Source organism: Terriglobales bacterium, from assembly GCA_035487355.1.
Lineage (GTDB): Bacteria > Acidobacteriota > Terriglobia > Terriglobales > Acidobacteriaceae > QIAW01.
Window position 1 is genome coordinate 1 of sequence record DATHMF010000085.1, and the last position, 115,343, is coordinate 115,343.

General features: G+C 55.8%; 80 protein-coding genes and 3 tRNA genes. 45 read left to right on the plus strand and 38 right to left on the minus strand.

Going from position 1 to position 115,343, the window contains the following annotated elements; all coding sequences use genetic code 11:
• The 6 genes from VK738_14685 to VK738_14710 form a co-directional block, all read left to right on the plus strand.
• Positions 1–204, plus strand: a 204-nt coding sequence (locus VK738_14685; protein ID HTD23903.1) for a UDP binding domain-containing protein, incomplete at its 5' end; no start/stop codon positions are given.
• A 261-nt stretch (positions 205–465) separates the two neighbouring features.
• Positions 466–1,656 carry a 2-isopropylmalate synthase gene (locus VK738_14690; protein HTD23904.1) on the plus strand — a complete coding sequence of 397 codons (1,191 nt, stop codon included), beginning with the start codon at positions 466–468 and terminating at the stop codon, positions 1,654–1,656.
• 91 nt (positions 1,657–1,747) lie between these two features.
• Positions 1,748–2,845, plus strand: a complete 1,098-nt coding sequence (gene leuB, locus VK738_14695) for a 3-isopropylmalate dehydrogenase (protein ID HTD23905.1) — start codon at positions 1,748–1,750, stop codon at positions 2,843–2,845.
• Positions 2,846–3,023: 178 nt separating this feature from the next.
• Positions 3,024–4,442 carry a 3-isopropylmalate dehydratase large subunit gene (leuC, locus tag VK738_14700; GenBank protein ID HTD23906.1) on the plus strand — a complete coding sequence of 473 codons (1,419 nt, stop codon included), beginning with the start codon at positions 3,024–3,026 and terminating at the stop codon, positions 4,440–4,442.
• Between the two features lie 7 nt (positions 4,443–4,449).
• Positions 4,450–5,064 (plus strand): 3-isopropylmalate dehydratase small subunit, encoded by a 615-nt coding sequence (leuD, locus tag VK738_14705; protein ID HTD23907.1) that lies wholly within the window; start codon positions 4,450–4,452, stop codon positions 5,062–5,064.
• Between the two features lie 98 nt (positions 5,065–5,162).
• Positions 5,163–5,738, plus strand: a complete 576-nt coding sequence (locus VK738_14710; GenBank protein ID HTD23908.1) for a hypothetical protein — start codon at positions 5,163–5,165, stop codon at positions 5,736–5,738.
• A gap of 42 nt (positions 5,739–5,780) precedes the next feature.
• On the opposite strand, the gene VK738_14715 is transcribed toward VK738_14710, so the two are convergent.
• The 3 genes from VK738_14715 to VK738_14725 all read right to left on the minus strand — a co-directional run bounded on the left by VK738_14715 (position 5,781) and on the right by VK738_14725 (position 10,066).
• Complete coding sequence (locus VK738_14715) at positions 5,781–6,326, minus strand: TrmH family RNA methyltransferase (GenBank protein HTD23909.1); 546 nt, start codon at positions 6,324–6,326, stop codon at positions 5,781–5,783.
• Positions 6,327–6,449: 123 nt separating this feature from the next.
• The gene (locus tag VK738_14720; GenBank protein HTD23910.1) at positions 6,450–8,111 is read right to left on the minus strand and encodes an alkaline phosphatase family protein; all 1,662 of its coding nucleotides are present in this window, start codon (positions 8,109–8,111) and stop codon (positions 6,450–6,452) included.
• A 302-nt stretch (positions 8,112–8,413) separates the two neighbouring features.
• Positions 8,414–10,066, minus strand: coding sequence for an aspartyl protease family protein (locus VK738_14725; protein HTD23911.1), 1,653 nt, complete (start codon positions 10,064–10,066; stop codon positions 8,414–8,416).
• 203 nt (positions 10,067–10,269) lie between these two features.
• Between VK738_14725 and VK738_14730 the strand changes: the two genes are divergently transcribed.
• The 4 genes from VK738_14730 to VK738_14745 all read left to right on the plus strand — a co-directional run bounded on the left by VK738_14730 (position 10,270) and on the right by VK738_14745 (position 16,455).
• A complete protein-coding gene (locus tag VK738_14730) occupies positions 10,270–11,775 on the plus strand; it encodes a hypothetical protein (protein ID HTD23912.1) in 1,506 nt (501 codons plus the stop codon).
• A 74-nt stretch (positions 11,776–11,849) separates the two neighbouring features.
• Positions 11,850–12,500: an HAD family hydrolase gene (locus VK738_14735; protein HTD23913.1), complete on the plus strand. Its 651-nt coding sequence runs from the start codon at positions 11,850–11,852 to the stop codon at positions 12,498–12,500.
• A gap of 60 nt (positions 12,501–12,560) precedes the next feature.
• Complete coding sequence (locus VK738_14740) at positions 12,561–13,718, plus strand: mannonate dehydratase (GenBank protein ID HTD23914.1); 1,158 nt, start codon at positions 12,561–12,563, stop codon at positions 13,716–13,718.
• 127 nt (positions 13,719–13,845) lie between these two features.
• On the plus strand, positions 13,846–16,455 hold the full coding sequence (locus VK738_14745) for a polysaccharide deacetylase family protein (GenBank protein HTD23915.1): 2,610 nt from the start codon (positions 13,846–13,848) through the stop codon (positions 16,453–16,455).
• Between the two features lie 347 nt (positions 16,456–16,802).
• Here the strand turns inward: VK738_14745 and VK738_14750 are convergent.
• Positions 16,803–16,877, minus strand: a tRNA-His gene (locus VK738_14750).
• 417 nt (positions 16,878–17,294) lie between these two features.
• Between VK738_14750 and VK738_14755 the strand changes: the two genes are divergently transcribed.
• On the plus strand, positions 17,295–18,335 hold the full coding sequence (locus VK738_14755) for an alpha/beta fold hydrolase (GenBank protein ID HTD23916.1): 1,041 nt from the start codon (positions 17,295–17,297) through the stop codon (positions 18,333–18,335).
• Between the two features lie 557 nt (positions 18,336–18,892).
• Positions 18,893–19,471, plus strand: a complete 579-nt coding sequence (locus VK738_14760) for a hypothetical protein (GenBank protein ID HTD23917.1) — start codon at positions 18,893–18,895, stop codon at positions 19,469–19,471.
• A gap of 42 nt (positions 19,472–19,513) precedes the next feature.
• Here the strand turns inward: VK738_14760 and VK738_14765 are convergent, their stop codons facing one another.
• A complete protein-coding gene (locus VK738_14765; protein ID HTD23918.1) occupies positions 19,514–20,029 on the minus strand; it encodes a GrpB family protein in 516 nt (171 codons plus the stop codon).
• Positions 20,030–20,265: 236 nt separating this feature from the next.
• Between VK738_14765 and VK738_14770 the strand changes: the two genes are divergently transcribed.
• Together VK738_14770 and msrB are read left to right on the plus strand one after the other, a co-directional pair.
• A tRNA-Arg gene (locus VK738_14770) sits at positions 20,266–20,342 on the plus strand.
• A 31-nt stretch (positions 20,343–20,373) separates the two neighbouring features.
• Positions 20,374–20,784 (plus strand): peptide-methionine (R)-S-oxide reductase MsrB, encoded by a 411-nt coding sequence (gene msrB / locus VK738_14775; GenBank protein ID HTD23919.1) that lies wholly within the window; start codon positions 20,374–20,376, stop codon positions 20,782–20,784.
• 381 nt (positions 20,785–21,165) lie between these two features.
• Here the strand turns inward: msrB and VK738_14780 are convergent, their stop codons facing one another.
• On the minus strand, positions 21,166–22,680 hold the full coding sequence (locus VK738_14780) for a hypothetical protein (protein HTD23920.1): 1,515 nt from the start codon (positions 22,678–22,680) through the stop codon (positions 21,166–21,168).
• 259 nt (positions 22,681–22,939) lie between these two features.
• Positions 22,940–24,118, minus strand: a complete 1,179-nt coding sequence (locus tag VK738_14785; GenBank protein ID HTD23921.1) for an acyl-CoA dehydrogenase — start codon at positions 24,116–24,118, stop codon at positions 22,940–22,942.
• A gap of 392 nt (positions 24,119–24,510) precedes the next feature.
• On the opposite strand from VK738_14785, the gene VK738_14790 reads away from it, so the two are divergent.
• Entirely contained in the window at positions 24,511–25,437 is a 927-nt protein-coding gene (locus VK738_14790; GenBank protein ID HTD23922.1) for a rhomboid family intramembrane serine protease, read from the plus strand.
• A gap of 89 nt (positions 25,438–25,526) precedes the next feature.
• On the opposite strand, the gene VK738_14795 is transcribed toward VK738_14790, so the two are convergent.
• From VK738_14795 to VK738_14815, 5 genes are all read right to left on the minus strand, one after another.
• Positions 25,527–26,801: a hypothetical protein gene (locus VK738_14795; protein HTD23923.1), complete on the minus strand. Its 1,275-nt coding sequence runs from the start codon at positions 26,799–26,801 to the stop codon at positions 25,527–25,529.
• A gap of 41 nt (positions 26,802–26,842) precedes the next feature.
• On the minus strand, positions 26,843–27,127 hold the full coding sequence (locus tag VK738_14800) for a hypothetical protein (GenBank protein HTD23924.1): 285 nt from the start codon (positions 27,125–27,127) through the stop codon (positions 26,843–26,845).
• Positions 27,124–27,642 carry a cytochrome c-type biogenesis protein CcmH gene (locus tag VK738_14805; protein HTD23925.1) on the minus strand — a complete coding sequence of 173 codons (519 nt, stop codon included), beginning with the start codon at positions 27,640–27,642 and terminating at the stop codon, positions 27,124–27,126. Before VK738_14805 ends, VK738_14800 begins: the two co-directional genes overlap by 4 nt.
• 1 nt (position 27,643) lies before the next feature.
• Positions 27,644–29,686: a cytochrome c-type biogenesis CcmF C-terminal domain-containing protein gene (locus VK738_14810; protein ID HTD23926.1), complete on the minus strand. Its 2,043-nt coding sequence runs from the start codon at positions 29,684–29,686 to the stop codon at positions 27,644–27,646.
• Positions 29,687–29,864: 178 nt separating this feature from the next.
• Entirely contained in the window at positions 29,865–30,107 is a 243-nt protein-coding gene (locus tag VK738_14815) for a DUF2934 domain-containing protein (GenBank protein HTD23927.1), read from the minus strand.
• Positions 30,108–30,360: 253 nt separating this feature from the next.
• Here VK738_14815 and VK738_14820 point away from each other — a divergent pair, with 253 nt between their 5' ends.
• Positions 30,361–31,017 (plus strand): YceI family protein, encoded by a 657-nt coding sequence (locus VK738_14820; protein ID HTD23928.1) that lies wholly within the window; start codon positions 30,361–30,363, stop codon positions 31,015–31,017.
• A gap of 16 nt (positions 31,018–31,033) precedes the next feature.
• On the opposite strand, the gene VK738_14825 is transcribed toward VK738_14820, so the two are convergent.
• Positions 31,034–32,710 carry a B12-binding domain-containing radical SAM protein gene (locus VK738_14825; protein HTD23929.1) on the minus strand — a complete coding sequence of 559 codons (1,677 nt, stop codon included), beginning with the start codon at positions 32,708–32,710 and terminating at the stop codon, positions 31,034–31,036.
• A 261-nt stretch (positions 32,711–32,971) separates the two neighbouring features.
• On the opposite strand from VK738_14825, the gene VK738_14830 reads away from it, so the two are divergent.
• From VK738_14830 to VK738_14850, 5 genes are all read left to right on the plus strand, one after another.
• Positions 32,972–33,325, plus strand: coding sequence for a hypothetical protein (locus VK738_14830; protein ID HTD23930.1), 354 nt, complete (start codon positions 32,972–32,974; stop codon positions 33,323–33,325).
• 161 nt (positions 33,326–33,486) lie between these two features.
• The gene (locus VK738_14835; GenBank protein HTD23931.1) at positions 33,487–35,337 is read left to right on the plus strand and encodes a VWA domain-containing protein; all 1,851 of its coding nucleotides are present in this window, start codon (positions 33,487–33,489) and stop codon (positions 35,335–35,337) included.
• 257 nt (positions 35,338–35,594) lie between these two features.
• The gene (locus VK738_14840; GenBank protein ID HTD23932.1) at positions 35,595–35,978 is read left to right on the plus strand and encodes a DUF2089 family protein; all 384 of its coding nucleotides are present in this window, start codon (positions 35,595–35,597) and stop codon (positions 35,976–35,978) included.
• The gene (locus tag VK738_14845) at positions 35,975–36,235 is read left to right on the plus strand and encodes a hypothetical protein (GenBank protein HTD23933.1); all 261 of its coding nucleotides are present in this window, start codon (positions 35,975–35,977) and stop codon (positions 36,233–36,235) included. Before VK738_14840 ends, VK738_14845 begins: the two co-directional genes overlap by 4 nt.
• 9 nt (positions 36,236–36,244) lie before the next feature.
• On the plus strand, positions 36,245–36,667 hold the full coding sequence (locus VK738_14850; GenBank protein HTD23934.1) for a hypothetical protein: 423 nt from the start codon (positions 36,245–36,247) through the stop codon (positions 36,665–36,667).
• Between the two features lie 181 nt (positions 36,668–36,848).
• Here VK738_14850 and VK738_14855 read toward each other — a convergent pair whose 3' ends face one another.
• On the minus strand, positions 36,849–37,631 hold the full coding sequence (locus VK738_14855; protein HTD23935.1) for a hypothetical protein: 783 nt from the start codon (positions 37,629–37,631) through the stop codon (positions 36,849–36,851).
• Positions 37,632–37,863: 232 nt separating this feature from the next.
• On the opposite strand from VK738_14855, the gene VK738_14860 reads away from it, so the two are divergent.
• From VK738_14860 to VK738_14895, 8 genes are all read left to right on the plus strand, one after another.
• Complete coding sequence (locus tag VK738_14860) at positions 37,864–38,367, plus strand: YdeI/OmpD-associated family protein (GenBank protein HTD23936.1); 504 nt, start codon at positions 37,864–37,866, stop codon at positions 38,365–38,367.
• Between the two features lie 122 nt (positions 38,368–38,489).
• Positions 38,490–38,960, plus strand: a complete 471-nt coding sequence (msrA, locus tag VK738_14865; GenBank protein HTD23937.1) for a peptide-methionine (S)-S-oxide reductase MsrA — start codon at positions 38,490–38,492, stop codon at positions 38,958–38,960.
• A 107-nt stretch (positions 38,961–39,067) separates the two neighbouring features.
• A complete protein-coding gene (locus VK738_14870) occupies positions 39,068–41,065 on the plus strand; it encodes a DUF1800 domain-containing protein (GenBank protein HTD23938.1) in 1,998 nt (665 codons plus the stop codon).
• 201 nt (positions 41,066–41,266) lie between these two features.
• Positions 41,267–42,235 (plus strand): CHAD domain-containing protein, encoded by a 969-nt coding sequence (locus tag VK738_14875; protein ID HTD23939.1) that lies wholly within the window; start codon positions 41,267–41,269, stop codon positions 42,233–42,235.
• Positions 42,236–42,519: 284 nt separating this feature from the next.
• The gene (locus VK738_14880; GenBank protein ID HTD23940.1) at positions 42,520–42,960 is read left to right on the plus strand and encodes a hypothetical protein; all 441 of its coding nucleotides are present in this window, start codon (positions 42,520–42,522) and stop codon (positions 42,958–42,960) included.
• Positions 42,961–43,054: 94 nt separating this feature from the next.
• A complete protein-coding gene (locus tag VK738_14885) occupies positions 43,055–45,379 on the plus strand; it encodes a trehalose-6-phosphate synthase (protein ID HTD23941.1) in 2,325 nt (774 codons plus the stop codon).
• 365 nt (positions 45,380–45,744) lie between these two features.
• The gene (locus VK738_14890) at positions 45,745–46,341 is read left to right on the plus strand and encodes a hypothetical protein (GenBank protein ID HTD23942.1); all 597 of its coding nucleotides are present in this window, start codon (positions 45,745–45,747) and stop codon (positions 46,339–46,341) included.
• A 1,041-nt stretch (positions 46,342–47,382) separates the two neighbouring features.
• Positions 47,383–47,808, plus strand: coding sequence for a hypothetical protein (locus tag VK738_14895; protein ID HTD23943.1), 426 nt, complete (start codon positions 47,383–47,385; stop codon positions 47,806–47,808).
• 124 nt (positions 47,809–47,932) lie between these two features.
• Here the strand turns inward: VK738_14895 and VK738_14900 are convergent, their stop codons facing one another.
• Positions 47,933–48,280, minus strand: a complete 348-nt coding sequence (locus tag VK738_14900) for a hypothetical protein (GenBank protein HTD23944.1) — start codon at positions 48,278–48,280, stop codon at positions 47,933–47,935.
• Positions 48,281–48,385: 105 nt separating this feature from the next.
• Between VK738_14900 and VK738_14905 the strand changes: the two genes are divergently transcribed.
• Positions 48,386–48,658, plus strand: a complete 273-nt coding sequence (locus VK738_14905; GenBank protein HTD23945.1) for a helix-turn-helix transcriptional regulator — start codon at positions 48,386–48,388, stop codon at positions 48,656–48,658.
• Positions 48,659–48,667: 9 nt separating this feature from the next.
• On the plus strand, positions 48,668–49,483 hold the full coding sequence (locus VK738_14910) for an HNH endonuclease signature motif containing protein (protein HTD23946.1): 816 nt from the start codon (positions 48,668–48,670) through the stop codon (positions 49,481–49,483).
• Positions 49,484–49,903: 420 nt separating this feature from the next.
• Here the strand turns inward: VK738_14910 and VK738_14915 are convergent, their stop codons facing one another.
• On the minus strand, positions 49,904–50,956 hold the full coding sequence (locus VK738_14915) for a DNA cytosine methyltransferase (protein ID HTD23947.1): 1,053 nt from the start codon (positions 50,954–50,956) through the stop codon (positions 49,904–49,906).
• A 287-nt stretch (positions 50,957–51,243) separates the two neighbouring features.
• Here VK738_14915 and VK738_14920 point away from each other — a divergent pair, with 287 nt between their 5' ends.
• Positions 51,244–51,837 (plus strand): hypothetical protein, encoded by a 594-nt coding sequence (locus VK738_14920; GenBank protein HTD23948.1) that lies wholly within the window; start codon positions 51,244–51,246, stop codon positions 51,835–51,837.
• A gap of 1,107 nt (positions 51,838–52,944) precedes the next feature.
• Here the strand turns inward: VK738_14920 and VK738_14925 are convergent.
• A complete protein-coding gene (locus tag VK738_14925) occupies positions 52,945–53,613 on the minus strand; it encodes an HAD family hydrolase (GenBank protein HTD23949.1) in 669 nt (222 codons plus the stop codon).
• A gap of 116 nt (positions 53,614–53,729) precedes the next feature.
• Here VK738_14925 and VK738_14930 point away from each other — a divergent pair, with 116 nt between their 5' ends.
• Positions 53,730–54,473, plus strand: coding sequence for a M15 family metallopeptidase (locus VK738_14930; GenBank protein HTD23950.1), 744 nt, complete (start codon positions 53,730–53,732; stop codon positions 54,471–54,473).
• 48 nt (positions 54,474–54,521) lie between these two features.
• Here VK738_14930 and VK738_14935 read toward each other — a convergent pair whose 3' ends face one another.
• The gene (locus VK738_14935; GenBank protein HTD23951.1) at positions 54,522–55,298 is read right to left on the minus strand and encodes a L,D-transpeptidase family protein; all 777 of its coding nucleotides are present in this window, start codon (positions 55,296–55,298) and stop codon (positions 54,522–54,524) included.
• Positions 55,299–55,535: 237 nt separating this feature from the next.
• Here VK738_14935 and VK738_14940 point away from each other — a divergent pair, with 237 nt between their 5' ends.
• Together VK738_14940 and VK738_14945 are read left to right on the plus strand one after the other, a co-directional pair.
• A complete protein-coding gene (locus VK738_14940; protein HTD23952.1) occupies positions 55,536–60,968 on the plus strand; it encodes an MG2 domain-containing protein in 5,433 nt (1,810 codons plus the stop codon).
• A gap of 103 nt (positions 60,969–61,071) precedes the next feature.
• Positions 61,072–61,148, plus strand: a tRNA-Val gene (locus tag VK738_14945).
• Between the two features lie 326 nt (positions 61,149–61,474).
• Here VK738_14945 and VK738_14950 read toward each other — a convergent pair.
• The 7 genes from VK738_14950 to VK738_14980 form a co-directional block, all read right to left on the minus strand.
• Positions 61,475–62,140 carry a tail fiber domain-containing protein gene (locus VK738_14950; GenBank protein ID HTD23953.1) on the minus strand — a complete coding sequence of 222 codons (666 nt, stop codon included), beginning with the start codon at positions 62,138–62,140 and terminating at the stop codon, positions 61,475–61,477.
• Between the two features lie 296 nt (positions 62,141–62,436).
• The gene (locus VK738_14955; protein HTD23954.1) at positions 62,437–63,834 is read right to left on the minus strand and encodes a hypothetical protein; all 1,398 of its coding nucleotides are present in this window, start codon (positions 63,832–63,834) and stop codon (positions 62,437–62,439) included.
• 29 nt (positions 63,835–63,863) lie between these two features.
• Positions 63,864–65,519, minus strand: a complete 1,656-nt coding sequence (locus tag VK738_14960; protein ID HTD23955.1) for a hypothetical protein — start codon at positions 65,517–65,519, stop codon at positions 63,864–63,866.
• Positions 65,520–65,548: 29 nt separating this feature from the next.
• Positions 65,549–66,577: a hypothetical protein gene (locus tag VK738_14965; GenBank protein ID HTD23956.1), complete on the minus strand. Its 1,029-nt coding sequence runs from the start codon at positions 66,575–66,577 to the stop codon at positions 65,549–65,551.
• Positions 66,578–66,684: 107 nt separating this feature from the next.
• Positions 66,685–68,166 (minus strand): hypothetical protein, encoded by a 1,482-nt coding sequence (locus tag VK738_14970; GenBank protein HTD23957.1) that lies wholly within the window; start codon positions 68,164–68,166, stop codon positions 66,685–66,687.
• Between the two features lie 148 nt (positions 68,167–68,314).
• Complete coding sequence (locus VK738_14975; protein ID HTD23958.1) at positions 68,315–68,920, minus strand: hypothetical protein; 606 nt, start codon at positions 68,918–68,920, stop codon at positions 68,315–68,317.
• 41 nt (positions 68,921–68,961) lie between these two features.
• Positions 68,962–70,266 carry a hypothetical protein gene (locus tag VK738_14980; protein HTD23959.1) on the minus strand — a complete coding sequence of 435 codons (1,305 nt, stop codon included), beginning with the start codon at positions 70,264–70,266 and terminating at the stop codon, positions 68,962–68,964.
• 453 nt (positions 70,267–70,719) lie between these two features.
• On the opposite strand from VK738_14980, the gene VK738_14985 reads away from it, so the two are divergent.
• From VK738_14985 to VK738_14995, 3 genes are all read left to right on the plus strand, one after another.
• Entirely contained in the window at positions 70,720–71,280 is a 561-nt protein-coding gene (locus VK738_14985) for a hypothetical protein (GenBank protein ID HTD23960.1), read from the plus strand.
• A gap of 131 nt (positions 71,281–71,411) precedes the next feature.
• Positions 71,412–71,996: a hypothetical protein gene (locus VK738_14990; GenBank protein ID HTD23961.1), complete on the plus strand. Its 585-nt coding sequence runs from the start codon at positions 71,412–71,414 to the stop codon at positions 71,994–71,996.
• A 319-nt stretch (positions 71,997–72,315) separates the two neighbouring features.
• Positions 72,316–75,219, plus strand: coding sequence for a CHAT domain-containing tetratricopeptide repeat protein (locus VK738_14995; protein ID HTD23962.1), 2,904 nt, complete (start codon positions 72,316–72,318; stop codon positions 75,217–75,219).
• A gap of 138 nt (positions 75,220–75,357) precedes the next feature.
• Here VK738_14995 and VK738_15000 read toward each other — a convergent pair whose 3' ends face one another.
• The 4 genes from VK738_15000 to VK738_15015 form a co-directional block, all read right to left on the minus strand.
• Positions 75,358–76,536: a hypothetical protein gene (locus tag VK738_15000; GenBank protein ID HTD23963.1), complete on the minus strand. Its 1,179-nt coding sequence runs from the start codon at positions 76,534–76,536 to the stop codon at positions 75,358–75,360.
• 46 nt (positions 76,537–76,582) lie between these two features.
• Positions 76,583–77,599, minus strand: coding sequence for a hypothetical protein (locus VK738_15005; protein HTD23964.1), 1,017 nt, complete (start codon positions 77,597–77,599; stop codon positions 76,583–76,585).
• A 1,289-nt stretch (positions 77,600–78,888) separates the two neighbouring features.
• Complete coding sequence (locus VK738_15010) at positions 78,889–81,369, minus strand: TIM-barrel domain-containing protein (GenBank protein HTD23965.1); 2,481 nt, start codon at positions 81,367–81,369, stop codon at positions 78,889–78,891.
• A 162-nt stretch (positions 81,370–81,531) separates the two neighbouring features.
• Entirely contained in the window at positions 81,532–85,089 is a 3,558-nt protein-coding gene (locus VK738_15015) for a carboxypeptidase regulatory-like domain-containing protein (GenBank protein ID HTD23966.1), read from the minus strand.
• Positions 85,090–85,637: 548 nt separating this feature from the next.
• Here VK738_15015 and VK738_15020 point away from each other — a divergent pair.
• On the plus strand, positions 85,638–86,885 hold the full coding sequence (locus VK738_15020; protein HTD23967.1) for a glycoside hydrolase family 76 protein: 1,248 nt from the start codon (positions 85,638–85,640) through the stop codon (positions 86,883–86,885).
• Positions 86,886–87,054: 169 nt separating this feature from the next.
• Here VK738_15020 and VK738_15025 read toward each other — a convergent pair whose 3' ends face one another.
• Both VK738_15025 and VK738_15030 read right to left on the minus strand, forming a co-directional pair.
• Positions 87,055–89,061 carry a glycosyl hydrolase family 18 protein gene (locus VK738_15025; GenBank protein ID HTD23968.1) on the minus strand — a complete coding sequence of 669 codons (2,007 nt, stop codon included), beginning with the start codon at positions 89,059–89,061 and terminating at the stop codon, positions 87,055–87,057.
• Positions 89,062–89,214: 153 nt separating this feature from the next.
• Positions 89,215–92,112, minus strand: a complete 2,898-nt coding sequence (locus VK738_15030; protein HTD23969.1) for a discoidin domain-containing protein — start codon at positions 92,110–92,112, stop codon at positions 89,215–89,217.
• A 435-nt stretch (positions 92,113–92,547) separates the two neighbouring features.
• On the opposite strand from VK738_15030, the gene VK738_15035 reads away from it, so the two are divergent.
• The 6 genes from VK738_15035 to VK738_15060 all read left to right on the plus strand — a co-directional run bounded on the left by VK738_15035 (position 92,548) and on the right by VK738_15060 (position 104,269).
• Positions 92,548–94,305 carry an arabinofuranosidase catalytic domain-containing protein gene (locus VK738_15035; protein ID HTD23970.1) on the plus strand — a complete coding sequence of 586 codons (1,758 nt, stop codon included), beginning with the start codon at positions 92,548–92,550 and terminating at the stop codon, positions 94,303–94,305.
• A 241-nt stretch (positions 94,306–94,546) separates the two neighbouring features.
• Entirely contained in the window at positions 94,547–97,393 is a 2,847-nt protein-coding gene (locus tag VK738_15040) for a hypothetical protein (GenBank protein ID HTD23971.1), read from the plus strand.
• A 124-nt stretch (positions 97,394–97,517) separates the two neighbouring features.
• Positions 97,518–101,378, plus strand: coding sequence for a carboxypeptidase-like regulatory domain-containing protein (locus VK738_15045; protein ID HTD23972.1), 3,861 nt, complete (start codon positions 97,518–97,520; stop codon positions 101,376–101,378).
• Positions 101,379–101,427: 49 nt separating this feature from the next.
• Complete coding sequence (locus VK738_15050; GenBank protein ID HTD23973.1) at positions 101,428–101,574, plus strand: hypothetical protein; 147 nt, start codon at positions 101,428–101,430, stop codon at positions 101,572–101,574.
• Between the two features lie 222 nt (positions 101,575–101,796).
• On the plus strand, positions 101,797–103,887 hold the full coding sequence (locus VK738_15055; GenBank protein HTD23974.1) for a DUF4965 domain-containing protein: 2,091 nt from the start codon (positions 101,797–101,799) through the stop codon (positions 103,885–103,887).
• Between the two features lie 82 nt (positions 103,888–103,969).
• Positions 103,970–104,269 carry a hypothetical protein gene (locus VK738_15060; protein HTD23975.1) on the plus strand — a complete coding sequence of 100 codons (300 nt, stop codon included), beginning with the start codon at positions 103,970–103,972 and terminating at the stop codon, positions 104,267–104,269.
• Between the two features lie 511 nt (positions 104,270–104,780).
• Here VK738_15060 and sthA read toward each other — a convergent pair.
• The 7 genes from sthA to VK738_15095 all read right to left on the minus strand — a co-directional run bounded on the left by sthA (position 104,781) and on the right by VK738_15095 (position 114,530).
• Positions 104,781–106,160, minus strand: a complete 1,380-nt coding sequence (gene sthA, locus VK738_15065) for a Si-specific NAD(P)(+) transhydrogenase (GenBank protein ID HTD23976.1) — start codon at positions 106,158–106,160, stop codon at positions 104,781–104,783.
• Positions 106,161–106,338: 178 nt separating this feature from the next.
• Complete coding sequence (locus VK738_15070) at positions 106,339–107,931, minus strand: DHA2 family efflux MFS transporter permease subunit (protein HTD23977.1); 1,593 nt, start codon at positions 107,929–107,931, stop codon at positions 106,339–106,341.
• Positions 107,928–109,214, minus strand: coding sequence for an HlyD family secretion protein (locus VK738_15075; GenBank protein HTD23978.1), 1,287 nt, complete (start codon positions 109,212–109,214; stop codon positions 107,928–107,930). Before VK738_15075 ends, VK738_15070 begins: the two co-directional genes overlap by 4 nt.
• Positions 109,214–110,731 (minus strand): TolC family protein, encoded by a 1,518-nt coding sequence (locus VK738_15080; GenBank protein ID HTD23979.1) that lies wholly within the window; start codon positions 110,729–110,731, stop codon positions 109,214–109,216. Before VK738_15080 ends, VK738_15075 begins: the two co-directional genes overlap by 1 nt.
• A 69-nt stretch (positions 110,732–110,800) precedes the next feature.
• Positions 110,801–111,406 (minus strand): hypothetical protein, encoded by a 606-nt coding sequence (locus tag VK738_15085; protein HTD23980.1) that lies wholly within the window; start codon positions 111,404–111,406, stop codon positions 110,801–110,803.
• A gap of 519 nt (positions 111,407–111,925) precedes the next feature.
• Positions 111,926–114,079, minus strand: coding sequence for a sigma 54-interacting transcriptional regulator (locus tag VK738_15090; protein ID HTD23981.1), 2,154 nt, complete (start codon positions 114,077–114,079; stop codon positions 111,926–111,928).
• 139 nt (positions 114,080–114,218) lie between these two features.
• Positions 114,219–114,530, minus strand: coding sequence for a sigma factor-like helix-turn-helix DNA-binding protein (locus VK738_15095; GenBank protein ID HTD23982.1), 312 nt, complete (start codon positions 114,528–114,530; stop codon positions 114,219–114,221).
• Positions 114,531–115,343 lie beyond the last annotated feature (813 nt).

Sequence of the window (115,343 nt, forward strand, 5' to 3'; positions counted from 1 at the left end):
GAGTACTGCGAGAACCCTTACGATCTGGCCCAGGGCGCCGATGCCCTGGTCATCAGCACCGGATGGCCTGAGTTCCGCGCGCTCGATTTCGACAAGATCAAGCGCCTGGTGCGCCAGCCCATCATTATTGATACCAAGAACCTGCTGGATTCCACCCGCATGCGCACCATCGGATTCCAGTACGTGGGTATTGGACGGGCATAAATTTTCACTCTCTCTCCTGCTACCCAGATGACCTGATTCGCATCTTTTTCAGGTCATCTGGCCTTTTTTATTTTGCAGCTTGCGACTTGCAACTAGGAGCTGTATTTCAGCTATAAGTCCATCTGTTTGCGGCAACTCGAGGGCATAATAGTATTACAATATGTAATAGAGAAATAAAAATTATAATCTTGTCTTATAATAGCCCGTGCTTGAAAATGAAGCATTCGCATGAGGGACCAGGAGAAACCGCAGGAGGAACGAATGCAACGCGAGCGCATTGTAATCTTCGATACCACGCTCCGCGACGGAGAACAGTCTCCGGGATGCAGCATGAACCTCGACGAAAAGCTGGTGATCGCTCGCCAGCTTGACGCGCTGGGTGTGGATGTCATCGAAGCCGGGTTTCCCATCTCTTCTCAAGGCGATTTTGCGGGGGTGCAAAAGGTGGCGGCTGAAGTCCGCCGCCCTGTCGTCGCAGCCCTCGCCCGCGCAAAGAAAGAAGACATTCAATGCGCCTGGGATGCCGTCAAGGTTGCCAGCAAACCCCGTATCCACCTCTTCCTGGCCTCCTCTGATATTCATCTCCATCACAAGCTGAAAATTACCCGCGAACAAGCTTTGCAGCAAACCAAAGAAGCAGTGGCATTCGCGCGCTCTCTTTGCCCGGATATCGAGTTTTCACCCGAAGATGCCACCCGCACCGATCCGCAATTTCTTTGTGCCATGGTGGAAATCGCCATTGCTGCCGGGGCCACGACCGTCAACATTCCCGATACGGTCGGCTACACCATGCCGGAAGAATTTGCGCGCATCATCAAGACAATTTTGAGCAACGTAAAAGGCGCAGACAAAATTACGCTCTCCGTGCACTGCCACAATGACCTGGGAATGGCTGTGGCCAACAGCCTGGCTGCGGTCAAAGCGGGCGCGCGACAGGTGGAGACCTGCATCAACGGAATCGGCGAGCGCGCCGGCAACTGCGCCATGGAAGAGGTCATCATGGCCATGCGCGTGCGGCCCGATTTGTATCCGTATGAAACTGGCGTAGTCAGCGAGCAGATTTATCCCGCCAGCCAGGCAGTCTCCAAGGTCATCGGCGTTAATCCGCAACCTAATAAAGCGATTGTGGGCAACAATGCTTTTGCCCATGAGGCAGGCATTCACCAGCACGGCATGCTGAGCAATCCGTTGTGCTACGAGATCATGACTCCGCAATCGGTGGGCGCGCCGGGTTCGCGTATGGTTTTGGGAAAGCACTCCGGCCGCCACGCATTGGCCAGCCGCTATGCCGAGCTGGGATACAAACTCAGTGATGAGGACCTTGAATTCTGCTATCAGCAATTTATTGCTCTGGCAGACCGCAAGAAGAACGTCTATGAACAGGATTTGATCAGCTTCCTGCCGGCGCCCCAACGTGCGCAACCGACTCACGCTCAGGTTGCACAGACGTAGAAATCTCATCGAGTATTGACATTGGATATTGACTACAGGTTCTGGGCTTTAGCTAAAAGCTTAAGAGCCAAAAGCTAAAGGCTTAGTTTTCATGAAAACAAAACTTACAGTACTACCCGGAGACGGCATCGGTCCTGAAGTCACCACCCAGGCCATGCGAGTTTTGCGTACCGTCGCCGATTTATGCGGACACGAACTGGAAATTCGCGAGTGCCTCGTGGGCGGCGTTGCCATCAAGCAGAGCCAATCGCCTTTCCCCCGTGCCACCATGGATGCGTGCCTCGAGAGTGACGCGGTTCTTCTGGGCGCGGTGGGCGGTCCTGAGTTCGATGCCTTGCCGCGCAACATGCGTCCTGAAACCGGTCTGTTGCAGCTTCGCACTGCGCTGGGCGGATACGCCAATCTGCGTCCGGCGATTGCCTATCCCAGTTTGAGCGAAGGTTCGCCGCTGCGCGCTGAGGTGACGCAGGGAGCAAACATTCTCATCATCCGCGAATTGCTGGGCGGGCTGTATTTTGGCGAACCGCGCCAAAAGACAGACGAGTTCGCTTTCAACACCATGCGCTATACGGTGCCTGAAATTCAGCGTGTAGCGAGAGTTGCCTTTGAACAGGCGCGTCGCCGGAAAAAGAAAGTGACCTCGATTGATAAGGCGAATGTGCTCGACGTTTCCCAGCTCTGGCGCGATACAGTCATTGCCCTCTCCGCCGAGTATCCGGATGTAACCCTGGACCACATGTATGTTGATGCCGCTGCCATGCATCTCGTGTTAAATCCCCGCCGCTTTGATGTGATCGTGACCGAGAACCTCTTTGGAGATATTCTCTCCGACGAAGCCGCGGTGATTACCGGCTCACTGGGAATGCTGGCTTCGGCGACCATTGGAGGCCAAGTAGGGCTTTATGAGCCGGTCCACGGCTCCGCTCCCGACATCGCCGGGAAAAATATTGCTAATCCCTTGGGCGCGATTGCCACTATAGCCATGCTGCTGCGCCATAGCATGGGATTGAACCAGGAGGCCGACGACGTTGAAGCCGCCATCAGCCAGGTGCTGGAACAAGGTTACCGGACGGCTGATCTGCATCGGGGCAAGGGAACGCAACTGCTTTCCACCACCGAGATGGGCGAGCGCGTCGAGACCGCGGTTGCGGAAAAGATCCATCGCCGGCATTCGTATCACGCAGTTTAGAGGAAGAGCGCTACTGGCGAGAATTTGGTTTTCAGGGGTATTGATGACCGGGGCCAAAGCCCAAAGCTCACTGAACCACTTTCCCCCGGCCTAAAGGCCGGGTCTCCCACCGTGCGCCGCAGGCGGCGCAAAAGAGCATAGAATTAATTTGAGAGCGAGAGCAGAGAGAAAAAGCTGAATGTCGAAACCGAAAACACTGTTCGAAAAAGTATGGGACGCGCACACCGTCGTCCATCCTGAGGGCGAGCCCGCGGCGCTCTATATTGACTTGCACCTGATCCACGAGGTCACCTCGCCCCAGGCCTTCGAGGGATTGCGCACGGCGAAGCGCAAAGTCCGCCGCCCTGACCTGACGGTTGCCACCATTGATCACAATGTGCCCACCACGGCCAACGAGCGCCTGCGCATTCAAGATCCTATCTCGGCCAAGCAGATTGAGACTCTGCGCCATAACTGCAGCGAATTCGACGTTCAATTGTTCGATATCGGCTCGGCAGAGCAGGGAATCGTGCATGTGATAGGTCCCGAAATGGGACTCACCCAGCCCGGCATGATCATCGTCTGCGGCGACAGCCACACCAGCACCCACGGGGCCTTCGGTGCGCTGGCCTTTGGCATCGGAACATCGGAAGTTGAGCACGTGCTGGCCACACAGTGTTTGCCTCAGCATAAGCCCCACACCATGGAAATCCGGGTGAAGGGAGCGCTGCCCGAGACTGTTGGCGCAAAAGACCTTGCCTTGGGAATCATCGCGCAAATCAAGACCGACGGCGCGACTGGACACGTGATCGAATACGCAGGCGAAGCCGTGCGCTCGCTTACCATGGAAGGCCGCCTGACGCTGTGCAACATGAGCATTGAAGGCGGAGCGCGCGCCGGCATGATTGCTCCTGACGACACGACGTTTGCCTATCTTGAAGGCCGCCGCTTCGCTCCGAAAGGCAAGGCGTGGAACGAGGCGCTCGATTACTGGCGCAGCCTCCCCACCGATGCGGGTGCAAAGTTCGATACCACGGTTGAGATAGATGCAGCCAAGCTCGCGCCTTTCGTGACCTGGGGAACCAATCCGGGAATGGCCGCGCCCGTCACTTCGCGTGTTCCCAGCCCGCAGGATGCCAAGAACGATTCTGACCGCAAGGCAACCGAGCGTGCCCTGGAATACATGGGCCTGAAGCCGGGAGTCAACCTTGAAGATATTTCGGTGGACCGCGTCTTCATCGGCTCCTGCACCAACGGACGCATTGAAGATCTGCGCGCCGCCGCCCGCGTGTTGCGCGGATACAAAATTAACCCTCATGTGCGCGCCATGGTTGTGCCCGGCTCGCAGGTAGTGAAGCAAGCCGCCGAGCGCGAGGGGCTCGATTCTATTTTCCGCGCAGCCGGTTTTGAGTGGCGCGAATCGGGATGCTCCATGTGCCTGGGCATGAACCCCGACATTCTCGCCTCGGGTGAGCGCTGTGCCTCCACCAGCAACCGCAACTTTGAAGGCCGCCAGGGTGCGGGTGGACGCACGCACCTTGTCAGTCCCATGATGGCCGCGGCCGCGGCCGTGACCGGACACTTTACCGACATCCGTAATTGGGAATTTAAGGACTAACAGGACCATGGAAGCATTTCGCACACATACCGGGTTGCCCGTCCCGCTCGACCGCGACGACGTTGATACCGACCAGATTATCCCCAAACAATTCCTGAAGCGCATCGAGCGCTCCGGCTACGGCGATTTTCTTTTCTACGACTGGCGTTACCTCTCGCCCGAAAAGCCGCGCCCTGATTTTGTGTTGAACAGCCCGCGCTATAAAGGCGCCTCCATTTTGATTGCCGGCCGCAACTTCGGCTGCGGCTCTTCCCGCGAGCATGCCGCCTGGGCGCTCGCCGACTACGGCATCCGCGTGGTCATTGCTTCTACCTATGCCGATATTTTCCGCAACAACGCCGGCAAAAACGGCCTGCTTGCCGTGGTGCTGACACCGGAACAAGTTGCTGAAATAACCCAGCGCGCACAGACCCGCGAGGGCTATCGCCTCGCAGTTTCGCTTGAAGACATGACCGTAAAAGATGATGCCGGCTTCCAGGCAAGTTTCCAAATCGAAGCCTTCACCCGCTACTGCCTGCTCGAAGGGCTGGACGATATCGGACTCACCCTGCGCCACCAACCTCAGATCGAGGCCTACGAAGCCTCGCGAAAGGCCAAGAGCTGGCTGCCGGCGGTGCGCTGATTCGCATTTGCATGCTGAAACAGGTTTTATGTTTTCGCCCTTTACTGCGTTGCCCTTTTCCACGAAGCCCAGCAAGTTTCAAGGTTATAATCTCCGGCATGGCGCTGAATCTAGCTAACCTGGACGAGGCCACTCGACAATTCATGCTGGAAGAAATCGAGTACGACATCGCCCAAAACAAGTTGCAGTACAGCCCGCGTCTGAGTGCGGCCGGGAAGCAACTTTATCCAGACATGTTGCGGCGAGCAGCGCGCAAGGGCACCAACCTCACTCTTGCCGGAGAACTTCGTGTTCCCGGTCGCCTGAACAAAACGGAAGAGAGAAAAACCCCGAAAGGCGCTACGGCCGTCGCGCAGGTGCCGGTGACAGCGGCAGACACACTTGCAGAAGACGAGTTCAGCCGGTTTTATGCGCGCGGATTGTGCCGCCGCGCAGAGGCACAAGGAGTTGATACGCTGGTTGTATATCGCGCCCGGGAAGTAATCAATCCGCACCCGGAATCAGCAGAACTCATTGGCAGGAGCCTTTCCGCGAAGCAGTTCCTTGAATATCTACGGGACAGCGCTGACACGGATGCGGCATTGGGACTTCCTCCAGGGCCACACTCTGGATTGAGTGTAAAACTGCCCGAGACGGCCAGCGGCACAGAACCAAGGATGGCAGAAAAAGATTGAGAAAGAGCTCAACCGGGATTACTAACTGAGCAGGTATTGCTTTCACTTCCCATCCCACCCAACTTCATCCATATTCGGCGTTGGCACACGCCCGCGCACTTCGACCAGCATCTCACGCAAAGGCAGAATAGGCGCTTTGCCCGCAAGCTGACGCGACATTAACCGGTGTGCCAGCACCACGTTGATAGCTGCGCTCAGGTTCAGGCAAAAGTGCGCTGGAATATGCAGGAACCTGTGGCACAGCCGGCGAATCACCTGGGGAACCCTGCCATCCTCCGGGCCAAAAACGTAGACGGCATTTTCCGGATGCTCAAAGGTTGTCAGCGGCTCTGAGTTCTCAAATACTTCAACACACACCGGAACGCAGTCTTTGGGAAGCAACTCAAACGGCCGCTCATCATTGCGGAAATCAACGTGTTTGTAACCCTTCATGCGCTCTTCGCGCGGCAGGCGCGAGTACTTGGCAGGATTGACTCTCTCTCCCGTCCATACCAGCGACTTGACCTCGAAGCACGCGCACGCACGAATGGCCGCGCCCACGTTGTGCGGGTATTTAGGATCAATAATGACTACCGCCGGGATCTCCATATGTCCCCTATTCGTGTCTAGATTACAACTTTGAGGGTGTCATAAGAAAAAAATAGGCGCCCAATTTTTAGGACGCCCATTCTCATTTCCCTTAAAACTTCTTGCTGCGACTCAATAAGTCGTTCAGTGCAAATCGCCTGCGGGCAGATGCAATCCAGGCAGAGTTTGCGTGCCTTCTTTGCGAACGGCTTGCAGCTCGCGCGGGTCGAGTCCGAGAGCTTTCAGGATCGTCGGGGCAATCTGCGAGGTCTCGACCGGGCTGCTCACCGTTACCGGAGAAAGCCCAGGATTCGCTACCAGCAGCAGGACATGGGTATCATCCTGATTGAAGCCGCCGTGCTCGGCAACCTTTTTCTTCTTGCCGGTGTAAACCACGCCGACGTGAGGAGTGACGATGATATCGGGCGTGCGCGGGTCTTTATCGGCTGGGTTGAAGAACAGATTAATGTAAGGCCCGGAGAGGATCTCGCCGATGCCAGCCTTGTCGGCGTTGGCTTCAAGCGTAGCCACGGCGCTCTCCGTCTGGCTCTGGTCGGCGAGCCAGATCAGCGACTCGTCGTCTTCGATGGATTGTGCGACCAGCGGGCCAAGGATCGTGGCCGGCGACGAGTCCGCGGGATTATCCGCCGGAATGCGCAGCACTCGATGTGGATCAATCGCCGACTGCCCATGCTTTGCGCTGACGATAATCAAAGTTGACTCCAGGAGGTCCTGCTTCTTCAGCTCAGCAACCAGTTGCCCGATTGACTTGTCAACAAATTCGATCTCGCTCAGCAATCCGTCGCTCGGTCTGCCCAACGCATCTTTGTAACCACCGGTTTGGCCTATCACTTTTTCAACCAGCTTTTGTCCGACGCTTACAGCTTGAAAGTTAAATCCGAAAACGTTGGGTACAGGGGCTGCAGCGCTGCCATCGTGCGTCTTGCCATCAATCTGGTTGAGAGTGGCGCGCACGTGGAGAGTGTCATAGCACTGAATGTTCTGGAAGCTCGTGGTCCAGTCGTCACCCGGGGTCGCTGCGGCCTGGTCGGGCAGCGGGCTGCAACCCGCTATCTGCGGCAGAGGTACGGGAATGGAGTTGATCTCCGGCCCGTAGAAGTCGTTCAGGCCGTTGCCGCTTGGTCCTTTGACCAGCTCATATGCGGGATGCTTGTCGGTCCACGCGGTGTATCCACCAGCCGCTTTTACTACCTCGAAGATAGTGTTCACACGCAGAAACTGGTGAGGGAAGACCGGCGCACAGCCTTTGCTCGGGTCACGCGGCAGGAAGTCAGGATTGATTCCACCCGCGCCATCGAGCTTGCTCAAATCAAAATCATCAGACTCGTCGAAGCCCACCGGCGTGCCGATCTGGCCCGGGCAAGCGCCTCCGGGGATGCCGTTGGCTGTGTCCTTGACCGGGGGCGACAAGCTACGGTCATAGCTTACGTCGTAAAAAACCCCGGTGGAGCGCGGCGAGCCTCCGGTCAACTGCGCCAGCAGACCAGGAAAGGAATCCGAGGGTTTGGAACTGGAAGCCTGAATGTAGCTCACGCCATTTTGCGAGAGCTGCGCGAGATGCGGGCAATAGGGCTTGCCGCCGTTCACACCACTGATACCCTTGGCGCAATTGGCGAAGTCCAGCGCGTGCATTCCATCAACGCTGATCAGCAGAACGTGGCGGATTCCGTGATCGTCGTCCCGCCCGCCGTCGTGGTCACCGGCGTAGAGCCGCGGGGTGGTGGCTGCTGCCAGCAGAAAAATTCCGGTAAGTAGAACGGTCTTGAGTTTTATCATTTTGGTCATTCGATCTTTCTCCTCTGGGGTTGAGATATGGTTTGGTTTCGATTGAAACCAGTAATGAATGTAAAGATTGAGCGTCTGGTAAGGTCCAGGACCGGTTTCTTTCTCGAGCGAGGTACAAACACACTGCGAGGGTCGCTCAATTCTTTCCGCTAAGTTTTACTTTTTGAGTGTTAGAAAATTGTTACAGCGCGATGAAATTCTGATGAATTGCTGGTTACAGATGGTTTGGCCATGTGCGCTTCGGACCAACGGGCAATCAGAAGGGATGGCCCGTAACAGATCCACTTCAAAGCTCGAGGTTACTATGGCTTTGAACCTTTGGAAAAGTCGGTCAGAGGTATTCCGCGCCAATGGCTCTTGTCATAGTCGAAGTAAACAAGACCGTCGCGATAATCAATTTTCATTGCCGTGAACCCCAACGCCGTAATCCCCAGGATGCCCGACACCTCGGTGCCCGGATACCTGCTTGTCTTGGAAAGGTCGAAGGCCGTGATGGCGTCATTTTCTTTACGAAGGTTGCCAAATTCGAGCGCGATGTCACTCGTGGTGTAGACGTGTTTGACAGATCCGCTCAAACCTCGAATCCGCGCGTTGGACTCGTAGAGTCTCTTGACTTCGCGCGCCGCCTCCAGAGAAATCTGACTCGTAGGGAAGCCCGTGTCAATAAGGAACATTTTTTTTGGCGCTAGGTCTGCTACCGTGGTTGGAATCAACAGGAAATGCCCGAAGCGCCAGATTTTGGTGTACGACTGCATCTCGGGAGCCACATAGGGATCATGCGGCTCCGGAGTGGCGGCAGAATCTTCTTCATTGTCCGAGTTTGTACTCAGGCTCGCGGTTCCCTCTTTTTCATCAGGACGCTTCGGCAACTCCTCGAGCTTTAACTTCTGGTTGGGAAAGTCAAGGACAACAAGATAGTCTCTGAAAACATCAGCGCCGATCAGGCCATCGTCATCGAGGACCGAGCGTTTCTCGGAAACCTCAATCAGACAATTCTGGAACTCGAGGGTACCGACCTTAATGGAATCGGCATATCCGACGTAACCTTCCGTTTCCGCGCTATCTCCGATGCCTCCGATTTTCGTTGTCGTCAGCGGCTTGATGCCGGCCCTTTCAGCCATCTTTTTATTGATGAGCAGTCCTGACGCGCCGGTATCAAGAAGCAATCTTCCGGACTGGCCGTTTACCTTTACCTCCAAGCCGTAACCATGAAGATGCTTAGGATCAGTCATCATGACTTTCAGGTCGGTTTGGGTCGCCGTGAGTTCGCTCACCAGTTTGCACGATTGTTGCGGCACTTTTTCCTGCTCTTGCAGCGATGAAAGAGAGCGTTGCATCCTTTTGCGAGTGTCGGTGTCGTCGTTGCCCGGTTTTGCAAGGTAATCCTGAAGCAATTTGATTCGCTCCGAACGGCTCACGGTTCTCAGCCACCGCCCCTGGATGTCGGGATCATCCGGGTCAAGAGCATGGGCCTTTTCCAGCATGGTTTTTGCGCGCGCATGAAAAGAAAGGGCATCGTATAAGCGTGCCAGGCCCAAATAGGCGCGTGCCTCGGGATGGGTTGTGTTTACTGTTCTAAGAAATTCTTTTTCACTCTCCCCCATCTTGGCCTGCCGGAAATAGACTTCTCCTAGGGCCGTATGTGCAGCCAACGACTCAGGGACCTCAGCCACTCCCTTACTGGCGGTGTCATAGGCCGCTTCCACTTTCTCCTGCTTAAGGTATGCCCGCGCCAGACCGGCGTAGGCTTCCCCCGACTTCGGATCGTGTTGCAGCGCAGTCTGATAACTCTCAATGGCAGCATCGAACTTTCCAGTGCGGTAAGCCTGCAGTCCCTGCACGAGTAAGTCTGACAGCGACTTCTGCGGCGGTGCTTGAGCGGAAGAAGCGTCTTGCGCTCTTAGAGTGATGGCAAGAAAAAATAGAAGAAAAAACTCAAAAAGAAAATGTTTCATCGCGCGAGCGGCTCCAATGAACGGACAATTGTCTCACGTCGGCGCAAGGGACAGAGACTTTTTGTTATGCAATGTCGCACTGTGCCGTGCTTTGCCGCTTGAGCCTCTGTAGCCGCTCCGCTAACGTGGCATGAATCGTGGGACAGCGGCGTCTTTATTGCTTCGCTTGTCGCGCGAGCTGCTACTAGCGGCATGAGGCTTTCATGCAGAATTTGGCAACCGAAGAGAACTTCACCGAGGACCCGAGAGTCACCGTCGCGGGTGCGGCCAGCCGGCCGTTGACCCCAACGCAGAAATACCGGCCCGCGCTTCCGGCCAAGTCTGCGCGCCGGATATCGGTGCTGCGCCAGGCTCTGTATCTGCCCAAGACGCTGCTCGCTATCTACAAGATCATCCGGGAGGATTTTACAACTGCGGTCCTCGATGAGAACCTCTGGGCTTTTTGGGGCTTTCACCAGGAGGTCTTCGACCATGAACCCTGGGACCCGCACTACCGGGCGCGGATCTGGCAAAAAGCGCAGCTTAGCGCCATCGGGCCGCAGCATGTGATCGGCGGTCTGGCGGTCTGGGAAATGGCGTTCATGATGAACGTCGCCATGGAAAACGAGGACCCCATCATGGAATACAGCCAGCAAAACGGAGAGGGCTTCCGCTTTCTTCTGCCCACGCTGGGCCGGTTCATGGGAAAGAATGAGGAGCAGGCCAAGTATGCCGCCGAGCATGGCATGCCCTGGTGTGAAGCCACGTGGTGCGCCGAAGAGCGGCGGCATAGCAATGCCTTTGCCCGCATGATCGAACGCCTGATGAATGCATCGCCCAACAGGGAGAATCCCAATCAGCCCATGGTAGTGACCACCGATGAAGCGGCCGCCATGCGCCATATCATCAACCGGCAGACCACGGAATGGAACGCGAGCTCCAGCTACATCGTGATGGCAGCGCACGCGGCCAGCGACCTACACATCCTGGTCCGGAACATCGTGCGCGACGAGATCAAGCACTTGAGCATCCTGAGCGGCGCAGACTCGTATCTGTTTGGTCCGCGCCTGTGCGGACGATTTCTCGACTTAGTCAAATTGGGAATTGACAACTATCGTGGCCAAAGAAAAAACCGTTCCGGGGGCGATCTGCTGGGAAGCAATCCTGTCCTGGCCGTGGAAGGGATTGTGGCGCATCTTCTAACAGCGTTTTACGTGACCAAGTGGCTGCGGAGCGCCCCTTTGCGCACCATGGCTGCAGTCTTTGAGACGCCTTCAAAGCTGCCAGAGCCGGCTGCGTTTATTCCGTCGCAAGCGCGACAAGCGGAAATCAATGAGACTTTGCGAAGAGGGAGAGAGAAGCGTTTGGGTCTGCTGCGCTGGGACCCACAGAAGAGAAGCAAAGCCCTGGCGATGCGGTGTTTTGAAGAAGCCAACCGGGGGACCATCGAGAAGATCGCCGCGACTGAACTCTATGGCTTTCACGGCGCCGAAGTGCCCGGCTCTCGTGGAGACAGAACGATCAGAAAACGGATTGCGAGCCTTCGCCTCGAAAGTCAGGGTCTGGAGACGCACGGCAAAGAAATGCTCAGGGCATGTCTGCTCGACCACTTGCGTCATTATCAAATCCAAAATAATCGGCACGTCTTAGCCAGAATGGCTGCGGAGAGTTCGGCTATGCATCCAGTGCGAGCCCACAGCCGAGAGAAGGCGGAAGTACTTCCTTCATAATTTTGCTGGAGCGTTCATCAGTGCCGGGTGTGGTCTTCGGATCGTTCGGCGTTTGCTGGATGATATCCTGAATAGTGACTTTCATCTGCAAAGCTTTCCTCTTCGACCTCGATGGTGTTCTTGTGGATTCCACTCCTTCTGTAGCACGGATCTGGAAGAGGTGGGCACTCGAACACAACCTGAATCCCGAACTCGTGGTTGCTCACGCCCACGGCCGCCGCAGCATTGAGACCATCCGCGAATTTGCTCCCCACCTGGACGCAGAACAAGAGAACCGCCGAGTTGAGAACATGGAGATTACCGATAAGGATGGGATCACACCCATCCCCGGCGCGTTGGAGCTTCTGCGCCGTCTGCCGGTTGACCGGTTTGCAGTCGTCACCTCCGGCACGCGTCCTCTGGCCAAATCACGGCTGGAATACGCCGGATTCATCTGGCCGCCACACTCCGTCACCGCCGAGGACGTTATTCACGGCAAGCCATCTCCGGAACCATATCTCAAGGGCGCCGCTCTGCTGGGCTTTCAGCCCGCCGATTGCCTGGTCTTTGAAGATACAGTCGCCGGCATTCGCGCGGGCAAAGCCGCCGGCATGCGGGTCATCGGTCTTACGACTACCTGTTCGCCGGATGAATTGAAACTGGCGGATGCGCTCGTACCTTCTTTGGAGCACGTTAAGGTCGAATTTGTCGACGAAGCGTTCCGGCTCGACGTGAGACAAACGTGATCAACCGGCAAGCACATTTATGAACTTGAAAGTTGAAACCAGAAGCTGGAAACTATTGCGATGAATCGCAGAGATTTTTTACACACTGCCGCGGCAGGCGCATTGGCAGCGGCGGCTACGCAAGTAGCGGAGGCGCAGGAGCAATCGCCGTCGAAGGACACAGCTAGCAAAACCAGCCTGCCGAAATCCAACCGCAAAAAAGCCAACCTCAAGCTGGGAACGCAACATGGCGACAGCGACGACATTCTCAAAGCAATGGCCGCCTTCGGCGTGAACCACATCTGCGCCGAGCCGCCCTCACAATCACAAAGCTCTGCTGCGCAGCAAAAAAAAGACGATGACTGGTCCGTAGACGGGTTATCACGCAAGCGCGAGCACATCGAATCGTTTGGATTGAATGTGGAGGCGCTCCGCCTGCTCCATCCCACTTACATCACCAGATCAGAAATTCCGAACGTGATGATGGGCAAGGGCCCCGAGCGCGACCGCGAGATTGACGCTATCTGCGAGAAAATTCGCAGCGCCGCCAAGGCGGGATTCCCCATGTTGACCTATAACCTCTCAATGCTCGGGGTGGTGCGGACCGAACCCACACCAGGCAGAGGCGGCGCGACCTATGCAACCTTCAACTACGAGCAGACGGCCGACCGCGACAAGCTGACGGAAGCTGGAGTGGTGAGCGCGGAGCAATCCTGGGAGCGCATCGCTTATTTTCTGCAGCGGGTAGTACCGGTGGCGGAGGAGAACAAAGTACGAGTGGCCTGCCATCCGCAAGACCCGGCTATGCCTGAGCCGCAGGGCTTCCGCGGGGTGCATCGCGTCCTCAGCACCGTGGACGGACTTAAAAAGTTTATTGCACTGAGCCCAAGCCCTTATCACGGACTGAATTTCTGCCAGGGCACAATTTGCGAAAGCCTGAAAAATCCCAATGAAGAAATTCACGATGCGATCCGTTACTTCGGCTCGCGCGGAAAGATTTTCAACGTGCACTTCCGCAACATTAAGGGAGGCTTCCTGAATTTTCAAGAAACCCTTCCCGATAACGGCGATGTAAATTTTATCCGCGCTATCCGGACTTATAAAGAAGTTGGCTATGACGGCATGTTGATGCCTGACCACGTGCCGAAAATTGACGGCGATACGGGCGGCAGGCAAGCCTTTGCCTATTGTTTCGGTTACATCCAGGCCCTGATCCAGATGGTGAATCAGGAAGGATAGAATCCTGGGCGACATCCGTCGCTCCCGTCGAATCAATGGCACAAGGTACTAAAAAAAGCTCGGCTTGACCTACATGCTGCTATTCTCTAGGCATTCAGTTACAAATGATTGCTTCGGCGGGCAAACCATGTGCAAGAAGCTTCTGACCATTTTTTCAGCGATAGTTTTTCTGCTGTGTCCTCTCTATGCGCTTTCGCCTGCGGATCAACCTGACCTAGCCCAGCAAGCCGATGACATTGTTGCTGGTTTTAGAAAAATCATCATTCTGACCTCTGATAGCTCTTCGCTCGATGACATCACGCGCGAGCGAGTTTCCATGCTGGGCAAGATGTTGTTCCAGCAGAATGAAGAACGGCTTTCGGCCTTGAGTGTAACCTTATCCAGCGACCCAACCAAGCTCGGGGTTTTCCTTGACCGGCTGGAAAGTAATCCGGATTATCACGATGCTGACAAGCTGATATTCCGCGACCTGTTGGATGACCTTACTGCTAATCTGCCGCAAGACAAAAATTCGCAACCTCTCAAGAAGCGCATTGCCGAAGACCAGGCTGCCCTCGACCAGATCCAGGCACTGTATCAAAAAGAATTAGCCAAGGTCTTCGACCAATTCCAGGCTCGCGGCATGCCTGTGCGGCGCGAGGCCTGGGAGAAATACCTGGCTTTCATCAGGCAAAAGTATCAGCGCGAGGAAATCCTGAAAGAACATGAAGCCGACCTTCCTGAGGATGAAACTCGCGGCGGCGGCCGGACTCACTCGAAGAAAAATCGTGATGAACTCTTTGGCACTGAGTTGCCGCCAAAGACGCTGCTACTGACTTTCGATGATGGGCCGCATCCTCGTTATACAGCGCAGATCCTGGAGATCCTGAAAAAATACAATCTGCAGGCGGTATTTTTTGAAGTCGGGCGTAACTTGGGAACAGTCGCGGACGATGGCACTATCACGCTTACCAAGACAGCAGACGAGAGCTATCACATCCTTGAAGCTGGTTCCTCTATCGGGAATCACAGCTATACGCACGCCTTGCTGCCTAAGTTAAGTCGGGCGAAATATTCCTATGAGATTGAGACTACCAACAAGCTGCTCAAGTACATCTTGAAGGATGATCCGGTTCTGTTTCGTCCGCCTTACGGGGCCCGTAACCAGGGCATCTTGCAGGAGGTGCAGTCAGACAAGCTGAAATCCATGATCTGGAACATTGATTCCATGGATTGGGCCGATCCTGTTCCCAATTCGGTAGCGCAGCGGGTTTTGCAGCAGGTGGATCACGAGGGCCGGGGCATCATTCTGTTTCACGATATCCACCGCCCAGCCGTAGAGGCCCTGCCGTCACTGATCGAAACCCTGCAGAAAGCGGGCTATCGCTTTGCCTCGTGGAATGGGACCGGATTTTCAGTCAGTGACTCGCGCGGCATCCAGACGATTGCGCTGCCCAAGCCCTCCGAACCGTCTTATCGTGAGAGTTGGGCCGCCATCATCGGCATAGACAACTACCAGAAGTGGCCCAAGTTGCGTTACGCTGCCAATGATGCCCAGGGCGTGCGCGATTTGTTGGTCCAGAAGTATAAGTTCAAACCGCAAAATGTATTTTTGCTGCTGGACGGAGATGCCACCCGCCAGAACATTCTCTCGCTGCTGGGTGACAAGCTGGCTAATCAAGACATGGTCAAGCGCGAAGACCGGGTGTTTGTCTTCTACGCCGGTCATGGCGCCACGCGCAAGCTTCCCTCAGGACGCGATCTGGGCTACATCATTCCGGTTGATGCTGACCTCGAGAACTATCAGGGGCAGGCCATCTCCATGACTAACTTTCAGGATATCGCCGAGGCCATCCCTGCCAAGCACCTGCTGTTCGTCATGGATTCCTGTTACAGCGGGCTGGCTTTGACGCGCGGAGGCACGATTTCGAACTCCTCCAATTATCTCCAGGAAATCGCACGCCGTGAGGCCCGAGAGATGTTTACCGCGGGCGGCGCCGATGAGCAGGTGGCCGACAACGGTCCCAATGGGCACTCCGTGTTTACCTGGACCCTGCTGCAAGCGCTCGATGGACGCGGCGATCTCAACGGCGATGGCGTTATCACCGCAACCGAGCTGGCCGCCTACGTTGCGCCCGCCGTCTCAGCGCTGTCGCACCAGACCCCTGCTTTCGGCAATATGCCGGGCAGCGAAGGCGGTGATTTTATCTTTGATCTCAACCACGACTCCGAATTTCTGAATGCAGATTCGGCCCAGTTGGGCGATGACGCAATTCGTCTCAACTCTGAGGTTGAGAAACTTCGCTCACAAAATGAGAAACTGCAACAGCAGCTTGCTACAGCCCAGGCCCAGCTTCAACAGAAAGGCCAGACGAGAAGCCAGGCTCCCTCAGCCACGGAAACAGCGCTGGGCTTCAATGATGAGGGCCTACGCCTCTACAAAGAAAAGAAGTATGACGAAGCCTTCGCCAAGTTCGACCAGGCTGCCGCCCTCGATCCGCAAAACGCAGAAGCGGCAAACAATGTCGGGTTTATTTTGTACAAGCTACAGAAGTATGAGGATTCACTCACATGGTTCCAGAAAACCATTCGCCTGGCCCCGACCCGCGTGGTTGCCTACATAAACCTGGGAGACGCTTATGTGAAGCTTGAACGCAAAAGCGAGGCGAAACAAGCCTACGAAAAATATCTTGAGCTGGCACCTAACTCCAGGGAAGCTGCCGGCGTTGCGGCAAAGCTGAAAGCGCTTGCCCCGTGATGGGGTAACCGTGCTAGATTTATTTGTGGGAGTGGAAGCCGAAGATTACCCGGTTGATTACGAAGGTAACTTCTGTGTAGAAAGAACATGTTGGTAAAATAAATTTGTCTAAGACTATGCACTGCCCAGAATGTACTGCTCTTACCCGCGCAGGAGAAATGCGGGAAACTGAACCGGGGACGTATGTTTGTCCCAAATGCAAGCATGAGGTTAGAGACAACGATCCAGCATTCATTTGTTCCTGCCGGCACTGCACGGCCTCCCCTGTGAAGTGAGCCGCCAGCCCAAAGCCTGATCCGCGAAAGCAGGAGAAGGATCCCTGTGAAACTCGTTGTGTTTTGAAGAATTGGGGTGGGTAGTGGGATTTGAACCCACGACAGCCGGAGCCACAGTCCGGTGTTCTACCGCTGAACTATACCCACCGTAGGCAGAATTTTATTGTACACGATACAAGGTGCACAGACACCGTGCGCGGACTCAGTGCGACACGCGTTGTTTGCCGCACAAGCGTTGCTTTTACGAATCCAGCGAGCATGCGCCCGGTCCACGCGGGTCGCCGCACGAGCCGCAAGGGCCAGCCGCAGCGCGGCCGGGACTTTTGGACGCGCTAGTAGCAACGGCAAACACCGAAAGCTGTTGCTTGAGACGTGTGCTCTTGCAGGCAGGGCATGAAGGCTTTCGTGAACCCTGCACCAGGGCTTCAAACTCTTTTGAACATTGCTGGCAAATATATTCGTAGATAGGCACGGCTTTTTATCCTTAGATTTAAAACTTTCAAACGAGCCACGACAGAGAAAATATTGCCCTGATTGCAGCTTCACCGTTAACATTCATTATAGATGTCTTTCGAGAATCTCCCAACTGAAGTCGTTGTCGAGAATGCCCAGGAGCCACTCCGCGACGGCGGCGATTTCCGCCCGCGCCGCTGGCTTGCCGGCGGACATCGCATGACCCTGGCTGGCAATTTTCTTCCCCGTAAGAATCTGCTGGCCGCTCCGGAAGAGCGGTTGTTTGCCGTCGAACCCGGGGTGCAAGTCCTCTGCCACTGCCACTGGCAACAGGACCGGGGCCAGCCAGCAACGCTCATCGTTCTTCACGGACTCGAAGGCTCCAGCAACTCGCAATATGTGATCGGCACGGCGAACAAGGCGTTTGCCGCGGGCATGAATGTGGTGCGCATGAACATGCGCAACTGCGGCGGCACGGAAAAACTGACGCCTACGCTGTACCACTCCGGGCTCTCTGCCGACGTTGCTGCCGTGGCCAATACGCTTATCGAAGAAGATAAATTGACTGGCATCGTGCTCGCGGGTTACTCCATGGGCGGCAATCTTGTGTTGAAGTGTGCAGGAGATTGGGGCGCGAAGGCCCCGCAGCAACTCCGTGCCGTGTGCGCCATTTCGCCCGCGTTTGACCTGGCCCCCTCTGCCGACGCGCTGCACAAGCCCGCCAACTGGATCTACGAGCAGAAATTTCTTTTGGGCTTGATGCGCCGCTTCCGCCGTAAAGCAGAATTGTTTCCCGAGCGCTATACGACCACGGGATTAAAACGCATGCGCAGCGTCCGCGAGTTCGATGAGTTCATTACCGCGCCGCATTCCGGCTTTACCGGTGCGGATGATTATTATCATCGCGCAGCCGCGGCGCGCGTGATTGACCGCATCCAGGTGCCTACTCTTATCGTATACGCCCAAGACGATCCTTTTATCCGCATTCTTCCGGAGAGCCGCGCCAAAATAACCGCCAATCCGCACATTCAGTTCATTGAAACTGAGCATGGCGGTCATTGCGCCTTCCTGGCTGAGCCCAACGGATACGATGGCTACTGGGCCGAGCGCAAAATTATTGAGTTCGTAAAGGCAGTACTCGGTACTCAGTAGTCAGTACTCAGAAAAGCCCACAGCGGATCGGCGCGGATTTCGCGGATCGGGGGCTCCCCTTGCACGCTTGGGGGTAATCTGTAGGTTATCTTCGACCCCAATTGGGCACAATGAAGATAAACCGTTCGGGCCTTGCCAATTGTGTGTGGACCCAACCCCTTGCATGCTTGGGTGTAGGTGCTTAAGTCCTTCATCATCAATGGCACCAGGAATGGACATTAGCCCAACAAAATGGGTTTGGAACAAGGATTATGTTTACTTCGCGGTAAACTTTAGAGAAGTTTCGAGTTTCCAATTTCAAGAACTCAGCACAATCAATTTTCAAAGATCCATAGAGGCTAACGCCTCCGCATTCTGGAATGCTGGGTACACCCACGGCTCGCCGGGGCAGACTTCCAGGGACAAATGATAACCAGCACTTTCTCAGAAGTTAAGACTTTGATACCACAATGGGACCATGCGGAACCGTCTGACCAGCTTTTGGACTGAAGCGGGCATTTGAGCATCCCGGCACAACAAAACACCACATTTTTATCCATTTGTGTTTTCATACATTTATGCACGCTGATTTCTCGGTTGAGTTGGGCGCAGAAGATGACAGCCTGGAGCTGCCCTGGGCTTCGCCCGATGGTGCTCTGCGTTATTACGACGTCCGGCGCCAGCCCGAACTTCTGCTGAATATTCAGGAGGCCTTCGAGAACGAAGAGCTGGGGCACTTTCTCGCATCCATTAATTCGCAAGCCAGCATTTTTGAAAGTTCCAAGTGCGACGTATGGACCACCCGCGAGTTGACCGAAGAAGAATTGATTTACGGAGTGGAGTGCAAATGCGCCTCCTATATAGACCTGATCTTTACCCAGCCTGAACCACGGTACTCTTTTGAGCAGCATGAAGAGCTGGTGCGCAGTGCCTGCAATCTGTTGCAACGTGTCCCCGAAATTTCATCAGCCGTGGAACTCATTATTCGCCGTTGTTATTTCAGCACTGAGCCCGAGACAAGACAGGAGGGCTTCGGCATCACCTTTTATCTTTCCGGCTACGGTGAAGATGAAGATGCAGCCCGCAGTCACTGGAACATCGGCCTGCGGCTGGTGGAGAATGCCTTGCTGCAAATCTCAGCCACACAGCGCAAATAATTAGTACTCAGTACTCGGCAATAATAGAGTTGGCTCAGCAGGTCACTTTTTCTGAGCAGCGATTGCCCGACTGGTCAGTTCCGCCACAAACTCAGTCTTGGCAGTGTTGTACGCGGACCGATCCTCTCGGAACCGTTCGGCGAGTGCGATCTTCAGGTCGCCGTAGATTTTGGCGTCCTTGGGGTGCGCGCGGAGGTAATCTCGGAACGCAATGTGCCTTCGAAACTCGACACTGCATGGTGGGCAAAGGTAAAGGTGATGCGGAGGATCGTTGACCGGTGCAAAGAAAGCCTCGCGCCCGAGGATGCCCAGGTTTCCCCGATGGACATAGCCTAAGGTCGCAATGCGCTCGATGGCCGTGGGAAGCATCGGTTCCGATGTCAAAAGCACATCGATGTCGATGATCGGCTTTGCCGCCAGATCAGGAACGGCAGTGCTGCCGACGTGCTCAATAGCCGCCGCCATGTCACCGAGTGCATCGGCGATTCGCTTGCGAAGGGACTGAAAGAGCGCGGGCCAGTTAGAATCGTAGTCCAAAACGATAACGGGATTCGCCATGGCTGAATCAAGTATATTGATGCCCGGTACTCAGTAGTCAGAATGAGGACGCCCTACGACATTTGCAGACACACTGTTGGCTCTTAGCCTTTAGCTCTTGGCTTGTTTCGGGTATACCTGTCTAGATTTGGTTTGGACCAGCAGGAGTCCCGCAGAGGCCTAAAGCTCCGGCCCATTCTTGACGGACTTGCCATAATGTTTCGGTACATTCGGTTGTTGTTCTAAAATGAATGCACGGGCGCGTAGCTCAATTGGATAGAGCATCAGCCTTCTAAGCTGAGGGTTGCTGGTTCGATCCCAGCCGCGCCTACCATTTTTCAGGTTTTCCCAATTTGGAGTTTCCCATGGCAGAAAAAACTGACGAGAACAAAGTTCACAAGAGCGAGGCCGACTGGAAGGCGCAGCTCACTCCTGAGCAGTATCATGTGACCCGGGAAAAGGGGACCGAGCGGGCCTTCACCGGTGAGTACCATAACGCCAAAACTCCCGGAGTTTATATCTGTGTCTGCTGCGGCCAGGAACTCTTCAGCTCCGATACCAAGTATGAATCCGGCACCGGATGGCCCAGCTTCTGGCAGCCCGTCGCCGAAGGGCGCGTGGTCACGCATACCGATATCAGCTATGGCATGATGCGCACGGAAGCTTTATGCAGTCGCTGCGACGCCCACTTGGGGCACGTTTTTCCTGATGGCCCCAAGCCCACCGGCCAGCGCTATTGCATGAATTCGGCTTCTTTGAAGTTGCAACCGAAGTAGGGTAGGTTCTTGGTCGACAAGATTGATCCCTGACCTCAGTTACGATACTCGACCCGGTTTGTCTTGATGCATATCTATGTCTTTGTATCACTTTATTTGAATGGACCTTGTTGGAGCAATCCCACAATTGGGGTTCTTTGCAGGCCCGGCTGAGCGTTGTAACGGGCGGTACACCCGCAACTGCATCGAGAGAATTCCCTGATGCTGCATCTCATATCGAAACATTCTCGGGGTGTTTCGACTACGCGCTCCAGATTCTGTTGACCGTAAGTGAAATCGTGGCGCTCCGCTCAACATGACAGAGATTGCTCAACATGACAGAGATCAAGGTTGCAACGTGAAACTACTGGCAACTGGGAATTGAGAACTGGGAACCGCTTTTCAGCTTTGCAGCAGTTGCGCCGCAGCACTAATCTGGCCGCGCAATTTGTCCTGGGTAGCGCCCATGGTTTTGGTTTTCTCGGTCAGGCCGCGCTGTTCCGCCACCACTCCCACCTGGGCAGATTCTTGCAGCGCGCGGTTGGAAGCGGTGAGCAGATAGGCAAGGGAATCGGCGTGGGGCTTCCAAAGGTAGGAGGAGTCACGCTTGCTTTTATAATCTTCCATCTCCTGTTGCATGCGGGCATAGAGAGCGACCATATAGCAAACTGCGTTGATGTAATCGGCGCGAAAGCTCTTTTCCGTGTTGTAATCGGCGCGAAAGGCCTCGGTTTCAGCCGGCGTGAGCAGGATGTTGCCATTGCGCATGGGAACAATATTGGCCACAGCCGCGTCGGCAGCCCGCACGAAATTGCGAATGGATTCCACCGCGCCTTTGACCTTGGTTTCTTCCATCATGTTGCTGGCGCCCGATCCCCGTCCCGGGGCCTCGGCCAGGGACTGCACTCCGGGTGGCGTGGGAGGCAGCGAGCTGCGAGAAGGAGGCGCTGCTGCGGCGGCAATGGCCGATGCAGATTTGGGAGGCGGAGTGGGGACCGAAGCAGTCCTGTGAGAACGCCGGCTGTCCACCGCCTTCTTGAATCTTGAAATTTTCTGAAAATTTTCCTTGGCCCCGCCGTACTCCTGGGTGAGGATCTTGTGTTCTTCCACCTCGGCCAGGTTCTTGACGGTGACGTCGCCATCCACGCGGCTCATGATGCTGCCGCCATCCTGCTGCACTTTTGCGGCGAAGGCTTTGATCTGGTTGGTGGCGTCGTGGAACAGGTCATCGAAGCGCTTCCCGAAAAAAACGTTATACACCGCGCTGCAGGCCAGCACCTGGGGATGATAAAACGACGCTCCAAAGTGGCTCTTCAGCTCGCGCACCCGCTGCAGGATGCCGGAATCCATCAACTGGTCGAAGTGGCGAAACTCATCAGCTTCCTGGTGCAGGAACTGGAACTCGCGCAGCAGTTGCTCGTGCTCTGTGGGCAACGGCGAGACCGGTGCTCCCAGAATTTGCTGGATCTCTTTTTCGAATTCCTGCGCCTGTTCCTGGCTGTAAATATAAGAATAGGTGTCACCCAAGTGTCCACCGGTGGTCCCAGGCCGCCTCGCGGCCGTAGGCCCAGGATGGCGCAGAAGATAGGTGCTGAGAAAATCGGTTTTGTCGCGGTCGGCATCGAGCGGCGAAGACTTGAACACGTAGTAACGGTAAAGCGGCTCGGCGGTCTCGCCGGGCAACGCTTGCTGCTTGAGGGCATCGCGCATCATGGGCGCGGTAATGGCCATATCCAGCAGCCGCAACCAGGCTTTCATCTGCTGTAATGTCTGACTGTGCCGTTCGGGAGCGATGTCAGGTTGGCGCACTTCTTGTGGGACAGGGAAAGACTGCCCCATGAATTTTTGCAGAAGCTGCAAATAAAATTTATGAACCGCTACAATATCCAGCAGCTCATTGGTAACGTCCTGCGCCACGCAAATGCTCCGGGCTCCTCGCCGCGCAGATCTTATGATCTTGCCTGGGGGACGAGGCGGGGAGATAATTGCGCTCAGTTTAGTGCAAAATTCGGGCGAGAACAAGTGGCGGCGTAGATTACCCTTGTGAATTCAATAGCTTACAAGGGATGCCATGCCGGATTAGAAATGATTCGCACTAGTTGATGGAGTAATTGTGTAATCGGGTAATTTTGTAATTGATTCGTTTTCAATTACCCAATTACGCAATTACCCAATTTTACAATTTCATCACCAACTTCGCGATGGTCTGCAATTGCATGTTCGACGTTCCTTCGTAGATCTTTCCGATCTTGGCGTCACGGAAATATTTTTCCACCGGATAATCTTTTGTGAATCCGTAACCACCGTAAATTTCCACGCACAGCGAGCTTACGCGCTCGGCCACCTGGGAAGCGAACAGCTTGGCCATGGCGGCTTCTTTCACGAAGTTCATGCCGGCATCTTTCATGCGCGCGGCGTTATAGACCAGCAGGCGCGCGGCTTCGATCTCGGTGGCCATCTGCGCGATCTGGAACTGGATCCCCTGGAACTCGGCCAGCGTCTTGCCGAATTGCTTGCGCTCCTGGGTGTACCTGGTGGCGTACTCCCACGCGCCGCGGGCGACGCCCAGCATCTGCGCTCCAATTCCGATGCGGCCCTCGTTCAGGGTCTCGATCGCGATTTTATAACCCTTACCCACCTCGCCCAATACATTGGATTTGGGCACGCGGCAATCTTCCAGCAGCAACTCGCAGGTGCTCGATGCCCGAATGCCCAGCTTGTCTTCCTTCTTGCCCACGCTGAATCCGGGAAACTCTTTTTCAACGATGAAAGCGGTGATGCCTTTGTAGCCGGCGGAAGCATCCACCGTGGCAAAGAGAATAAAGATGCCGGCTTCTTTGCCGTTGGTGATCCACAGCTTGCGTCCGTTCAGGATGTATTCGTTGCCCTTCAATTCAGCGCGCGTCTGCAGGGCGAAAGCGTCAGAGCCCGATCCGGCTTCGCTGAGCGCATAAGCGCCCACGGTGTCGGCGGCCATGCGCGTAAGGTATTTTTTCTTCTGTTCGCTGTTTCCCCATTTGAGAAACGCATTGGCGGTAAGGGTATTTTGCACGTCAACAATCACACCCGCCGAGGCGTCCACGCGAGAAATCTCTTCCACGGCAAGACAAGCTTCAAAAAATGTTCCACCACCTCCGCCGTACTCGGTTGGGATTTCGATGCTCATCAGTCCCAATTGAAAGAATTGCGAAATGATGGTGGGATCGAAGACCCCTTTTTCATCCATCTCTCTGACGTGCGGCCTGATTTTTTCTTCGGCAAACTGCCGTATATTTTCGCGAAACAGGGTTTCGTCTTCGGTAAGCGCGATCAGAGGGGCAGGCGCGGCGTGGTTTTGAACAACGGCTTCAGACATAAAATCCTCGCCAAAATTCTAACACCCCCTTGCTCTTGTGATTTACGATTTACGATTTACGAATTACGATTTGCGATTTTTCATTCTCTATTTACTCTTTGGATCGAGGCTTTTTTTCTGAGAGCTTGCAACTTGGAGCTTGGAGCTGAGAAGTGGTAGGCTTTAATTCGCGGAAAAACCCCTTGAATCAGGCTACTTCCCAACATGTGCCCACGTGCGTCAGATGCGGCGAGCCTCTTGCTGTCAACGAAGAGGGCGTCGCTCCAGTCTATTGTGATCGCTGCGCCGGGCAAGCCGTGTCGCGCGCGCGCAAAGGCATGAACACCGGCAGCCTGCGCGATTTCCCGGTTACAACCACACTGATTGCGATCAACTTGCTGGTATTTGTGGGGATGGTGCTGACCAGCGATTCTCCCACCCAAGCTTTTATTGAGCCCAGCAATGCCGACCTCATCCGTTGGGGAGTAAACAACAGGTTTTTAACTCTGGGTGGTGACTACTGGCGGCTGCTGACGGCCAATTTTTTACACATTGGGATAGTTCACATAGCTTTCAATATGTGGTGCATGTGGCGTTTAGGCAGGCTTTCGGAACGCTATTTTGGGCGCTGGTCCACCGCGGCGATTTATGTTCTCACGGGCGTGGGTGCAAGCCTGTTGAGCATCACATATAGCATCAACCACCAGCCTGGACGGCTGTCAGCTGGAGCTTCAGGAGCAATCTTCGGGATCGCCGGGGCCCTTATTGCCGGACTTAAATTTGGCAATCTTTCAATCGCGGAAGGTGAACGCCGGGCGGTGCTTAGCAGCGTGATCCTTTTTGCGGGCTTCAACTTCTTGATTGGATTTGGATATCTGGGATTTGGGGGCGGTATTGACAATATGGCCCATCTTGGAGGGTTTGCCTCCGGGCTTCTAATCGGCGTCCCTTTGGCGACATCACTAACTCGATCAGCAGGCGTGAACAGGGTGATTCAAGTTTCCACCTTGGCAATAACAACCCTGCTATTCGCGGCCGCCGGCGCCGAGCTTGTGAATTCCAAAGGGCATCAAAGCAGGATAGTCCGTGCTGAATGGTCGCTGGAAGATAAAGATTATCCCGCCGCAATAAGAGTTCTGGAAAAAGATACGGCTGCTGTACCCGGCGATGCAGAAGCTCTGGCCCTGCTGGGCGTTGCTTATGCATTGAACAATGAGCCGGCAAAAGCGATTGTCGCTTATAAAAAAGCGTTAGAGCTGGATCCCAGCCTCACTGAGGTGCAAGATAGCTTGCGCGAGTTGCAGGGGAATGCACCGGCATCCCAGCCTCCCTCAAAATAAGTTTTTAATCAGCGTTTAATCTACGGCGGAATTCTTTGTTTTTCTCTGTGTCTCTGTGTCCCTGTGTCGCTGTGGTGAATGAGCAGTCTTCAACTCTTTCCGCGCTGCATAGCCCGTGCCAGAGTGGTATCAAGTGCAGATTTGGCCTTGGCGTATTCTTCTGGAGAGATTTTTTGCTGCAGCCTGTCGCTTTCCAGTTGAAAGAGTTCTTCTTTCAGAGCTTCCAGCAACGCCGAGGAGCGGTTCCCAGAAGCCGGAACTGTAGCAACCGCCGCCGGCATCGATGCGGATATGGTCTCACCCTGCCGTCCCGTGATCCAAAAAGTTCCTAGTGCAAGGAATAGGGCACATGCTCCCAGGATGATCCATAAGCGGTAATTTTGCATTGGATCAGGTGTTCCTTCAGGCACCGCCATGCCTCCGCCCGGACGGCTGGCCGGTGCTGCAGCGGCGCTTGCGCTTTCATTTCCAGAAGCCTCGTCGCTGCCGCCATCGAGGCTCTTGAGCGCATCCTGGGGAATGGCGCCGCTTCCCGCGATACGGAAGGCGGTTGCGCTTCCCGGCATGACATTTTTGGCCGCCTGTACAACTACACCCTTATCATCCATCGCAGTGTTGTAGTACCCCGGCTGTGCCGCTGAGAACTGAATGGATTTAGGCAGCTCAATCGCCATCATATCCATTGGCACCGTAAGGTGCGGGGTGAAGTTGGCCGAGCCTGAATAAGGCATGTGATACTCGACGCGAAACTGGGTCTCGCCCGGGCGCAGCGGGAAAACAAAAGCGTAGTGACCGCTGTCGGCAAGAGGGACCGGAGCGGAGTTGACCGCCATTCCGCCTGGCCCCGCGGCCATGGAAGAATCCATTTGTGCGCCTTCCGGCAGATAGATTTCGAAGGTCTTCTCGCTCATCAGCGTGCGCGGCGGGGTGGAGGTGTTGCGCAACGCGAAGATCTCAGCGACCCGCAAGGTGCTGCCGTCGCTCTGGATGCGCATGACGTCGGCGGTACCTGCAATGCCCGGCAGTTTGGCCGCGGCCTCATAGACCTCGACCTCTCCCACCGACTCGGTTCCCGGCGGCGCCACCGCGTGGTAGTTTACGTTCTCATGGTTCACCCTGACCACGTGAGGCGTGCTGCTGTCTTGCACATTCAACGTGAAGCGCCCCTTGCTGTCGCTCCTGGTGCGCGTCTCTTCTTCCATGCCCCCGGCAAGCTTCAGCAGGATCACAACATCGCCCGCAGAAGGTTTGAGGGTGGTGCCATTTTTTACGGTGCCGGTGATAGTGGAAGCGTTGCTTGCCCATGTGGCCAGGGCAAGAAATAAAATCAGAAAGGTATTTTTAGGATTAAGTAATAAAGACATGAATTGGTCCGCGTTCATCCGCGTAAATCCGCGGCGAAAATTTATTTTCCTTCCAGATCAGCGATTTGGGCCAGCACCTGCGCCGCTTCTTCTTCCAGCGAGGTTCGCAGGCTTTGATAGTCTTCCACCGAAAACTTGCCAGCCTTGTTTTCAAAATTCAGGTCACGCAGATTTTCGTAGATGACCTCTTTACGCTCTTTCAAGTAAGCCAGGCGGTCCTTGGTAGGAGCCGCAGTTACCTCGCTGGGCACCGCGAAAACATAGCCGAGCAACCCAAGGGCAAACAAGATACACGCAGCAAGCGGGGCATAAGCAGCGATATTCATAATTCAGTCTCCCGTCGCGCTTGTTCGCGAAATTCCTCCAACTGCCCGGTTGATGCGGCCGCTTCCGCTGGCAGCAAAGGTTTGTTCTTCCAACTCATCACGATCATACCTGCAAAAGCGAACCCAGCCAGCAGCACGGCAAAAGGCATGATCCAGGCAATCCGGTTGAACCCGGTTGTTGTGGGTGCAGCCAGCACCGTGGGGCCGTATTTCTGAACAAATGCCTGCAGCACCAGATCGTTGCTGTCACCACGGCTAACCGCAGCGATCAATTCATTCCGCATCCTGTCAGAGTAAGTGCAACCCACGTGATTGCACTCCAGCAGGATCTGGTTGCAGCCACAGACGCAAATCAGCTTCTTGTGGCCGAGACTATTGAAGCGCGCTTCGGCATCGTCCCCCGCTCCCAAGAAAAATACGGAGAACAATACCACCGCAACCACTTGCATACAGCGGGTTGCTGTCAGCAATCGCCTACCGGTCGCTCCCTGTGCGTGTACTTTTACGGTCTGCATCTCAATCTCCCGCTCCTGTGGTCTGCGCCAGGCCCACATCTGGCGCGGTTGCGCGTACAGGGACCGATTGAGCGACTTTGACCGCAGCTTCGTTAGGAACCAGCGCGAGCAAGGTCCCGAATACTATGAGCAGCCAGCCTGTCCAGAGCCATGCCACCAGCGGATTCCGGTGCGCGGTAATGATGGGATGGTCGGTATCATTATTGTGTCCGGCATAGACGAGATAGAGGTCTTCGATAATCGAGGAGTGGACCGCGGGAAGCGTGTTCGGCTGCTGGCTCGCCTTGAACACACGCCGCTCAGGATACATCGTTGCCAGCGGGTGGCCATTCTTAGAAACGTCAATAATGGCGTATGCAGACTCGAAATTTGGATTGTCATCCTGCGTATAGGAGCGGCAGGTCAACGTATAGCTGCCGATCTGCATGGAGTCGCCGTTGCCCATTTCCTGCTCTTTGGTCTCGTTGAATGCCGAGCCCGCGAGTCCTATGACTGCCACGACCACGCCAAAATGCACGACATAGCCGCCGTAGCGCCGGGTGTTACGGTGCCAGAGTTGCGCAACCGAAGAAAAAAGATTGCGTCCGGTGTGACTGCTGATGACGCGCGCTCCGCGTAAAAACTCCGAGAGAATCGTCGCCATTACCATCACCGAGAGTGATATCGCCATGAGGGCGTAGAAATATGAGACGTCTTCCCAGGGCCTCATCTTACCAACCATGAGTGCAATCGCTGTGCCCACTGCCACTGCGGTAGGAATGGCGAAGTTGCGCTTCAGGCTCGCGAAAGAGGTCCTTCTCCACGCCAGTAGCGGACCCACCGCGGTCAGCAGCAGCAGGAGCAGAGCGATGGGAACATTGACGTGGTTATAAAAAGGTGGACCCACTGTGATCTTATTTCCCGTCACCCATTCTGAGAGAACAGGAAAGAAAGTTCCCCACAGCACAGCAAAGCACGACACCAGAAGAAGCAGGTTGTTAAACAGGAAGCTGGATTCACGCGAGACCAGCGACTCCAGCCGGTGTTCGCTCTCCAGGTGAGAGCGGTTCTTGATAAAGAAGAAGATGCAGACGGCAAGAATAATCGCCAGGAAAATAAGGAACCAGTCTCCAATGGAAGATTGCGCGAAGGCGTGCACCGAGCTGATCACGCCGCTGCGCGTGAGAAAAGTTCCGAGAATCGAGAGCATGAAGGTGGCAAAAATGAGCCAAACATTCCAGATTTTCATCATGCCGCGCTTTTCCTGCATCATGACTGAGTGCAGGAAGGCCGTACAGGTCAGCCAGGGCAAGAGCGAGGCATTCTCTACCGGATCCCATCCCCAGTAACCGCCCCAGCCCAGCACGTAATAGGCCCAGTGCGAACCCAGGAAGATGCCACAGGTGAGGAACATCCACGTGACCATCGTCCAGCGGCGTGTGATATGGATCCATTTTTCGCCGGGATAGCGCATAATGAGCGCCGCCAGGCCAAAAGCAAACGGCACTGACATTCCCACATAGCCCAGGTAGAGCATGGGCGGATGGATGACCATTTCGGGGTACTGCAGCAGAGGATTGAGTCCGTTTCCGTCCGTGGGAATCTCTCCTTGCACCAGGGAAAAAGGCGTGGCCGCAATATTCAATAAAAGAAGAAAGAAGACCTGTATTCCAGCCAGAACCACCGAGGCATGGGCCGTCAGGCGAATATCAACCTTGTGCCGCAAACGCAGCACAAATCCGTAGGCCCCCAGCAGCAGCGACCACAGGAGCAGGGAACCCTCCTGTCCCGACCACAACACAGCAAATTTGTAGGGCGCGGAGAGAGCGCGGTTGCTGTGGTGCAGGATATAAGCGACGGAAAAATCGTCATGAAACGCCGACCACAGCAGCGCAAAGCCAGCACCAGCCACGGCGATGAAGGATGCGATCCCGGCGCGGCGCGCAGTTTCCCCCAGCAGGCGGCTGGCTGAGTTCTCTCGCAGCAAACAGACCGCCCCCACCACCAGGGAATACAGACTCAGGATAAGAGCGCAGAGGAGTGCGAAACTACCAAAAATAGGCATGGAATTATGAATCCGAGGCGAAATTTTATTCTTTCAAACATTGCCCGCGGGCGCAATGCGGACAACCGGAACCACGGTCTGGGCGACGCGATATTGTATCAGTCCTGTGCGCCGGAATTACAGGAATGTATACCTGGACTTCCAAGCATTTAAGTCCATGTACTTCCGGGGTGGCTTCTTAAGCTGTGAGCTTCTCTCTGTGGCCCAGAATCTCGGCTTCAGCGCGCAGCCAGTCTTCTTCCGCGTAGCCGTGCAGGCCGCCGCGTTCTTCAAAAAGCTCGTAGGCGCGCTGGCGGACCCTTGCTTCCAAATCTAAGTGCAGAGTCCGAGACGACTCGAATGCCAGGATTGAGGTGGTTGGTTGGGAATCAGAATTTGCCATGGGTTGGGATTTTTTGGCGGATGCTTTCGTTCTTGGCATAGAATAACCTCCTGAATTGTGACCTTAATAAGGGAAGCAAGGCATGGGCCCAGTGTTGCTTCGCATTCTTAAAATCATAACGCCGCTGTCTGTGAAAAATATCACCAGGAACGAAAATTTTTGTGAAAATTCTTTTTATTATTGTATAAATTTTTTTCTATAGGTCCCCAAGCGGAATAGAATCTACAAAGCTTTGTTAGCGTCCCTTCGTTCTTCGATTTTTTGCGTGAAAATGACTCATCGAGGAGCCACTATGCTTAAAAGCATCAGATTTTTATTGTTTGTCGCTTTTCTGTTTGTTGCCTGCCTGTGTTTTTCTCAGAAGCCTTCGAAGACGAAGCCTTCTACAACCAAGCCCTCCCCAGCCAAGTCGTCCGAAATTGATGTGGAGCATTCCACCATCACGGTGCACGTGCTGCGCGCTGGTGTTTTTGGATTTACCGGAGACAATCACGAAGTCCAGGCGCCCATTGCCAGAGGAAAACTCGACGAGGCCGCGAAAACCATCGAGTTTGAAATCGAGACTGCCAAGATGCAGGTCCTCGATCCTAAAATGGAGCCCGCCAAGCGTGCCCAGGTGCAGGAGAAGATGCTCGGCCCCGAAGTCTTAAATACCGCCCAATATCCTCTGATCCAGTTCACCTCCACATCGGTGGCGTCCGGTAGGATCGGGCAATGGTCGGTCACCGGCAATCTAAAATTGCATGGGCAGACGCATCCTGTGGTCGTACAGGTGAGCCAACCCGCCGATGAGGCCGCCCTTGCAAATTCCCGGACGAAAGGCCATCACTACCGCGGCACCGCTACCTTGAAACAGACGGATTTCGGCATCAAACCCGTCAGCGTTGCCGGTGGCACGGTGAAGGTCAAAGATGAGCTCAAGCTGGATTTTGAGATTGTGACCCGCTAGCGAAACTTCGGCCAGTTTAGCTCGTGGAGCTTGCTGTTTGGAGCTTGGAGCTGTCTTGCTCCTGCAGCTTCTGCGAATAGAAAGAAGCTGATTCCTCGCCGCGCTCGCACTCTTTGGCAAAGTAGATCAGGTGATGACCAACCAGGCCCACATGGATAAGGCTTTCAATGTCGCCTTTCTTCAACGCCGGCCACGCCATCTTCCAGAATGTCCGGCGGTAGCTGCTGAACATTCCCACTCGGACCAGGAGGTGGAAGAGCATGCTCATGCCGCGTCGGATGCTGGCATAATTCACACGCGCGGGGCTGTTGGGCAACGGTACGCGGCGGGCGTAGGTATTGTGCACGTTGTAGATGAAGCGTTCGTATAGAAATTCAGGTTGATAAGCTGTGGTCAGGCAGCGCCGCCACATTTCCACCACCTGCTCGTAGGGCAGCATGAACTTTACATTGGATTCGCGGTTTTCGTCTGAAACCAACCGCCCTTCTTGTTCCAGCCTGCGCCATAGAGGTGTCTTGGGCAGGGCGTGCAGAATGTTGATGGTCAGCATCGGAATCTGTGACATGCGGATAAATTCCAGCACATGGTCTACGGTCTCTGCCGTATCGGTGTCGAGTCCCAGGATGATTCCCGAGACGACTTCCATTCCATAATGGTTCAGGAGCTTGATCGAATCCAGCATGGGCACGCTGAGGTTTTGCATCTTCGACATGGCTTTGAGCGCTGCCGTTTCCGGCGTCTCAATGCCGCAAAACACGGTGCAAAAGTAAGCTTCGCGCATCATTTCCAGCAGTTGCGGACTTTTGGCGATGTTCAAGGTAGCTTCGCAGGCGAACTGTACTGGGAATCCGTTCTTTTTCTGCCACTCGACAAGATGCGGCACCAGATCCAGCGCCGCCTTGCGGTTGCCGACAAAATTGTCGTCCACAAAATACACTGCGCCTGGGTTCCCGGATTTCAGCATGGCATCGAGTTCGGCCAGTACTTGCTCCGGAGACTTGAGTCGCGGGTTGCGTCCATACAGCTCTGGGATATCGCAGAACTCGCAGGTATAAGGGCATCCGCTGGAAAACTGAATGCTGGCGATGAAGTATTGATCCAGGCGGATAAGGTGGTAAGCGGGAATAGGGAACTGCTGCAAAGGCAACCGGTCCACCGTCTTGAACTGGATTTGCTGTTCCGGCCGGCTCGTGTGTCGATCCAGATACTCAATCAGTTGGTCGGTTGCGTCACCCAGTTCGCCCAGATGAAGAAGATCAAAATCCGGATAGTATTCCGCACATCCGGAAACCGATGGCCCGCCCAGCGCCGTGATCTTGCCATGGGCATGGGCCCGCTCATTGATGCGATTAATGTGGGGCCGCTGGATGTGCATGCCGCTTACCAGCACCGCATCCGCCCATTCGTAGTCGGCATCTGTGGCGGGATGATTATTTTCATCAACGAACCGCACCTCCCATTGCTTGGGCAGATAGGAGGCGATCAGCAGAATGCCTTGCGGGGGCATGAAGGCCCGTACTCCGCGCATCAGTTTATAAGCATGATGGAAGGTCCCGAATGAGCGGCTGTATTTTGGGAACACGCACAGGATTTTGCGAGTATTTCGCGGAGCATAGGTGCGTTGCTTATTTCCTGAAACGGACGCGGTTTCAATAGACGGAGCTGTCTCAAGCGAAGTGAGAGTGCCATTCATGTATTCAGTTTTCCAAACAGATAGAGTGATCGTGCCAAGCTACGTTACACGTACGGGTCCTGTCAACGAGAAAAGGGGAAGGCAGCTACAACGCTGGGAAACCTCGTTCCAGCAAATGTCATCATATATTACATCAGAAACATTTACACCCAAATTCCATTCTGGGGCCATGGGGTTACAGATCGGGTACAATTCACAGCCTGGGTGTGGGTCAAAAGCGCCGCTGCGTCTAAATTAAGAGCCAAATTAAGGATGAAGAACATGAAAAAACAGGCAAAGTTGGTGTTGCTGGCAGCGGTTGCAGGCGTAGTTCTGTTGTTGGCTGGATGTCCGCAACAGACCAGTATCGCAGATATCACGCGCGATCCCGGGGCCTACATGAATAAAGAGGTGGCTGTAGTAGGCACAGTCAATAACTCCTATGGGTTGCTGGGCAACGGGGTCTATCAATTAAGCGACGGCACAGGCAGTATTTGGGTCTTGAGCGAGGGATACGGTGTCCCTAGTGATGGTACCCGCGTCGGCGTAACCGGCACGGTTATTCCCACGCTTACCTTCGGTGGTAGAAGTTACGCCACCGGCATCCGCGAGACTCACCGCCGCTCGCATCCCTAGATACGAGAAGACCCGGAGATCAGTGCAGTGCGGTTTGAAAACGGGACCGTAAGGGCAGCATTTCATAGATTAAAATTTTCAAACCGCACCCTGAATCCAGTTTCTGTTCACGGCTACTAAGCCGTGATACAGTACTTTGCGGCTAATCTCCGGGGGGCAAAATGTCTGCTTTACGCGGCTTCAGGTGCGCGGCCGTTGGGGCTGCGCTTTTGCTTCTGTGCGCATTCGCCGTTCCCCAGTCGGTGCCGCCCGGGATGGGGTCTATTGTTCCCAACACCGGCGGCGAAAATTCCAACTCGCATGAACAACCGAAAATTGATCTGACCACCCACACCGAATTGGTGCAGGTGCCGGTAGTTGTCAGAGATGGCTCCGGCGCTCCCATCAAAGGCTTGAAAAAAGAAGATTTTGCTGTGCTGGAAAACGGCAAAGAGCAGACAATTTCGACCTTTGAAGAAATCAACACCAGCGCTGCTCCGATCAAGCACCCTGCGCTAAGCTCCAGTCAATTCAGCAACGTCTATGTCGGCTCGCCAGAACCTCGGCGTGTGACCATTATGGTTCTGGATTCCATCAATACGCCCTATCTCGATCAGACCACCGCCCGCAGAGAGCTTATCAAGTATCTATCCAAGAACTTCAAAAGCAGCGACTTGGTTGCACTCATGGCCATGGATCGCAAAGGCGTGCACATGATTCACGACTTCAGCTCCAGTCCTGAGGTGCTGATTGCCGCGCTCAGAAAAGTCACCGGCTCGCTGCCGAACATGAACGCGAGCGACAGTTCGGCCCTGGCCAACGGCGCCGACACCAGCACTTTAAGTGGCGCAACCACGATTGATGCCACCAGTCTCGACAATGAAGCCGCGTCCCTGCAGTCATTCATGGACACATCCGACAATCTCGTTTCCCAATACCGGCAGGCTGACGCGGTCGAGGACACATTCAAAAGCTTCTTGAACATTGCGCAGGCGTTTTCCGGTGTCCCAGGCCGCAAGTCTATCGTGTGGCTGACCGGCGGACTTCCTTTTAACTTGTACGATCAATCGACAACGCCCACAGGCAGGGACCTGTCTGGATTGTATGAGCGCACTCTGCAAATGATGAACAACGCCAATATCGCCGTCTATCCGGTGGATGTGCGCGGACTCTTGAACTGGGGTTACGGAACCGCTTCTACCTCCTCGCCGCTCGGTCAGAGTCAGCAATCTTTCCGCACCGGCGGGCAGGTGAACATCATGACCACCTCCGCCATCGAAGCCGGCAACCACCAGAACCTCAATGATTTCGCCGAAATGACCGGTGGGCGCGCCTTCTACAACAGTAATGATCTGGCCAGTGGGATGCAGCAAGCCTCCAATGATGCTGCCGCTTACTACGTGCTGGGCTACTACCTTGGTCGCAAGGTTGACAAGGCTGGCTGGCGCAAGTTGAAGGTGAAGGTGAACCATCCCGGCGCGCACGTGCTGGCCCGCAGCGGTTTTTTTGTGACCCAGGCTACCGTGGATCCCTCCGTGGACAAGCGTTACGACATCGTTGCTGCCCTCAATTCACCTCTTGATTCCACCGCTTTACCCATCGGCATGCGCTGGATGGGCAGTGACCCTGTGCCGGGTGGGGATCAGTACAAAATAAAGTTTGTCATCGTTGCGCCATCCAAAACTATCTCCGTGGATGCGTCGAGCAAAAACCATTTTAGTGTTGAAATTGTTGCCCAGCCGAGAGGTTCCGACGGAACTCCGATACAAGGCGCGGGCATCGCCCCGGTCATTGCCGGTGATCTTTCGCCCGAAAATCTGAAGAAATTCCAGGAAACCGGCTTTCTATATTCCGGAGCGCTGGAGTTGCCCCAGGGAGAATATACCGTTCGCTTTGTCATGCGCGATGACATCAGCGGAAATGTTGGCAGCTTATCTGCTCCACTGAACGTGCCGATACTCGTGCCCATTCAGACCTTGCCCAAGCAACCAGCCACTCAACCGAAGCAACCAGAAGCTTCGCCTAAACAATAAGAAACCAGAATAGATTGTGGGGCATAGCCACTACGGCTGTGCCCCGTTTTCTCCACGTAACATTCTTAGTCGGCCCTTCCTTGAGAAATCTCCTGTCCTCTAGCGTTCGTCTTTAATTATCAATAGTTTATGAATATCCCCAAGCAATGTTAGTTAATATTTTTAAAATACTTAAAAATATTTATATTTTTATGTTGAAATATTTAAAAAGTTAATTTATAAATCTATTTTACTTGATTTAATAAGAGATATCTGAAATGTCATCAGAGCAAAAAACCAAAGAATGGCAAGAGCTAGCACAGCTCACCCGAGGGCGGCCTGTTGTGGTTGAGCGAGTCAGGTTGACGGATATGGACATCGTCGTTGAAGGCTCTTTCGAGCTTCCCCAGTTGGCGAGGTTGGACTTGGAAGACCAGGTCTTTATCACCGCATTTGTGCGTAGCCACGGATCCATCAAGGAGATGGAGCAGATTTTCGGTGTCAGCTATCCGACCATTAAATCCCGGCTCACGCGGATCGCCAACAGTCTGGAATTCGTCGAAACCAATCCTGCACCCACCCAGGCTGACATTCTGGGACGGCTCAAGCACGGCGAGATCAGCGCGCAAGATGCCATCCGCGAACTGGAGGCGTTGAAATGATCCCTCTTCTGGCCGTAATCCGCGTGGCGCACAAGCCGCATTCTTGCTTTCGTCTCTGGCTGCCGCTTTTTCTCCTGTGGATGGTGCTTTTGCCGCTCATGCTTCTGCTCGCGCCATTGATCTGCGTGGTTTGTCTGGCGCAACAGGTGGATCCCTTTCGTGCGCTGAGAGCTTTGTGGCAGATGCTGTGCGCTCTGCGAGGCGCCAAGTTTGAAGTCAATCATCGGAACAGTTTAGTTTTTCTCAACATTTTTTAGGAGGAACCAATGAACGAACGTCGCAAAGAAGTTTTGGAAATGCTTGCCGCCGGCCGGATCACGGCTGAAGAGGCTGAACAACTGATTGCCGCCCTGGAGAACGGGCCGCGTGCTTCCTCGGGCATTGGCCCTGAACCGGAAGCCAGGCCCAAGCCCAAGTACCTGCGCGTGGTGGTGGATGCAGAGGGCGAAACCGCTCCCACCAAGGCGAATATTCGTGTGCCCATGCAACTGCTGCGTGCGGGCGTGAAGCTGGCCGGTCTGATTCCGCCGCAAGCGCGGGAGCACGTGAACGATGCGCTGCGCCAGAAGGGTATCCCGTTTGATGTCTCCCAAATCAAGCCCGAGAACCTCGAGGAACTCATCGAGCAACTCCATGACCTGACCATAGATGTTGACGGCCAGGTCAAGGTCGCCGTGTTTTGCGAGTAGCAGTTGTTGAAATATTCTTGGATAAAGGCCCGGAACGGGCCGTCGGAGAATTTAGCCCAGCACGCAAGTGCTGGGCAGGCGGTTATTAATGGCTTGAGCCCCGGCGGGGCGGCACAAAATGATTCGTTACAGCCAAGAGCCAAGAGCTAAAAGCTAAAAGCTAAAAGCTAAAAGCTGCTCCTCAATCCATCCCATGATGTTCTTGCCCGTGCTCGACCGCCCAAATATCTGCCGGTTTCTGCTCATACGGATAAACGTGCACCATCCAGTTGAAGATGATTGGATAGAACTTCCCTCCCGCCGCATCGCACTCTTCCTGGGTTGCGATGGAACCAGCCAATCCAAAGCGCGGATTCTTGGTAAGCATCGCTCGTTCCTGGCCCTTCGGAGGCGCGCAGAGATTCACGTGTTCGTGCCACTGCGCCACACTGAGCGGAATGCGCTGGTTCAAGTCGTCTTCGCTGAAGCGCTTGGGTGCGGTATACATCGCACCTACCAGCGTGTAGTCATCGCCATGCTTTTCATAGAGCAAAGACGTAGGGTGCAGAGGATTGAATTTAAATGTCGCCTCAAAGGCGTAGCTGTAGTTCGTGAAATGCTTCATGGGAGTCGGTATCTGCGGCTGAAAAATCTGGAAGCCATCGGCCAGCGCAACCTTGAAGTCTTTATATTTTTCGATGGCGCCGCGAAGCTGCTCAACAACTGCGTCTGCCTTTTTCTGGTCATCAGGATTGGCCGGCCGTAGGCTTGTCATCTTCATATGCGGGCCCATGTCCATGTGCTTGCTCGACATTGAGTTCATGGTATGTGCCATCTCATCGTCGCCCGCGGGCTTATTGGAAGACGAATTCGACATATCCATGCCCGCCATGTCTCCCTTGGAATTCGATGTCTGCTGTGCCTGCACTCCAGCCGTAAGCGCCAAAGCTGTAACCGTCAATAGAATCAGTGCGCGCTTGTTCATGGTTATCCCCCTACATATAGACGTATGTCCCTAGCATGAAATAACACAGCTCAAGACGATCCGTGTCGGTTTTTTACATAACTTTACCGTTACGTTGGTAACCATGGCACTGCCCCCACATCTACGGGATTGTTTCACGCTATTCCTTTGTTCTTGCAGTCTGAAGCACCACTCCCAGGCCGATATAAACTACTTGGTCTGCTCTTTGGCGTTTATTCTCGTGGTGATTTGCATGGCAGCAAGCTTCAACGCAGTCATAAAGATTCGAGGTATCAATCCTTTCATCTTGGTCAGTACTTCGCGAGCCAATGCCGTCAAACCTGGCTGGCGCAAGCCGCTCCCGGTCCGGGTGCGCCTCAATGGCAAACCTGCAAATGGGTGGCGCATCAACATGATGCCGGTGGGCAATGGAAGCTTCTATCTATACCTGCACGGTGATGTTCGAAAGGCATCGGGTACAGCGGTGGGAGATCGCGTGCGTGTGGAGATCGACTTCGACGCCAGCTATCGACCTCAACATCCCATGCCCGGATGGTTCAAGCAGGCACTCGCCGCCAATCCGCGAGCGAAGAAAAACTGGGCCGCGTTGATCCCAAGCCGCAAAAAAGAGATACTCCGCTATTTCTCACATCTCCGTTCGCCGGATGCTCGCGCCCGGAACCTTGCCAGAGCCCTCCACGCGCTATCAGGCAACGCCGGCCGATTCATGGGTCGTTCCTGGAACAGCGGCTCATAAGCCCCCATTCCTTGTTTTTGCGTATGTGGAATATCAGCGACTCCAAAAGCAAACACTTTCTTATGAACCCAACGATCCAACATCTCAGCAAGGCTCGTATAATTTAGAGAAGGAGTTGGGTTATGGAAAAAGCTACATTTGGCGCTGGATGCTTCTGGGGTGTAGAAGAAACCTTTCGCAAAATCAACGGAGTAAAAGATACGGCCGTGGGCTACACTGGCGGCACTCTGCAAGATCCGACGTACAAAGACGTGTGCACCAATGAAAGCGGACATGCCGAGGTCGTGCAGGTGACCTACGATCCCTCCGAGGTCTCCTACGACCAACTCCTCGATGTCTTCTGGAACGCGCACAACCCCACTACTCTCAACCGCCAGGGGCCCGACTGGGGCACGCAATATCGTTCTGTCATTTTCTTCCACTCGCCCGAGCAGGAAGCCGCCGCCCGGGCTTCGAAAGAAAAGCTTGAGAAATCTGGCCGCTTCAACCGGCCTATTGTGACCCAAATCGTTCCTGCCGTCGTTTTCTATCGCGCCGAGGAGTATCACCAACGCTATCTGGAAAAACGCGGCGTCTCTTCCTGCCATATTTGAGGCCTGGGAAGGGACAACTTTTTCAACGGAATGGGGTTAAAATTCTCATTATGTGCGCCGAATTGTCCCCCTCTCGCACCCCCTCGCGTAAGCTATGTATTCTCCTAGTGCTTGCCCTGACGGGTTTCTTTTCGCTGGCGGCACAGGCAGCCGACGGTAAATCCCAGAAATCACGTACTTCTTCTGGTTCCAATCTTTCCGAGCACGAGCGGGCACTGCACGTCTTGAACCGGATCACCTTTGGGCCACGCCCCGGAGATATTGAGAAGGTATTGGCTGTCGGAGTGGATAACTGGATCGAGCAGCAGCTACAGCCCGAGAAGATCCCGAATGCTGTGCTTGATTCCAAGCTTGCTCCCTATCGCACCCTGCAAATGCAGCCTCGAGACATGCTGCAGAGCTTCCCCAACGGCAACATGATTACCGAAGCAGCACAAGGCAAACGGCCTCTGCCCTCCGATCCTATTCAGTATGGATTGTGGGAGGTCCAGGTGACTCGTTACAAACAACAGCAGCAACAGCAACAACAGAGCGTTGCAGCTACGGCCGCTCCCATGTCACCCGAGGATGCCGCCAAAAAAGCTGCCGCCGATAAGGCCGCGCAAGACGCAGCCGCCCAGCAGGCAAAAGACGTTGCCCACCACATTGCGCAGGTGCTGTTGAGTTTGCCACGCGAGAAGCGCATGTCCACGCTGATGCTGTTGCCGGTCGGCGACCGCCTGGCTTTCTCCAGCAGTTTGCCCAACGATGACCGCGACCGGCTCATAGCTGATTTCTCTCCTGCCGACCGCGAAATTTACTATGCCTTGAGCAATCCCACCGGCGTCGTGATCTCTGAGCTGCAGCAGGCAAAAATTCTGCGCGCCGTCTATAGCGAACGCCAGCTTGAAGAGGTGATGACCGATTTCTGGTTCAACCACTTCAACGTCTATTTGAACAAGGATATTGATAATTATCTGGTGACCAGCTACGAGCGCGATGCCATCCGCGCGCATGCTCTGGGTAAGTTTCACGATCTTTTGCTGGCGACGGCGCAGAGCCCGGCCATGCTGTATTACCTCGATAATTGGGTGAGCATGGGTCCAGATTCAATCGCCGCCGGCGTGAAACCCGGCCAGCCTCCCAAGCCCAACACCGCCAATAAAGGATTGAATGAAAATTACGCGCGCGAGTTGATGGAGCTGCACACGCTGGGCGTGAACGGCGGTTACACTCAGGCCGATGTCACCCAGGTAGCGCGTGTCTTCACCGGCTGGACCTTCCAGCAGCCCCAGCAGAATATGGCGCCAGGGCAAGCCCCCGGCTTCTTGTTCGATCCCAAAAGGCATGAGCCCGGACCAAAGACTGTGCTCGGTCATACCATCAAAGAGGGCGGCATAGACGAAGGTATGCAGGTGCTCGACATGCTCTCCAAGAGTCCGGCGACCGCGAAATTTGTTTGCACCAAGCTGGCCAAACGTTTCGTCAGTGACGATCCGCCGCCTGCTCTCGTAAAAGAAATGTCGGCCACATTTTTATCGAGCGATGGTGACATCCGTGCGGTCCTGCGCACCATGTTCCACTCCAAAGAGTTCTGGTCGCCGGCCATCTATCGCAAGAAGGTGAAGACCCCGCTGGAATTCGTCGCCTCGGCGCTGCGCGCTACCGGGACCGACGTACAGAATCCCGGCGCAGCGGTGCAGGCCCTGGCCAAGATGGGCATGCCTCTCTATCAGATGGCGCCGCCCACCGGCTACTCCACTGCGGCCGATGTCTGGATGAACTCCGATGCGCTGCTTGATCGCCTGAACTTCTCCCTCGCCCTGACCAGCGGCGGGCAGAATGGATTGAAATTCGATCCTCTGCGCGTGCTGACTCTCGGCCTGCTGACCCGGGCTCCCAAGGAAGAAATTGTTCCCGTCAACACCGCTGGCGGCAGTGACGCCGCCGTGGCTCTTATTGAGGATGCTCTCATCGGCGGCGAAACCTCAAAGACCACGAATGAAGCCATCCACAAGGAGATCAACGACCCGCAAATTTCGGCTCATCTCTCCGACGATCCGGGGAAGGCTCTCAGCACAATTATCGGCTTGGCCCTGGGATCACCCGAATTCCAGTTGCGCTAAAAGCAGTACTCAGTACTCAGTGGAAGCAAAAGCTCTTTGTATTTCAGGCTGTTTTATCCTCTGCGTTTCTCTGCGTCCTCTGCGGTCAAGCTTCTTGTCTTTTGCTGAGTACCGAGTACTGAGGACTGAGTACTACTTGCTTTCCCCCCGCGATTCCAGTATCTTGCCCCATTCAGGCCCTTTATCCCAGGCAAGTTATTCATGACCCCAGTTGAGCCATCCAGGCACCCTAACTATTTGAGGAAGTTGCGCAGGCTTCTGCGCGAAGTCTCCGAGCAGCCGCTTCCTGAGCGGGTGCATCAGCTCCGCACTACCATTCGGCGCACCGAGACGTTCCTTAACTCTCATGACCTTTCCGAAAAGCAGGATGTCAAAAAGTTGCTGCAGCAGCTTGCCAAGCTGCGCCGGCGTGCGGGGCGTGTGCGTGACGTTGATGTGCAGACTCTTGCTTTGCGCACCGTGCATATTGGCCGGCAAGAGGAGACCAAAATCCGCCTCCTGGCCGAGTTACGCGAGCAGCGCAGCAAGCAGGAGAAAAAGCTGCAGGCTGGCATCGAAGATAAGTTTTCTCCCCGCATGCGCGAGCGTATGCGAAAAGTGGAATCGGTAATCGCCTTCGCCGGTGAATCCCCGCAAGCGGCCGGCAAGCGAAGCATGCTATCTCCCAACCGGTTATGGCGCGCGGTGCAGGATCTGGTTCTCACTGCCCGGGAAGCGCAGCCCTTCACGCCGCGCCGGCTGCACCAGTTCCGCATTCAGTGCAAGAAAACGCGTTATCTGGCGGAGATGCTTCCCGGAACCTCCGAGCTGTTGCAGCAACTCCGGACCATGCAGGATTCGATTGGCGACTGGCACGACTGGCTCACGTTGACCCAGAACGCCGCCAAAATTACAGGACCCGTGGAATCGGAGCTTCTGGCCCATCTGCAGAACGTTACCCAGGCTAAATTTGCTGATGCGGTCAGGGTTTGCAAGCGGATTGTCAGCGAGCTCGAAGCCGAATTGATTGCGCTCAAGCGTGCACCCGAGAACAACACTGGCTTGGAAAAGAAAAAAGCCGCGCCCGACAAGAACGCGCCCGACAAGAAGAAGACGACCACAGAAAATAAGAAGACACCATCAGCCGCAGGTGCTTCTGCAGACAAACAAGCCTCTCCTGCCGCCAGTTGACCTTCAACTCTCCGTGTCTCAGTGCCTCCGTGGTGAAATTCCTTTCTCCGCGCTCCTCCGCGTCCTCTGCGGTTTAATTTTGTTCCGCGTCTCCGCGGTGAGAGAACGGGCAATTCTTACCCGCAAGCCATGCCATCGTTCTGCACGGCCTAATTTAGTCACCTGTAGTCAATGACTTACAGTGCCTCAGTATGGCCTCGTAATTGCGTAGAGTCTTTATATATTTGCGGGGCAGTCCCTCACCCGCAGCAAGCGGCTCCAAAACTGGTTCTGTGGAGGTAGCTGTGGTATTTCCAAATGACAATGGCCTCTCTCATCTGCGAGGCCACCAACAAGTTCTTTTGTGCATCTGTAATTGCGAAGAGACATTAGCGATCAGGAAACTGGTTCTCGAAGCTTTTGGATACGAGGTCTTAACCACCGACGGCATTGATGGCATCAACACACTGGGCAATCAACCGGTGGATCTTGCCATTCTGGACTACCGTGCGCCCGGCACTAACGGAGAGCTCATCGCAATTAACGCAAAAATAATTCAGCCGTTAACTCCCATTTTGATGTTAGTGGATGAGCCCGCGACCGTTCCTGAGAGCGTGGCCAAGCTGATCCATGCGATCGTCACAAGAGAGGATTCTCCCGTGCATTTATTGGAAGAAATCGCACGGATCGTGCAAGCGGAATCCGGGACATCAGGCCGCGTCGGCACTGCGGAACGAGCAGCGTAACGCTGATTGGTAGAGACGTAGCTTGCTACGTCTCTGATGGTCTCGGAACGAAGCGAAGCAACTCGAAACTCGAAACTTGAAACTGTAGGTAAGCATGCGCCTGAATTTTCGACTGATCTTTTCGTTGATTCTGGTCCTGACGCTGGTTTCTCTTCTGTCTTCCTATTACCAGGTCAGGACGCAGCGCCAGGACCAGCGCCTCGACCTCGAGAAGCGCGCCGAGGTCCTCGCCGAGAGCCTGCAGGAAAGCATTGAGCCACAACTTGGCAGAAGTTCGCATGCCGAGCTGCAGCGCATCGTGGAGCGCTTCGGAAACCGCGAGCATCTCTTCGGCATCGGCATTTACGGACGTCACGATGAAGCCATCGCCGTCACCAGCAGCCTGGCCAAACGGCTGTCGAGCTTCCCGCCGTCGGTCACCGTCCCCCAAGACGACCGCGGACACGGCGTCTTCGTCAAACTTGCCGAACCCGCCGTAGGCGAAAACTCTGCCGGCGAAACTCCGGCCACCGAAACCCCGGTTTATGTTTACGTGCTGCCGATCCATGCGCGCGATAACAGCGCCGCAGGTTCGCTCGTAATTGTTCATGATGCCGGCTACATTCACTCGGAAAACGTCCGCCTGTGGCGTGATACTTTTCTGCGTCTGCTGGTCGAGCTGTTTCTGATCGCCGTCACCGTGCTGCTGATCGTGCAGTGGAGCATCTCCGGCCCCATCGCCCGCACCGCCCAATGGATGCAGGCCCTGCGCACCGGCAAAGGTTCTACTCGCCACGTCATGCCCGACCGCGATCTGCTCATGCCCCTGGCGCGCGAAGCCATTACGTTTGCTGAAACTCTGGCATCAGCGCGCGCAGTCGCCGAGCAGGAAGCCCGGCTGCGTGAAACCGCCGAATCCATCTGGACCCCCGAGCGCCTCGCCGTGCATGTGCGCAGCAGATTGAACGGCAGCCGCCTGTTCGTGGTTTCCAACCGCGAGCCTTACAGTCATATAAAAGATGGCAAGTCGGTAAAGGCCATCATTCCCGCCAGCGGCCTGGTCACTGCGATTGAGCCGATCCTGTGCGCCTGCGACGGCACCTGGGTCGCGCACGGATCGGGCGACGCCGACCGCGATACGGTTGACAGCCACGACCGCCTGCTCGTTCCTCCCGAAGATCCGCGCTACACGCTGCGCCGCGTCTGGCTCAGCAAAGAAGAGGAAGAAGGCTACTACTACGGATTCGCCAATGAAGGTCTCTGGCCGCTCTGCCACATCGCGCATACGCGTCCGCTCTTCCGCGCTCAGGACTGGCAGCGTTATCGCGAGGTCAACCAGCGCTTTGCCGCCTCCGTTCTCGAAGAGATGGCCGGCACCGAGCAGCCCGTGCTCCTCGTCCAGGACTACCACTTCGCCCTGCTGCCGCAACTGGTGAAGAAGAAGCGTCCCGACGCGCGCATTGCCATCTTCTGGCACATTCCCTGGCCGAATCCCGAGGCCTTTGGCATCTGCCCCTGGCAGAGCGAACTGCTCGACGGATTGCTCGGCGCCGATCTGGTGGGCTTCCATATCCAATCGCACTGCAACAATTTTCTCGAGACCGTGGACCGCGCCCTGGAATCGCGCATCGAGTGGGAGCGCTTCGCCGTCAACCGCGAAGGCCACCTGACCATCGTGCGCCCGTTTCCCATCAGCGTTGGATTCACGGAAACCCCGCAACCGCCGCCAGAATCCGGCGACTCCGCCGACCAGGAGCGCGCCGCGCTGCTGAAAGAGCTGGGCGTCGAAGCGCTCTTCCTGGGCGTGGGCGTGGACCGCGTGGATTACACCAAGGGAATCCTCGAACGCTTCTGGGCCATCGAGCGCTTCCTCGAAAAGTATCCGCGCTATCAGAAGCAGTTTACTTTTGTGCAGATCGGCGCGCCCAGCCGCACCCACATCAAGCGTTACCACGATTTTCTGGGAGAAGTCGAAGCCGTCGCCGACCGCATCAACTGGCGCTTCCAGACCAACAACTGGAAGCCCATCATCCTGCGCAAGCGCCACCACAGCCACCGCGAAATCGAGCGCTTCTACCGCGCCGCCAACCTGTGCCTGGTGACCTCGCTGCATGACGGCATGAACCTGGTGGCCAAAGAATTCCTGATGGCGCGCCAGGATGAAGACGGCGCGCTGATCCTGAGCCGCTTCACCGGCGCCTGTCGCGAGCTGCGCGATGCCCTGGTGGTGAACCCCTACGATACCGAAGAGATGGCCGATGCCATCCTGTTTGCCGTCGAGATGGAACCCGAAGAGCGCCGCGCCCGCATGCAACGCCTGCGCCGCGTAGTTAAGGAACAGAATATCTACCGCTGGGCCGGCAACCTCATAGGCGACCTGTGCGAAGTCCGCCCCGAGGTGGAGGGAAGCACGAAGGAGCGCCTGAAAGAAATAGCTTGAAGACAGTTGCAAGTTACAAGTTGCAAGTTACAAGTTACAAGTTGCCAGCCGCCAGCCGCCAGTTAAATACAGTTCTCAGAAAGCAGTTCTCAGTTCTCAGAAAGACCTTCGTGTGCCTTTGTGTCCTTTGTGGTTATATTTGTTTAAAGTGTCATCCTGAGCGTAGCCGCGCTTCGCGGCGAAGTCGTAAGGACCCCGAGGATATCTCATTCGCCCATGCCGCCGAAAGGCATTCTCTGAAGGATTTAGAAAATCAGCGTTGATCCGCGTTAATACGCGGCGAAAGTTTTGGCCTTTGCTTTGCTGAGTGCTGATTGCTGACTGCTGACGGTTTCTGCTAAAGTAGCCGAACCCCTTACAACACAATGAGGTCCTTCTTCTCACGTTCGCGCTACGAAGTTGCAGTTCCGGTGGGAGCGCCGCCGGCGATTTTCATTCCTTTGTATGCCGATGAGTTGCGCAAGAAGCTGGTATCGCTTCTGGGCCCGAGCGGATACGATATCCGCGTCGAAAAAGTCCGGAATGACAAATACAAGGTGGTTGTGCTGCGGGGAGCGCTCTCCGGCATGGAGGCCGTGGTCGAGATGAAGTCGTCGCTGGGCGCTCAGCCGTCGCAGGCCGAAATCCGCGTGGAAGCCAGCTCGAAGACTGAACGGATACTGATGAACATGCTCGCCGGCCTGGTGGTGCTGCTGGCCATACCAACCTTCCTCCTGCTGCTTCTTGCCCTGCGTTTGATTCTGGCCTTGATCGCCACTGTTATTGCCCTGATTCCGCTCATGATTGTTTGCGGCGCGCTGAACGCTGCTGTCATGTCCGTTCTTTATAAGCTCTACGGCAATGAGTTTGATTCCGACAGGCGCGTCGCCATTGCCGAGATGCTCAAGCAGGTCCCGGTCCCAGACCCGCTCGCCGCCTTCCGTGGAGCCGCCAAGCAAGGCAAAGCATCCGCGGGCGCCTGATCGCGTATGCCCTTTGAGCCCTTTGTGTCCTTTGGCGCCTGATCGCGCGTGCCCTTTATGGTTTATATTTTTTAAAAGTGTCATCCTGAGCGGAGCCGCGCTTCGCGGCGTAGTCGAAGGACCCCGAGGATGTCTCATTCGCCCATGCCGCCGCAAGGCATTCTCTGAAGGATTTGGAAAATCCGCATTAATCCGCGTCTATCCGCGGCGAAGGTTTGCCTTTGCTTTTGAAACTCGAAACTAGAAACCCGAAACTGCTTTTTTGTCATCCTGAGGGCCGGCTTTTTGGCCCGAAGGATCTTGCGGTTGCTTTTGCCGTTGCTTTTGAAACTCGAAACCTGAAACTGTTTTTGCCTTTCACGTGTAACCGTTCTTAAGGATTGTCATCCTGAGCGTAGCCGCGCTTCGCGGCGTAGTCGAAGGACCCCGAGGATTTCTCATTCGCCCATGCCGCCGCAAGGCATTCTCTGAAGGATTTGGAAAATCCGCGTTGATCCGCGTCTATCCGCGGCGAAAGGTTTGCCTTTGCTCTTGAAACTTGAAACTCGAAACTTGAAACTGTTTTTGCCTTTCACTTGCAACCGTTCTTAAGGATTGTCATCCTGAGCGTAGCCGCGCTTCGCGGCGAAGTCGAAGGACCCCGAGGATATCTCGGTCGCCCATGCCGCCGCAAGGCATTCTCTGAAGGATTTGGAAAATCCGTGTTGATCTGCGGCGAAAGATTTTGCGGTTGCTTTTGCCTTTGCTTTTGAAACTCGAAACGTGAAACTGCTTTCGCCTTTCACTTGCAACCGCTCTTAAGGATTGTCATCCTGAGCGCAGCCGCGCTTCGCGGCGAAGTCGAAGGACCCCGAGGATATCTCGGTCGCCCATGCCGCCGCAAGGCATTCTCTGAAGGATTTAGAAATCAGCGTTGATCTGCGTTAATCTGCGGCGAAAAGTTTTTGCCGTTGCCTTTGCCTGTCACTGAAAACCGAGAACCGAGAACTGAGAACCAAGAACTGCTTTGTGTTATCTTTGCGCGGTACAAAGGGAGGCGGGATGAGTCCAAAGTCGAATTCAAGACGCAGCTCGAATTTAAGCCTAGTTGTGATTGTTGTCTTCGCCGTAGCTCTGGCGAGCTTCGTGGCCAGCGCCCAGCAGCCGCCGACCCAATTAGCGCCAACCCCGCAACCGCCGGCGCAGGCCCAGGCGCCCCAAGGGCAGAAACCGCCCATGCGCAATCCGATTCCAGACACCTTTACCAATCTTCAAGTGTTGCCGAAAGAGATCACGAAGCCCGAGCTGGTGCACATCATGAAGTCCTTCTGCATCACCTTCGAAAAGCGCTGCAGTTTTTGCCACGTCGCCACCGACGATCTGTCGCAGGCCGACTTTGCCTCCGACGAAAAGGACACCAAGAAAAAGGCGCGAGAGCTGCTGCGCTTCATTCTGGACACGCAAAAAAAGCCGGCGGCTACGCCGTGAAAGGATTGTCATCCTGAGGCCCGGCTTTTTGGCCCGAAGGATCTTGCGGTTGCTTTTGCTTTTTGAAACTCAAAACTAGCCCCGTTTTTCTCTGTGCCTCTGTGTCTCCGTGGTGAAAATTACACTACCCAATCACTTGCTGTATCAACCTCTGAATAACTTCCGTCTCCTGGGGAGTTCCCGCAGAAGTTCGCAGCAATTCCTTGTACAAGCCCTCAAGCTTGTTCTTACGCTCAATCACGTGAGAGAAATAACTGCCCTGTGGCGGGTTTTCACGATCATCTTCTGAGATGTTCTCAAACACCAGCTTTTTATTCTCTTCGAGCTTCGTCCCCAGGTCGAGGGCCGTGATCGCTTCCAGCACCCCCGGTTCGAGTCTCGTATTGAAACATCTTTCGCAGTGCTTCGCCGCCCGCTTGCTCGCGCAGGCAGAACACTTCCCATGCTGGATCAGCAGAAGCTTAAGCTTCAACGAAGAATCATGATTTGGCTGCATGGTAACGGCATCAACATTATGCCATAAGACACGCTAATCTGCTCGTGGTGTTTTTGCTCGTGCCCACGTACAAGACAGTACGTGCCAGATACAGCAAAATTCTTCAAGAATTTCGGCCAGCGCGCCAAGCAGCTTCGCAAGGCACGCGGATATAGCCAGGAAGACATGATCTCCTTCGGCTTCTCGGCTCGCCACTGGCAGCAGATCGAAGCCGGCAGACCCATCACGGTCACAACACTACTAAGAATCTGCGAAGCCTTCCACGTCTCGATCACGTCACTTGTCACCGGCTTGGACAAAGGCATCTATCAAAAGCACCAGCAACCAGCCCAGCCTCGTGCCAGGAACTCTTAGGAACAAGTCGTGCCAAGAACAACCAAACCGGGAGCGATACACCTCAAGATCATTGAGGTGATGAAACGATTCCCTGAGGGCATTACTGGTGGGCAGATACGATCCGAATTGGCAAAAGAAGGGCTTGGCCCAGATGAGCAGACTCACCTTGACCGCCGCAAACGGGATTTATCCAAATGGTTTGTCATTGAAAAAAGATCTACCACAACCGTGGTAAACGGGAAAAATCGCAGGCACACGCTCTATAAGTTTCTTGGAGAACGCGTGAACGTTGCGGACGAGGGCCAAATCAGTCTTAAGCTACGCGCCGAAGTGATTCACGCGGCACATGGCCGATGTCAGATGTGTGGCAGAACGGTAACGGCACATCGTATTACCTTGGTGGTTGATCACAAAAAACCAAGGGATTGGGGTGGGACGAACGACAGAGACAATCTGTGGGCAATTTGTGAAGACTGCAATGCAGGTAAAAAAGCCTACTTTTCATCCGTGCACGCTGATCCTGAATTCATGAAGAAGATCCTGTTGGAAAAGAGCGTTCACGTGCGCATTGGAGAGACATTGAAAGCATTTGGAGTGGGCAGACCAGTGCCCGCTTCATTAATCGAAATTCTTGCAGATCAGGATGATTGGCACAAACGATTGCGAGAATTGAGATATCCAGTAGTTGGATGGAAAATCATTGTCAAAAAGCATCGGGCAGAAGACGGCCGGGTGACTACGGACTACATACTGGAGAGATACAAAGAATGGTCTCCTGATCCCACAGGAGATATCAGGAGATTCGAACTAGAGCGGAAACGAAGAAATCGTCAAGAACTTTGATTCTTGTGCTCGTTGTTGAGAAAAGCCCGGATACGTCGAACTAATACTGTCTTGTCTCCAAGCTCGCACTCCCACAAAATGAGGGTCTTCCAACCGGAGCGACGTAGCGCAGACACGTGTTCCCTGTCCCTCTCTACATTCCGGGCCAATTTGGGTCTCCAATACCGCTTCTTGGAACCAGGGACACGACCCTCGCGGCAACTAGAATGCTGATGCCAAAAGCAACCATGAATGAAAATAACTTTTTTTCGAGGCCGGAAAACTAGATCGGGTTTTCCTGGCAAGCCTTTCACGTGTAAACGATAGCGATAGCCGAGGCGATAGACAATTCGCCGAACAGCCATTTCTGGCAACGTATTCTTGCTTCGAATTCGCCGCATGTTTTCAGAACGGCGTGTTGGAGAGAGACGGTCAGCAGGTCTAGGCACCGGCAACCCTCATCTTTGTCGCTGCAGAAAGACATGCTTTCACGCTTTCTCCAATCGCTCTGGCGAATGGGGGCGGGAAGGCGTTGCCGACTTGCTTGTACGCCGCAGTTTTCTTTCCGAAGAACTGCCACTCATCAGGGAAACCCTGTAGACGGGCGACCATCCGCACAGTTAACCTAGGCATGCCGACAAAAGTAGCCTCGGGTGCTTCGTCCGCAATCCCAAGCCCATCAACGCCAAGAGATGCCCATGCGAGCCGTGCGCGTGTTGGCCCCAGGTCCGGCCCGCCATGTTTGTGAGAACCGCCTACAATTGTGGGGGCAATCTCATTTGCACGTTCCCGCCAGGCCTTTGCTCCCTTCCAACCCCTTGATGCCATCAAGTCGTACAAAACATGACCGACTGTTGAAGGATAGGTTTCTCCACGCTCAGGCCAGAAGAAGTGCTCCGCATAGTTTTTGCGGAGTGCAATAAACACGACCCTGGGGCGTAGCTGTGGGACACCAAAATCAGATGCATTGAGAAGCTTCCAGCCTGTTTGATATCCCAACTTCCTCAACTCGCTGGCAATATATATACGATAGTCTTCGAAAACAGCTTCCAAAATTCCGCGGACATTCTCGATCATCACGGCACGTGGGCGAAGTTGATCAACCAAACGAATCATCGCTGGAAACAGGTTCCGCTCATCGTTTTTGCCAAGCTGCTTGCCCGCAATAGAGAACGGCGGGCATGGTAGGCCTCCTGAAATGATGTCAACACCTTGAAAGGGAGATCCGTCGAAGTCGTTGAGGTCTGTTTCAATGACGTTCCATCCCGGGCGGTTGAGCCGCAACGTACGGCAGGCGCTGGCATTTATCTCGATTAAACCAGCGTGTTCGATCCCAGCATGTTCCAGACCCAGCGCCTGGCCCCCAGCGCCTGCGCAAAGTTCCAGGGTAGTTAGGTTCACATCCGAGGAAGCTTTTTTGCGTTTGGCACTAAACCACGGATTTTCCACCATCTCAGCGAATAGGATACCGTTCTGTTCATGCGACCGCTTCATGCTCTCGAGTTGCCACCCTCTCCTGAAACAATACTACCGCTCTGCAGAGCCGCTGAATATCAATCCGGCTGCAAACCCCCGGAAACCGAATGATACGATACTTTGCTCAAAACTGGCATCCTCCGTGGCAGAGCGGCAGGGCTCTGTCTTGTTTTCTTACGTAGGACCGCCCCATGTTAAACTGATCTTTCAACTACTAATATCCAACTTATCCACTACTTTGCTCCGGCGCTAGACCTTCGGAGCGGCGCATTCCTATTTCTGCCTTCATATTCAGGAGAATTCATATGCAACACGCTATTGTTATGCAGCAAATCTTTGCCAAAATCACCGCCGACCCGCGCTATCAGCGGAACCTCGACTGGGGAGAGCCGCGCGCGGGGCATCCGGAGGGGACGGTTCGGGCGCACATCGCCGAGCTGGAGCAGATCCTGGAAAAAGTCCGCCCCAAAGTCTCGGATGAAAACTACTGGAAGCTGAAAATCCTCATCCACGTGCATGACACCTTCAAAGGCGAGGCCAGGCAGGGGGTCTCGATCAGCGATCCGCAGAGCCACGCCTCGCTGGCCCGGCAGTTCCTCGCGGGATACTTGCGTGTGGAAGGGCTAGAGCAGGCTGAGGCTGAAGACCTGCTGAACATGGTCCAGTATCACGACGAAGGGCACGCCCTCTGGCGTCAGTTTGCCGAGCGCGGCCGCTACAACCAGGAGCGCTTCGCAAAGCTGCTGGAAACCATCACAGACTGGAACCTGTTTTTGTGGTTCGTAGTCATTGACGGTTCAACCGAGGGCAAAGGGCAGGAGTCGCTCGAGTGGTTTGTGAGTGAGGTGAAGACCAAGGCCGGTTTCGCGTCTGAGGTGGATTTTTTTGCCACGGATTAGAAAATAACACTCGCCTTCAGCACTTAGCCAAAGCAAAAACAAAAACAACCGCAAGATCCTTCGGGCCGAAGAGCCGGCCCTCAGGATGACAATTCTTAGTGAGTACTGTTTTTCAATCTGCGTTGATCCGCATCCATCCGCGGCGAAAGGTTTGGCGGTTGCTTTTTCTGAGTACTGAGTACTGACAACTGAGTACTAACCGATACCATTCTGGCACCAAAACCTTGCTTCCTTAAAAACCGCAAGCCATAATTGTGCCAGACGTGTGTCTACGTTTACGCATTCAAGAAATGCGGGGCTTTGGCCCTTTCCGGTCTTTGAAAATTCATTGCGATGCGGGATCCTGAGGCCTGAGGACTGACAACCTGTGCCGCCTGCCCCGGCGTGCCGTGGGGCTTGCCGTGGACTGAGGACCGACTAGCAGCTAGTCCCCCGCTCCAGCTCGATTTTCGCCAATAACGACGCAGGTCAGACGCGATTTTGGGGCTCAAAAACACTTGCTAGCAAGTGGGTAGGGGGGCCGCACAATCCTCTGAGAATCCGCTTGCTCGTCGGGATGAATATCTTCCGCAGAGAATAGCGTCGTCCCTGACGGGACTACGAATCGTTCCGACTATACCCAGCGCTGAAGCGCTGGGGTATAACGCGTCACCCCTTCGGGGTTGTTCGCCCTTCCGGTAGGACAAAATTGAGTTCCCCTTGGAGCTGCGAGCTTGGAGCTGTTTTTAACTAGCAGCAAGTCCCCCACCCCGGCTCGATTTTCGCCAATAGCCACGCGGGTCAGACGCATTTTTGGGGCTCAAAAACACTTGCTAGCAAGTGGGGAGGGGGGCCGCACAAAATCCTCTGAAAATCCGCGTTGATCCGCGTCCATCCGCGGCGAAAGGGTTTGCGGTTGCTTTTTGAAGCTCGAAACTTGAAACCCGAAACTCACTACTCTCCCCCTCTCGTATGTATCTGAATTGAGATGACTTAGCTCCACGGAGACTACTCCAAGTAATGGGGGGTGGGGGAGTAATACTTTATCCTCTGAAATCCGCGTTGATCCGCGTCCATCCGCGGCGAAAGGTTTCCTTGGAGCTTGGAGCTTGCAACTTGGAGCTGCTTTTACCCATCGCTGGCAATGATCTGCTGGATAAGCTCCACCACTCCGGCGCCGTGTTCGCGCTTGGTGGTTTTGTGGGCGCGGCGTTTTAGCGATGGGATGGCATTGGCGACGGCGACCGAGAATCCACAGAGACTGAGAAATGAGTCGTCGTTCTCCGCGTCTCCGGCGCCGACTACGTTGTGGGCGGCGATGCCCAGCTCGGCCAGGGCAGCGGTGAGTCCCGTGCCTTTGTTGACGCCGGTGGGCAGCACCATGACCGCATCTATATTTAAGATGACGTGCAGGTCGAGCTCCATCTCGAGAATTGTGTTGAGCACAGTCGTCTTGTGCTTGAGTATGGTGGCAACGATGGAGTGGCCCACGGAAAGCGGCGCCACCGCTTTTTGCCGGAGGCGTTGCACAAACTCCGGGGAGGGGGGATGGGTCAACAGCTTCATCGCGCCCGAAGCCGGCGAGTAGAGGACGCCTCCATTTTCGGCGACGACCGAGTCAAAGATGCCGGCCTGGGGGAAGATTTGGAGCAGCTCGGGCAGCTCGCGTCCGGTGACGAGGATGAGCTTGCGCCCGGTTTTTTTGAGTTCGTCCAGGGCCTTGAGGGTTTGACGCTCGATCTTGCCCTGCCAGGCGAGGGTCCCATCGTAGTCAGAGGCAAAGGCGAGAAAACGCATAAGACAGTACTCGGTACTCAGTATTCAGTACTCAGAAAAAGATTAACAGCTTTTGGTTTTCTCCGCGTCTCCGCGCCTCCGCGGTGAAATCTTGTGTTAGGGTACAAATATTATTTATGAAACTCGCTTTGACTCGCCGCACGCACCTGCTCTCGCTCCTCTTCTTTTTTCTATCGCAATTTGCGTTCGCTCAATCTCCCGCCGAAACGACATTTCGCATCACGCCACTGCATCCAGTCGAAGAGTTACGGGAAGAGGCGCTGAAGGCCGAGCCTCCGCACGAGAGCGGTCGCTTTCGCCGGCCAGAGCTGGTGGAGCTGATCAAACTCGATCCGACGATCAAGCTCGATATCCGTTACGCCACCGACAACAACTTCATGAGCACGCCGCTGTACTCCCAGGCGCGGGCGTTTCTGCAGCGGCCGGCGGCGCAGGCGCTGCTGCGCGCGCATCGTGCACTGAAGACGCAGGGATACGGGTTGCTGATCCACGACGGCTATCGTCCGTGGTTTGTCACCAAGATGTTTTGGGATGCGACGCCCGACGACAAGAAGAACTTTGTCGCCGATCCCGCGAAGGGCTCCAGGCACAATCGCGGATGCGCCGTGGACCTCACGCTCTACGATCTGAAGACAGGCGAGGCCGTCGAGATGCCCAGCGGATACGACGAGATGACCAAGCGCGCCTACGCCGATTACCCCGGCGGCACGGACGAGCAAAGAGACCGCCGCGCCATACTGCGCCGCGCGATGGAGAAGGAAGGGTTCAAGGTTAATCCGGAGGAGTGGTGGCACTTCGATTACAAAGATTGGGAGAAGTATCCGATCATGAATGTGAAGTTTGAAGACCTGGGAAGATAGAAGATTTCGCCGCGGATTAACGCGGATGAACACGGATCAAAACTTGGATCACTTTGCTTGGCTGCGCAACGCCGGCAGCTTCCAGCGCTTCTTCAACCGCTCGTATTGCGGCGCGGGCAACTGTACTAGCAACGGTTTGCGGGCTGGATCGAGCCAGGACAGCAGCGATTCGATTTGCTCTTGCGGCATGGCGGTGCATCCTACGGTGCCTTTGCCTGGTCCGCGCCAAATGTGGAGGAAGATGCACGACCCGCCTCCCGGCGTTGGCGGGTTGGCGTTGTGGTCCACGAAGATGCCCCAGCGGTAGAGCTCATCGGGACGCAGCATGTGCTCGGAGCTGTTCCAATCGGCGGCAACGGTTGTGTGATCCACCAGGCGGTTGTAGAACTTCGAGCTCGTGTCATCAACGCACTCGATAGATGTGGTCAGGTTCTGGTAGGGCATCTTCAATCCGGCGAGCGGTTGCGGCGCGTAGCCAAATACGGTGCCCAAGGCGAAGACGCCGGCGGGGGCCTTGCCGTCTCCTTCTTTCTTGATGGGATCGGAGGCGGCGCGGATCTCTGGGCCGTCAGTCAGGAGGGCGCCGGAGCCCCAGCCCAATCCATTCTTGCCGACGACAACCGTAACCGGCTCACCTACCGCTTGCCACTTCTTGCGAGGATTCGCCCGCTCATAACGCTGTAGCGTGCCCTCGACAGCGTTCCAATCCGACGTAGTAACCACCAGGATCTGAGTTGACGACTCAAGAGCATTGGGCTCGCGAGCTTGAGCTTGCAGAGTTATGAGTGCCAGCCCGGCAAGCAGGGAACAAAAGAATGACTTCATAAAGTCTAGGATGCCGGATGGCAGGGCCAGCGTCAAATCCAAGTGGGAACTTGCGGTGCGGTGGTGGTGTCTAAAGATTGAGGGAAATACTGCCTCGGCTATCGGTCGATGTTCCTTCCCAGGCCGCAAATATTTCTTTCATGCAAATGAAAAAAGTCCGCAAGAAGCCGCCGGCGGCGCGTTCTTCTCCTGAGCGTTAAAAAACTCTAATTCCGATAAGCGCATTCACGGAGATGCATGATGAAGGTTTCGAATCAACGCAACAATCCACCCAATTTCTGGTTTGTCTTTTTCTTCCTGATCACAATGTTTGTTAGTGCGGCCGTGTTTATGGTCGCCTCCTTCGAGGCAGAAGCGGCAAATGACGAACCGGCCGGCGCAACCTATTCGCACGGCGTCCTGTACGTCACCATTCCGTATGAAGCTACGCATGCCGGCTCGGGGCGGCTGACGATGGAGGTCCTCGACCCGGAAGACAAAGTCGTGGGGCGCGTAGAGCGGCGCGCGGAGGTTGCCGAGGGAACCGGGCGCTGGCAGGAGCAGATCAAGCTGGAGAAACCACTGGCCCTGGATGACATAGTGTGGCATCGGGTGCGCTATCACTTTGAATACAGCGATCAGAAGAACGAGGCGCTGGAGGGGATGGAATCCATATCGCAGATATTGCGCACGCCGGTGGTGCACATCCTCGGCCAGCAATCGTATTTGGCTGGCGGCGAGGCTGCGGTGCGGGTGATCGTCACGGATTCGAAGAACGAAATCATCGAGGGCCACGGCTCGGTTCGGATCGAGTTGCTGGCAACCGACCAGAAGCCGCAGGTCTTGTTCGCAGGAAAGCTGAACCAGCGTGGGACCACGGAAGCACAGTTTGATTTTCCTGCCGGCTTGGTAGGCAGTTATCAGTTGCACTACGTTGTGGATACGCCCATCGGCTCGACGGAGTTCACGCAGCCGGTGCGGCTGGAAGATAAAGTCTCGATTCTTCTCACTACGGAAAAGCCAATCTACCAGCCCGGCCAGACTATCCACGCACGCGCGTTGGCGCTCGACCGAGCCAACCATGAGGCAGCAGCCGACCGCAAGCTGACCTTTGAAGTAGAGGATTCACGTGGCAACAAGGTCTTCAAGAAAGCGACGCAGACCGACAAGTTCGGAGTTGCGTCAGCAGAGTTTTCGCTTGCGGATGAAGTCAACCTGGGCACTTACCACTTACGTGCCCTGATGGGCGAGGCCGATTCGGCACCTACGAATACGGCAGAGATCGCCTTGAACATTGAGAAATACGTACTGCCGAAATTCAAGGTCGCAATTGATTTTGAAGGCAAAGACAGCAAGACGAAGCGCGGATACAGGCCTGGCGACCACGTGACGGGAACGGTTCACGCCAATTACTTTTTCGGGAAGGCAGTAGAAGGTGGCGAGGTGACCGTCAAAGGCTCCAGCATGGATGTTTCTGTATTTGACGTAGGCTCGGTGCAAGGCAAGACCGATCACGACGGCACATACCACTTTGACATCAAGCTGCCCAACTATTTTGCCGGCCGTCCGCTCAGCCAGGGCGCGGCCCGCGTGCTGATTGAAACCACGGTAAAAGATTCTGCCAGCCACGCCGAAACTCGCGGCGAGCCGATTACTGTCAGCGAATCGCCGCTGATTGTTACAGCAGTCCCCGAAGGAGGCACGCTGGTTCCCAATCTGGAAAACCAGGTTTTCATCCTTACCTCTTATCCGGACGGAACGCCGGCTGCCAATACCGACCTGAAGGTCCATATAACAGGGAAGTCTGACCAGAATGTGAGCAGCGATGAGGGTGGAGTCGCCATTGTTCCCATCAGCGCCGGAGCCGGAACCGAAACCCTGGAGATTGAAGCAACCGACAAAGAAGGGAACCACGCCTCGAGCAAAATTGACCTGCAGGCCCGTGACGGCGAAGACCAGATTCTGCTGCGGACGGAACGCGCCATTTACCGCGCCGGAGATCGCATTCAATTGAGAGTTTTTTCCACGAAGAAACGGGGCACGGCGTACGTGGATATCGTCAAGGAAGGGCAGACCATCCTGACGCGCGACCTGGATATTGAAAACGGCCAGGCAGAACTCTCTATGACGGCAACGCCGGAGATGGCGGGAACCGTGGACTTCAGCGCCTACCTCTTTGGCCGCAACGCGGTGCCTGTGGGCGACCACCGGCTGGTCTTCGTACAACCGGCGGATGAGCTCAAGATTGAGACCGTGGCAGACGCTCCGGTGTACAAACCGGGCGATGAGGCGCGCATCCGCTTTCGCGTGACTAACGAACACGGCGAGGGCGTCAGCGCTGCGCTGGGCCTGGAAGTAGTAGACGAGGCCGTCTTTGCGCTGGCGGAAAAGCAGCCGGGCTTTGCCAAAGTCTTCTTCTATCTTGAACAGGAGGTCATGAAGCCACGCTATGAGATCCACTCCATCGGCATGCCGGAGATCGTGAAGCCAGTGGAGGAGTCGCAGGTCAAACAGCATGACCGGGCGGCGCGCGCGTTGTTTTCCGCAACTGAAATGGTCAATACCAACAAGTTTGAGACGGAGTTCGGCCGCAATGTGCCGGTGACGAAATATGCGGAGTACGCGCAGCGTTACCAGAAGAGCTTCCTTACACGGGCGCACGCACTGGCAGAAAGGCTGCGCCAGGTTTACGAGAAAAATCCCCAGAAGGGCGATCTGGCCAAAGTGTTAGACGAGATGGAGCGTGCTGGTGAGCCCGGGCTTCGCGATTCCTGGAACACCAACTTGCGGGTTGAGCCGGCCGACTGGTGGGGTCCGGCGAAGACGCACTACCTGGTGCGCTGTGCAGGGCCAGACAAGCTATTCAATACCGGCGATGACATGTGGGTCTATCTTGAAGTTCATCACAGAAAGTTAGTGGGGCGGCACACAACCTCAGGTTCGAGCAAGATTGACGTCAACATTGAACATGATCGAGGGCCCTTCAACGGCCGTGCGGAGATCGCAGGCACAGTGGCTGATCAATGGGGCGGAGCGCTGGAGGGAGCTACTGTGACCGCGCGCGAAATCTCCACAGGAAAGACGCGCACGGCGCGGGTCAATGCCGACGGCCAGTTCAGGCTCGGCGCCCTGCCGGCGGGTGATTACAAAGTCGAGGTTTCCACCGCATCAGAAAATGTATCGAGCAATTTCAAGCTGGAAGCGCGGGACCACGCAAACCTTTCCGTGTTTCTCACGCGCGAACCTGCTGGAACTGAGGTGGCGGTCAATGAAGACGCGGGGACCATGGACGACTTCAAAGTCCTGGATGTCAACGGTGTCGCAATGGGCGGGGAGTGGGGCAGAGGTATGGGCGGGGCGATCGGCGGAGCTATAAGAGAAGAGCGACCACTCAATGTCCGCAATGAGATGGCCCTCATGCAACTTGTCCCAGGCGTTGCAAAGGCTGCTCCTGCGCCGCCTGCTACGGCTGAAGCGGTTGAAGTCATGGACGCAGCCGCACAGGTCAACACTTTGACGGTTGCCAAGAAGGAAGATAAGAGTAAAGATTCCGGTTCATCGGCTCCGCGGGTGCGCTCGTACTTTCCGGAGGCGCTCTATATCAATCCGGAAATCATTACCGACCAGGATGGACGCGCCAGCATCACCATTCCGATGGCGGATTCCATCACTACGTGGCGCATGGCGATGCTGGCTTCCACGACGCACGGCGCACTGGGCAGCGCGACCTCGAGTCTGAAGGTCTTCCAGGATTTCTTCGTGGATCTCGACCTGCCGGTCACGCTCACCCAGGGGGATTGGGTCTCGATCCCGGTGGCGGCTTACAACTACTCGGGCAGCCGTGGAGATGTCAATCTGCAACTGCAGCCTGACGACTGGTACTCCCTGGTGGATGACACCTCGGAAAAAACCGTCAAAGTAGATTCGGGCAGCGTAGGTGGCTCGCAGTTTAAGTTGCAAGCCAATCGCATTGGGAAGTTCAAGCTGACGCTTTCGGCGCGCATGAAAGGCGAAGTTGACCGCGCCGACATCGTGGTCCGGGAGATCGAAGTCATTCCTAACGGACGCGAGCAGAACCTGGTCTTCAACGGAAGGCTGGAAAGCACGGTGCAGCACGACCTTGATTTCCCGGCGGCTTCCATCCCTGACGCGAGCAAGATTTTCGTCAGACTCTATCCTGGCCCACTGAGCCAGGTGGTCGAAGGAATGGATAGTCTGCTGCGCATGCCGTACGGGTGCTTTGAGCAGACGTCATCGAGTACGTATCCCAACGTGCTGGCGCTCGATTACATGAAACGCACCAACAAGCTCACTCCTGAGGTGCACGCCAAGGCTGAGGGATACATCGCCAATGGCTATCAGCGGCTGCTGACCTTTGAAGTCCCGGGCGGTGGATTTTCGTGGTTCGGTCAGGCGCCGGCCAACAAGATCCTGACGGCTTACGGTCTGATGGAGTTCTACGATATGTCGAAGGTCTACGACGTAGACCCGAAGCTGATCCTGCGAACGCAGCAGTGGCTCGCCGGCCAACAACAGGAAGATGGAAGCTGGAAGCCGGACACTTACTTCATCAACGAAGGCGCGACCAACCGCTATAACACCGACGTACTGCGCATTACGGCTTACCTTGCATGGTCGCTGGAAAATACGGGCTACCAGGGACCGGCGGTCGAGAAGGCCAAGCGCTATATCGAAAAGCACATGGATGGAAAAACCGATTCCTATACTTTGGCAGTCCTTGCCAACTTTGCGGTGGACTACGCCAAAGACCGCGACTTCACGCGCCAGGCGATGCAACTCCTGCTGGATGCACGCACCGAGAAAGATGAACAAGTATGGTGGAGCACAAATGAGACCAGCGTCTATGCTACCGGCGAGAGCGCCAGCGTGGAGACAACCGGCCTGGCCGTGCAAGCGTTGCTCAAGTGGGGAGAGGCTTCAAGCACAGCACGCAAGGCCCTGAGCTACATTGCTTCCAAGAAAGATGCCGCTGGCACATGGGGCACCACTCAGGCCACCATCATGGCGCTGCGCGCATTGCTCTTGGCTACCGAGAAAGGCGCAGCCGATGTTCGCGGCACGCTCGAAGTCCTGCTTAACGGTAAATCAGTTGAGAAACTCACGCTGACGCCGGAGAACAATGACCTGCTCCATCAGTTTGTGTTCAAAGAGCTCAATATGAAAGGCGCAAACAACGTGGAGATCCGTTTTGACGGCAAGGGCGGCCTGGCCTACCAGGTGGTGGGGAGCTACTTCCTGCCCTGGGACGAAAAGCCGGTGAAAGAAGCCCTCTCCATTGATGTGGCCTACGACCGCACACACCTTGCGCAGGATGACATCGCAAGCGCGACTGCGACCGTCAGGAATAATCTGGATAAGAGCGCGAACATGGTGATGGTTGACCTGGGCATTCCTCCGGGGTTCGACCTGCTCAGCGAAGACTTGCAGGATTACCAGGAGAAGAGCGCAGGCCAGAAGAGCGGACGCCTGGAAAAATTCAGCCAGACGGCCACGCAGGCCATTCTCTACTTCGATTCGTTTGCGCCGGGAGACACGGTCAAGCTGCACTTCCGTTTGCGGGCGAAGTATCCCATACGCGCTAAGACGTTCCAGTCGCGGGTCTATGAATACTACGATCCCAAGGTGAGTTCGATTGCGCGTCCAGTGCAATTGGAGGTTCGCCAGCGGTAGCGCGTGTTGGTATTAGTATGGAGAAGCAGAGGCGGATTCGCTCTGCACATTGCTCACCTCTGCAGAGGCGGTTACAATGAAAGGAGTTGTCCGGCCACTCTGTAGGCGCGTAGCTCAGTTGGTTAGAGCGCTACCTTGACACGGTAGAGGTCAGGAGTTCGAGTCTCCTCGTGCCTACCATTTCTTTCAATGACTTGGCCCGGTTTCGCGCCGGGTACAAGGCTCCAAAAGGCTCCTATAAAAACGCCATGGGCAGCTGACCTGAGACCACGTTGCACAGGTCTGGGAATCGGTTGCATCTTTGGCTAGGCCCAAGTGAGTGCGGGATAACCACCGACCTTTGTATTGTGAGTTCAAAGGGAAACTGATTTGGAAGAACTTATAGGCGCACCCATGACACCTAAGCACCTGTAAGTTCCTGTAAGAAACGCAGCGTAGTCCCTCGTTTAGTCCCTCGTTTTGCCCACCTCGTTGGGTTGAACGTCCAACGGTTCCATCGTCCCGCTCTAGTGGAGCACCCTGGCGAGTTGTCGACCTTGTTGTTCCACCTGGGCTATTCGCTGCACGAGCGCTGCAATGTCATGCTGCAGGGCTTCCAATTGTTCCTGTTGTATTGCGATCTGCTGCTGTTGCGTGGCGAGCTGTTTCTGCTGGGTTTGATTCAGGCGCATCTGCTCTTCATTTTTCTTCTGCTGCGCTTCGATCAGCCGCCGCTGCTTCTGCACCTCATTCAGCAACATGGCGTTCACGAAGTGGTAGCGCACAGTCTGCGGCTTTCCCTCCCCATCGAAGACCACCAGATTGGGCGCGATCTGCGCCACCTCTTCCGCCACCAGGCCATACTGCCGGGTGTGGGTGGAATCGAGCTCAGGCTTGTAGTAGAAGGCCACGGGGCGCAGCTTCATCAGGATGTCGCTCTCGACGCCCAGGTCGGCGATGTCTTGTTTGAAGCGTCTTGAGGAAGTGGCCGTGCCCAACTGTCCGGCAGAGTTGACGAAGACATTCACGCCACTGGCGCTAGTGGCTCCAGAGATGCCGGCAATGAAAGCGGCCGTATGAGTGCCGGCTGTGCCGATGCGGATGGTGTTCGATTCGCCGCCCACTCCGGAATGACCGATATCGATGTTGTTGCTTTCGGCCCCCGGTGAAGGTGGAACCAGAGCCGATGCCAACTGCGATGTTGTTGCTGCCGGTGGACAAGCTTGCCAGAGCGTGTGTGCCGAACGCTGCGTTGCTCCCACCCGTGGTGTTGGCCGCGAGGGCGGCGTTACCAAAGGCTGAGTTGTTCGCGCCGGTCGTGTTGGAGAGGAGCCCGTTGTTGCCGAAGGCGGAGTTTTGACCACCCGTGCTGTTAACACCAAGTGCCTGAGCACCGAATGCCGAATTGTTACTGCCCGTGGTGTTTGTAGAGAGCGCCAAGGCGCCGAAAGCGGAGTTGGTATTCCCTGTTGTATTGTGGGCCAAGGCGTTATTGCCAAAGGCAGCGGCCGACGCCAGTGGTGTTGGCGTTGAGTGCATAAGCGCCAAAAGCGGAGTTTCCGTATGCGGTATTGGAAAAGAGGACGCCAAAGCCGAAAGCGGAATTGTTGTTGGCGGTGGTATTGGCCGCCAGAGTGCTATCGCCAAACGCAGAGTTGTACGTACCTGTGGTATTGGCGATGAGCGCGTGGAAGCCAAACGCATCATTGCTCACGCCCGTCGTGTTGTTCTGCAGTGCGCTGGTGCCAAACGCCGCGTTGTTGCTGGCCGTGGTATTGGAAACAAGGGCATCGATGCCGAAGGCGGAGTTCGCTGCTCCAGTGGTGTTGGAATTGAGAGCAAATGAACCGAAGGCAGCGTTGGATCCGCCTGTCGTGTTGCTCGCGAGCGCTCCGTTGCCGACGGCGGCGTTGAAAGATCCCGTGGTGTTGGAATAGAGCGCAAAAGCGCCAAGAGCGGAGTTGTCGTGGCCTGTCGTATCTGACAGGAGAACGCTGCTGCCTACTCCCGTGTCACCTACGCCTGACAAGCTCAAATTCCCGGCTGATGCACCTACGAAGGTGTTCAGCGCCCCAAAGTTATGCAGGAACGGCGCTCCTCCCAACGTCAGCATGCCGACCGAGGCCGATGCGGTATTGGGCAGCGCCAGGTTGCCACCCAACGTGATGCTGCTGGCAGAGAAGTTACCAGAGTTGTCGCGGCGCACGATGGCATTCGCTGTGCTCGCGGCAACCGCATTCGAAACCACGGTTGTTCCGGGCGGTCCCGTGACCTCTCCGGCCAGATTCGGCAATCCCGATGCGGGAAAGGTTTGGCCAACGGCAAACACGATGTTGCCGGTCATCACTCCGCCCCCCAGTTGCAGATAGCGCAGATCAGTAGCAGTGGTGTTGAGCCCCACTGTGGGATTCAGCGGAGTCCCGCCGATGGCAATGAAAACATTGCCTTCGTTCACACTGTTCACTCCGGTTGCGCCGGGAAAAACCTGTCCGCTGCTGAAAGTGACGAGGCCATTGCTGCCGTTGATGATGAGCCCGTTGTTGCCGCCAATCACAACGTTGCCGTTGCTGACCGTGATCGGCGAGTTACCAAGATGGCGGGGATTGGCATCAAAGACAGGCACCGTGCCCGGCGTCCCGCTGGCGTTGAAGAGAAGCTGGTACAACACCGGACCATCGGGCCGTTGAACTGTGGGCGAAGTTCGCTGCCACATCAAGCCTTGGCCAGGCCGCAAGCTGGCCAACTGCTGCCCGGCGCCATAGATTCCCATTTCGGGAGCGGTTGTCGGCGACTGGGCCAGCGCCGGCAAACTTGCCACCAACAGAAAGATGGCTATGACAGCCAGGGCCAGACCTTTCCAGTAAAAATTAGAAACGCTGATACTCATGCCGTTCTCTCCTTGTTGCGCCATTGTGTTCATCTCTGGTCCTGCGAAGCACCGTTCTGCGCCTGCCGATCCTGCCCGCGCTTCATCAGTTCGGGATGACGCTCCCACTCGATCCCTTGCTCTTTCGGTGCGCCATAGAGTTCGGGATGGATGTAGTGGCCCTGCAGCTTCTCTTTCTTCACCTCTTCCACCACCAGGGGATGCGCCTTGGCCCACTCGTCCTGGCGCACTCCTGTGACCTGCCAGGAGACTTCTACGTTGGGTACGCTGGTGCGAATCGTGAATTGATGGTTGTGAATCTTGTGGGCCACAATGGCCTGCGCGAACTGCCCGATCACCGTGAGCTGATAGCGGAAGTCTCCGTTGAGGGCCTCAAACCAGTTGGGAAGCTCGACGATTGCCTGGCCCTGCGCATCGGTCGTGACGTTGCCGGTGTAGATATTCATCATCTCCGAGGATTCGACCGAGGCGTGTACCAGGTATTTGTTGGCAGGATCCAGAGGATGATCAATGCGGAAGTTCTTGGCCGAACCGCTGATGGCGCCGGAGCACTGAAAACCACCGCTTCCGTCGATAGTGCAGCGTCCACTACTACCAGCAGCAGCAAATACGGGCCCACTGCCGAGATTCTCCACTCCAAGCGTTTCATTATCGCTGCTGTTGTTCAGGAATGCGCCGGCCTGCCCGCCGTCGGCTGTTCCGAAGACGGCGAGTCTGCCAGGGCCAGCGCCGCTGTCTCCCCAAACACCAGCGCCGAGAACACCTGCGTATGCGGCACCACTGTTGCTGGCCGAGACGTCGGCGCCATAGACTCCAATGCCAACGGGACTTTGCGAGAAACCCTGAACACCTTGCGCTGTTCCCGTGCTGGCGGTAGCCCGTCCGATGACGCCGCTGCCAGGAGAGGTGACCGTACTGCTCGTATCCCCGAGGATTCCGTATCCGGGACCGCTGCCATAAACGCCGGCGGATGGATAGACAGCGCTAAGGGTGCGGCCGGAAATGCCGTTGCTGACTCCCGTCGTTGCGAGATTGCTTGCGGACCATAGGGTGAAGGCCGGTGATGAAAATTGAGAACTCAGGAAATTGGTTGTGATCCCGTTCGCGCTGAAGTTGCCCGAGGCGTCGCGCTTCACGATGGCGTTGGCGATGTTGGCATTGGTAGGCGCCACCTTCCAGTTCAGCGTCAGCGTCCCCGAGGTGGTCACCGGCGAGCCCGTCACGTTGAAGTCCGAGGCCGGCGCTGACAGGCCCACGCTGCTCGCACCTCCTGCGCCGGGAAAGGTTTGCCCGTTGGCGAAGCTGATGATTCCCGTCGTGCCGTTGATCATGGTTCCATTGCCACCGCCGATCAGCACATTGCCGCCGCTCACCGTAATCGGAGAATTCGTCAGATGCCGTGGATTGGTGTCGAAGGCCGGCACCGTTCCCGGCACTCCGCTGGCGTTGAAGATGAGTTGATAGAGCACCGGACCATCGGGCTGCGGGACAGTGGGCGACGTCCGCTGCCACATCAGGCCATGGCCCGGCCTCAGGCTGGCCATCTGTTGTTGCGCATAAGCGGTCACGCAGAAAAACACAGTCGCCAGCATAGAACCAAGAAGAGAAAGCCGCATTAAAGTAACCTCCAGAACATCGAAAATATGGATCAGAGGCGTGAGTTCCTGGGCCTCCGTTCCGGTCAATGTTGCTCCAAAATGTTGCTCCAATCTGACTACAACTTCGAAACCATGCCGGGCGCGCTGCCGCTGCCAAAGGGGCCCGACGATACCCAGATATTGGCGCCGTCAAAGGCCAACCCCTCTACGACCGCTGTCCCGGAAGGAAAGGTGCCTAGGGAAAAGACGCCGAGGTTCGCCCCATCGCTCGCTCGCAGCTTGGTTACGGTGTCGTCAGAGAGGTTTCCAACCCAGATATTGGCGCCGTCGAAAGCCAGTCCGCCGGCACCGCTCGCGGCGAAAGTGCCAAGGTTGGCCCCGTCACTCGCCCGCAGCTTTATGACCCTGTTGCCGAGCAGGTCTGTTACCCAAATGTGGGCGCCATCGAAGGCCAGTGAGTTGATATTGTCGTCCACTGGGGCCACAGTAAAGGTTCCGAGGTTAACCCCGTCACTCGCTCGAAACTTCATGACGGTGCCGTCCGCGTTGTTGGTCACCCAGATGTTGGCGCCGTCAAAAGCTATGTCCGTAGGATGTCTGCCCCCTGGAAAGGTGCCGAGGATGACTCCGTCGCTGGCACGCAGCTTTGTAATGTTGCGGCCGAGGTAATCTGCCACCCAGATGTTGGCCCCGTCGAAGGCCAACTGGTCGGGGCCGTGGCCGGCGGGGAAAGTGCCAAGGAGGAAACCATCGCTTGCCCGCAATTTCGTAATTGTGTCGTCGTCGCCGTTGGAGACCCAGATATTGGCGCCATCGAAGGCCAGGCCAAGCGGGTGGAGTCCGACCGGGAAAGTGCCGAGATTGGCTCCATCGTTCGCCCTTAGCTTTGTTACGGTGTTGTCGAAAAGATTCGCCACCCAGACATTGGCCCCGTCGAAAATCACAGTGCCCGGGCTAGTGCCCACGGGAAACGATGTTGTCAGGTTGGCCTTGTACCAGTGTTTAAGAGCGATTTGGTTCGGATTCTTGGTCGAATTGACCACCCCGCCTTGCGCCAGGGCTGATATCGGCAGTGCCGCAAGAACCAGTGTTACCACCAGGCGCTTCCAAGCCGTCTTCATGAGTCGAGACAAAGATTGCTTCATTTCTTTCTCCTTTTCGGTTGTATCTTCATTTCTGCTCCGCCCCGTGCGGGCGTTCTGACGAACGCCGCCGAGGTGAACGCAATGGGTTAACTGCTTCGACTGCCGCTTCACGGATGCGCTCGCGCATTTCTACAATCCGACTCGGGTACCGTGACCTTGGTTAATGGTGTGGGCGAGGAGCCATCAGCATTCATCACCCAAACGTTGAGGGCTTCGTTGGCGTTGGTGGCATCGCTGCCGTCCAGGGCACGATCGCTGACGAACACGATCTTGGAGCCGTTCTTGGCCCAAACCGAGGCCTCGGCCAAGTGGACGTTGTTCAGGGCATTGGCGAGGGCAGTCAGGTGCCCATTGCCGGAACCATCGGCATTCATGACCCAAATGTTTTCGGTCGCGTTGGCGCCGTTGGCCATGTTGCTGCCGTCGAGCGCACGGGTTGACTTGTACGCAATCTTGGCGTTGTTCGGAGACCAGGCTGGGAACAAGCTGTCGACGTTGGCGGCATCCAACTGGGTGAGAGCCGTGCTAACCGGAGTTCCGCTGGCGTTCACCACCCAGATGTTGTGGGTATTATTCGTGGTTTGCGCATCGCTGCCGTTCAATGCGCCATCCGATTGGAACGCGATCTTGGTTCCATCCGGCGACCAGGCAAGGAATGCCGCCGCGACTGCGCCCGTGTTGTAACTGGTCAGATGATGGTCGTTGGTGCCATCGGCATTGATCACCCAGACATTGATGGCGCCGGCAACGGCGGCCATAGCGTTGCTGCCGTTGAGAGCACGGTTGGAAATGTAGGCAAGCTGTGTGCCGTCCGGCGACCATACCGGAGATCCGGCATGGACACCGGACACTGTCAGCGAGGTCAAAGGCGTGGGGCTGCTGCCATCGGCCTTCATCACCCAGACGTTGACCGGTTCGAGGCATGGGCTGCAGGCAATCACCGCGTCGGAACCGTCGAGAGCGCGGTCCGAGTCAAACGCGATCTTGGAGCTGTCGGGCGACCAGACTGGGAAGCTGGTGCCGGCCAGCGCGGCGGTCAGCTTGGTGAGAGGCATGGTTCCGGTACCATCCGGATTGGCGATCCAGATGTTGAATGCGACGACGAAGTTCGGGTTGTTCGGATTGTCGCTGCCATCCAGGGCGCCGCTCGAGCGAAACGCGATCTTGGCGGCGTTAGGCGAGAAGACCGCGGCCTGGGCGATTGCTTTGTTGGCGGTGTAGTGCGTGAATGGAGTGGCGCCGGTGCCGTCGAGGTTGACCCCCCATATGTTGCCGTTGCTGGAGTTCGGCAAGATGTTGTCGCTGCCATCGAGCGCGCGCTCTGAATCGAAGACCACGTCGCGTGACGGAATCGGCGTGGGCGTCGGGGTCGGAGTGGGAGTTGGCATAGGTGTGGGCATAGGAACTGGGATCGGCAACGGTTTGCTGCCCCCTCCTCCGCATCCAATCAGCAGCACGGTAAGAATAAGGAGCGCAGCAGGCCATCCAAGCCTTTGGCATATCCTTCGCTGCGCGCGTATGAATATTTCGCTCTCCGTCGCTGATCGACCTGAAGTCTCGATGACGCCTTTTGTATTTCTCTCTTTCATGACTGACTCCTCGTAGTTTCTCTGGGTGTCCTGTTCCCTTCACGGACGCCGGACCGGCTCTCCAAGAAGCGCCATGGACCTGGGTCCAGTGGCGCTTCCAAGGCCTTCTTCCCCTTATGGCCTGATGGATGGCAAGAGGCGTGATTTATTACCAAACTGGGATTTCCAAAGACGAAAAATGTACAGAGTTGACGAGGAGCGTAGGAGGTACAATGACCACTTTTCCTCCTGCTTTCTTGGACAATCTTTGAGCTGGCAGTACCGTAGGGTTCCCTGGATACTTCTTGCCGTTGTACCGAAGTCGGGCCTCATAGCCTGGACTGGCTCCTCCTGCCACGCCGACCCCTAAGTCGTGCCAGCCGTTTGTCTTCTCTGGCAGAACGAGAATCGGCAGTTGGGTGACGCTTGTTTTCGTGATGACTTTGAAGGAGGAGCCACTCGGAGCCAGAATAAGAGCTGCGCAACCGCCGCTTCCGCACCAATTTGGACCGATGAGGTAGACGATGGCCTCCTCGGTTCCGTTGTCCCTGAGATCAGCGAAGGCAACGGCGTAGCGGGTTGTCCTTTCGCTCGGCGAGCTCGGGTTCCCGTCGTACTTCTGCAGGAATCTCTTGAGGTTATCCGCTCTTGCAGGAGCGCTTTGCGCACACGCGTGGACCAGACTGCCGCCAACCAGCAATATGCAAACCGTGAGGACCGAGACGGTGGCAAAGGATCGCAGCCAGATGCGGGTTATTGCATTTCTCTTTTTCATATCTGCCCCCATTGTGGTTCTTCCTGGTGTTGGCGCTCGTTTCACGGATGCCAGACCGGTTCGTAGGCGCTGGTCTTAGCGGCGGTGTATTTTGTAATAGGCTGCTGGTTCGAACCGTCGGAGTTCATGGTCCAGACATTGGAGACGCTGTTTTTATTCAGCGCATCGTCGCCGTTGAGCGCGCCATCCGATACAAATGCGATCATGGTGCCGTCGGGCGATATCGCAGGTGCCTCGGCTCCGCTCGGGAATCCGGTGCTGGTAAGCTTGGTCAAAGGAGCGGCGGCCGAGCCATCGGCATTCATGATCCAGACGTTCATCGGTGCGGTAGGACTCCCGCCGTTGCTGCCGTCCAACGGACGATTGGAAGAGAAGACGATCTTGCTGCCGTCAGGCGACCATGAAAGCCCGTCAGTAAACTCGTTGCCCGTCAGCCTGGTCAACGGCGTAGCGCCGGAGCCATCGCTGTTCATCACCCAAACGTTGCCTGCGTTGAATGGGCCTACGTTATCGCTGCCATCCAGCGTGCCTTCTGACACAAAGGCGATCTTGCCGCCATTGGGCGACCAAACTGGATCGAAGGCAGATGCTCCGCTCGCAGAGTAGTGGGTGAGTTGTTTGTTCCCTGAGGCATCCGCGTTCACCACAAAAATATTGAGTGACGGGTCTCCGGCTCTATAGGCGATCCGTGTGCTGTCCGGCGACCACATGATGGGAGACAAAGGCTGCAATTTTGTCGTCTCTGAGAAAGTCACGGGCCTTGGCCCGGAGCCATCCGCATTCATGACCCAGATGTTGGAGACGTAATTCGTGTTGGCGGCGTCACTCCCATTCAAAGCCCGAGTGGATAAATAGGCGATCTTGGACTTGTCAGGAGACCAGGCTGGGCTGTACGCATCCGCAGCTGTGAGTCTGGTCAACGGCATGGTGAAGCCGCCCCCACTTGTCATGACCCAGATGTTGGAGCCGACGCCGCCGCTGGCATCGTTCCCATTCAAGACACCGGTCGACACAAAGGCGATCTTCTTGCCATCCGGCGACCAAGCTGGCTGATCGTTGGAGGGAATAGTGGTTCTGGTCAACGGTATGGAAATTCCCATAGCCGTCGCCCAAATATTTGGACTGGCCGACGGGCTATTGGGCGTATCCAAGCCGTCAAGATTGCCCGTGGAAACGTACACCAGTGCTCGCGTGGGACCCCCGCAGCCAACCAGCAGCAGGGCTAGAACCAGGAGTCCACATCCCAGCCTCTGGTGTGCCGTTAGCCGCAGCGTGCAGATAAACTGCGTCGCTAAGCACAACGCATTCTTGGTCGTGGTCGTGACTCTTCCGATCCTCTCTTTCACGGTTGCCTCCTCATTTCCATCCTTACTACTCGTGCTGCCTGTTTTGTGGCTTCTTCCTTCTTACGGCTGGATGGACGGCAAGAGATGGGACTTATTACCAAGCTGTGCTTTTTCAAAAGGCCCTACCTTTTTGAAAGCCAAGAAACGGGGGAATGAATGCTGTCACCATGACTATAACGAGGCCCGCTCAAGAGCATTTCCCTCCTGCATAGGCGGATCCCTGGCGGTTTTGAATGCTCTCAAAGGTCAGGCAGGAGGCCGGCGGATGCAAAGACTCGCGATGATGACTTTTGTAGTAATGCAAGAAAAACCACGCGCATGGTAATAAGCGCACCGCTTGGCTCTCCTATTGAGCAATTGCAAGCGAAAAGGAACATCAGCAAATTGCGTCTGGTAGAAACCGGCGGGCGGCAAGCACCTGCCAGATAAGCAGGCGCCAAAGGAGAAACCATCATGAGAAACAGATTCGGGTTGGGCGTGTTCGGCGTGGTTGCAGTATTCGCGACCTTGGTTGCGGGCCAGGCTTCTCACGGTCAAGCCCAAAACGGTACGGAGACTGACCCTTGCGCGATGACCAACCTGCCTGCAGAAATTCAAAATAAACTTACGACCACGTATGCTGCCTGGAAGATTCTAGCGCCGGCGCTCCTCACTACATCAGAGGGCCGACGGTATTGGTTGAAACACCATCCTAAAGAATGTCCAGGGATCCTCACAGGCACGTTCTCTGACGACAACCAAGTCGGATATGTTCTGGAGTTGACGCGGCGGAAAAAAGGCGAAATCTGGCAACAGGTTCTGTACTTTCATCCAAGTCGTGATGGGTTTAGCGTCGAAATCTTGAATCCATCGCGAGTCGTAGATCCAAACTTTCCAGTTTCAATTGACAAGCTGCCGCCAGATAGGAGCGTCAAAACAGATCAAGTGTACGTTACTTTGGGGGACGAAGACGGGTCAGGTGTAACTTTCTATTGGAAACAAGGGCGTCGACATAAAATTTTTAGCGGAGATTAACTTCCGGAGTGCACGTGAGATGTGTGGTTTTGGCGAAATCGCCCCGCGATTTTGTTGCACTTTTGGGTACGGCTGGTACCGACGGGCGGCAAGCACCTGCCACATAAAGCAAGCTAAAGGAGGAAGCCATCATGAGAAACAGATTTGGGTTGAGCGTGTTCGGCGTGGTTGCAGTATTCGCGGCCTTGGTTGCGGGCCAGGCGTCTCCTGGTCAAGCCCAAAAAGGGACGCCGACCGACCCTTGTGCGACGGCCAAGCTGCCTGCAGAGATTCAAAATAAACTTACGACCAAATATGCAGGCTGGAAGATTCTAACGCGGGCTCTCCTCTATTCAGATCAAGAGATCTGCATGGCCAGCGACGACACTTGTAAAGAATGTCCAGGTATGGTCACGGGCAAGTTCTCTGATGACAACCAGATTGGATATTTCGTGAATTTGATAAAGCAGCAAAACGGCAAAACCTGGCAGCGGATCCTCTATTTTCATCCAAGTGCTGGTGGTTTTAGCGTCGAAACTGTACAGGCTCCATCACGAATCGAGGATCTACAAAATCTGGAAGTACTTGAAAATATGTCGAAGAAAGACGGGCGGCGGTATTACCACATCAAAACGGATAGCGTGTGGGTTCGTGCAATGGGGGAGTCGCGCTGGAGGGTCTACTATTGGAGACAAGGACGCCTAAAGAAAATTGACGTTGATGAGGCGAATCCATAGGAAGGCGATCAGCCCACAGATCGCCGCACTGCTCGTAAGACTCCCGCAGTCCATCGAATACCCAACTATCGGACCCGCCTGACGCCGCCATTGCCCTACTTACGACCCGCTTGAGAGACCGGCGCGGAATTCCCAACCTAGCGGGTGCATTTCCCCACCGGCCCTACCTTTTTGGAAACCGAGAAACGTGGAACGTGGAGCCGTCACCATGAATGCAGGAGCACCCTTTGGGCTGCGAGGGTTGAGAGGACTCTGCTCGAGACCATCAAAGCCGGGCGTTAATAAGGAACTCTGTTCTCACGACGAATAGAAGGTTACAATGGCGGGCCAGAGACTCATGTCGAAGCAGACATCAAGATGGCGATGGCTGCCAGCCGTACTGGTGCTGGGCGCGGCGATACTCGTCGCGCAGTCGCAGCCCCAATCACAGCCGCAGCCGCCGACTGCTTCACAACCGCAGGCCCAGCCTTCCGCTCAGCAGCAGGCGCTCGAAGCGCTCGCCGATAAGCTCATTGCAGCGCCCGACGAAGAGGCGCGCAATACGCTGCTTTCTACAAACGGCGATTTGTTGACCGTCGACCTGATCCACATTCTTCATCATCGCGCAGGCGTTCTGTACGACACCAGAAAAGACCTTTCCCACGCCCTGGCGGCCGATGAGATTGCCTTGACGATCGCTCAACGAATCAACGACAAAACGGAAATCGCCAATTCTTTTCGCGATGTCGGTGTGGTTCTCGATGCCCAAGAGGACCACGAAGCTGCTTTGGACTACTTGCGCAGGGCGATCGCCCTTTCCGAGGAGATCAATGATCCTGGCCTGGCTGCTTCCTACAGCCAAATTGGCGTCACGTTGAGACACATGGGCAGCTACCAGGAAGCCGCGGATTACCTGAACCGCGCCGTGAAGCTGAGAGAGGCTCAAGGCGACAAACCCGGCCTTGCCCGGGCCTCGTTCAATCTCGGCAACGTATACCAGGAGCTTGGCAACCAGCGCCTGGCTTTGCAGCAGTACCAGAGAAGCATGGAAATCAGCAAAGAGCTGGGGATTGAGAGCGGGATTGCTTACAACGCAAATGGCCTGGGCACAGTCTACGAAGCTCAAGGGGACTATGATTTGGCCCTTTCCTACTACCAGCAGAGTTTGAAGCTCAAAGAGAAGTTCGCCAATCCGGCCCAGATTGCAACCACCCTTATGAACATCGGCCAAGTGTATCAGGATATGGGCAACGTCTCCCTTGCCCGCGAGAACTACGAGAAGGCGCTCAAACTCAAAGAAGCCAACGGGGACCAACAGGGGACAGCCCTCGTTCTTCACAACTATGGCTGGATGCTGCGAGAGCAAGGGAACTTCAGTCAGGCGCTGGAGATCTATCAAGAGAGCCTCAAGATAAGCGAATCTCTTGGCGACAAATTTCTCTTCTCCCAAACCATGATCGAGATGGCCAGGATCTACTGCGTCCAGCACGATTACGCCCGTGCCCTGGAGTTGGGGCAGCGTGCCTCCGAGATCGCCCGCGAAATGGGTAACACGGAAGTACTCTCCCAGGCATTGGATGTAGTGGGCCTGGCACTGGCTGGATTGGGCAGGGCCGAAGAGGCCCACTCGACCATGTTGCAGGCCATCGCTGAAGTCGAGGAGCTTCGTGGCCAGGTTGCCGGCGCCGAGGAAGAGAGCGCGGGCTTTCTTGACAAAAAGATCGAGCCTTACCAGCACATGGTGCGGATGCTGGTTTCTGAAGACAAATCGGCAGAGGCCTTCGAATTTACCGAGCGCGCCAAAGCCCGCGTCCTGCTGGATGTAATGCGCAGCGGTCGCGTTCACGTTGACAAAGCGATGACCGCGCAGGAGAACGAACAGGAGCACAAACTCCTCAGCCGGCTGGCTTCACTGAACGTGCAACTCTCGGCGGAGAAGGCAAAGCCCACTCCGAACACGACGCACATCGCCCAGCTCAACGCCGATTTGGACCAAGCCCGCCTCGATTATCGCGATTTTCAAACCTCGCTCTACACCGCTCACCCTGAGCTCCAGGTTGCACGCGGTGATGTAAAACCCGTATCGCTCGCCCAAGCGGCCCCTTTGCTCCCTGATGCCAAGACCGCGCTGCTCGAGTTCTTAGTCACAGCAGACGAGACCTATCTCTTTGTCCTGGTTAAGGCAGCTGACGCGAGCACGCCCCAGCTCACGGCTTACACCCTGCCGATCGGAGAGAAAGAGCTGACCACGCGTGTGGACCGCTTTCGCCAGCAGCTTGCCACTCGCGATCCTGAATACGGGCAGCCGGCGCGAGCGCTTTACCGGCTGTTGCTCCGCCCTGCGCATGCTGCTCTCGCCGGCAAGACAATGATGGTGATCGTTCCCGATGGGCCACTGTGGGAGCTTCCTTTCCAGGCCCTTCAATCTTCAGACGGTCATCATCTGCTGCAAGAGGCTGCCATCTCCTATGCGCCTTCACTGACCGTTCTGCTTGAAATGGCTCGACGCCACCGCGAGAGCCGAAGCGATGCGCCGCGATTGCTGGCGCTGGGCAATCCGGCATTCAAGGGCCAGGCCGCCACTGGAACACAGATTTCGCAGCTGGACCCTGACCCAGTGAGCCATGCTCAGGAGAACGATGCCGAGCGGAGCAAATCTGGAGACCTGCCCAGCGCCGAGCGCGAGGTTGCTGGATTGGGCCGCCTTTACGGATCTGCACGCAGCAGCGTTTACATCCGGGCCGCGGCCGACGAGAAGACATTCAAGGAGGAAGCCCCGAAATACGATGTGTTGCACCTGGCGACACACGGTGTCTTTGACGATCGCAGTCCGATGTATTCACACCTAGTGCTCTCCGCGGGAGATGATCCCGGCGAAGATGGGTTGTTAGAGGCATGGGAGGTCATCAATCTCAACCTGAAAGCGGATCTTGTGGTGTTATCAGCTTGCGAAACTGCTCGTGGCAAAGCCAGCAGCGGCGAGGGACTGATCGGCATGTCATGGGCATTCTTCGTCGCGGGCGCTCCCTCCCTGGTTGCCAGCCAATGGAAGGTTGACTCAGCCAGCACAACGGAACTTATGTTGCACTTTCATCGCGGGCTTCATCCTACCGCAGGAGCACAAGGCCATTCCTTGGCAAAAGCCAGGGCGCTGCAGCAGGCTGAGCTAAGCGTGATGAAGCGACCCGAATACCGCCATCCTTATTATTGGGCAGGATTCGTGATCGTCGGCGATGGATTGTAGCTTTTGCTCGGTCGGAGCGATTCAAGACACGAAATGACGAGGCTAGTGCTGTTTCATACTGGATCTGATGGGAAGCTTCGAGACTGTATCAGGGCCCGACTTTAGTTAGAAGGTCGCGGAAAGCTTTCCGCTAACCTTTCAAGACTTGTGCCGAAGTTGCTGCAGGCTCGCCAACAGCTCTTTCGCTACGCTGGAATCAGGATTCGCCGCCACCAAGGCGCCAAGCTCGCGCTCTGAATCGTCCAGTGCACCGGCACGGGCATAAAGTATCCCCAGCAGCAAATGTGAGTTTGCGTGTTCCCGTCTGGCTTTTTCGAGTTGTTCCGCCTCAGTTTGCGACAGCACCTGGAACCGCGCTTCCGGCGCAGGAGGAACGGGCGCACGGATGGTCTTGCCCTTGACCGACGCTCTGACCTGCCAAGTGTAAATCGGGCCACGAGCCAGGACGTGATCGGCTTCCCAATAGTTTTGGGATATGCGTGGGCTCTCCACCACCTTGTGGAAGCGCGAATCGTAAATCGAAACAACGTATCCGGAAGCACCCGGCATCGGCTGCCAATGAAAAACCGGCCTGTCAGCGAGTACGACCGTGCCAATCGGAGCAACGAGCTCGAAGCTTGGTGGTGTACTCGTACCGCTCAGCAACTTGCCTCGCGGGCTTGCAAGTTGCGAGAGAACCGCTGCCTCCTCAATTCTCTTGCTCAGGAGCGCGTCCTTGATCTTTTTCTCTTCTCCTGGATCAAATGGCGAAGGACTTACAAGCTGCCCGGTGGAATTCAGCTTGATGTTGCCGCCACCATCGCTGAGCTGCACCAGGACAGTTGGCTCGGTCTGGGGTTTGGGGCGATAGAACCGGTAACCGACAAAAATCGCCAACAATAGGCTGGCGGTGGCGCCAGCCCACAGAGGAATGATCCATGCAGACCGCCGCCTCGGCCTGAATTCTGTTACCGGATGCGGTCGCGCCGGTCTTGCGAGGTCATCCCGAAAGCTTTTGAGATCTTCCGCATCCTCACGGCATTGAGTACAAACTCGGAGGTGTTCGGTAATTTGCTGCCGGTCTGCTGAGTTCCAATCGTCCTCGGCGAATGCAACTAGTTCGTCATGCGAAAGATGCCTGGAACCCGGTGGCTCTGAACCGGTAAAGGCACGCCAAAGAGTAGCATCCCTGGATGTGCCTTTCTCCATGCGACCAAGGGACTCGCGGCAATCCCCACATTCGGCGAGGTGATCATCGGCAGCCAGTAGGGCGGCCGGTGACATGCTGCGTTGTCGATATCGCCTGAGTTCCTCTTCGGTTAGGTGGCCAACTTTCATCTATACCTCATTGAGGACAACTTCCTCCGATTATTACCGTCCGCAGCTACTCTACAAAATCAGTAGCGGCATTTTGACTTGCTATCCTGCGCCGCAGGCGCTCCCGCGCCGACTTCCGGAGATTGATTACTTGCTGCCGTGTGATGGCCAACCGCCCCGCGATCATCTGATCGTCCACCGGAAGCTTATTCCAAAGCTCAGCAAACTCTTCGGCAGGGATGTTCAACACTTCCGCAATCTGCCTGATGCTGGCAATGCCCATGAAGGGGAGAATCACAATGGGTGAATCCCCCTCGCCGGAGCGAAGATTGAGTAGCAGCGCAACCCGCTGGGGAATAGGAAGGTCCCGAATTTCGTGCCAAAGACGCTCCAGGCTGCTGCGCTGAACCAAATGTGATTCGGGATCGGGCACCAATGAGCTATTCGACTTCTCCGGGTCGATGGTCTCGAGGCGATCACTAACTCCCCAGAGCCTGGCGACGATGCTGACCAACTCGTCCAATAGAATGGGGCTTTGCACAGTGTCGAAGATAGTGGCAAGCATGGCCACGACGCTCCGCCTGGAGCGGTCCGTAGCTCGTATCGAAATATCCTGCCGGCCTGCAGACAAGCGTCTCGCCGGCTCGTTGCCTTGGAGTTGCCATGCCTTCAGGCCGCAAAGCCAGGCTCGGTTTTGCCCGGTTACGTTCTCCCACACTGCGAACTGCGGTTCGGTGTTCAAAACGTAGCGCAGCTTGGTCTTCAACCGGCGGCGCTGCGGGTATTTGCGGCGGAGGTATTCATCGCAAGCGTGATGGGCCGCGGTCGCAGCATAGCTGGAGACACTTTCAATCGGAATGGTGCTTTCTCCGTCCCGGAAGGCACGCAAGCGACAAATCAACCCAACGACAACCTCTCCGCACACATCATCTCGGTCTTGAAATTCGGCTGAAGTGCAGAAGACGAGTCTGCGCTGGACAACACTTTCAATAACCGGGCGAACCACTCCGACCAGCTTCTGCAACAGCTCCTCGGAAGCATCCGTTTCGTCGCACTTCGCGTAGCTCTCCAGTAAAAGATCCAAATGGAGACCTCCAGTTCATACCCTTTCCTGCCCGGCGCTGCCAGGAGCCACTCTTAAGTTTGCCAATCACCGACGCCAGTGTCTAGTGGGTTCTGCGTTGTGAAGACATCGTAATCGAGGACATTCACGAACCTAGTCCAAATAATCCGCCAGTCATCATCCTTATTACCTCCTTCTACTGGAGGAATGACTATTGTCCTTCGCCAAAACTCTGGTCTATTGTGAATTCAACGAGTTCAAGGGAGACACGCACTTGGTGCAACACCAGGTGCTCTACCCAACAGGTTCCCACAGCTAGTCCTTCAAATTGAATGACTTGTGACATTCATTCAGGCGATCCGAGGAGAGCTGTAGGCAATTCTGTGGCTGCGAAATCCTCCAGTTTCATGAGGTTTCTACTCGATTTTTGTACTCGATCTGAAGTGGATCAGATGGGAACCAGAACACGTTCCGGAGGATTCCGTGCAAACGCAAAATCCCGCGTTACTTTGTCAGGAGGAAGCGCCTCGACCATGAACATTTTGCGGAGAAGGCTACAACTAACACGATCGGGGTATGCGATTCGCCGACGGGACGATACAGTCGAAGTACTGAGGTAAGCAGATGAAACCTGTCGTCCGCAAAAACCACATGGGAACAATTTGTAGCACGTCAGAATCCCACGTTCACTCTTAATACTGGTGCCCTAAGAATTGCTATAGGTCATTGTCGCGTGCCCCCTGGATCGCCGCACGTACAGCGGCAACCTCATGAACGACGAACACCGCGGGAGCGCCTTCGTGTGTCATTCATGTGCCTCGACTTTGGTGGGTAGGGTGAAACAAAAGCTGGCGCCGCGCCGTACCGGACGCGTCACGTCACCATCGACATCGATCCCGACGGGTCGTCGCATCCATTTTCGTTCTGGGATTCAAGCACAAATGGCTGGGAGGTCGCGTATGGTGAGTACACCTTGTACGCGGGTGACTCATCGCGTCATACACCGTTGAGTAGAGAGTTCTCCTTGAGTAGGCGCCACAACTGACGCTCGCAGGAATCAGGGCACATCTGTTTTCTCCGCAGCCTTCGGTATCAGCCGGAGGCTGCGCTTAGGGGTCAAAAATACCAGGCTTTAAAGCGCGTAAAATTCGAGTCCTATGATAAAGACGGAGGAAGGTAAATGATCTGGGCGCGGATGTTGGCATATATCACGGGAACAGTCGAGGACCTAGAACCCCGGGGCCCGAAAGGGCCGTGACGGTTCGATTTCGTCCCTGGGCCACGATTCCAAACCGATCATGAAAATTGGCCTAGCGGCTGGCAGCGACGTGCTTCGCAGTGGTGGCCCCTACCTTCACAAACGTGACATCACCGTATCGATCATTTCCCGTCGTCCAGCCCTCAGCGGCCTCGCTCTCGAGCTGTGTAAGGTCTGCAAAACGCTTACTTTCTGCGCCGTCGCTGGTCACGGCGTGCGCCTTGATGCCGTGCAGCCTGATTTCGTACTCCCGCAGCGCCGGTGTATAGGAGCCAGTGGGCGCATCCGAGTCGAAATGGATTGTCGTTCCATTATCGCTGGCGACCAGGCGTTGCTGGTAGAAAGCGCCCTTCTCGTAGTCATATGTAATGCCGTCGTCATCATAATAAGTGAACGATATTTCCGTTTTGGTTGGAAACACGTCCAGGTAGACCCGTGTTACGGGATGCTCTCCGACATATTGCTGTACGTCCTCGGTCGGCAGGATCGCACCTTCCCGTATGAAGAGAGGAATATCTGACCACGTCTCTGGATCGACGGAATAAGTTATAAACTTACCCCCTTCGTATCGCTGCCCACGAAAATAGTCAATCCACTGGCCCCGAGGCAGGTAGATACTGCGGTGCGCCTGTCCTTCACCCAAGATGGGCGCAACGAGCAGTTCGTCGCCAAACATCCACTCGTCACTGATGTATGCTGTGTGAGCGCTCTCTTCCGGGAAATCCCAGAAGAGCGGGCGCACGATGCCGGTGCCGCTTTCGTGCGCCTGACGCTCATAGGCATACATATAAGGAGTCAGGCGATAACGCAGCTCGATCGCCGCCTTGGCGTCTGCTTCAGCCTGACCGCCGTAAATCCAAGGCTGGCGGTGTTCATTGAGGTCTCCATGCACTCGCATGATGGGAACGAAAGCCGCGAATTCTATCCAGCGGGCGTAATTTTCAGCACTGGGATGTCCCCCGAAGCCGCCGGTATCCATGCTCCAGTGTGGCTCACCAAGATTGACCGCTGAGAGCATCCGCGGCGCCTGCCAGGCCATGCTGCTGAATCCGGTCCGTTCATCGCCCGACCACTCTCCGTAGGCATAACGTTGCGCGCCCAGATAAAAATTGCGGCTGATCGACCACACTCTTTGGTTTCCGAGAGAGCGTGCGCCTTCATACATCGCCCTCTGCATGTTCGCGTGCTGGAAATTGGGAAAGAAAGCATTGCCGATCGAATCGGCCTCATCGTTCCAGAAATACTGGATTCCCGAGCGGTACGCCGGAATCATGTGCTCCCAGAACCATGCGCGAGCCGCGGGTTTGGAAAAATCGATGTCGAGCGCAGGCCGTTTCGAAAAGTATTCCTCGTACGGCTGCTCCCACTCGAAGAAAAAATTATGGTCGTAGGCATACTTGGCAGCCGTGGTCAATGCGCCATCTGGGTTGCGCAGCAGGATACGGGGCTTGAATATGCCTGCCAGCTTGATGCCCTTACCCAGCATCTCACGTGCGAATTCGCCCGAGGCGCCATCCGGATATTTGTTCGGATGGACGTTCCCCGTTCCGCTCGTGCTGTTCCATCGCCATTCTCCGTAATCGTCTTCTCCCCAGGCCTTCCAGTCGAAATCCAGAATAAAACCATCAATGGGGATTCCCTTTGCGCGATAGTCGGCAACGATTTGCGTAACCTCCGATTGCGTTGTTCCCCACTGACTGTTCATAAAGCCAAGCGTCCACTTGGGCATCATCGGCGGGTGACCGCTGATGTCGGCCACGCCTTGCAGAATCGCCTTTGGGTCACCTACGATCGCGAAGTACTCGACATCGCTACGCGAACCCCCGCTGAACTGGAGCATGCCGCGCGAGAGATCGAATTCTCCGCCGTCTGAATCCACCAGCAAGCCATACGTGGTCGTGTATGCGAGTGGCGCCCCGCCGTCCCCCTGACGACCGGCGCGGACCGCGCCCCCGGAACGCCGCATCCCGGCACGAATATCCTGGTACGGATCGACATTGTTCGCCGGCAGGCTGGTTCCCTCGATGCCAAAAAATGGGCCCGAGTTTTTGTAAGCGAAGCGCAGGCCGCCTCCGTACACGCCTCCCTCCTTCGGCTCCTCGAGCAGCAGGCGATTAGCGGCATCGTAGATCGCGAACCGCACCGGCTTCTTCGAGATCTTCACGATCATCCGATCGCTCGAAATCACCATCGGGTCCGACTCCGTATCGATCTTTGCAGGAATGTCATTGCGCCAGATGCGGGTGGGATCCAGCACCGGAGTGGGTGGGCTCGTCTGGCCTTGGGGGCGATAATGGACCCGAAGGATATTGGGCTCCACGATCTGTGCGATGAGCGTATCTCCGCCGACGCGCAGCGTAAGCGTGTCGCCGCTTACCGCGAGGCTCTCAAGATTCCCCACTCCGGGCGGCGATTGCTTCGGCGCTTGCTGCGCCTGAACCCAGATGGCCGCAGCAAAGATCAATACTGTACAGAAGACGAACGTGGCTCTCTGCCGAGGCTGAGCGCAGGGCAGATCGTTCTTATAGCTCACTCAGACCTCTCGCGTTTCCAGCTCAGAATACGCATCGCGATCATAAGGTTGCCTTAGGCTGACTCGTGTGTTCGCGAAAGAGCATGCGTCTGCTCGCGTCAATCGCCCGATTCCCCAGGGCCACTGCGACGCCAGCTAGTAGCTGGAAGCCATTAGCTTCTCTCAGAACGTGATTTTTCCCGCCAAGGTTACCGCGCGGTTACCGCTCGCTGTGCCGGTTACCAGGCCATAGCTGCTATTGGTCAAATCCACTGTCGGAAGATCGAACTGCGGCGTGTTTGTGGCATTTAAAGCTTCTATGCGCAGCTCCATTCCGACGCGTTCAGTAAATGAAAACCGGCGCGATACGGAGGCATCCATGTTGAAAAACTTGGGTCCAGCAAATGCATACCGAGCCATGTTCCCCAATGTGCCGTTGGGCACAGCAGGACAAGGCGAGCCCGGCGCCGGACTCTGGGTCACCGGGCAGAAGGCGGCAGTATCAAACCACGGGTTGCCTTTGCCAATTCCGCCCAGTATATGGAAAGGTGCGATCTGGATTGGCGTCTGTGTCGTGCCGTTGGCGTTGAGCGAGCTGCCACTGGCAACAAAGTGGAGCGGCCTGCCTGTCATGAACGTCGGCACCGCGCTGATCTGCCAGCCTCCGGCAATCCAGCTTTCCCATCCTGACTTCAGGAACATTTTTCCTCTGCCGAAAGGCAAGTCATAGATGAAGCTTTGCGTCAGGACGTGCCGGCGATCCTGGCTGGTGACAGAGTAGTTGCGATGGAACCCCTGGGCCGTAACACCGTTGATGGTATCAAGGTAGAAGGTGGGGCTCCCGCCATCGCTTCCCAAGTCGGACCGGAATGCCAAAGCCTTGGAGAAGGTATACGAGGTGGTCATCAGGAAACCGCTTGACCATTTATGGTCGAGCTTGACCTGTAACGCGTTGTAATTCGAGGATGTCCGTTTGAACAGGAAGTTGCTGGCGCCTGTCCTGCCGAACTGGTCGCAAATAGGCCGGATGTGACAGTCATCTTTCATCAGCGTGGTGGGGGTCGCTGTAGGCGCGCAGCCGCTGCTAGCGTTCGCATATTGACAGATTCCTGGAACCAGAGCGGCGTTCAGATCGATGGTCATGGGCACGCGCACACCGTGATTGCCCACGTATGCTGCGTCTACCACGAAGTTCTTCGGCAAGGCGTATTGGATTGCGAAGTTCCACGCTTCTATGTAAGGCTGGCGGAAGTTCTTGTCAATGATGTTCAGGCTGTCACCAGAATGGGTTGTGGCCTGGGCGGGTCCGGCAGGCAGCGTGCGGCGGTCGGGAAGCACGATGATGCCGTTGGCGGGGATGATAGCGGTCACGGGAGCGGGGAACCCTTTTGCCATACTGGCTGCTTCCTGGCCTCTTCCGTAATCAAAGGTGGGGATGGAATGACTGTCGAGGGCAGTGGCAGCATTGCCCTGGCGTACCGGGAAGTCCCAGGCATACTGGTTGTTGGTAAAGGGTTCGTAGCTGATGCCGAAGCCGCTGCGCACCACCAGTTTTTCCGTCAAGCGGTAGGCCACGCCAAAGCGCGGAGCAAAGTAGGTGTAGGAGGTTGTGCGTCCCAGGTTCAATGGGTTGCTGCCGATTCCGGCCAGAACCAGGGAGTTGGTCGTCGGGTCATAGTTGGAGAAGCCTCCGGAGTGATGCGGCGTCGGCGGGAAGTATAGCTCCCAGCGCAGGCCAGCGTTCACCGTCAGCCTTGGGTTCACCTGCCAGGTGTCTCCCGCATAGGTAAACATCTCAGTCTCACGCCAGGACCCTGATTGAAATGAGAGATCACGGCCAACCACGGTTGGCGCATCCAGCAGAAAGGCAGCGAGATTATTGGCAGAGCCGGTTTTGGATGATCCATTGTCGGTCGTACCCGTGCCGAACCTGAAGACCCCGCGCGGCGAGAAGTCCTGCGACTGCACCAGGTCGTCGCGCAGCCTTCGCAGGTCGAGCCCCCATTTGAAGGTATGGTTGCCCCAGATCTTGGTCCAGTTGGTCACGCCGTTGATATTGGTCTCGCCGCGGTCCCAGGGTTGGCTGGCCGAGTAACCAACCATCGGGCTGGAAAAGCCACCCTGGATATCGATCCCAGTCAGCCCGCTGGTAAAGGGGTTGAGGTTTACGCCTTTTATGCCCAGGGCGTCGGAGGCATTCGAGCCAAAGTCGCTTTGATGGGTGACATTCCTGTAGTGATCAATGCCGATGCGCGTCTCGGAGATCAACGTTGGCGAGAAAACGTGGGTCTGATTCAGAGCGCCGCTTTGTACGTGCTGGACTCCGGTGCCCTGAAAGCCGCCGCCTTTGGGACCGCCGGCCAATCCAAAGACCGGCTGATCGCTGACGTTTGCTACGGCCCGGCTGAAGCGGAAGGCATAGCGATCGTTCTCAGTGCGGTTGAAGTCGAACTTGGTATCAAAAGAAGTCGTGGTTTTCAGAAAATTCGTTACTGCCTGGTAGTTCGGGCCTGTCCCAGGGTTCAATACGTTCGTTCCCGGAACCAGGCCGAGGATTTTCTGCGAGAGGGTCGTAATGCGGCTTGCAGGAATAATATTGCCAGGGAATGGCGTTCGGCTCGCGGCTGCCACGGGAATAGGGTTGCCGTTTGCGTCGAGGACCAGAGTCCGGTGTGTGGCATCGGTCGTTTGAAACGGATCGTAAATGACTGTGTTAGGAAGGACAGAACTGAAATCCCCGTTGCGGAACGCCGCCGTCGGCAGGGTGAACTGGTCAAACTTTCCGCGCAAGTCATCGATCCGCAGGATATCGCCAAAGAAGAACAACTTCTTCTTAAAAATGGGTCCGCCAATGGTGCCGCCATAGTAGTTATAGACGCCCTTGCCCTTCGGCACTACTTTCGTATCCTGAAAAAACGGCACTGCCGCTAACGCGCTGATGCGGTTGTATTCGTACACCGAGCCGTGGAATTCGTTGGTACCAGACTTCAACTGCACGTTGGTCACTGCCCCGCCCGCACGGCCAAATTCAGCAGAGTAGTTGCCCGTGGTCACATCCACCGTCTCGATCGCCTCCGCGGGTGGAATGTAGACCTGCAGCAGACCGGTGCGTTCGTTGTCATCCACGCCATCAAGCTTCAGATCATTGAACTCTCGCGACTGGCCGTTCACCTCGGTGGACAGACTGTCTTGCGAATTGAAGAACTCGGAGTGCTCGCGATGGGCGCGCGTGGTGCCGGGTACAAGGTTCAACAGGTTTTGGAAGTTGCGGTTCGTGCCCAGAGGAAGCTTCGTCACTTGTAGAGCCTCCATCTTGCGGCCGACATCGGCGCGATCCGTTTGCAGTAACGGCAAATCTCCCGTGACCGCCACGGTTTCGCTGACTTCTCCCAGATCCAACCGGAGATTGACCCGGACCGTGCTGTTGACCGCGACCTCCACCTTGGGTCGTAACTCTTTTTTGAATCCCGGATGCTCGACCACGACCTCGTACACGCCGGGCGGAAGATCCGGGAACTCGTAGTTGCCGCTGGCATTGGTGGTTGTGCCGCGCCCCACGCCAGTTTTCAGTTCGGTGATCGTCACCTTTGCGCCGCTCACCACCGCACTCGTAGAATCAACTACGGTTCCCAGCAACGTGCCATTCACTGCCTGAGCCAGCATTGGGTTCGAAGCAACCACAACCAGCAACGCGCTCGCCAGAATTGCTATTATTCGAGATGTGAACTGTGTCCGCAGCATTGTGTCCTCCTAAGTAAGGCCGTCGACCGCTTTAATGCAACGAATCCCGAGCATGGAAAACGAATCCAAGAAAAACGATTTTTCTAGACATCTGACGTAAGGTAATCGATTACCTGAACCCGTTTTGTCCCACATTACGAGACTCCGCCAGCGAGGGAAAAGTATAGCCCCTTAGAAGCCAAAACGTGCAACTAAATTTTTCGAAAGGTTGCTTGGCGGACAACGATCAGATCGGCTCGACCAGTTCGTCGTCCCACGGTGGACAGCGCATTGCTTCGGAGCATCGTTGCGAGGCTAGCCTAGGGTCAGATTAACGTTAACCCCTTCGAAAACAACGTATATGTAATCGTTTACTTTGCATATGTAATCGTTTACTTTTACAAATTGTGCTTGACAGCAGCAGCTTCTCTGGATAAACTCCGGCCCTGCTCTTGCCGGTACCCCCATTGTGCAGAGCTTGTCTTGGAAATGAGGAGGCCACATGGCGGGAGAAGCGGGAATTTGTGATGTGGTTTCGTCGAAGACAAAAGCTAGGGAAAATTATGAAAATGAAAAATCCGATTGCAGGTCTGACCGCCATAATGCTTGCCATAGCAGGCCTTTTCCTTCCACCAAGCGCCCGCGCTCGGAATGAGGCCGATGCCGACTATAAGGCCTACAATGCAGCTTTCCTGGCGCAGAAGAGCGACGGCAATTTTGTGCCCTCTAGCTATACGAATGCGCTTTGGGCCAGCGGTATCCGCGGGAATCTTTCGTTCGAGACCGGCGGCAATCTGCCTGTCCACTCCTCTTCGACAAGTCCGCTATTGAGCGCTGCCTTCACATCCGCCAATGCCGACACTCTGATGAATTCCTATAACAATGCTTTTTACGCTGGGAACAACGGCAAGGGCTATTTCAAGAACTACCGGACCGGCGGCGGCACCGGTTTCTGGCAACAAGCCGAAGAGATTGAAGCCGTGGAAGACGCCTATGAGCGATCGGGAAATTATCGAACGATGATTGTTTCTCTGCTCAACGGCTTTGCCAGCATTCGCGGCAGCAACTGGTCGTCTAACATTTTTAACGACGATATCATGTGGGCGACCATCGCCTTCGCGCGTGGATACCAGATCACCGGCGATGCCACGTTTCTCAGCATCGCGGAAACCAACTACGCCATTGCTTTTAACCGCGGATGGGACCCTGTTGCCGGAGGCTTGTTTTGGACTACCGCCAAGAATTCAAAGAATGCATGTGTGGAAGGTCCTGGTTCGATCGCCGCCCACCTGCTTTATGAAATTACGGGCAAGACAAGTTACCGGCAGCAGTCGGCGGCCATCTTCAATTTCCTGCAAGCGCGGCTTTGGAATTCGAGCATTGGCAACGTTTATGACAATTTAAGCAACCATGGGGCCACGACCTACAACCAGGGCACGTTTATTCGCGCCGCTGAGCTCAATGGAAACATCGCTGCCGCGAACTTGGCTGCCAAGTATTTGATGAGCATGGGCAGCACCACTCCCGCGTCCCATGGATATAACATCATGCCTAATTACAAGACCGCCAACAACAATTCCGGCTTCAATAGCATTGCGATTCGCTGGGTAGCGCGGTTCATGAAAGATAAGGGCCTGCAAAGCACCTACCTGGGATGGTTGCAGGCCAACGCCCAGGCAGCCTGGAATGTTATTCGAATCTCGGATGATCTCTCCTGGCAGGACTGGCATGATGTCCTTCCAGGCGGAACGCTCGTTGGTTCCTGGGACTGTGTCAGTTCGGTTACGGCGCTGCAAGATGTACCGCCACCGCAATAGGCACGTCATCCTGTGCGTGCGGGGTTGCCCTTCGGATTTCTCCCGAGTCACGGCAAAACCGGCAGCCATTCTCGAGATTGCACCGCGATTCAGTTGCAACGTGTGCAATGCGGCGTGACTATCCCACCCCAGAGAAGCGGATATCGCAGTTTGTGAATCGCCATGAACATTACGGCACCAGCGTTATCGCCAATACCTCGACATTGGCGTTGTCCGGCAAGCCGATTGTGCTCACCGTCTTGCTGTTGTTGAGCGCGAAGCTGTAGCTATACAGGTCGACAGTACGGGTCTGCGTTGTTCCGTCGCTTACATCACGATGGCTCATGGTGACGGCAATGGATTCTCCGGGAAAACTCTGCGGATGCACCCAATCGCTGAAGCTCTGTGTGAACGACGATGTGGTCCCATCCGTGTACGTCACCGTCAGGGCCTGCGACGACTGGTTTCCGTTGACGCCCGTGGCCAGCATTTTCAACAAAGAGAACTTGCCCGAGGGCAGGCTTATCGTCTGTCCCTTTGCGCTTACAACATCCGTTGCGTTCGCCGGACCCAGATTGAACGAAATCCCATTGAAAGTTACCGTCGAGCCCAGCAGGTTGGCAGAATAGGAGCGTCCGCTGCCATCTAACCCGCCACCCGTGAAGACTGTGCCATCGGTGACGATGCCGGAACTCATGTTGAATGCTCCCGCGAGGTTTGCTTGGGCCTGGCCTGCGGGGGCGTTGCCCGACAAATTCATGGCCAGCACGACTACATTGACGTTATTGGGCAGTGCAACGCTGCTCACGGTCTTGTTGCTGTTGATCGTGAAACTGTAGCCATACAGGTTGACGGCGTGCGCTTGCGTGGTTCCATCACGGATATCGCGATAACTCATGGTGAGCGCAGTCGTCTCACCCGGAAAATTCTGGGGGTGCGCCCAATCGCTGAAGCTCTGCGTAAATGACGAGGTGGTTCCGTCCGTGTAGATCAGAGTGAGGACTTGGGAAGGTTGATTGCCGTTCAGCCCGGTTGCCAGCAAACTCAACATCGAAAATTTGCCCGCCGGGAGCGCGACTGTCGAACTGGTTACGCCGTTCGCCGTGTTCGGGGGGCCCAGGTTGAATTGCGCGCCGCCAAAGCTCACCTTCGAGCCCAGCAGCTTTGCCGAATAGGCGCGTCCGCCTCCGTCCAATCCTCCACCGCTGAAGGTCGTGCCATCGTTGACGAACGCGGGGTTGACGTTAAATGCCGACGACAAATTTACCTGCACCGTCATCCCGGCTGAACTTGTCGCCATCGCCTGGGTCATGAGCGACGACCACTGCTGCGGATTCGCCTGGCCACCGGGCATGGCATCGAAATATTGCCAGCAATCGACTCCTCCGAAATCCGGATGCTCGGCGACCAATTGCTTTACCGTGCTGGCAACGGTGTTCATATCGACGAACCCGCTGCCGTCATTCGCGCTGCCCAACATTCCTGCTACCAGCTTGCTTGGTGGTAAGCCGTGGCTGACCGCATTGTCGTAGTCCGTGGTCGAGGACAACGATCCAAAGCCGCTGTAATACTGCACGTTGAACCAGTTGATCTGGTTTCCAACATCGCGAAAAAGTTGCCCATAATCAAATCCGGAAAGCCCTCCTCCGCCCTCAACGTCAGTCGCCACCGGCGCCAGCGTGATCTGAAACCCGCTGCCGAAATCCGTGCGCAATTGATTGATCAACGTCTCGATATTCGTGAGCGATACCGACTCTTCCACGTCGAGATCAATGCCGCTCAGCTTGTGATTTTGGATGGTCTGGCGGAGAACCGGATAAAACGTATTGAAGTTGCCAAAGAGCGAGGAATATGAGCCTTTCGCGGCGCCGCCCAGCATCATATGCACGCTCACGCCCATGCTTTGCAGTTGGCCGAGTTGCTGCCAGACAGTATTGAAGCTTGGATCATCGGGCGGCAGCCGGTTTAGGTGAATTTGCGTGCCGTCACTCATGTTCCCGAGGTGAAAGGCGGAAAGCATAATATCCGTCGCAAACGGCTTTTGCGTTTTCGGGTTCAGGTTGTTGATGACGGGCGAGAGATCTGTGAGCGTTTGGTAGTAGTAGATCACTCGCTTGTTGGCCTGCCCCCAGGCTTGACCCACCGAGCACACAATCAGTAGCGCCATGACCAGCACGCTGGAGTTCCTTATTCTCATGAATGTCTCCACTTGGTGTGCTGCAAGTCTTAGACCAAGAAAATGCAGCAGGATTCAACCCCTGGAAGTGCGGTTCCAGAGGTTGTTCGTTGACAATTCCTATTTCCACCATCCTTGATCGTGCGCTGTCATGGCATTCCCAGGAAGATCCAGCTATGGCTTCAAGCTCATGGCCAGCACAACGACGTTGCGAGTAGCGGGCAACGTAATGCTGCTCACGGTCTTGCTGTTGTTCAGCGTGAACGTATATCCGAACACGTCCGCCGTCCTTGCCAGCGTCGTGCCGTTACTCTGGTCGCGGTGGGTCATGGTCACCACGATCGTCTCCCCGGCAAAATTCTGCGGATGCGCCCAGTCGCTCACGCTTTGCGTGAAGGACTGGCTGGTGCCATCGGAGAAGTGCACCGTAAAGGTCTGTGACGCCTGATTTCCCCTCACTCCGGCTGCCAGCACCAGCAGCGAGCTAAACCGCCCTGAGGGCAGAGTCACCGTGGCGTTAGCTACTGCATCGGCGGCATTCGCCGGTCCAAACGTCATCTGCGTGCCGCCGAAGCTGGCGGAAGAACCCAGCAGGTTCGAGGAGTAGCAATTGCCAACGCCGTCGAGGCCTCCGGTGAAGGTCGTGCCATCGGTGACGATTCCAGGGTTGATGTTAAAGGCGCCCGAAAGATTGACCTGCACCGGCCCACCCGCTGCATGCACCGTCAGGCTCACGGTCGTGCTGTGTGTCAGGCTGCCGGATGTCCCCGTAATGGTCACCGTGGATGTTCCGGTTGCCGCCGTGCTGCTCGCAGCAAGCGTCAGCATGCTGGTTCCAGTTGTGCTTGCAGGATTGAAAGAGGCGGTCACGCCGCTGGGCAGCCCTGACGCCGACAGAGCAACACTGCTGTTGAAACCATTGAGCTTATTCACGGTAATCGTACTCGTTCCGCTGGCCCCTTGGCTGATGCTTAGACTGCCCGGCGTCGCCGACAGGCTGAAATTTGGTTGTGCGAGAACGGGGCTGGGTCCGTAGACCTGCAATTCATAGATGCGCGATGCCGTATCGGCGGTCTGGGTAGGTGTTGTCACGTTCAACTTGACGAAGCGCGCACTCAACGGAGAAATGTTATGCGTCGTGATGCTTTGGATGTTATTACTCATGCTCGCAACCGTGGTGAAGTTCGTTCCATCGGTCGAGACCTGCAGGTTGTAGGCCTTGGTGTTGAGGTCAAAGGTCGGAATTCCCTGCGAATCGAGCGAACCACCTTCGCCGCCGGCTCCCGCGTGTTCCACCACGATCTGATTAATCGTAAATGTTGCCCCCAGGTCCACCTGCAGGAAGCTGGGGGTGACCAAGGCGCACCACTTATCGCTGTTGCCGCCCGAGTAGCTGCCATTGACGGCTTTGTCCGGAGTTTCATTCGCGTTGCATGGCGTGCTGCCGGTCGCTGTCTTGTTGAGCGCCAGGTTTTGCGAGGTCGTCGAGATCCTCGGCCCATAAATGGCAATGATGTTCGAGAACGAAGCCAAATACACTTTACCGTTGGCAACCGTCGGCGGGGAGCCTTTGGAGAAACCATAGGTGTCATCGCCAACACCCTGGCCTGAGTTCCAGAGGGTAGCCAGGGTTTCGGCGTTGTAGGCCGTGAGGACTCCGGGTACGACCCCGTGGTTGGCATCGCCCAGACGCGGCGTGAACGACCAGAGCACACCCGTTCCTGATTGCACGCCATTCGAGGAAAGCGCCAACATACTGCCCGGCATGCCGCGGGGAAGCAGAAACGATCCTGTGGCGAAGTTCGGCACGCTAAACGTCCGGGTGGAAGTGTTGAAACGATAGGCGCGCACAAAGTCGTTCTCGCCCGAGATATAAAGATTCACTCCCTGCGGCCCGTCCCAGGCTAAAGAACCATTGTGAATGTGATAGGTCGCATTCGCAACCGTCGTCGGGCTGACCGCTTGAAAGCTCTGCAGAATCTGGGTATCGCCCGTCACCACGCCGCCCAGATTGTTGGCGTCCAGAACGAAAATCTTCCCTTCCTTGCCGCCGGTGGCGATCACATTCGTGCCCGGCAGGAACAGCGGGCCGCCTGATCCGAAGTCAACGTCTCCACCATTCAGGGTATTAAAGTTGGAGGGGGTGAAGAAATCGAGGCGGTTCAGGTTCTGTGGCGCAAGCTTCACTAGGCTCTCGCCAAAATTGCTGTTGGCATCAGAGGTGCCATTCCCGGTAGAGACGTATAAGTTGCCGTTAGAGTCGAAGGCCGGCGCCCAGCCGCTCATCCAGATGCCCGCCTGGCTTCCGCTGGGCGTGGTGTTGAACACACCAAGTTGCGCGAACGTAGAGGCATTGTAGGCCGCCAGGAAGCCGTGATAGGCGCCTGTGTCGCAGAACGACGCCCATCCGATATAAATTACCCCTGAAGAAAAGGCGAGCGAAGGCCGCTGGTTCTGGATGGTCGGGTCAAATCCACTAGCACTGATAACCACAGCAGCATTGCTCGAGCGATCGGCGCCGGTGGCGATATTGATGGCGCGCAGCCGCTGGACTGTGGCGCCGTTCTCCACCGTGCGCGCGACAAAATACATGGTGCCGGTACTGGCATCGATCACCGGCGTACCCACAATGCCGATGTTGCCGCTGAAATCCACGTAGGGATTGCAGCCGGTGCCGACCTCCGTATTGTGGGTCGGGCGCCCGCCATTGTTGAAGTTACGCTGCCACAGTGGGGCTCCTGCGGTCTCGGCGTCGAAGGCATACACACTGTTGTTGGCCGTGGCCACAAAGATCGTGTTGTGCGTACCGCCGGCAATCGACAATCCCGGCATGTAGAGGATTTGCGCGAAGACCTGGTCGTCAACTTCGAGTTGGAAGAGCTTGCCGAACTGGCTGGAATTCACATTCGATTGCGTCAGGGCTGTTTCTGACACGTTGGTCCCCGTGCGCTGATTGTTATAGCTGCGCGTGAGGACGCTGACCTGTGACAGCGCCGGCAGCGCGCCCAGAGTCAGAAGAAAGATAGGGATGATTTCAAGACACAGCCGGGAAAAACATGAACTCCGTTTCATAAACGACCGCCTTTCCAGTGGGGATGGATTTTCTCGCAGGATTTCAGTTGGTTTGGCTGGCCAAGGAGCAATGCATTGCATGCGCAGAATTGCTAAGTTTAACGTTAACCTCGGGTCTTGCTAAGTTTAACGTTAACCTTGGGTCTTCCAAACGCGAGAAAACTACAGGAACTCTGGATGAGAGTCAAGATTTTTTTGTGAAGTTCACATCTGTCCTAAATTTTTTGCTTGACAAATCCCTTAACAAAATCGATATTGCCGAGCGACGCCGCAGGCGGTCAGAGCACCAGGAGACGCCAAATTCGGATTATCCAGGTGGCGGAGGCTTTGTGTCCGAGCGCATGCCGCTTGCCCGTTCTGCACAGAAAGGACTTTACGATGAAAAGCTTCATTTTGGCCGTTCCTGTCATCACGTTGCTCGCTCTCCTTGCCAGTATGAGTGTATGTCAGCAACAAGTCTCTGCGGCCGGGGCGGGGCCTTGCGATATCTATGCTTCCGGCGGCACGCCATGCGTCGCCGCGCATAGCACGGTGCGGGCCCTCTTCGGCGCGTACAGCGGGAGACTCTACCAGGTAAGGCGCGCGTCGGACGGAGGGACAACTGACATCGGAACCCTGAACGCGGGCGGTTTCGCGAACGCGGGTACGCAGGACCGGTTCTGCGCGGGCACGACATGCAGAATCACGATCATCTACGACCAGACGTCTCGCCATAATGACCTGACCGTCGAAGGAGCCGGTGGAGCCGGGTCGGCCGACGTGGGCGCGGTGGCGAACGCACTGCCGATAGCCGCTGGCGGTCATTCGCTCTATGGCGTCTATGTGTCGTCCGGTGTCGGCTATCGCAACAACATCACGTCGGGTGTTGCAACCGGCGGCTCACCAGAGGGTATGTACATGGTGGCGAGCGGCACGCATGTCAATACTGGGTGTTGCTTCGACTATGGGAACGCCGAGACGAATATCAGGGACAACGGCAACGGCCACATGGACGCGGTCAACCTGGGAACGACTGGCCCATGGGTTGGCGCAGACCTTGAAAACGGCATCTATGGCTGGAACACCGGGACTCCGGTACAAAAAAGCAACTTCGTAACGGCAATGCTCAAGAACAACGGGCAAAACACTTTCGCAGTCAAAGGTGCTAACGCCCGATCGGGCGGCCTCACCACCCAGTATGACGGAACGCTTCCCACCAGCGGCGGATATATCCCCATGCACCTAGAAGGAGCCATCGTCATGGGAACCGGCGGGGATAACAGCAAGTGGAGCGTCGGATCGTTCTTCGAGGGGGCCATGACGGCCGGCTACCCATCGGAAGCGACCGAAAACGCCGTCCAGGCCAACATCGTCGCGGCGGGTTATTCCGGGAACAGCAACGGCGGCGAACCGGGTGAAATCACTGGGCCGGGTACAAAGTGTGTCGACGTCGCAGGGGATGACATCGGCGTCGACGGCACGGCGGTGCAGTTGTGGGATTGTCAGGCTTTTTCGGTCGACCAACACTGGACATACAACGGCGATACCTCGCTAAGTTCGCTCGGCCGCTGCCTCGCCATCGTCGGCAACGGCACCCAGGTCCAGTTGTGGGATTGCGACGGTGTGGGCGGTCAGAAATGGGTGCAGCAGGCTGATGGTTCACTCTTCAATCCGCAGTCAGGCCGCTGCCTCGATTCACCGAACGGTGCGACAGCGAACGGTACACGTCTGCAGATCCATGACTGTAATGGCACCGCGGCACAGAAGTTTGCGTTACACCCGCGCAGTGTCAGCGGCGTGCACACGATCTCATCCACGATCAACTTGAGCAAGGACGTGAGCGCCGCCAGCACCGCAAGCGGCACGGCGATCCAGATATATGACGTGAACGGAACGGCCGCCCAGAGCTGGAACTTCAGCACGAGCGGTGTGTCCCCGGCAGGCTACTACAATCTCGCGGCGCTAGGGCCGTACTGCATGACCGTCGCGGGCGGCGCGTCCGTGGCGGGAACGAAGATTCAACTCTTGGGCTGCAACGGCAGTGCGGCTCAGGCATGGAATCTCATCTCTGAGGGCGCCGGCAACTATCACTTCGAATCGGCCGTCAACAGTGGCATGTGCCTCGATGTTCCGTCTGGGATTATGACAAACGGTACGCAGTTGCAGATCTGGTACTGCAACGGCGCCAGTGCCCAGCGCTTCGACATCAACTAGTAGTACAGCCGTAGCTGGGTGCGTACAGGGAGGAAGTGGTTCCTCCGCGCAACGATTGGACGCTGAGAATGGAAAACCAAACTTCGATCTGAAGGAGATAGGAAGCATGGGTCGACATAAAATGAATGGAAAACCAAACTTCGTTAATCATTGCAAACAACTACTAGCGTCATTGCCAACGGCGTTTTCAACGGGCAGATCCAATTTAAGGTCTGCGCCGCGCGAATCGGAGGCCTCTAAGTTGAAAGGCTCGGCAACGGAGGCTCTCCCCTCGGCGCTGCGCGCCTGCGTTGCTCTTTCGGTGTTGCTGACGTGTTCAAATCCGTGCGCGGCGAGCGTTACGGCCGTCACCACCCCGTCCGGAGTAACCGTCTCGGTGGATTCCGGCGGGCCGTACCAAATTGCCGAGGGTTCTCCGCAATGGGTCTTTGCCGGGAACACAGGGACCGCGCTCACCAACGTGACGGCAAGCAGGGGCAGCGATGCCAATGGCCCATATCATCAAATTGCCTTCACCTACACCTTGGGGGTGGCGCGCAGTTCATCCATTCGCGCCTACGACGACAAGGGCGCAGTTCTTTTCTCAACCCAATATCTGGCTGCCGCGGCGAATGAAAATCCATTTCCAGCATTCACCAGTTATCCCAACGCGCCTTATCACGTCAGTTACGGACAAAATTTCGGGTTGCACAATTACTCGAAGCTGTACGAGGACAGCCCCTGGCTCTTTTTCGATTCCACGGCGCGCGCCTTCATCGTTTCGCCGGCGAAGAACTTCATGATCGCATCCGACCTTGTGGGTAGCAGCGGGACCCTTTCGTTCGGCATCAATTCGGCAATTAGCGTGTTGCCGGCGGATTTCAACCACCAGACATGGCTGGTGTTCGGACCGGGGATTAACGCCACTTACGATGCTTGGGGCAATTGCATGACGAACCTCACAGGCAAGACGCCGGTCGCAAACGACGCGTCCGTTTTTCTGAACAACCTGGGATACTGGACGGACCACGGCGCAGCCTATTACTACAGTTTCGACTCGAGTCTTGGCTATGAAGGGACTCTGCTGGCGATCGCGAGTGAATTCAAGCAGAAAGGCGTGCCCCTTGGCTATATGCAGCTCGATAGTTGGTGGTACCCCAAAGGCCCGAATGCGGATTGGCAAGACCTTAAGGACGGGCAGTACCAATATGTGGCTGCGCCGGAGATCTTTCCCGATGGACTGGCGGGTTTCCAGGCGCGATTGGGACTTCCTCTCATAACGCATGCGCGCTGGATCACAGCCACCAGCCCGTATCGATCGCAGTACAAGATGTCGAACAACGTTTCGATTGATCCGGCGTACTGGAGCAATATCATTGGATATATTCACAACGGCGGAGTCCAAGCATACGAGCAAGACTGGCTGGCCCTCAACGGGACGCCTGCCATGAATTTGAACGATCCGCCGGCGTATATGAACGACATGGCCGCCGCCTCCGCAAATGACGGCGTCGAGATGCAGTATTGCATGCCGCTGGCAAGACACTTCCTCCAAGGATCGTTGTACAACGACCTGCGCACGATGCGAGTAAGCGGCGATATCTTTACCTCGGATAAGTGGACTGACTTCCTGTACGGTTCAAAACTCGTAAGCGCTCTCGGGGCGTTTCCATGGACGGATGTGATTCAGAGCAAACAGGACAAGAGTCTCCTGATTCAAACGCTTTCCGCCGGGCCGGTAGGCGTGGGCGATCCGCTGGGGGCAGTCAATACCGCAAACGTGTTACGTGGTGTGCGCCAGGATGGAGTCATCGTAAAGCCGGACGTGTCGGCCGTGCCGTTGGATGAAACGTATCTCGGAGACGCCCAGGGGCTCGGGATGCCAATGACGGCAGCCGCGTGGACAAGTCACACGGGTCTGACCGACCTGTACGTTCTTTCCTATGCCAGGAAGTCGACAAATACGATAACGACATTTACTCCTTCGTCAGTGGGCGCCGGGATCGCAGGCGACGCCTATGTGTACAATCGGACGTGGCGTTCGGGCTCCGTTCTGGGAGCCGGCGAAAGCTTCAATGCGCCAGTGGATCTCGGCAACGGCCCGCAAAGCATCACGTTGTTTTTAGTGGCTCCTGTCGGGCCCTCGGGAATTGCGCTGCTGGGCGATCTTGGAAAATACGCAAGCCTCGGACGGAAGCGGTTTTCGAATGTAGCGGACACTGGAACCATCGCAGCCACGGTTGTGTTTGGGACTGGCGAGTCTTCCGTCACAGTTTCGGGATGGTCGCCTACTCGACCGATGCTTTCGGCCAGCGATGGGGCAGTCGGAGCGATTTCCTACGACACTGGAACTGGCTTGTTTACTGCGCCGGTATCTCCTGGGGCGGATCGATCCGCGGCTATCAGCATCACCCGGGCGCCGGGCGTGCAGACGACGATCAAGGATGAAGCTGAAGCGCTAAGCGTCGTGGCATCTTCACCGAATGCGAGGAACGGCATTGACAATTCGCTGAGCAACGGCGCCGGGTCATTTCTTGACGCCACGGGTGCCGGGAACCTCATCGCCTACAACATAAATGTTCTGCAAGCGCGGACCTACGATGTTCGAATCGGCGTAAAGAAGGATAATACAGGCGGAATGTTTCAACTCGCAGTGGCCTCGTCGCCGAGCGGCCCGTTTAGCAATCACGGCGCCGTTCAGGATGAATATAGCCAGTCGGCGACCTCTGCGGAACTTGATCTCGGCACGATCACTTTTGGATCTGCCGGGGACAAGACGTTCCGCTTCACGGTGACCGGAAAGAATGCCGCGAGCAGCAACTACTCGCTGTGCTTCGATTACATAAAAACTAACGGCGCAGTAATTGCCGCTGAATGCGTCTGGGACTACTTCTGCCTGGAAAATATCCCGTATCGCGGCCGGAATGTGACGGTGCTTTACGACAAAACCGGCGAACTCTACCATCTCGGCCATGAATTGCGCCTTCTCGTCGATGGCCAGGAGCTCGCCTCTTCGGAGACCCTGCGCGGTCTTGCCTCCTGTCCCTATCGAAAACCTCATCTGATCGCTATTTTGGATTTCATGAGGTGCCCCCCCCAAAAAAAATGATATCGTTTACATTACCAAATAATATCGTTTACATTAACGATTTTCTCTTGACAAGCCGCGCTTTCCTGCATAGACTTCCCCGTCAGTTCGCCCCCGCACCCAGGCAGAAAAAAAGAGGGCATCAATGAAGACCAACAAAGTAAGCGAGCAAGTTACGGGATTCCTGTTTCGGGAGAAGGCAGCAATGGGCAGCCTTTACGTCTGCGCGCTGGTTCTAGTGCTTGGTCTCATGTCTGGGACCTCGTTAGCGCAGGAATCCAGAGCCACCCTAGAAGGCCGTGTCACCGACCCGCATGGCGGTGTCATTCCAAAAGCATCGATCGAGGTCATGTCAGAAGAGACGGGCCTCAGACAGAAAGCCACCAGCAACGCCGATGGCCTTTGGTCGGTCAGGTTCTTGACCCCCGGCACCTACCAGGTAACGATTACGGCGCAGGGTTTCAAAACCGCGGAGCAGAAAGGCATTACCCTGGAGGTGGCCGACGATAAGCGTATCGAAACGGCCATGAGTGTAGGAGCTACGCACGAGGTGGTTTCGGTCACGGCGGAGGCCCCGCTCATCGATACCAGCTCAGCCACTGCAGGAACGGTGATCGAAGGGGCCACAATCTCTGAACTTCCCATGGAATCGCGGATTGCCTACCTTCTGGCGAGTCTCTCCCCAGGGGTCCACTTGATTCCGCAAAGCAACAATGTGCCTTTCATGTGGTCGTACGCCGCCGCCTCAGACGTAGTCGTGAATGGGGGCCGCGACCATCGCTCCAACGAGTTCTTGCTCGACGGCATGCCCAACCAGCACGGGGACAGCGTGTCATTTATTCCTTCTGCCGACTCCGTGGCCGAATTTCGCGTCATGACCAACGCCTATGATGCCCAGTACGGAAGGCAGGCCGGCGCCACGTTTAATGTTGGGCTCAAGAGCGGGAGCGACGCGTACCACGGCAGCATCTATGAGCACTACGAAAATGCCTCCTTCAATGCCAACCGGTACGAGTTCAATCACGCAATTCCAAAGATACCCAGGCCGGTCGCACACTACAACCTGTATGGCGGGACCTTTGGCGGTCCGGTCATCTTCGACCGCAAAAAGACCTTCTTCTTCGTGAGTTGGGAGGGCATTCGTAACAAGGACCCGCGCAATAACAGTCCTTTGTCTCTCCCCACTTTGGCCGAACGCAACGGTGACTTCAGAAACTCATTTACTACAACGCTCAACGCCGGCGTGCGCAGCGCGCCCATTCCGATCAATATTTATGATCCCAATACACTGAGCGGAAACACGCGTCAGCAATTCGTTGCTTCGTCAAATCCCAGCGATCCTCGCTACAATCCTGCCTGCCTTGCCCCGGCCCTAACCTGTCCGAACGTGATGCCCCTGGCCCGCTTGGACCCCATCGCCATGAGCATCCTCAAATTCGTTCCGCTGCCCAACAATCCCAACGACGGCACGAGCAGCAGCAATGGTGACTATATCCCCAAAGCCTTCCGCCAGAACAAAATGGCTTCCACGGTGGTCCGCCTTGACCATACTTTTAACGATCGTAACAAGACTTACGCTACCCTGCGCTGGAACCATGAAGACGAGTTCACGGACGATTTTTTTCACAACCTCGGCACCGGCTCTTTCGCGACGCGCATCAATTGGGGCGGCGGAATCGATCACGTCTGGGTGATCAGCCCCACTCAGATCTTCGATGTACGCTACAACGTAACCCGTTTTCAGGAGCCAACGCGTCCGCAAGGGTCGGGCTTCGACCCGGCGCAATTAGGGTTTTCACAAAGTTTTGTCGGCCAGATGCCTGAGAAGTCCTTTCCCAGGATTACCGGCGTATTCAGCGATAGGATCGGTGGCGGCTTTGGCAGCTACTTCGATACGACCTACCACACCTGGATGGCCAGCATGACCCACACTCAGGGGAATATGACGTGGCACTACGGCGGCGATTTCCGCGTCATTCAAGAGGCTGGCGGGAATTTCGGCAACCAGAGTGGCGCCTTCCGTTTTACCGGAGACTGGACGCGCAAGGTTTACAACGCAAGCAGTGGAAACGGCGACGGCAGCTCTATGGCATCCTTCCTTCTGGGGTTGCTGAGCAATAGCGCCACCAATCAACCCAGCGAGATCAACCGCAACGCCACTCGCTTCGATTCCCAGCATTTCCATAGTTTGTTCTTCCAGAACGACTGGCGTGTGCTGCCCCGCCTGACGCTCAATATGGGCTTGCGCTGGGAATATGAAACCCCGTTCACGGAGCGTTTCAACCGCTTTACCAGCGTCTTCGATCCCACGCAACTGAACCCCATCTCCGATGCCGCGCAGGCTGCCTACACAAACATACTGAATACGATGCTGGCGAACCCCGACCCAAGAGTGCACAGCGCGGCTCTCACCTTGTCTCAGCTCGTCCCCGCCAGTTCTTACAAGATTTACGGCGTGCAGCTTTTCCCCGGAGTGAACGGCCAAAAGCGCACCGTCACGAACCTCGATCTTCACGAATGGCAGCCGCGTGCCGGATTTGCCTTCCAGCTCTTCAAATCAACCGTCATTCGTGGCGGAGTGGGCCGCTTTGTGCAGTCCACCGCCATCAAAGGCGGACAGAACGGCTTCAGCCGTACCACCGGAGTTTTTAGCAGCCTGGACAATGGAAAGACTCCGTACGATACGCTGGATAACCCATTTAGCAACGGCATCCTCGCTCCGACCGGTTCATCGCTCGGCCCACTCACCAACCTTGGGCAGGGTGTGGATTGGGAGAACCAGGACCCTCGCCGGCCCTATTCCTGGCAATACAGTTTCCAGATTCAGCACCAGCTCAAGAGTTGGCTCATTGAAGCCGGCTACTCGCACCAGAACACCTACGACATTCAATCAACGCCTGGAGGTCTTGAGCAGAACGATATTGGCCTGCTCAACTGGCTTACCTATAACACGCCAGTCTTCAACGCAACCGGACAGCCACAGTTTGGTCCAGGGGGTGTCGACATCGGGGCATATCATCTGGGAAACAGCTTTCTTGCTACTCGCATCCCCAATCCCTTTCAAGGTTTGAGCACCAACGGTGTAGCCTGCAACGTAAACCCGCTGCCACCGACCTGCGTAGGCGGCGGTCGAGGAACCAGCAACCAAATCAGCGTATACGACTTGATGAGACCGCTGAAGCTTTTGGGCGGCCAGAGCATGAACGACAATCCCAAGGGCAGCACCCACTACGATGCGCTCGAAACCAAGCTGCAACGGCGTTTTGCCAACGGTTACAGCTTCCTCGCTTCTTACACCTATTCAAAGTTGATTGAGATTACCTCTTTCCTGGGTCCGCAGCTTGCCGGCGTGCAGGAGCACAAGATCGGAGGCCAAGATGCCCCCCACAAACTTTCCATCGCCTCCATCTACGAGCTGCCCATTGGACGTGATCGGAAATTGTTCAGAAAGATGCCGCGCGCTCTTGATACCTTCATCGGTGGATGGGAAGTGACGGGGCAATACACCTTTGAGTCCGGACCGCCCGTCGTCTTCGGCACCGATTCCTTCTTCGACGGCAAACGGCCGGTGCTGCACGGCAAAGACCCCAGCCTCTCCGAGTGGTTTGATACCACACACTTCTTCAAATTCCCCGGCTCCGGAGACGACATCTCCCAGTGGCCCTCCTGGACCGGCGTGCAGAACCTTCCCGGAGGCAACTGCGTTCCGACAGCCGCCAAAAACTGCGTCTATGCCGACTTCGCCAACTTCATTCGCACCTATCCCACACGCTGGACCGATGTGCGGCTGAGTCGAATCGATGAGACGAACCTCGGAATCTACAAGAACTTCAGAATAACCGAAAGGTGGAGGGCCCAGCTGCGCGGCGAGGTCTTCAACCTGTTTAACCATTCGAGGTTCAACGGCCCGAACACGAACCCCGGCAGCAGCCAGTTTGGAATTGTTGCCCCGGCACAGGTCAATGAACCCAGAGTGCTCCAGTTTGCATTCAAGATCACGTTCTAGCTATTTTCCGGTGCAAAATGACGTTTTTCAACATGTTCCTGCAGTGTGAATGAATCCTGAGAATATTGGGGACTACGATTTGCGCAACGATCGTGTCATCACCGGCATGCAGCGTGAGCGTGTCGCCATTGACGGCAACACCGTCAACATTTCCGATTCCCGGTGGCGGTTGCTTGGGAGGCTGTTGCGCCGGTAAACCGGTGGCCAGAAAAAAGATCAAGACTGTGCAGAAGACTGACGTCGTTTTCCGCCGAGGCAGGGCGCAAGGTAAAGTTCGATGGCCACTATAATTCACGAGGACCTCTCTCAATTCCGGTTCAGAATCAACGTCTGCGATTACGACGTTAAGTTTGCAACCGCTTCATCGAACCGGCCTGATGTTCTCACCAGATCAGCCCGGTCACGAAAGGAACAGCACATGCGTTGGAGATTTTGCTCATTGTTCATGATTTTCGTCGCGGCTTGTTCGTTCGCACAATCGGGCCGTGTACCAGCCGTTCCACTCATCGCTCACGATCCATATTTCAGCATCTGGTCGATGAACGACATTTTAACGGATGGGCCGACGCGGCATTGGACGGGGCGGCCTCAACCGCTGACAGGTCTGGTGAGGATCGACGGTCAGACCTTTCGCTGGATGGGGAACTCCCCCCATTCTCTTCCAGCCATAAAGCAGACGGGGCTGGAAATCACTCCCACGCGAACGAATTATCACTTTGAGCAACAGGGCGTCAGATTGGACATCAGCTTTCTTTCGCCTCTTTTGCCTTCGGATCTCGATGTGTTGTCGCGGCCCGTCACCTATCTCACCGCCAGCATCTCGGCAACCGATGGGGCCAAACATGCGGTCGGGTTGCTGGTCGAAGCTTCCAGCGCGCTGGCCATTGACAACTCCACGCAAGACGTCGTCTGGTCGCGTTCGCGCCTGGAAAAAATGACGGTGTTACGTTTATCAAATTTTGAGCAGCCGGTGCTGGCCAAATCAGGAGACGATTTGCGCATTGACTGGGGGTCCGCGCTCCTGGCTGTCCCGGACCAGCCCGGTGCTGCTGTCGCGACCCAATTTCAAGATGCGGTTGAGCCGGCGTTCAACGCCGGCAAACCGCTTCCCGCCGATGACATCGACATGCCGAAACGTGCCGACAAAGCGGTCGTACTCGCCGTAAGTTTTGATGTGGACCAGGTAAGCACAGCGCCTGTTTCGCGCCGCATTCTGCTCGCATATGACGATCTTTATTCCATTGAGTATTTGAATCGCTGGCTGCGGCCCTACTGGCGCCGGAGGGGAATGAGCCTCGGTGAAATGCTCGAAACAGCAGAGCGGCAATATCCTGACCTCGACCAGCGCACGCGGCAATTCGATGATCAACTCCTCGCCGACCTGCGAGAGGCCGGGGGCCCCGCGTACGCACAGCTTGCCACGCTCGCGTTTCGGCAGACCATCGCAGCCCACAAGCTGGCTGTAGACGTTGATGGACAGCCCATGCTGTTTCCCAAAGAAAACTTCAGCAACGGATGCATTTCGACGGTTGACGTCATCTATCCCTCCTCGCCCTTTTTCCTTCTTTTCAATCCTGAGCTGCTTAAGGCCCAGTTGCGTCCGCTAATGGAGTACACGAGAACCGGGCGCTGGCATTTCCCATTTGCTCCCCACGATCTGGGCACGTACCCCAAGGCAAATGGGCAGGTATACGGAGGGGGAGAGCGTACCGAAGAAAACCAGATGCCGGTGGAAGAGAGCGGCAATATGCTCCTGATGTTTGCCGCGCTCGCGAAGGCCGAGGGCAACGCCGACTTCGCCAATCAATATTGGCCTGAATTGCAGAAGTGGGCCGAGTACCTGGAACATGAGGGAATGGACCCGGCAAACCAGCTCTCCACAGATGATTTCGCCGGCCACCTCGCGCACAATGCGAACTTGTCGATCAAAGCGATCCTGGCGCTTGATGGATACGCGAGTTTGGCGGGCAGGACCGGCCGCGCTTCTGAAGCTGCGAGAGTTCATGCCCTGGCGGGAGGAATGGCGAAACACTGGGCCGAACTGGCCGGCGATGGAGACCACTTCCGCTTGGCTTTTGACAAGCCGGGGACATGGAGCCAGAAATACAATCTTGTCTGGGACCGGGTTCTCGATCTCAATGTGTTTCCGCTGACCATTGCCCGGACCGAACTCAGCTTTTACAAGACTCATCTGAACAAGTTCGGCTTACCGCTCGACAATCGCAGCGCCTATACCAAACTGGACTGGGAAGTTTGGACAGCAACATTGAGCGAAAGCTCAGACGATTTCCAGGCAATGGTCGCTCCCCTGCAACGGTTCATCAATGAATCTCCGAGCCGCGTGCCGCTCACCGATTGGTACTGGACGACAGATGCGAAGCAAGTTGGATTCCAGGCACGTTCTGTCGTCGGGGGTGTCTATATGCCTATGCTTGCCAAAGATCAGCTCTGGAAACAATGGTCCGCCCGATCACAGCAAGCCGTCGCCAGCTCCACGCCGCTGCGATGAACATAGAACGTCGCCGTAACGCGCGGCGCGCTGGAGCCAGAACCATGTCTTTAACCAAACCCGGTGTCAAATTCGCAGTTCTTTGGTTGTTGCTCGCGATGGCAACGTCGTAGAGGCAAAGACACAAATCACCAGGAAGTTTTTTGGCCGGCTGGGTGAGGGAACTGCCGTGGAGATTTACACGCTGCGCGGCGGCAAGATCGAGGCCGCCATCGCGACCTATGGCGCGATCGTGGTTTCTCTCCGAGTGCCCGACTGCAAGGGCAACGTGGATGACGTAGTGCTCGGCTATGATTCGCTCAATCTGTATGTCTCCAACAACCCTTATTTTGGAGCGATTGTGGGGCGTTATGCGAACCGTATTGCCAGACTTATCACGTGAGCCGAGAATCTATTTGATTCCGGAATGTGAAACGTCTGAGGACGCGGCAGATGTATTGAAGGAAATACGCGAAGAGATTTTTATCGAGCAGTTGGTTGGTTGATGTCCGCCCTGTTGGCACGGAGCCAGTGTGGAATAGGTGTGGCGGAACGTGTGCCAACCAATCCGTTTAACGATGCCAATCCGGGTTGCAGTAGGGCGAATGACAACGGCGCAAGATCGGCTGGCCCCAATAGGGTTTCCGGCCGTTGACGTCGGGACTGGCAAAGAACCCAGTCGTCGGGCTTGCGATATGTTGTATGTCGGCGCCAGAGCTGTAGAGCTTGTACCAGACATGGGTCGAGCGGAAATAGGCCGGTGGTCGCAACGCTTCAACGGGTGGCAAAGCTCGGATTTCTAATCGTCCGAGCTTTGCCTGCCATCGCGAGCGTCGTTGGCTCTGGAGACGGAGTTGGCACGTTTCTTCCGTCCATGTTATGTGTGCACGCTCGCAGACCTCCGGAACCGTTTTTCAGAGCTTGTTGAGTCCGTCTAAAGCCGCTACTTTGTAAGCCTCGGCGAGGGTCGGGTAGTTAAAGACCATGTCGCGGAAGTATTCGACCGACCCACCGTAAAAGAGTACGGCCTGCCCGATATGAATAATTTCCGTTGCGCGCTGTCCTAAGGCGTGCACGCCAAGAAGCTTGCGCGTTTGGCGATCGAACAGGAGTTTGAGCATGCCGGTTTCATCGCCGAGCATCATGCTCTTCGCCAGTTCAGAGTAGCGGGCGATCCCTACTTCGTACGGAACTCTGTGAGAAGTGAGCGACTCCTCAGTCTCGCCAACCATGGAGATTTCCGGAATCGTATAGATTCCGTAGGGTAACAGCTCGGGCATGTGCTCGAAAGGAATCCCGAACATATGGCTGGCAGCTAGCCGCCCCTGCTCCATCGATGTGCTGGCGAGCGCTGGAAATCCAATCACGTCGCCTGCCGCATAAATGTGTGGAACTTCGGTTTGGAAGAATTCATTCACTTTCAATCTGCCGCGCGAATCAGCAGTTACCCCGGCAGCTTCGATGTGAAGTTGGTCACCATTCGCCTGCCGACCCACGGCATAGATGAGAGCGTCACCGTGCACTTTTTTGCCACTCTGCAACTCAGCAAAGACCACATCGCGTGTCGCGTCAATGCCAACACGATCCACCTTTTCTCCTAACCGGAAAATGACGCCGAGCCGGCGCAAGTGGTAGGAGAGTGCCTCAATGATTTCCCGGTCTACGAACTCAAGAATTGTTGGCCGTTGATCGATCAATGTGACATCAGCGCCCAATGCCGCCATGAATGAAGCGTATTCGAGACCCACGACACCAGCACCGACAACGATGATTTCCTTCGGAATGTGGCCTAAGCCAGAAAGGTGATCCGTATCGATGACTCGATGATTGTCGAAAGCAATCTCCGGGTTGCGTGCTGGTCGCGTGCCACAGGCGGCAAGCACTCTTTCAGCTTTGACTTCAACCTTTTCATCCTCGCCTTGAACTTCCAGGGTATGCGGATCCAAGAACTGCGCGCTGCCTTCATAAATAACGATGCCGTTGCGCTTCAATTGGTCCCGAATGACCTCGGTTTCTTGCGACACAATGGCGTTGACACGTGAGGCGAGGTCCCGGATAGAAATGTCGTGCTTTCGCTTGCCGTATAGGGCCTTTACGGTGAAACCAGTGAGCTGGAAGATGGCTTCTCGTAGCGTCTTACTGGGAATCGTGCCAGTATGAACGGAAACGCCTCCAATCATGACGCTGCGGTCGATCAGAGCAACGCGCTTGCCTGCCTTCGCCGCCGCGATAGCGCCTTTCTGGCCTGCGGGGCCGCTGCCGATTACAACGAGTTCATAGTCCAATACACTCATCTGTCTTCCCTACATATGTTCGGTGACGATGCGTCAAGGCGGACACCACGTCTCCGAGCCTCCGCATTTCGTTGCCGCAACTACTGCCAGTCAGGGCGTCAGAAACATCGCCGAACGCTCGCTGGATCGTCAGAAGGACTGCTGCGCCAGCTTGATAAACAGAGCTCATAGCGCTTCTTCAGTGAACGACAACATTCCCGCCCTCTCCCGGTTTGTTCTTGGCTAGCAAGAAGCACAATAGAAACATCAGCGCTGAAGTCACCGCGAGCAGCCAATAGATCTCAACGTAAGACAGGGCCTGAGCCTGTGCCATCACCATGCTGTACATTCTGGCAAGGGCCTGTTGCTGGGCCGCGTGGAGGCTCAGACCGACATGTGTCAGACGGCTGGTCAAGCCTGCGACGGCCGCAGCGAAGCGAGGAGACCGCGTGTGCTCGGCAAGAACAGACTGATGGTATTGGCTTCGACGCGCCAGTAACGTAGTTACAGCCGAGGTTCCTACGCTCTGCCCCATGTTGCGCACGAAATTTATCAAACCAGCAGCAGCATTGTTTTTTTCTTTTGGCAGACCGACGTACGCGGCCATTGTGAGCGGCACGAACAGGAATCCAGCCGGCAGGTACTGCCAGATGCGCATCCACGCGGCAGCACGAAAGCTGATGAATAGATCGATGTGTTTGCACATGAAATACATGGCTACAGCGAGCGTGATCCAGCCGAAGGCGAGAAGGTGCCGGACTTGGAAGTACGTGGTGAGGCGCCCGACCAGCGGTAGAAGAAGGACCAGGAGAATAGCCGCCATAGAGATAACCATGCCGGCCTTCTCTGCGGTGTAGCCCATGAGCGTTTGCAGAAACTGAGGAAGAAGCACGGTGGAACTGAACATAACGACGCCAAGTACGAACATCATCACACTGGTGCTGGCAAAATTAAACATTTTGAACAGACGGACATCCACTATGGGTTCCTTGTGCCGCCACTCCCAGATGATGAGGGCAACCAAACCCACGACGGCAACAATGATGAGTGCGGTAATGAACCGCGATCCGAACCAGTCATCTTCTTGTCCTTTGTCCAGCGCAACCTGGAGAGCGCCTATACCGACGGCGAGCAGGCCAAACCCAATGTAGTCGAATTTCCCGACCGTATCTTTCAGACGGGACAAGTAGGGGGGATCTTCGACAAGCTGCGAGACGAGCAGCACAGCCAGAACGCCCACTGGAACGTTGATGTAAAAAATCCAGCGCCAGGAATAATTATCGGTAATCCAGCCTCCCAGCGTGGGACCAATTGCAGGGGCACAGATGGCGGTGACTCCATACAATGCGAAGGCCAACCCGCGTTTCTCTGGGGGAAAACTATCCGCGAGGATTGCCTGCGTCATCGGCTGGAGTCCGCCACCGAAGGCGCCTTGCAGCACCCGGAAAAGAAGGAGCATTCCGAGGCTCGGCGCGATACCGCACAAAAACGAGCTCACTGTAAAAAAGGCGATGCACATCAGAAAAAAGCGCTTACGTCCGAACCACCCAACCAAGAAACCGCTAATAGGAAGCACTATGGCGTTTGACACCAGGTAAGTAGTCAAGACCCACGTGCTCTCGTCATTGCTCGCGCCCAGATTGCCTGCAATGTGCGGAAGAGCGACATTGGCAATGCTGGTGTCGAGTACTTCCATGAAAGAAGCGAGCGAAACCACTACACCAATGATCCACGGATTGATCTGCGGTTTCCATGCTTGCTGTTCAGCGGAGATTGCATTTGCGGTGCTCATCGGACTCTCACTTCCGGCTCCACGGACAGCCCCGGCTTCAGCAATTCTTCGGAATTGAAGTCTTGTCCTTCCGGGCGGTCGAAATCCAGGCGAACCGGCACTCGTTGTACGACCTTCACATAGTTGCCAGTTGCGTTTTCAGGAGGCAGCAGACTGAAAATCGCACCAGTGCCCCCGCCCAAGTTGGTCACATGGCCTTTCCACGTGCGTCCATATGCATCCACCTTGATCTCGACGGGTTGACCAGGGCGCATATGGGCAAGCTGCGTCTCTTTAAAATTGGCGGTTACCCAGATGTCGTCCAGGGGAACGACATCCACCAGTTCCTGTCCGACACTCACGTTCTGGCCCACTTCAACGCTTCTCTTGCCGACAATTCCCGTTACGGGAGAGAGAATCACCGTGTAGTTGAGGTTAAGCTGTGTTTGCGCAAGTTGGGCCCTGCGTTGCAGCACCTGGGCATCGGCTGCCTCCGCCTTAGCGCGGGTGAGTGAAATCTGCTGGGGCGCAGTTTCGGCAGTCCGCACGTCGTTTTTTGCCTGCACAAGTTTCCCTTGAGCCTGCTGTACGGACTGTTCGGCGGCAAGCACGCCGGCCTGCGCCGAGACGACTGCTGCGCGATTTGCTGTTGCCGTGGCAACCGCCTGGTCATATTGCTGGCGAGAGATGTCTTCTTTCGCAACGAGCTTTGTATAACGTTCGAGGTCTGCATCGCTCTTTGTGGCGTTAGCCTCGGCCTGCGCCAACGCTGCTTTGGCGGATTCGTAGTTTTGCTCGGCTGCTTTTAGTCCAGCTTCTGCGTTGAACACGGCGGTTTTCGCCGAATTCAGATTGCTCTGAACTGTTACGGACGTAATCGGCACGTTCCAGTGGGAACTCGCGGATGTGGCTAGCGCGTCCGCCAGATTTGCTTGTGCCTGGTCCGCCGCTATCTGGTAGTCCTCGGGATCGATGGTCACCAATACGTCGCCGGCATGAACAAGTTGTCCTTCAATAACGTGCACCTCTTTGATATGCCCGCTAATTCGGGCACTCAGCGGCATAACATGACCGTCCACCTGCGCATCATCGGTGTCTTCGTAGCGGAACGCATTCCACGCGAAATAGCAGGATGCAATGACGACCACTATGGCAGCCGAGATCATGAGAACTCGTTTGCGGTGAGTTGCTAGGTGTTTGCCGGGCTCTTTCTTCGACTGGGAACCGGGCGCTTCGCTATCCACAACAGTGATTGGTTGCTTTTCATCAGCGGCGATGGTTTGAGTGCCGTTGTCGTTCGGCATTACTTTCCTCCTAGATATTGTTCGTAGCTCGTGCGTGCTACTCCCAGAGCGCGAGCCAACGAGAGCTTGGCGAAGTTGTGGTTGTAGAGGCTGGTTATGTATTGATCGTTGGCGCTGGCGAGAGCCTGCTCGGCCTGCACTACTTCCACGCTATCGGTCACTCCGGAAGTGAAGCGGTCTTTCGACCGAGCGAGGCTCTCATTGGCGAGTTCAACATTTTGCTTTGCTACCGCCACTTGTTCTTTGGCCGCATTGAGGTTGAGAAATGCGGTCCGCACGTCAAAGTCGACCTGACCGCGGATGTTCTCCGCTTCTGCCTTTCGCTTCTGCAGTTCAGCTTCCGCTTGCGTAATGTCGCCTTTGATCCGTCCACCGGTGAAGACCGGGACACTGATCCCCGCCTGGAAACTGAATTCCCCGTGGGAGTGACCGAATGTCCGTCCGAGATCGCCGTAGTCGCCATTTGCGGCCACAACGGGATAGCGCTCACCTTTCGCAGCCGAAACGTTCTGAGTAGCTGCTTTTTCAGTATCGAGGGCTGCGCGGAAGTCGTTGCGAGACCTGTATGCCATCTTCAGGGCATCGTCCAGGGCGAGCGGACTAATCTCGGAATAGGGAAGTTCGTCTACAAGCTCAAACTCTTGTCCGAGCGGCAGTCCAATGGCACGGCTCAAGTAGAGTTTTGCTACAGCGAAGTTGTTGCGTGTAACGCTGAGGTTGTATTCCTCTGTGTGCAATTGAACTTCGGTTCGCGTAACGTCAATTCGTGGAGCTGTACCGGCCTCCACGTCATCGCGAGCCTGGTCGTTAAGGGCTCTCGCATTCTGTACCTGGAACTCTTGTGCCTGGATGCGCGAGCTTGCTTCGATTACCTGTAGATAGGCATTGCCGACAGTCAGGGTTACCGCATCGAGAATGTCCTGATAACTGAGCTGTGCGGCTTGTTCGGCTGTGCGAGCTGCACGAAAGCGCTGGATCGATTCGAAGCTGAAGAGCGTTTGACTCACACTTGCGTCGACGGAGCTGTAGCTGAAAGGCCCGACCACAGTCGGTATGCCCGGTACCTTTAATCCGATAGTGGTAAGGTTTACTTGCTCGACATGCTCTGAAGCTCCCGCGCTGACTTGTGGTAGGAGATGGCTAAGCGCAATCAGTCTTTGGCCGCGTGCGATGCGTGCATTCTCTCCGCTCTCGATCGATCCCAGGTTATAGCGTAGAGCACGATTGATAGCGTCGTGCAAAGTTAAGCGCAAGACATCGTCGGTTACCGGGCCGCTTGGAACACTTGCTATCAATCCAGTCGTTTGCCCCGGGGCGGAACCTTGAGTGGCTGCATAACTGGCTGCGGCACCCATCCCGGTATTGTTTTGACCCACAGCCATCGCGCAACACATGATCGTCGCAAAAGCTAATACTGCGAGCCGCAAAAGCACTCGATCCACAAGGCATCGAACGGTCTGCATCGTTTTCATCTTTTCTGATTGCATCGTCGTGTTCATTCCTTCTCGAATTTTCATGAATGCGCCTGACACGCAACCGTCTTGTCGTGTCAGGCGCATCAGTTAGGTGATCGGCCCAGGCGACGCCTATCGTCGCGCGTTTGCTGCGGCTTTCGTTCCGCGGATGAATGACCGTCCACTGCCAGGGCCAGTTGGTCCAGCCGCCACGTCGCCGAAAACTTCATCGGACGAAGCGGCGTAAATGGGTTTGGCAAGCTGCTCAAGAGCCCTGCTCTGAGCGTTCCGAATCTCTTGAGGCGAGCAGCCAAGAAACACGGCACATTCGTGCTCGGAGTATTTCTCCAGAACAGAGAGTACGAAGACGAACCGCTCGAAATCTCCGAGCGCCAGCACGCTTTCGAGCGCGAAATGCCCATCATGAATGCTGGGGAGCTTGCTCGTGGCGGGAATGGATGAGCCGACAACTTCCGGATGCGGCTGTAGTATGCGAACCGCATTTTCGACGATGGCGCGCCTGGCCCAAAAATGCACCCACTCCTTGAATACGTTGTTCGCGGTGACAGAGTCTTCGAGACCGGCAACAAAGCATTGCTCTGCTTTTTCGTCATTGCCTGTCAGGAGGAAGGAGAGCTGGCAAAGTCCATGCAGGTTCGCAGTAAACGCCCTCTTAACGTGCTCATGGCTGGCATATTGGGCTGTCTGCCGAGTCCGATTTTTGCGAGAGCAGTTCATCTCTTTGTCTCTTGACCATCCCTGCGAATCCTGCGGGCAAGTTCCCTCAATATGTGTTTTGAAAAGACGTCACAGCCTTGGAACTTGACACCGTCCTTCATTAACTGAAGCAGTACCTGTTCTCCGGTCTGGTTGATCGCGATTAAGTTCTTGACCACAACGATGAGCTCACGGCCGTCGAGGTCTGCTCTGGCCTTTTCGCACGCGGGCCTAAGCTCAGCGGTCCAGGGAGCAACGAGCTTGCCTTCCAAAACCAACCGCCGCTGAGTCCGGCTTTCGACAATGGAGATCCTCATCATCCCTGCCCTTTCCCTTTACGAATGCAGTAAACGCACGGCACATGCCAAACCTGTAAAACCGTAAGCTATTGATTTTTCAGGAGGAGATTAAGTAGCAGTGGGGTCGACAGTTGAAGGGTGTCGAAGTCAGCTTCGACAATTGAGGGGCTCAAACGAAGCACAAAAGGGGGCGCAATTTTACTGAGCCTATTTTCTAAAGCAGCGGGAACATCGGGCCGGGTCAAACATACTTCCTGGGATCTATGCCCAGCTTTTTCATACGGGAAAGGAGGGTTGTACGATTGATGCCCATGCGGGTGGCAGCTCCGTCAGCCCCGCCTACACGCCCTTTGGCTTCGGTAAGTGCGCGCACAATCTCTTCACGTTGTTTTTGGGCATGCTCGTCAACAACATTTTTCTTCGCATTCAGGGATTCGAGCGTCTCTCGCACAATCTGTGCGATGTCTTCTTTGCCTGGCTGGGCAGCTGCTTGTGTCGCTGGTTCGTCCACCCCCGCCTTGCGCAGCTCCGCGAGCGGCGCGTCGAGCGCCTTGCCGCGTGTCAGAATCACGGCGCGCTCAATGAAATTCTCGAGTTCACGGATGTTCCCCGGCCACTCCCATGTCGTCAGTCCCTTCATGACAGACGCGGGAATTGCTTCAATATTCTTTTGCATCTGCTTGGCAAACTTTCGAACGAAATAACTCACCAGCACAGCAATATCTTCCTTACGGTCGCGCAGCGGCGGAATGCGGATCGGAAATACGTTCAACCGATAGTACAGATCGCTGCGAAACTCACGGGCCGCAATCATTCTTTCTAGATCCCGATTGGTGGCCGCTACGAGCCGAACGTTCACCTTTCGGGTATGCGTGCTGCCCAGCCTTTCAAATTCCCGCTCCTGCAGGGCGCGGAGCAGTTTCGGCTGGATCTCAAGGGGAATGTCGCCCACTTCGTCCAAAAATAACGTTCCTTGATCAGCGAGTTCCAACCGTCCGATCTTCTGGCTGATGGCCCCCGTGAACGCCCCCTTCTCGTGCCCAAACAGCTCGCTCTCAAGCAGCCCTGTAGGGATTGCGGCGCAGTTCAGCTTCACAAAAGTGCGGTCCTTGCGGCCGCTATGGTCATGAATAGCACGCGCAATGAGCTCCTTTCCCGTTCCGGTCTCGCCGAGGAGTAAGACCGTGGAGTTGCTGGTCGCAACCGTATTGACCAGTTCCAGCACATGTTTTAATGCTGCGCTTTCGCCAATGATCTGCTCAAAACCCATCTCGCTGCGAATTTCCTCTTCCAGGTAGAGCTTCTCCTGGGCGAACTTGTCTTTCAATGCGGAAATCTCCCGATACGCCAACGCATTTTCAATGGCAATGGCTATCTGGCCGGCGGCCTGGTTAAGAAATTCGACATCTTCCTGTGTAAAGGGATCCTGTGTTATGCGCGAGATCGACAAGACTCCCAGAGCTCGACCGCGGTTTGCAAGCGGAATAAGACAGCTAGTCTTAAGGCCTTCAGCGACAGCTATTGGGTGTCTCTCCCTGCTGAAGTCATGTTCATCGGCCGCGTTGTCGATCACAGGTTGCAACGTATCAAAAGCCTGTCTTACAGCGTGGCTTGGCGAGATGAGAAGGTCTTCCTTGACAAGTCCCTTGCCGTGCGGGAAATCGAGCGCATACACCCGAACTTTGTCTGATTCCTGATCGGGCAGCGAAATCACTACCGCGTCACACTGCATGACCTCGCGAATGTTGGCGGCAGTCGCACGCAGCACATCACGCAGCTCCAGGTTCGAAGTGATTCGCCTCGACAAATTCAGGAGCAACTGGAGCCGATGATTTTGACGTTGTAGTTCTGCCTGTGCTCTCTGTGCCCGTCTAAGATTAAGACAGTCATCGATGGCGAACGCGACCACGCGGGCAATAAGTCGCAGGAAGCTGATGTCTTCCCCGGTGTATGAGGTCACTCTGTCACAAGTGATCCCAAACGTACCCAGCCGACGATGCGGCGTCGTCAGCGGTACGCAAATTGCCGAGCCCTGCGTGATGCCTATATTCGTCGCCCACTCCTTAAGTTGGGAAAAGCGTTGCTCGATATTCCAGTCGGGAATGTAGAGCAGGTTCTGACTCTCGAACGTTTCCCCGGTTGGCAGCTCTTCGATGGGCAGGCTGGGCATAGGCAATGGGCCTTTGCCCCATGCCAACGATTCTATTTCCTTAGAGTGCTCCTTCAATACCACGAGGTACAGGTGATCGAAGTTCAGGAACTCACTCAGACCCTCAGCAAGAGTGTTTGCCAACTCTTCCGGATCACGACACGCAGATAGGGTCTCGCTGATGCGCAGCACTGCTTCGTAGTGCTGCGGGCTGGTTCCCGCCGGGATGTACGTATCTGTGCTCATATCTTATATGGAGAGCTGGCCCAGATTCCGCCGCCAGTATATCCCAGCTAGAGATGATGTTTCAGCGTGTCCTGGGTCGCCGCTTTTTACTTCTTTCAAGGCCTGCGGGACGTCTCTCTCATCCGCGGCCGCGTGCCTCCTAAGCGAACGCAGGCTCATCTAAATGGACCTCGGGTGCAAATTGCGCTGAGGCCAACTGGAGATACGCCCTGCGCAAGTGCGCACGAAACTCCGTCTCGGTCATCTCCAGCAGCAAAGCCGATTCTTCGATCTTGTAGCCAAGCACATGATGCAAAAGGAAAGCATTTCGGGAGACTGAATCAAGCGAAAGAATTGGGTTGCTGCTCATGTCCCCGTCCTCGTCCAAGGCGAGCAACCATGCGGAATACGTGAGGCACTCGAGTTCGGCCTCGACGCTCGTCATTGTGGGTTGGACTGATACTTGAGTCATAGTCACTGTCCTCCTGTTCCACATTCATAAGCACACGAAGTGCCAGATTCCATCCGAGCCCAGACGACGATCTTTCGTGCGATTTCTTTCTGTTTCGACTCTGGTCCGAAGTATCGAATTGCTTACGTATATTCAACTTAGACGCGGATCGTACCCGGGCATTTTCGAGCCCTCCCTCTGAACGTCTTTGGCGAAATCTGCCCTTCTTATCAGGAAGGGCAGCCGGCGATGTCGGCGGCGGTTTCGACACTTTCGGCTTTTCAACACTGCTCGCCCCGGTAGCTGCCCTTCCGGCCGCCTGTATCTCCACGCACTTACCAACAGCCTCAATTTGGCATCGGAGTTGCCTTTGTGTGAGGTGGGAACACGATCGACAAGAGTGCCGAACCTGAGACGACGAGCATTTTTGCTTGCGCGCTCGCCGCCGAATATCAGTTCTCACTGAGGGATGAGTTTGTGGGCAAAGAAGAAAACAGATGCGAGCTGTGCAAGAAGGCGCCCCGCCGGAAGCCAGAATCGCTTTTGTGCAATGACTGCGCAGAGGCCGTTGGTCGCGTCATGTCTTGCGAAAGTTATGAAGCAAATTATTGTCGAGACCGTCAGGTACAACTCACACAAGTGCGACTGCTGGTGAACGCAGCGAAGGCCTGAAGTTCACGTTTCTTCATTTATCTCGAGCGAATCGCTAGAGCATGTTTCATAAATATGTTTGTGTCAGGGCACGGATTTATCCGTGCCGCAAGAGGTCAATAAAGTCACGGGCTTTAGCCTCTGAGGCGATTTCTCCCGGGACAAAAGGAAAGAACGCGGCAA

Excerpts from the sequence above, each read along its gene's own strand:
- VK738_14755 (HTD23916.1), top strand. The coding sequence starts at position 17,295 with ATGTCTTTCGAGAATCTCCCAACTGAAGTCGTTGTCGAGAATGCCCAG.
- VK738_14820 (HTD23928.1), top strand. The coding sequence starts at position 30,361 with ATGCTTAAAAGCATCAGATTTTTATTGTTTGTCGCTTTTCTGTTTGTT.
- VK738_14840 (HTD23932.1), top strand. The coding sequence starts at position 35,595 with ATGTCATCAGAGCAAAAAACCAAAGAATGGCAAGAGCTAGCACAGCTC.
- VK738_14885 (HTD23941.1), top strand. The coding sequence starts at position 43,055 with ATGCGCCTGAATTTTCGACTGATCTTTTCGTTGATTCTGGTCCTGACG.
- VK738_14935 (HTD23951.1), bottom strand. The coding sequence starts at position 55,298 with ATGAAGTCATTCTTTTGTTCCCTGCTTGCCGGGCTGGCACTCATAACT.
- VK738_15070 (HTD23977.1), bottom strand. The coding sequence starts at position 107,931 with ATGAGCACCGCAAATGCAATCTCCGCTGAACAGCAAGCATGGAAACCG.
- VK738_15050 (HTD23973.1), top strand. The coding sequence starts at position 101,428 with ATGAATCCTGAGAATATTGGGGACTACGATTTGCGCAACGATCGTGTC.
- VK738_15095 (HTD23982.1), bottom strand. The coding sequence starts at position 114,530 with ATGACTCAAGTATCAGTCCAACCCACAATGACGAGCGTCGAGGCCGAA.
- VK738_14825 (HTD23929.1), bottom strand. The coding sequence starts at position 32,710 with ATGAATGGCACTCTCACTTCGCTTGAGACAGCTCCGTCTATTGAAACC.
- VK738_14940 (HTD23952.1), top strand. The coding sequence starts at position 55,536 with ATGATGAAGGTTTCGAATCAACGCAACAATCCACCCAATTTCTGGTTT.
- msrA (HTD23937.1), top strand. The coding sequence starts at position 38,490 with ATGGAAAAAGCTACATTTGGCGCTGGATGCTTCTGGGGTGTAGAAGAA.
- VK738_14765 (HTD23918.1), bottom strand. The coding sequence starts at position 20,029 with ATGGCGAATCCCGTTATCGTTTTGGACTACGATTCTAACTGGCCCGCG.
- VK738_14740 (HTD23914.1), top strand. The coding sequence starts at position 12,561 with ATGAATCGCAGAGATTTTTTACACACTGCCGCGGCAGGCGCATTGGCA.
- VK738_14895 (HTD23943.1), top strand. The coding sequence starts at position 47,383 with ATGAGTCCAAAGTCGAATTCAAGACGCAGCTCGAATTTAAGCCTAGTT.
- VK738_15000 (HTD23963.1), bottom strand. The coding sequence starts at position 76,536 with ATGAAAGTTGGCCACCTAACCGAAGAGGAACTCAGGCGATATCGACAA.
- VK738_14975 (HTD23958.1), bottom strand. The coding sequence starts at position 68,920 with ATGAAAAAGAGAAATGCAATAACCCGCATCTGGCTGCGATCCTTTGCC.
- VK738_15045 (HTD23972.1), top strand. The coding sequence starts at position 97,518 with ATGAAGACCAACAAAGTAAGCGAGCAAGTTACGGGATTCCTGTTTCGG.
- VK738_14965 (HTD23956.1), bottom strand. The coding sequence starts at position 66,577 with ATGAAGCAATCTTTGTCTCGACTCATGAAGACGGCTTGGAAGCGCCTG.
- leuB (HTD23905.1), top strand. The coding sequence starts at position 1,748 with ATGAAAACAAAACTTACAGTACTACCCGGAGACGGCATCGGTCCTGAA.
- VK738_15020 (HTD23967.1), top strand. The coding sequence starts at position 85,638 with ATGAAAAATCCGATTGCAGGTCTGACCGCCATAATGCTTGCCATAGCA.
- sthA (HTD23976.1), bottom strand. The coding sequence starts at position 106,160 with ATGAGTGTATTGGACTATGAACTCGTTGTAATCGGCAGCGGCCCCGCA.
- VK738_14930 (HTD23950.1), top strand. The coding sequence starts at position 53,730 with ATGAAACTCGCTTTGACTCGCCGCACGCACCTGCTCTCGCTCCTCTTC.
- VK738_15025 (HTD23968.1), bottom strand. The coding sequence starts at position 89,061 with ATGAGAATAAGGAACTCCAGCGTGCTGGTCATGGCGCTACTGATTGTG.
- VK738_14875 (HTD23939.1), top strand. The coding sequence starts at position 41,267 with ATGACCCCAGTTGAGCCATCCAGGCACCCTAACTATTTGAGGAAGTTG.
- VK738_14830 (HTD23930.1), top strand. The coding sequence starts at position 32,972 with ATGAAAAAACAGGCAAAGTTGGTGTTGCTGGCAGCGGTTGCAGGCGTA.
- VK738_14785 (HTD23921.1), bottom strand. The coding sequence starts at position 24,118 with ATGTCTGAAGCCGTTGTTCAAAACCACGCCGCGCCTGCCCCTCTGATC.
- VK738_14925 (HTD23949.1), bottom strand. The coding sequence starts at position 53,613 with ATGCGTTTTCTCGCCTTTGCCTCTGACTACGATGGGACCCTCGCCTGG.
- VK738_14810 (HTD23926.1), bottom strand. The coding sequence starts at position 29,686 with ATGCCTATTTTTGGTAGTTTCGCACTCCTCTGCGCTCTTATCCTGAGT.
- VK738_14795 (HTD23923.1), bottom strand. The coding sequence starts at position 26,801 with ATGTCTTTATTACTTAATCCTAAAAATACCTTTCTGATTTTATTTCTT.
- VK738_15090 (HTD23981.1), bottom strand. The coding sequence starts at position 114,079 with ATGAGCACAGATACGTACATCCCGGCGGGAACCAGCCCGCAGCACTAC.
- VK738_14985 (HTD23960.1), top strand. The coding sequence starts at position 70,720 with ATGAGAAACAGATTCGGGTTGGGCGTGTTCGGCGTGGTTGCAGTATTC.
- VK738_14955 (HTD23954.1), bottom strand. The coding sequence starts at position 63,834 with ATGAGTATCAGCGTTTCTAATTTTTACTGGAAAGGTCTGGCCCTGGCT.
- VK738_14970 (HTD23957.1), bottom strand. The coding sequence starts at position 68,166 with ATGAAAGAGAGAAATACAAAAGGCGTCATCGAGACTTCAGGTCGATCA.
- leuC (HTD23906.1), top strand. The coding sequence starts at position 3,024 with ATGTCGAAACCGAAAACACTGTTCGAAAAAGTATGGGACGCGCACACC.
- VK738_14915 (HTD23947.1), bottom strand. The coding sequence starts at position 50,956 with ATGAAGCGGTCGCATGAACAGAACGGTATCCTATTCGCTGAGATGGTG.
- VK738_15055 (HTD23974.1), top strand. The coding sequence starts at position 101,797 with ATGCGTTGGAGATTTTGCTCATTGTTCATGATTTTCGTCGCGGCTTGT.
- VK738_14715 (HTD23909.1), bottom strand. The coding sequence starts at position 6,326 with ATGGAGATCCCGGCGGTAGTCATTATTGATCCTAAATACCCGCACAAC.
- VK738_14850 (HTD23934.1), top strand. The coding sequence starts at position 36,245 with ATGAACGAACGTCGCAAAGAAGTTTTGGAAATGCTTGCCGCCGGCCGG.
- VK738_14730 (HTD23912.1), top strand. The coding sequence starts at position 10,270 with ATGCAGAATTTGGCAACCGAAGAGAACTTCACCGAGGACCCGAGAGTC.
- VK738_14690 (HTD23904.1), top strand. The coding sequence starts at position 466 with ATGCAACGCGAGCGCATTGTAATCTTCGATACCACGCTCCGCGACGGA.
- VK738_14800 (HTD23924.1), bottom strand. The coding sequence starts at position 27,127 with ATGAATATCGCTGCTTATGCCCCGCTTGCTGCGTGTATCTTGTTTGCC.
- VK738_15035 (HTD23970.1), top strand. The coding sequence starts at position 92,548 with ATGAGTGTATGTCAGCAACAAGTCTCTGCGGCCGGGGCGGGGCCTTGC.
- leuD (HTD23907.1), top strand. The coding sequence starts at position 4,450 with ATGGAAGCATTTCGCACACATACCGGGTTGCCCGTCCCGCTCGACCGC.
- VK738_14995 (HTD23962.1), top strand. The coding sequence starts at position 72,316 with ATGGCGGGCCAGAGACTCATGTCGAAGCAGACATCAAGATGGCGATGG.
- VK738_14845 (HTD23933.1), top strand. The coding sequence starts at position 35,975 with ATGATCCCTCTTCTGGCCGTAATCCGCGTGGCGCACAAGCCGCATTCT.
- VK738_15015 (HTD23966.1), bottom strand. The coding sequence starts at position 85,089 with ATGCTGCGGACACAGTTCACATCTCGAATAATAGCAATTCTGGCGAGC.
- VK738_14835 (HTD23931.1), top strand. The coding sequence starts at position 33,487 with ATGTCTGCTTTACGCGGCTTCAGGTGCGCGGCCGTTGGGGCTGCGCTT.
- VK738_14725 (HTD23911.1), bottom strand. The coding sequence starts at position 10,066 with ATGAAACATTTTCTTTTTGAGTTTTTTCTTCTATTTTTTCTTGCCATC.
- VK738_14890 (HTD23942.1), top strand. The coding sequence starts at position 45,745 with ATGAGGTCCTTCTTCTCACGTTCGCGCTACGAAGTTGCAGTTCCGGTG.
- VK738_14815 (HTD23927.1), bottom strand. The coding sequence starts at position 30,107 with ATGCCAAGAACGAAAGCATCCGCCAAAAAATCCCAACCCATGGCAAAT.
- VK738_14860 (HTD23936.1), top strand. The coding sequence starts at position 37,864 with ATGGCAGCAAGCTTCAACGCAGTCATAAAGATTCGAGGTATCAATCCT.
- VK738_14920 (HTD23948.1), top strand. The coding sequence starts at position 51,244 with ATGCAACACGCTATTGTTATGCAGCAAATCTTTGCCAAAATCACCGCC.
- VK738_15030 (HTD23969.1), bottom strand. The coding sequence starts at position 92,112 with ATGAAACGGAGTTCATGTTTTTCCCGGCTGTGTCTTGAAATCATCCCT.
- VK738_14805 (HTD23925.1), bottom strand. The coding sequence starts at position 27,642 with ATGCAGACCGTAAAAGTACACGCACAGGGAGCGACCGGTAGGCGATTG.
- VK738_15085 (HTD23980.1), bottom strand. The coding sequence starts at position 111,406 with ATGAACTGCTCTCGCAAAAATCGGACTCGGCAGACAGCCCAATATGCC.
- VK738_14720 (HTD23910.1), bottom strand. The coding sequence starts at position 8,111 with ATGACCAAAATGATAAAACTCAAGACCGTTCTACTTACCGGAATTTTT.
- msrB (HTD23919.1), top strand. The coding sequence starts at position 20,374 with ATGGCAGAAAAAACTGACGAGAACAAAGTTCACAAGAGCGAGGCCGAC.
- VK738_14760 (HTD23917.1), top strand. The coding sequence starts at position 18,893 with ATGCACGCTGATTTCTCGGTTGAGTTGGGCGCAGAAGATGACAGCCTG.
- VK738_14790 (HTD23922.1), top strand. The coding sequence starts at position 24,511 with ATGGTGCTGACCAGCGATTCTCCCACCCAAGCTTTTATTGAGCCCAGC.
- VK738_14855 (HTD23935.1), bottom strand. The coding sequence starts at position 37,631 with ATGAACAAGCGCGCACTGATTCTATTGACGGTTACAGCTTTGGCGCTT.
- VK738_14710 (HTD23908.1), top strand. The coding sequence starts at position 5,163 with ATGGCGCTGAATCTAGCTAACCTGGACGAGGCCACTCGACAATTCATG.
- VK738_15075 (HTD23978.1), bottom strand. The coding sequence starts at position 109,214 with ATGCCGAACGACAACGGCACTCAAACCATCGCCGCTGATGAAAAGCAA.
- VK738_15080 (HTD23979.1), bottom strand. The coding sequence starts at position 110,731 with ATGAAAATTCGAGAAGGAATGAACACGACGATGCAATCAGAAAAGATG.
- VK738_14990 (HTD23961.1), top strand. The coding sequence starts at position 71,412 with ATGAGAAACAGATTTGGGTTGAGCGTGTTCGGCGTGGTTGCAGTATTC.
- VK738_14745 (HTD23915.1), top strand. The coding sequence starts at position 13,846 with ATGTGCAAGAAGCTTCTGACCATTTTTTCAGCGATAGTTTTTCTGCTG.